This window comes from uncultured Mobiluncus sp., from assembly GCF_963511525.1.
Taxonomy (GTDB): Bacteria; Actinomycetota; Actinomycetes; order Actinomycetales; family Actinomycetaceae; genus Mobiluncus.
Genome location: NZ_CAUPIY010000008.1, coordinates 1 through 110,106, shown reverse-complemented (window position 1 = coordinate 110,106; position 110,106 = coordinate 1). Strand labels below are relative to the sequence as shown.

At 56.9% G+C, this 110,106-nt stretch carries 85 protein-coding genes and 1 tRNA gene; 49 read left to right on the top strand and 37 right to left on the bottom strand.

Annotated features, from left to right (window positions below):
• The first annotated feature begins 240 nt into the window (after positions 1 to 240).
• A complete protein-coding gene (locus RQ935_RS07205; RefSeq protein ID WP_311497783.1) occupies positions 241 to 1,194 on the top strand; it encodes an Abi family protein in 954 nt (317 codons plus the stop codon).
• A 146-nt stretch (positions 1,195 to 1,340) separates the two neighbouring features.
• Here RQ935_RS07205 and RQ935_RS07200 read toward each other — a convergent pair whose 3' ends face one another.
• Positions 1,341 to 2,960 (bottom strand): ATP-binding cassette domain-containing protein, encoded by a 1,620-nt coding sequence (locus RQ935_RS07200; RefSeq protein WP_311497782.1) that lies wholly within the window; start codon positions 2,958 to 2,960, stop codon positions 1,341 to 1,343.
• Positions 2,961 to 3,397: 437 nt separating this feature from the next.
• Between RQ935_RS07200 and RQ935_RS07195 the strand changes: the two genes are divergently transcribed.
• Positions 3,398 to 5,068 (top strand): proline-rich domain-containing protein, encoded by a 1,671-nt coding sequence (locus RQ935_RS07195; protein ID WP_311497781.1) that lies wholly within the window; start codon positions 3,398 to 3,400, stop codon positions 5,066 to 5,068.
• Between the two features lie 45 nt (positions 5,069 to 5,113).
• Here the strand turns inward: RQ935_RS07195 and RQ935_RS07190 are convergent, their stop codons facing one another.
• Together RQ935_RS07190 and RQ935_RS07185 are read right to left on the bottom strand one after the other, a co-directional pair.
• Positions 5,114 to 5,551: a hypothetical protein gene (locus RQ935_RS07190; RefSeq protein WP_311497780.1), complete on the bottom strand. Its 438-nt coding sequence runs from the start codon at positions 5,549 to 5,551 to the stop codon at positions 5,114 to 5,116.
• Between the two features lie 237 nt (positions 5,552 to 5,788).
• A complete protein-coding gene (locus RQ935_RS07185; protein WP_311497779.1) occupies positions 5,789 to 6,529 on the bottom strand; it encodes a hypothetical protein in 741 nt (246 codons plus the stop codon).
• A 121-nt stretch (positions 6,530 to 6,650) separates the two neighbouring features.
• Between RQ935_RS07185 and deoC the strand changes: the two genes are divergently transcribed.
• Entirely contained in the window at positions 6,651 to 7,298 is a 648-nt protein-coding gene (deoC, locus tag RQ935_RS07180) for a deoxyribose-phosphate aldolase (protein ID WP_311497778.1), read from the top strand.
• 53 nt (positions 7,299 to 7,351) lie between these two features.
• Here deoC and RQ935_RS07175 read toward each other — a convergent pair whose 3' ends face one another.
• Entirely contained in the window at positions 7,352 to 9,070 is a 1,719-nt protein-coding gene (locus RQ935_RS07175) for a phospho-sugar mutase (RefSeq protein ID WP_311497777.1), read from the bottom strand.
• A 295-nt stretch (positions 9,071 to 9,365) separates the two neighbouring features.
• Between RQ935_RS07175 and RQ935_RS07170 the strand changes: the two genes are divergently transcribed.
• Positions 9,366 to 10,652, top strand: a complete 1,287-nt coding sequence (locus tag RQ935_RS07170) for a thymidine phosphorylase (RefSeq protein ID WP_311497776.1) — start codon at positions 9,366 to 9,368, stop codon at positions 10,650 to 10,652.
• Positions 10,653 to 10,710: 58 nt separating this feature from the next.
• Here the strand turns inward: RQ935_RS07170 and deoD are convergent, their stop codons facing one another.
• Complete coding sequence (gene deoD / locus RQ935_RS07165) at positions 10,711 to 11,433, bottom strand: purine-nucleoside phosphorylase (protein ID WP_311497775.1); 723 nt, start codon at positions 11,431 to 11,433, stop codon at positions 10,711 to 10,713.
• A 156-nt stretch (positions 11,434 to 11,589) separates the two neighbouring features.
• Here deoD and RQ935_RS07160 point away from each other — a divergent pair, with 156 nt between their 5' ends.
• The gene (locus RQ935_RS07160; protein ID WP_311497774.1) at positions 11,590 to 12,921 is read left to right on the top strand and encodes a DUF2254 domain-containing protein; all 1,332 of its coding nucleotides are present in this window, start codon (positions 11,590 to 11,592) and stop codon (positions 12,919 to 12,921) included.
• A gap of 25 nt (positions 12,922 to 12,946) precedes the next feature.
• Here RQ935_RS07160 and treZ read toward each other — a convergent pair whose 3' ends face one another.
• Both treZ and treY read right to left on the bottom strand, forming a co-directional pair.
• Positions 12,947 to 14,854: a malto-oligosyltrehalose trehalohydrolase gene (treZ, locus tag RQ935_RS07155; RefSeq protein WP_311497773.1), complete on the bottom strand. Its 1,908-nt coding sequence runs from the start codon at positions 14,852 to 14,854 to the stop codon at positions 12,947 to 12,949.
• 4 nt (positions 14,855 to 14,858) lie between these two features.
• Positions 14,859 to 17,360: a malto-oligosyltrehalose synthase gene (gene treY, locus RQ935_RS07150; RefSeq protein WP_311497772.1), complete on the bottom strand. Its 2,502-nt coding sequence runs from the start codon at positions 17,358 to 17,360 to the stop codon at positions 14,859 to 14,861.
• Between the two features lie 51 nt (positions 17,361 to 17,411).
• Here treY and RQ935_RS07145 point away from each other — a divergent pair, with 51 nt between their 5' ends.
• The 4 genes from RQ935_RS07145 to RQ935_RS07130 all read left to right on the top strand — a co-directional run bounded on the left by RQ935_RS07145 (position 17,412) and on the right by RQ935_RS07130 (position 21,515).
• Positions 17,412 to 19,103: a glycoside hydrolase family 13 protein gene (locus RQ935_RS07145; protein WP_311497771.1), complete on the top strand. Its 1,692-nt coding sequence runs from the start codon at positions 17,412 to 17,414 to the stop codon at positions 19,101 to 19,103.
• A 21-nt stretch (positions 19,104 to 19,124) separates the two neighbouring features.
• On the top strand, positions 19,125 to 19,706 hold the full coding sequence (locus RQ935_RS07140) for an FKBP-type peptidyl-prolyl cis-trans isomerase (protein WP_311497770.1): 582 nt from the start codon (positions 19,125 to 19,127) through the stop codon (positions 19,704 to 19,706).
• An 18-nt stretch (positions 19,707 to 19,724) separates the two neighbouring features.
• Positions 19,725 to 20,345, top strand: coding sequence for a dCTP deaminase (gene dcd / locus RQ935_RS07135; protein WP_296180903.1), 621 nt, complete (start codon positions 19,725 to 19,727; stop codon positions 20,343 to 20,345).
• A 132-nt stretch (positions 20,346 to 20,477) separates the two neighbouring features.
• Complete coding sequence (locus RQ935_RS07130) at positions 20,478 to 21,515, top strand: hypothetical protein (RefSeq protein ID WP_311497769.1); 1,038 nt, start codon at positions 20,478 to 20,480, stop codon at positions 21,513 to 21,515.
• 22 nt (positions 21,516 to 21,537) lie between these two features.
• Here the strand turns inward: RQ935_RS07130 and RQ935_RS07125 are convergent, their stop codons facing one another.
• The 3 genes from RQ935_RS07125 to RQ935_RS07115 form a co-directional block, all read right to left on the bottom strand.
• A complete protein-coding gene (locus RQ935_RS07125) occupies positions 21,538 to 21,801 on the bottom strand; it encodes a DUF4235 domain-containing protein (protein WP_297723054.1) in 264 nt (87 codons plus the stop codon).
• Positions 21,802 to 21,927: 126 nt separating this feature from the next.
• The gene (locus RQ935_RS07120) at positions 21,928 to 23,259 is read right to left on the bottom strand and encodes a DUF4921 family protein (protein ID WP_311497768.1); all 1,332 of its coding nucleotides are present in this window, start codon (positions 23,257 to 23,259) and stop codon (positions 21,928 to 21,930) included.
• A gap of 35 nt (positions 23,260 to 23,294) precedes the next feature.
• On the bottom strand, positions 23,295 to 23,702 hold the full coding sequence (locus tag RQ935_RS07115; protein ID WP_297723058.1) for an ACT domain-containing protein: 408 nt from the start codon (positions 23,700 to 23,702) through the stop codon (positions 23,295 to 23,297).
• Between the two features lie 199 nt (positions 23,703 to 23,901).
• Between RQ935_RS07115 and RQ935_RS07110 the strand changes: the two genes are divergently transcribed.
• Together RQ935_RS07110 and RQ935_RS07105 are read left to right on the top strand one after the other, a co-directional pair.
• Positions 23,902 to 25,647 (top strand): ABC transporter ATP-binding protein, encoded by a 1,746-nt coding sequence (locus RQ935_RS07110; protein WP_311497767.1) that lies wholly within the window; start codon positions 23,902 to 23,904, stop codon positions 25,645 to 25,647.
• Complete coding sequence (locus RQ935_RS07105; RefSeq protein ID WP_311497766.1) at positions 25,647 to 27,503, top strand: ABC transporter ATP-binding protein; 1,857 nt, start codon at positions 25,647 to 25,649, stop codon at positions 27,501 to 27,503. The genes RQ935_RS07110 and RQ935_RS07105 overlap by 1 nt, the downstream gene beginning before the upstream one ends.
• A 49-nt stretch (positions 27,504 to 27,552) precedes the next feature.
• Here the strand turns inward: RQ935_RS07105 and RQ935_RS07100 are convergent, their stop codons facing one another.
• From RQ935_RS07100 to RQ935_RS07085, 4 genes are all read right to left on the bottom strand, one after another.
• Positions 27,553 to 28,230 (bottom strand): histidine phosphatase family protein, encoded by a 678-nt coding sequence (locus tag RQ935_RS07100; protein WP_311497765.1) that lies wholly within the window; start codon positions 28,228 to 28,230, stop codon positions 27,553 to 27,555.
• A 51-nt stretch (positions 28,231 to 28,281) separates the two neighbouring features.
• On the bottom strand, positions 28,282 to 29,109 hold the full coding sequence (locus RQ935_RS07095) for an HAD-IB family hydrolase (protein ID WP_311497764.1): 828 nt from the start codon (positions 29,107 to 29,109) through the stop codon (positions 28,282 to 28,284).
• Between the two features lie 80 nt (positions 29,110 to 29,189).
• Complete coding sequence (locus tag RQ935_RS07090) at positions 29,190 to 29,288, bottom strand: 30S ribosomal protein bS22 (RefSeq protein WP_003792170.1); 99 nt, start codon at positions 29,286 to 29,288, stop codon at positions 29,190 to 29,192.
• 117 nt (positions 29,289 to 29,405) lie between these two features.
• Positions 29,406 to 29,627 (bottom strand): helix-turn-helix domain-containing protein, encoded by a 222-nt coding sequence (locus RQ935_RS07085; RefSeq protein WP_297723067.1) that lies wholly within the window; start codon positions 29,625 to 29,627, stop codon positions 29,406 to 29,408.
• A gap of 315 nt (positions 29,628 to 29,942) precedes the next feature.
• Here RQ935_RS07085 and RQ935_RS07080 point away from each other — a divergent pair, with 315 nt between their 5' ends.
• Positions 29,943 to 31,313 carry a potassium transporter TrkG gene (locus RQ935_RS07080; RefSeq protein WP_311497763.1) on the top strand — a complete coding sequence of 457 codons (1,371 nt, stop codon included), beginning with the start codon at positions 29,943 to 29,945 and terminating at the stop codon, positions 31,311 to 31,313.
• A 20-nt stretch (positions 31,314 to 31,333) separates the two neighbouring features.
• Positions 31,334 to 32,509 carry a DNA mismatch repair protein MutL gene (locus tag RQ935_RS07075; RefSeq protein WP_311497762.1) on the top strand — a complete coding sequence of 392 codons (1,176 nt, stop codon included), beginning with the start codon at positions 31,334 to 31,336 and terminating at the stop codon, positions 32,507 to 32,509.
• 7 nt (positions 32,510 to 32,516) lie between these two features.
• Here the strand turns inward: RQ935_RS07075 and RQ935_RS07070 are convergent, their stop codons facing one another.
• Positions 32,517 to 33,179, bottom strand: a complete 663-nt coding sequence (locus RQ935_RS07070; protein WP_282922304.1) for a TrkA family potassium uptake protein — start codon at positions 33,177 to 33,179, stop codon at positions 32,517 to 32,519.
• Positions 33,180 to 33,474: 295 nt separating this feature from the next.
• Between RQ935_RS07070 and RQ935_RS07065 the strand changes: the two genes are divergently transcribed.
• From RQ935_RS07065 to RQ935_RS07045, 5 genes are all read left to right on the top strand, one after another.
• Complete coding sequence (locus RQ935_RS07065; RefSeq protein ID WP_297723072.1) at positions 33,475 to 33,765, top strand: hypothetical protein; 291 nt, start codon at positions 33,475 to 33,477, stop codon at positions 33,763 to 33,765.
• Positions 33,766 to 34,084: 319 nt separating this feature from the next.
• Positions 34,085 to 35,959, top strand: a complete 1,875-nt coding sequence (gene dnaK, locus RQ935_RS07060) for a molecular chaperone DnaK (RefSeq protein WP_311497761.1) — start codon at positions 34,085 to 34,087, stop codon at positions 35,957 to 35,959.
• Entirely contained in the window at positions 35,956 to 36,756 is an 801-nt protein-coding gene (locus RQ935_RS07055; protein WP_311497760.1) for a nucleotide exchange factor GrpE, read from the top strand. The genes dnaK and RQ935_RS07055 overlap by 4 nt, the downstream gene beginning before the upstream one ends.
• Positions 36,757 to 36,790: 34 nt before the next feature.
• Positions 36,791 to 37,894, top strand: coding sequence for a J domain-containing protein (locus RQ935_RS07050; protein ID WP_311497759.1), 1,104 nt, complete (start codon positions 36,791 to 36,793; stop codon positions 37,892 to 37,894).
• A gap of 8 nt (positions 37,895 to 37,902) precedes the next feature.
• A complete protein-coding gene (locus RQ935_RS07045) occupies positions 37,903 to 38,466 on the top strand; it encodes a heat shock protein transcriptional repressor HspR (protein ID WP_311497758.1) in 564 nt (187 codons plus the stop codon).
• 130 nt (positions 38,467 to 38,596) lie between these two features.
• On the opposite strand, the gene RQ935_RS07040 is transcribed toward RQ935_RS07045, so the two are convergent.
• Positions 38,597 to 38,878, bottom strand: a complete 282-nt coding sequence (locus RQ935_RS07040; RefSeq protein WP_311497757.1) for an Rv0909 family putative TA system antitoxin — start codon at positions 38,876 to 38,878, stop codon at positions 38,597 to 38,599.
• Positions 38,879 to 39,065: 187 nt separating this feature from the next.
• Between RQ935_RS07040 and RQ935_RS07035 the strand changes: the two genes are divergently transcribed.
• The 3 genes from RQ935_RS07035 (at position 39,066) to RQ935_RS07025 (ending at position 43,620) form a co-directional block, all read left to right on the top strand.
• Positions 39,066 to 41,810, top strand: a complete 2,745-nt coding sequence (locus tag RQ935_RS07035) for an AAA family ATPase (RefSeq protein WP_311497756.1) — start codon at positions 39,066 to 39,068, stop codon at positions 41,808 to 41,810.
• A gap of 184 nt (positions 41,811 to 41,994) precedes the next feature.
• Positions 41,995 to 42,645 (top strand): TetR/AcrR family transcriptional regulator, encoded by a 651-nt coding sequence (locus RQ935_RS07030; protein WP_311497755.1) that lies wholly within the window; start codon positions 41,995 to 41,997, stop codon positions 42,643 to 42,645.
• 24 nt (positions 42,646 to 42,669) lie between these two features.
• Positions 42,670 to 43,620 (top strand): serine hydrolase domain-containing protein, encoded by a 951-nt coding sequence (locus tag RQ935_RS07025; RefSeq protein WP_311497754.1) that lies wholly within the window; start codon positions 42,670 to 42,672, stop codon positions 43,618 to 43,620.
• A gap of 32 nt (positions 43,621 to 43,652) precedes the next feature.
• On the opposite strand, the gene RQ935_RS07020 is transcribed toward RQ935_RS07025, so the two are convergent.
• Positions 43,653 to 44,354, bottom strand: a complete 702-nt coding sequence (locus RQ935_RS07020) for an RNA methyltransferase (RefSeq protein ID WP_311497753.1) — start codon at positions 44,352 to 44,354, stop codon at positions 43,653 to 43,655.
• A gap of 23 nt (positions 44,355 to 44,377) precedes the next feature.
• Between RQ935_RS07020 and pyrE the strand changes: the two genes are divergently transcribed.
• Together pyrE and fbaA are read left to right on the top strand one after the other, a co-directional pair.
• Complete coding sequence (gene pyrE, locus RQ935_RS07015) at positions 44,378 to 44,947, top strand: orotate phosphoribosyltransferase (RefSeq protein WP_311497752.1); 570 nt, start codon at positions 44,378 to 44,380, stop codon at positions 44,945 to 44,947.
• 195 nt (positions 44,948 to 45,142) lie between these two features.
• Entirely contained in the window at positions 45,143 to 46,168 is a 1,026-nt protein-coding gene (gene fbaA, locus RQ935_RS07010) for a class II fructose-bisphosphate aldolase (RefSeq protein ID WP_296180849.1), read from the top strand.
• A 50-nt stretch (positions 46,169 to 46,218) separates the two neighbouring features.
• Here fbaA and RQ935_RS07005 read toward each other — a convergent pair whose 3' ends face one another.
• A complete protein-coding gene (locus tag RQ935_RS07005; RefSeq protein WP_311497787.1) occupies positions 46,219 to 47,103 on the bottom strand; it encodes an SDR family NAD(P)-dependent oxidoreductase in 885 nt (294 codons plus the stop codon).
• Between the two features lie 203 nt (positions 47,104 to 47,306).
• On the opposite strand from RQ935_RS07005, the gene RQ935_RS07000 reads away from it, so the two are divergent.
• Positions 47,307 to 48,131, top strand: a complete 825-nt coding sequence (locus RQ935_RS07000) for an HAD-IIA family hydrolase (protein WP_311497786.1) — start codon at positions 47,307 to 47,309, stop codon at positions 48,129 to 48,131.
• 5 nt (positions 48,132 to 48,136) lie between these two features.
• Here RQ935_RS07000 and RQ935_RS06995 read toward each other — a convergent pair whose 3' ends face one another.
• Both RQ935_RS06995 and RQ935_RS06990 read right to left on the bottom strand, forming a co-directional pair.
• Positions 48,137 to 49,435, bottom strand: coding sequence for an MFS transporter (locus RQ935_RS06995; RefSeq protein WP_311497751.1), 1,299 nt, complete (start codon positions 49,433 to 49,435; stop codon positions 48,137 to 48,139).
• Positions 49,423 to 50,907, bottom strand: coding sequence for a family 1 glycosylhydrolase (locus RQ935_RS06990; protein WP_311497750.1), 1,485 nt, complete (start codon positions 50,905 to 50,907; stop codon positions 49,423 to 49,425). Before RQ935_RS06990 ends, RQ935_RS06995 begins: the two co-directional genes overlap by 13 nt.
• Before the next feature lie 76 nt (positions 50,908 to 50,983).
• Between RQ935_RS06990 and RQ935_RS06985 the strand changes: the two genes are divergently transcribed.
• Both RQ935_RS06985 and RQ935_RS06980 read left to right on the top strand, forming a co-directional pair.
• Positions 50,984 to 51,844: an exodeoxyribonuclease III gene (locus RQ935_RS06985; protein ID WP_311497749.1), complete on the top strand. Its 861-nt coding sequence runs from the start codon at positions 50,984 to 50,986 to the stop codon at positions 51,842 to 51,844.
• Between the two features lie 126 nt (positions 51,845 to 51,970).
• Positions 51,971 to 64,141, top strand: coding sequence for a cell wall-binding repeat-containing protein (locus tag RQ935_RS06980; protein WP_311497748.1), 12,171 nt, complete (start codon positions 51,971 to 51,973; stop codon positions 64,139 to 64,141).
• Between the two features lie 89 nt (positions 64,142 to 64,230).
• On the opposite strand, the gene aceB is transcribed toward RQ935_RS06980, so the two are convergent.
• Together aceB and aceA are read right to left on the bottom strand one after the other, a co-directional pair.
• A complete protein-coding gene (aceB, locus tag RQ935_RS06975) occupies positions 64,231 to 65,862 on the bottom strand; it encodes a malate synthase A (protein ID WP_299295526.1) in 1,632 nt (543 codons plus the stop codon).
• Positions 65,863 to 65,965: 103 nt separating this feature from the next.
• The gene (gene aceA, locus RQ935_RS06970; RefSeq protein WP_311497747.1) at positions 65,966 to 67,255 is read right to left on the bottom strand and encodes an isocitrate lyase; all 1,290 of its coding nucleotides are present in this window, start codon (positions 67,253 to 67,255) and stop codon (positions 65,966 to 65,968) included.
• Between the two features lie 275 nt (positions 67,256 to 67,530).
• Between aceA and RQ935_RS06965 the strand changes: the two genes are divergently transcribed.
• Positions 67,531 to 69,033 (top strand): helix-turn-helix domain-containing protein, encoded by a 1,503-nt coding sequence (locus RQ935_RS06965; RefSeq protein ID WP_311497746.1) that lies wholly within the window; start codon positions 67,531 to 67,533, stop codon positions 69,031 to 69,033.
• Between the two features lie 486 nt (positions 69,034 to 69,519).
• On the opposite strand, the gene RQ935_RS06960 is transcribed toward RQ935_RS06965, so the two are convergent.
• A complete protein-coding gene (locus tag RQ935_RS06960; protein ID WP_311497745.1) occupies positions 69,520 to 70,638 on the bottom strand; it encodes a sn-glycerol-3-phosphate ABC transporter ATP-binding protein UgpC in 1,119 nt (372 codons plus the stop codon).
• 234 nt (positions 70,639 to 70,872) lie between these two features.
• Between RQ935_RS06960 and RQ935_RS06955 the strand changes: the two genes are divergently transcribed.
• Positions 70,873 to 72,468, top strand: a complete 1,596-nt coding sequence (locus tag RQ935_RS06955; RefSeq protein WP_311497744.1) for a serine/threonine-protein kinase — start codon at positions 70,873 to 70,875, stop codon at positions 72,466 to 72,468.
• Positions 72,469 to 72,504: 36 nt separating this feature from the next.
• On the opposite strand, the gene RQ935_RS06950 is transcribed toward RQ935_RS06955, so the two are convergent.
• Positions 72,505 to 72,580: transfer RNA gene (locus RQ935_RS06950), tRNA-Thr, on the bottom strand.
• 189 nt (positions 72,581 to 72,769) lie between these two features.
• Between RQ935_RS06950 and nadA the strand changes: the two genes are divergently transcribed.
• The 7 genes from nadA to RQ935_RS06915 all read left to right on the top strand — a co-directional run bounded on the left by nadA (position 72,770) and on the right by RQ935_RS06915 (position 80,525).
• The gene (nadA, locus tag RQ935_RS06945) at positions 72,770 to 73,759 is read left to right on the top strand and encodes a quinolinate synthase NadA (RefSeq protein ID WP_311497743.1); all 990 of its coding nucleotides are present in this window, start codon (positions 72,770 to 72,772) and stop codon (positions 73,757 to 73,759) included.
• An 18-nt stretch (positions 73,760 to 73,777) separates the two neighbouring features.
• The gene (nadB, locus tag RQ935_RS06940) at positions 73,778 to 75,370 is read left to right on the top strand and encodes an L-aspartate oxidase (protein WP_311497742.1); all 1,593 of its coding nucleotides are present in this window, start codon (positions 73,778 to 73,780) and stop codon (positions 75,368 to 75,370) included.
• A 42-nt stretch (positions 75,371 to 75,412) separates the two neighbouring features.
• Positions 75,413 to 76,327, top strand: a complete 915-nt coding sequence (gene nadC / locus RQ935_RS06935) for a carboxylating nicotinate-nucleotide diphosphorylase (protein ID WP_311497741.1) — start codon at positions 75,413 to 75,415, stop codon at positions 76,325 to 76,327.
• 10 nt (positions 76,328 to 76,337) lie between these two features.
• Positions 76,338 to 77,036 carry a uracil-DNA glycosylase gene (locus tag RQ935_RS06930; RefSeq protein WP_311497740.1) on the top strand — a complete coding sequence of 233 codons (699 nt, stop codon included), beginning with the start codon at positions 76,338 to 76,340 and terminating at the stop codon, positions 77,034 to 77,036.
• 92 nt (positions 77,037 to 77,128) lie between these two features.
• The gene (locus RQ935_RS06925) at positions 77,129 to 77,749 is read left to right on the top strand and encodes a LytR C-terminal domain-containing protein (protein ID WP_311497739.1); all 621 of its coding nucleotides are present in this window, start codon (positions 77,129 to 77,131) and stop codon (positions 77,747 to 77,749) included.
• A 229-nt stretch (positions 77,750 to 77,978) separates the two neighbouring features.
• The gene (gene groL / locus RQ935_RS06920; RefSeq protein WP_297589308.1) at positions 77,979 to 79,604 is read left to right on the top strand and encodes a chaperonin GroEL; all 1,626 of its coding nucleotides are present in this window, start codon (positions 77,979 to 77,981) and stop codon (positions 79,602 to 79,604) included.
• Between the two features lie 378 nt (positions 79,605 to 79,982).
• Entirely contained in the window at positions 79,983 to 80,525 is a 543-nt protein-coding gene (locus tag RQ935_RS06915; RefSeq protein WP_297724785.1) for a fibronectin-binding protein, read from the top strand.
• 108 nt (positions 80,526 to 80,633) lie between these two features.
• Here the strand turns inward: RQ935_RS06915 and RQ935_RS06910 are convergent, their stop codons facing one another.
• From RQ935_RS06910 to RQ935_RS06895, 4 genes are all read right to left on the bottom strand, one after another.
• Positions 80,634 to 80,924, bottom strand: a complete 291-nt coding sequence (locus tag RQ935_RS06910; protein ID WP_297724788.1) for a WXG100 family type VII secretion target — start codon at positions 80,922 to 80,924, stop codon at positions 80,634 to 80,636.
• 148 nt (positions 80,925 to 81,072) lie between these two features.
• Positions 81,073 to 82,089: a hypothetical protein gene (locus RQ935_RS06905; RefSeq protein WP_311497738.1), complete on the bottom strand. Its 1,017-nt coding sequence runs from the start codon at positions 82,087 to 82,089 to the stop codon at positions 81,073 to 81,075.
• Positions 82,090 to 82,247: 158 nt separating this feature from the next.
• Positions 82,248 to 84,101, bottom strand: coding sequence for a HAMP domain-containing sensor histidine kinase (locus tag RQ935_RS06900; protein ID WP_311497737.1), 1,854 nt, complete (start codon positions 84,099 to 84,101; stop codon positions 82,248 to 82,250).
• Positions 84,102 to 84,224: 123 nt separating this feature from the next.
• Positions 84,225 to 84,950, bottom strand: a complete 726-nt coding sequence (locus RQ935_RS06895; RefSeq protein ID WP_296180798.1) for a response regulator transcription factor — start codon at positions 84,948 to 84,950, stop codon at positions 84,225 to 84,227.
• A 238-nt stretch (positions 84,951 to 85,188) separates the two neighbouring features.
• On the opposite strand from RQ935_RS06895, the gene RQ935_RS06890 reads away from it, so the two are divergent.
• From RQ935_RS06890 to panD, 5 genes are all read left to right on the top strand, one after another.
• Positions 85,189 to 86,121: a DUF2520 domain-containing protein gene (locus RQ935_RS06890; protein WP_311497736.1), complete on the top strand. Its 933-nt coding sequence runs from the start codon at positions 85,189 to 85,191 to the stop codon at positions 86,119 to 86,121.
• A 50-nt stretch (positions 86,122 to 86,171) separates the two neighbouring features.
• On the top strand, positions 86,172 to 86,672 hold the full coding sequence (locus tag RQ935_RS06885; RefSeq protein ID WP_299295502.1) for a PH domain-containing protein: 501 nt from the start codon (positions 86,172 to 86,174) through the stop codon (positions 86,670 to 86,672).
• Between the two features lie 19 nt (positions 86,673 to 86,691).
• Entirely contained in the window at positions 86,692 to 88,470 is a 1,779-nt protein-coding gene (locus RQ935_RS06880) for a PH domain-containing protein (protein WP_399532189.1), read from the top strand.
• Positions 88,471 to 88,474: 4 nt separating this feature from the next.
• The gene (panC, locus tag RQ935_RS06875; RefSeq protein WP_311497735.1) at positions 88,475 to 89,311 is read left to right on the top strand and encodes a pantoate--beta-alanine ligase; all 837 of its coding nucleotides are present in this window, start codon (positions 88,475 to 88,477) and stop codon (positions 89,309 to 89,311) included.
• 147 nt (positions 89,312 to 89,458) lie between these two features.
• Positions 89,459 to 89,812, top strand: a complete 354-nt coding sequence (gene panD, locus RQ935_RS06870) for an aspartate 1-decarboxylase (protein ID WP_311497734.1) — start codon at positions 89,459 to 89,461, stop codon at positions 89,810 to 89,812.
• A gap of 16 nt (positions 89,813 to 89,828) precedes the next feature.
• Here the strand turns inward: panD and RQ935_RS06865 are convergent, their stop codons facing one another.
• The gene (locus RQ935_RS06865; RefSeq protein ID WP_311497733.1) at positions 89,829 to 90,092 is read right to left on the bottom strand and encodes a hypothetical protein; all 264 of its coding nucleotides are present in this window, start codon (positions 90,090 to 90,092) and stop codon (positions 89,829 to 89,831) included.
• 129 nt (positions 90,093 to 90,221) lie between these two features.
• Here RQ935_RS06865 and lysS point away from each other — a divergent pair, with 129 nt between their 5' ends.
• Both lysS and gluQRS read left to right on the top strand, forming a co-directional pair.
• Positions 90,222 to 91,787, top strand: a complete 1,566-nt coding sequence (gene lysS, locus RQ935_RS06860) for a lysine--tRNA ligase (protein WP_311497732.1) — start codon at positions 90,222 to 90,224, stop codon at positions 91,785 to 91,787.
• Between the two features lies 1 nt (position 91,788).
• Positions 91,789 to 92,739 (top strand): tRNA glutamyl-Q(34) synthetase GluQRS, encoded by a 951-nt coding sequence (gluQRS, locus tag RQ935_RS06855; RefSeq protein WP_311497731.1) that lies wholly within the window; start codon positions 91,789 to 91,791, stop codon positions 92,737 to 92,739.
• A 49-nt stretch (positions 92,740 to 92,788) separates the two neighbouring features.
• Here gluQRS and RQ935_RS06850 read toward each other — a convergent pair whose 3' ends face one another.
• The 5 genes from RQ935_RS06850 to RQ935_RS06830 all read right to left on the bottom strand — a co-directional run bounded on the left by RQ935_RS06850 (position 92,789) and on the right by RQ935_RS06830 (position 98,767).
• A complete protein-coding gene (locus tag RQ935_RS06850; protein ID WP_311497730.1) occupies positions 92,789 to 93,361 on the bottom strand; it encodes a DsrE/DsrF/DrsH-like family protein in 573 nt (190 codons plus the stop codon).
• Positions 93,362 to 93,382: 21 nt separating this feature from the next.
• Positions 93,383 to 95,071, bottom strand: a complete 1,689-nt coding sequence (locus tag RQ935_RS06845) for a TusE/DsrC/DsvC family sulfur relay protein (RefSeq protein WP_311497729.1) — start codon at positions 95,069 to 95,071, stop codon at positions 93,383 to 93,385.
• An 87-nt stretch (positions 95,072 to 95,158) separates the two neighbouring features.
• Complete coding sequence (locus RQ935_RS06840) at positions 95,159 to 96,292, bottom strand: NAD(P)H-dependent glycerol-3-phosphate dehydrogenase (RefSeq protein WP_399532184.1); 1,134 nt, start codon at positions 96,290 to 96,292, stop codon at positions 95,159 to 95,161.
• A 111-nt stretch (positions 96,293 to 96,403) separates the two neighbouring features.
• Positions 96,404 to 96,973, bottom strand: coding sequence for a DsrE/DsrF/DrsH-like family protein (locus tag RQ935_RS06835; protein ID WP_297723979.1), 570 nt, complete (start codon positions 96,971 to 96,973; stop codon positions 96,404 to 96,406).
• Between the two features lie 72 nt (positions 96,974 to 97,045).
• Positions 97,046 to 98,767 (bottom strand): TusE/DsrC/DsvC family sulfur relay protein, encoded by a 1,722-nt coding sequence (locus tag RQ935_RS06830; protein WP_311497727.1) that lies wholly within the window; start codon positions 98,765 to 98,767, stop codon positions 97,046 to 97,048.
• 155 nt (positions 98,768 to 98,922) lie between these two features.
• On the opposite strand from RQ935_RS06830, the gene RQ935_RS06825 reads away from it, so the two are divergent.
• Positions 98,923 to 100,359, top strand: coding sequence for a MurT ligase domain-containing protein (locus tag RQ935_RS06825; RefSeq protein ID WP_399532181.1), 1,437 nt, complete (start codon positions 98,923 to 98,925; stop codon positions 100,357 to 100,359).
• A complete protein-coding gene (locus RQ935_RS06820) occupies positions 100,356 to 101,195 on the top strand; it encodes a glutamine amidotransferase (RefSeq protein ID WP_311497726.1) in 840 nt (279 codons plus the stop codon). Before RQ935_RS06825 ends, RQ935_RS06820 begins: the two co-directional genes overlap by 4 nt.
• On the opposite strand, the gene RQ935_RS06815 is transcribed toward RQ935_RS06820, so the two are convergent.
• Positions 101,188 to 101,763, bottom strand: coding sequence for an NYN domain-containing protein (locus tag RQ935_RS06815; protein ID WP_311497725.1), 576 nt, complete (start codon positions 101,761 to 101,763; stop codon positions 101,188 to 101,190). The two genes, RQ935_RS06820 and RQ935_RS06815, sit on opposite strands and share 8 nt — an antisense overlap.
• A gap of 188 nt (positions 101,764 to 101,951) precedes the next feature.
• Complete coding sequence (locus RQ935_RS06810; RefSeq protein WP_399532214.1) at positions 101,952 to 103,967, bottom strand: TPM domain-containing protein; 2,016 nt, start codon at positions 103,965 to 103,967, stop codon at positions 101,952 to 101,954.
• Positions 103,968 to 104,161: 194 nt separating this feature from the next.
• Between RQ935_RS06810 and RQ935_RS06805 the strand changes: the two genes are divergently transcribed.
• Genes RQ935_RS06805 through RQ935_RS06795 form a run of 3 tightly spaced genes read left to right on the top strand, consistent with a single transcriptional unit; the run spans position 104,162 to position 106,961 of the window.
• Complete coding sequence (locus tag RQ935_RS06805; RefSeq protein ID WP_311497723.1) at positions 104,162 to 104,539, top strand: cold shock domain-containing protein; 378 nt, start codon at positions 104,162 to 104,164, stop codon at positions 104,537 to 104,539.
• Between the two features lie 53 nt (positions 104,540 to 104,592).
• Positions 104,593 to 105,411 carry a DUF3027 domain-containing protein gene (locus RQ935_RS06800; RefSeq protein WP_311497722.1) on the top strand — a complete coding sequence of 273 codons (819 nt, stop codon included), beginning with the start codon at positions 104,593 to 104,595 and terminating at the stop codon, positions 105,409 to 105,411.
• A 53-nt stretch (positions 105,412 to 105,464) separates the two neighbouring features.
• Positions 105,465 to 106,961 (top strand): NCS2 family permease, encoded by a 1,497-nt coding sequence (locus tag RQ935_RS06795; RefSeq protein WP_311497721.1) that lies wholly within the window; start codon positions 105,465 to 105,467, stop codon positions 106,959 to 106,961.
• Positions 106,962 to 107,023: 62 nt separating this feature from the next.
• Here the strand turns inward: RQ935_RS06795 and serC are convergent, their stop codons facing one another.
• Positions 107,024 to 108,148: a phosphoserine transaminase gene (serC, locus tag RQ935_RS06790; RefSeq protein ID WP_311497720.1), complete on the bottom strand. Its 1,125-nt coding sequence runs from the start codon at positions 108,146 to 108,148 to the stop codon at positions 107,024 to 107,026.
• 222 nt (positions 108,149 to 108,370) lie between these two features.
• Here serC and RQ935_RS06785 point away from each other — a divergent pair, with 222 nt between their 5' ends.
• Together RQ935_RS06785 and RQ935_RS06780 are read left to right on the top strand one after the other, a co-directional pair.
• Positions 108,371 to 109,084, top strand: a complete 714-nt coding sequence (locus tag RQ935_RS06785; RefSeq protein ID WP_311497719.1) for a metal-dependent transcriptional regulator — start codon at positions 108,371 to 108,373, stop codon at positions 109,082 to 109,084.
• Between the two features lie 156 nt (positions 109,085 to 109,240).
• Complete coding sequence (locus RQ935_RS06780) at positions 109,241 to 109,999, top strand: NlpC/P60 family protein (protein ID WP_311497718.1); 759 nt, start codon at positions 109,241 to 109,243, stop codon at positions 109,997 to 109,999.
• Positions 110,000 to 110,106 lie beyond the last annotated feature (107 nt).

Genomic DNA, 110,106 nt, shown 5'->3' with positions numbered 1-110,106 from the left:
AATACCTCTTAGACATATCCCCAATCCTCTCAAAAACAGGTAGGAACAAAACCCAATACGCTTCATTTCGCGCTCAAACTATATGAGGCACCACACCGCCCTCGCGCTCAAAATACATAAGGTACGCCGCGGTATTGTTTTTTCCGTTACTATCGCTTAAAATGACGTTATCAAGACCGGTTCCGCCCGTGAGGGTCCAGGGCCGGTCCTCATCGTTTCTGCGCCGAGTAGGAGTTCGTGATGCCACAGTCTCGCTCTACTCCTCAGGTCAAGCAGTTCAAAACCCATAGCGAGCAAATAGCTTTGCTGCGTGAGCGTGGAATGCTCATCAAATCTGATTCTAAAGCGTTCAGGTTACTTGAACAGGTGAATTACTATCGTCTCTCGGGATATTGGTATTCATGGCGCAAACTACTTGAAACGGGAGAACGCGCCGATAGTTTTATTGCTGGCACGACATTGGCTGATGTGGTTGCTGTTTACATATTTGACTGCAAGCTTCGTGAGGCTGTCTTTACCTGTCTCGCTCCGATAGAGCTTTCAGTGCGTTCTATGCTTGGGCATGAACTTGGTCGCATCGACCCCTTCGCGCATCTACACCCAGATAGTCTCGGTCTCGTGGCGCGAGCATCTGACAGTGAGGGGTCGTCTTCTGGACACCAAAAGTGGCTGGAACGTTATAAAAAAGAGCTACGCGCATCGCGTGAAGATTTCGTGGCCCACCACAAGAAGAAGTATGGTGGCAAGCTTCCAATCTGGGCTGCTGTGGAAGTTATGGATTGGGGCTCGCTGACTTTCCTGTACCAATTAGCTCCCATCGGCGTGCGAGACACGATGGCTGCTCGTGTAGATTTGAATGCTGCACAGTTCGGTTCATGGCTGAAAGCACTAAATATATTACGCAACTATTCAGCTCATCACGCGCGTATGTTTAACAGGGTTTATGCCATCAAACCACGGCTACCTAGAAAAGGTCGGCACCCCGAACTAGACATGATTGCAGACGTGGTAAACCGAATTTTTGGTCAACTAACCTTAATCCAATATCTTCTCGTCAACCTTGACCTTGGAAACATCGCCCTTCTTCCTGAGCTCCTCGAACAGTACCCGCAGGTCAAGCCGCTACCAAGAAGTCACCTTGGCATGCCAAATAATTGGCAAGAAAATCCTCTTTGGGCAACCAGAACTGTCTAGTCTTTCCGATAGGACCTCTGTCGCTCGCTCCATAAATAAGCCAGAACGCATACTAACCCCGACCTTTTGCGGTAGTACTAGGCAAAAACCCGAAATAAAGACACATAAAATGTTACTTAAGCCTAACGTTTAGCCTTATCAGAGCATTACTGGATGTGAATCGTCGAGCCTCGCCAATGGTCGATGAGCCAGCGGTCATGACTGGCGATAATCAGCGTACCTTTCCACTCGCTCAGCGCATCTTCCAAGGCCTGCATACTGTCGAGGTCGAGGAAATTGGTCGGCTCATCGATGATGAGGATGGCAGGGGCTGAGGCTAGGGCTAGGGCGATTTGCGCGCGGCGTTGGTTACCCGCAGACAGTTCGGGGATAGGGGTTGCCCACATTGCGGGGTGCAAGATTCCTTTCCCAGCTTTGCCGATTCCCCCTCTCCAGACGTCGGTGGTGAATCCAAAATCGCGGATTCTCGGTAAATGTTGGGGCACCAGGCTAACTGCTTTGTCGCGCGTGATGGTTCCGCTTGCCGAGGCGCCGTGGGGGGGCTGTCCAGAGTTTATCCAGTTCAAGAGTGTGGATTTCCCCGACCCGTTGGCGCCGGTGACCAGCAGGTGCTCGCCATAAACGACATCGAAACTGAGTGGCGCGAGGCGCTGTTCCACGCTTGCCTGCCTTACAGATACCGCCACCCCGGCGCGCTTGGCGGGCTGTGCAAACGCGAAGGACAATTCATAGTTACGAGGTTTGCGCACTTCTCGCGCCGCTAAGGTGTCCAAGCGCTGGTCGTCGTTTCGTATCCGACGTGTGGCGGTCGCGGCGGCACGGTCGGCAAAAAACTTCTTCGCTTTGCCTTGAGCGCTGGCGAGCCGCACACCTCCACGAGAGATTTTTCCCGCCGCCTGCCGATGCCTCCGCACCTTACGCGCTTCATCTTGCTGGGCAGCGTGTAGTTCCACGTACTTGGTGCGGGCACGGGCTTTTTCAGCCAGATAGTCGGAGTAAGCCCCCGCGCAACGGTAAAGACCTGCGGTTTCGCCCGCCCCTTCGGCCTTCGCCAAAGCATTGAACACCTCCACGTCCATATCGTAAATCACTGTGGCGGTGTCCTCGATGAAAGCCCGATCATGGCTGGCCATCAGGACCGGACCGCCCCAGCTATTGACCGTTTGCGTCAGAAAACTGAGCGCCTGAGCATCGAGATGGTTGGTAGGTTCATCCAAAATCAACACTACCGGTTTCAAGATGAGGGTCGCCGCTAAATGCAGCCTGCCGCGTTGACCGGGAGACAATCGGGACAGCTCCCGGTTCCGCCCCGACCTTGTGAAAGACATCAAGTCCAGCCCGGCCAGCACTTCGGCCACCCGAGCGTCGAGCGACCAAATATCAAAACCCGTCATCTGAGCCAGCAGCTGGTCATATTTTCGCTCCCACTCGCCAAGTGCGCCGCCCTCGCCGATTCGCGAAGTTACCTCCGCAAACTGGTCGGCTACGGCTCGAAGTGGACGCAGCGCGACGTCAAGGTAGTCGCTGACGCTACCATCAAACTGTTCGACGTTGGGAACCCGGAAGCGCTCCCTTTCGGTTACCTCGACTTTGCCCCGCTGTGCCAGCAGATCGCCCGAAGCGATACGCAGCAGCGTAGTCTTGCCGCACCCGTTGGGTCCGACCAGGCAGGCGCGCTCACCATCGCTGACGTGCAAAGTGACATCATTGAGCACCGGGACAGTTGCATAGGAAAAAGAAATATTAACGAGGTTGATGACAGGCATAGTAATCTCCAGGACGCAAGAATTTAACGGGAAGCGTCTCAGCGGGGCTGAGCAGAGATTACTTGGTCATCGGAAGATATCTCCTCGATAGAAAGGGTGGGCGAAGGGCCAACCCCAATTTTAGCTCACTGCTTTCACGTCAGCTACCGTTTTTTCTAGGCGCTGGCGTCCCTGTCACAAGGGCGGTTCTGTCGCGTTCGAAGTTGCGGATGCGGTGGTGAAGGGCGGTTGTTGGCTGGGTATGTTCGGGGTGCTTTTGTGTTGAAATATGGGCGGTGGTAGTCCCGAAATCGCCTGTTTAGATGCATAAAATGTTTTATTGTAGCTGTGTGGTTCTCTGAGGAACACGCAGGGCTCGCTGGCTTTTTGGGCTCTCAAATCCCTGCGAGGGTGAATCGTCAAAGACGCGAAAAGATAGAAATAGGAAAGACACGGCAATGACTTCTGAGCAATACCCCGGTTTCCCTCCCAACGGCGTCCCCAACGGGGTACCGCCGCAGACGCCCAACGGAGTCCCGCCACAGGCTTCTGAGTCGGTGCCCTCCGCTTACTCAAACCAGGGGACGGCACCCCAGAACCAACCGGCAGCGCCAAATGGGTCGGCCTATCAGGCACCTCCGGGATACGCGGCGGCGAATGGACAGCTGACGGCGACTCTCGTGAAAAAGACACGCCGAGGGCTGGTGATCGGTATTGTTGCTAGCTCGCTGGTTCTCGTGTTGGCAATTACGCTCTTTATCCTGTTATTCTCCGGGGCTCGTTCCGTTCCTGGTGGTTCCAAGGCAGCGAGCGAGGCCGATAAGAGTGATGTCACGGGGCTGACCCAGTCCGAGAAAGAACCGGAACTCATAGGCATGGGCAATACCCCAGGCAAGGACTACATTTTTGCCGGGGATACGCTTGTGGCCACGGATTACAAGGAGGTTTGGGCTTTCAGCCTCAGCACGCAGAAAGAGGTTTGGCGCAGTGCGGACCCGATAGAGGAACTGGATTGCGACTCCCCGTCCGACACCTGGTTTTACCACACGTATGGATCTTTCAGCACTAACTCCAACTATGCACTCTTGCTCTGCTCTCCCAATGATGAGACAGAAAGCTATGTCGTGATTCCCGCCAAAGATGGCAAAGTTGCTACCAGCGGGAAACTCGAATCCGAGGAGGATTCAACTTTCGCGGGCATACTCAAGGATGACAGCCTTGTGACCTGCGAGAATAATGAGCTTATTCATTACGCCGGCGTGGCCAGTACCGAAAAGAAACTATGGAGCCAGCCGGTGAAGTACTGCAGATACTACTTCTTCTCTGAGCTTGATTCCGGGTGGATTAAAATGCTGAGGGATGGACCGGGAGGAGGACACTGGAACCACTTTTGGGGCGATTTGTTTAACTTGCAGGATGGTTCACAACCTCCTGCTGCCCGGGCTTTCGCCGACACGATTGAGGACCTGGATGAAGATGCCTATTCCTTCACCCCGCTGGGAAATGGCAACTTTGCCGTGGAGTACTACACAAAAGCAGGAGAAGACGAAGACTCAAAGGGTCATGTTGTCCTTCTGGACGCGAAGGGCAAGCCGATTTCCCAGACCTATGATGACGCATTCATCACGTCGAGTATTGAGACAGGGGTAGTTTTGTTGGCTATCGACGATCCAAACGACTTCAAGGTGACAAAGAACATACGTCTCGACCCCGCAACCGGCAAGGAACTCTGGACCAACCAGGATGCCAAGATCGGTATGATAATCGGGACGGATAAACAGTTCATTTGGGGGCAATGCGAAGTCCAGAACAAAGCTGAGGATTCGGAGTATAGGACCGCAGTCCTTGACACCAACACTGGCAAAACTGTGATGGCGGATGATTCTAGCGATGCGCCATGGATTTACCGCACCGAAAACGGTTTCATAACTGAAGTCAACACTGATACAGAAACCAAACTGAAGGCCCACGTCTGGAAGGACGGAAAATTCACCGAATTGTGGAGCAAGACGTACAAAAATACTACTAATTTTGCAGACTATCAGCATCGACTCTACGCCATCTCTAATTCCTCAGATGCGGGCAAAGGCGGGATCGTGGGCTACCTCGGTTACGAATCGGGCAACTAAGCGCGAGCCACCCGGTGCGCCCCACTAGCCAGTCCCCTGGGGGTGCTAGTTTTCGCTAGGCGCCTCGGGGTCGGGGGAAGCCGCGGATTCTTTTGGAGCTTTCGGGTGGCGTTTGTCGAGGTAGTGTGCGCCACAGGAAGCGATGACGAGCAGGCTGAAAATATTCCACGCAAATGCGGCAAAGCCGGAAAGAGGCTCGTTTTCTTGAGATGTCAAAAATGCGATTCCGAGAAGCACAGCAAGCAGCACGTCAACTACGTAAACCCATGGTCGGTTTATGTTCGCGGTTTGTTTCCCCGCCAGAACGCTCGCCATTATCAGTACTACGAAAGACATGACCGCCCACCATCGAGGGATGACCGGCTCTCCCAAAACCTTAAATAGAACAGCCGACGTGGCAATACCGAGAATGACAATGATTGCTAACGTCGTGAACCGCGACACTTTACTATGCTGATTGGCTAATTTTTTCACAAGTGGCATTTTCCCATTTCGATTTCTATAGCTCAAGGGGGGGCGGTTCGGGATTCTGCGAGGACTATCGCACAAGTGTGGTCGCGGTGGGTTAGCTTTACTTGCGCTAAATTTACCTTTACTTATTGGGGAAAATGGCGATAATAAGTAAAGGTAGAGAGGGTGCGTGCTGATGATTGTTTACGACGGCCTGATGCGCAGGCTCAACGCAAAGGGCCTCACCAAGATTGGAATCGAAAAGAGCGACTACGCGCCCTTCCGGGTACCCTCTATGACTTTGATTTTGTAAACCTGGCCGAGCCGGGCCGGGGAGGACATTTCGGGTTCAGTGCCGCTGATGGTGCCGTCAAACCAGACCGTGACGGTTTTCCCCGTGAGGCCCGTGGCATCTACGGTTTTTCCGTCTTTCGTATAATCCGAGTTATCGACCGGCAAAGCAATCGGTTTGAGACTGGTCACGTCTAACTCGGGCCGGTTTTGTCCCCTCGTAAAGATCCAGGCATATTCCGGCGGCACCTGCACCACCTGCACCATGAGCCTATCCGTGTCGCTTTCCTTTACTTCAGCGCGGAAGTTGGCGACACCTTTGGGCATAAGTGTCGAGTTCATGGCGATGTCTTGGAAAAGAATCCAGCGTTCGCCCCTCTTTACGTTCAGGTAGCCGGGTTCCCAAGTTTGATATTCAAATCCCGTCCCAAAGTTTGATTCATCATCTGCGCTGGGGGTTTTCGTCACGTCGACACTGGTACGAATCGTGCCGTCAGCAGTTCCGCACTTCATCCCGCTGTTGACGTAGCCGGTGTCTTTATAAACGTCGCCCCGGACCTGGACCATCGGTGGCAAAGCGCCGGGGGTGTCCGCAGTGTTGGTAGGCGTATCTGTGGCTTTCGTAACCCCCGTGGCTGTCGTGACATCCCCACTGCCGGCACACGCCCCCAGCAGACCCACGCTTAACAGCAAGATTACCGCGAAAATAAGATGTTTCATGGGTGCCCCTTCCCGCCCCCGATTTTACCAAAAGCTCAACCTTTGCGACGTCTCAGCGGGCTGTTCGGGGCGGTCTTGGCGTATAATCGCTGGAAAGCAGTTTCAGACACTTGGAGGATTCATGGAAAAAGCGCAGCTAGCGGCCATGGTTGATCACACTTTGTTAAAGCCGGAGGCAACCCGCTCCCAAGTCGAAGCACTGGTGGCGCAGGCTGTTGAGTTAGGGACTTATTCCGTGTGCGTTTCCCCCAGTCAGGTGCCCCTCAAGGTCCCGGAATCACTCAAACTCTGCGTGGTTTGCGGTTTCCCCTCCGGTGCTCATGCGACAACTACGAAGGCAGTCGAGGCTCGTGAAGCCGTGGCAGCAGGTGTAGATGAAGTTGACATGGTTGTCAACCTGTCGTGGGTGAAGGACGGGCTGTGGGACCTGGTGCGCTCTGACATCGCGGCGGTAAAGAAAGAAGTGCCCGCCCCGAAACTGTTGAAAGTCATTATCGAGTCCGCGGCACTGACTGATGAGGAAATCGTGAAGTGCTGCCAGGCTGCCCAGGCTGCCGGAGCTGACTTTGTGAAAACCTCCACCGGCTTCCACCCCGCTGGCGGGGCTTCCATCCACGCGGTTGCGTTGATGCGCCAAACTGTGGGGGACACGATGGGAGTGAAAGCGTCGGGTGGAATCCACACCGGAGCCGAAGCACTCGCGATGGTAGAGGCCGGAGCCTCACGCTTGGGACTGTCGGGAACCCGCAAAGTCCTGGAAACGCTCTAACGCGACCATAAAACCTTTTGAAACCACCCTTGTCGGACCCGCGAAAACGTGTCTCAGGGCGCGTCAAACCCTAAAACTTCGCGCAAATCCGTTTTGATGGCCTCCAAACGTTGGTGGGCCTGGGCTTTTGCTGTCACAAGGGTCTGGGTGGTGACTGCTGGTATCACCACTTGCAGGTAGCACTTTAACTTTGGTTCGGTTCCGGAGGGGCGCGCGACCACGCGCGATCCGGAAGCCGTGCCAAAGAACAGCGCGTCCGTAGGCGGCAACTCCCGCAGATGGTCCCACCCTGACGGCACGGAGGTGTGCAGCTCATCAGGCATCGAATTGGTGGACAAGTCGTGGCTAAACACGATGGGTTCCCCACCGAAATCCGTCAAACCGCGAGTCCGCAGGCGACGCATTCCCTCACTAATCAAGTTCACATCCGCTACCCGGAAGGTTAGCGGTGTGGTGACATAAAGCCCGTGAGTTAGGTAGATTTCGTTGAGCTTATCGTCAATAGTTCGGCCCTGCGCTTTCAACATGGCGGCGATTTCACACAGTTTCACCGTGGCGCTGATACCGTCCTTGTCGCGCACGCTGTCAGGATCGCAGCAATTGCCGATGGCTTCCTCGTAGCCAAAAATCAGTCCCGGAGTGCGGGCAATCCACTTAAAACCTGTCAGGGACACCATCGGAGTGACTCCGGCTGCCGCGGCCACCCGGTCCAACAGTTCTCCCGAGACGAGAGAACGAGCTACCGTGGCTGACGAACCCCGGCGGCCTTGACACAGGTAATACCCCAGCAAAACCCCCGTTTCGTCCCCGCTCAACTGGCGCCAACCCCCTGGTGAGTCCGGGTCAGGAATCGCCGCCGCGCAACGATCCGCGTCCGGATCATTGGCGACAATCAAATCCGCGTGTTTTTCGCGAGCCAACGCCATAGCCATCTCGAGCGCCCCGGCCTCTTCCGGGTTGGGGAACGGAATAGTCGGGAAATCCGGGTCGGGTTCACGCTGCGAGGCGACGGGAAACACCTCGCTAAATCCGGCTTGAGCTAACACAGCTTCGCAAACTTCAGCCCCGACCCCGTGCATCGAAGTCAGCACCAGCCGCAAATCCCGCGGGGAATCAGCGCTAACCAGGCTCGCCGTGCGCTGAATGTAGCGGGTAAACAAATCCTCGTCAATGAAACCCCAACCCGACTCGGCGCAGGGCACCTCCCGCGCCGGCGGAGCAGCCTGAATTTGGGCAAAAATCCTCGAGTCCCAAGGTGACACGAGTTGTGCCCGACAACCCGAACCGGTGACGACTCGCCCTCCCAGGTACACCTTGTAACCGTTGTCTTTCGCGGGATTGTGCGAGGCCGTCACCATCACCCCGGCATCAGCGTGATACTGGCCCATCGCGTAGGCCAGCAGGGGGGTGGGGCAAATATGGGGCATCAGCAGGGCTTTTCCACCGGCTGCCGTAATCACTCCCGCCGTCGTGCGGGCGAAGTCGGCAGAACGATGCCGAGCGTCGAAACCAATCACCACCAGGAAGTCATCCCCGACGGCTGCTCGCAGGGCCGCGGCCAGCCCCCAAGTGGCGCGGCGAATCACCGCCGTGTTCATCCGGGCTGGTCCGGGCCCCATTTCCCCGCGCAGACCGGCGGTGCCGAACGCGATTTCTGACTCGAACGCCGCGGCAAGTTCAGCTTTTGCCGCGGGACTATCCGTGTCGAGCAGGCGTTGCAGAGCTTCCCGGTCGCGGGGATCGGGGTCATTTTCCAGCCAGTCCATATACATCTGCCAGTCCCCCCTCCAAGCGAGCTTTTCCCATGTTATGTTCTGAAATCCAAGGATATCCCCGAAATGCAGAAATTAACACGTGGTACGTGTTCGCTAAAACCGGTCGAGGAACAGAATCCCTCCCCCGAAACGCCTCCGAAAACACCTGAGTCTGGGTAAATTACTAGCCGATGAATCTGGCTGGTCTGGACAGCTGACGCTGTTCATACTCGGTCGTTGGGGGCGTGTTCAGGAAAACGTGGCTGGAATCTTTGGGCCGGAATTTTGAGCCAAAGGCCCGGAAAGGAAAATCATGGTGGAACCTTTTGACACTGTCGATGTGATTCGGACCAAACGCGATGGTCAGGAACTGTCTACCGCTCAGATTCAGTGGGTCATCGATGCCTACACCCGCGACTGGGTCACCAGCGAACAGATGGCGGCCCTGGCGATGGCGGTGTTCCTCAAGGGCATGAACCAGCGCGAAATTTTCGACTGGACCCAAGCGATGATTGATTCCGGGCAACGCCTGGATTTTGGCTCCCTGCCGCGTCCCACCGCGGATAAACATTCCACCGGCGGGGTGGGGGACAAGATCACCTTGCCGCTAGCGCCGCTGGTGGCAAGTTTCGGCGTGGCCGTACCGCAGCTTTCCGGGCGCGGCTTGGGACACACGGGCGGCACCTTGGACAAGCTGGAGGCCATCCCCGGCTGGCAGGCCGAGCTGAGCAATGAGCGGATTACCGAGATTCTGGGAACCGGCTGCGGGGCGGTCGTGTGTGCGGCCGGGGCAGGGCTGGCTCCCGCCGACCGGAAACTCTATGCGTTGCGGGACGTGACCAGCACAGTTGATTGTGTCCCGCTGATTGCTTCCTCGATTATGTCAAAGAAGATTGCGGAAGGCTCCGCCGCCCTGGTGTTGGATGTCAAGGTCGGTTCCGGGGCTTTCATGAAAGAGCTGTCTCAAGCCCGCGAGCTGGCGCAAACCATGGTGGCTTTGGGCAAAGATGCCGGCACCCATACGGTGGCTCTGCTCACCGATATGTCGACTCCACTAGGTCGGGAAGTCGGCAATGCGGGGGAAGTCGCCGAAGCGGTGGAAGTCCTGGCTGGCGGGGGTCCCGCCGACGTGGTGGAGCTCACGGTCGCTTTGGCGCGAGAAATGTTGACGGCCGCGGGTCAGCCCGATGCAGATCCGGGAGCGGCTTTGGCTTCGGGTGCCGCGATGGACACTTGGCGGGAAATGATTCGGTCCCAGGGCGGAGACCCCGACGCGCCCCTGGCTTCGGCTCGGGAACACTGCGAAGTGAAAGCGGAACGCAGCGGTGTACTGAGCCGCCTGGATGCGCTGGCGGTCGGGGTGGCATCGTGGCGTACCGGTGCCGGGCGAGCCCGTCCGGGCGAGGCGGTGTCCTTGGGAGCGGGAATAACCCTGCATGCCAAACCGGGCGACCGAGTACAGGCAGGTCAAACCCTGTTTACCCTGCACGCTGATGAACCGCAGCGTTTTGAGCGGGCGCTGGCAGCGCTACAGGGCGGCTGGGAGATTTCCGACACCTTTGCCGGGGTGGGGCCTTTGATTATTGACCGGATTGCCTAGGGAGTTCCCTTAGTTTGGGGGTTCCGCAGGTTCAGAAGGCCGTCAGTGCGGCAGGTCGTTAGCATAAGGCGGCCGCGGTGGCTAGGGTCAGGGCGTTAGCGAACTTCGTTTCGCGTTGCTCCGGGGTCATGTCCTGAGAATGGTCTAGCAGACTATCCGAGACGGTCAGCACCGTCAGAGCCTCACGACCGAACTCGGCAGCAACTCCATAGAGAGCGGCGGTTTCCATCTCGAGGGCGAGTGTGCCGTAGGCGCGCAACCGTTCCAGCAAACCCGGAACCTTGAAATAGAAATGATCCTCAGAGAACACGGTCCCGACATGAACCCGGTCGCGGTCAGCCTCGGGCAGTTCGTCAACCGCTTTCATGGCGGCCGATAGCAAGGACCACGAGGCACACGGAGCAAAGGCAATCTCGGGGAAACGTGCCACGTTGATGTGAGAGTCAGTGTGGGCGCTCATGGCCACCACCGTGTCCCCGACCCCGGCCAAGGGAGAGATAGAACCGCAGGTACCAACCCGAATAATGCGCTTCACATCAAAGAACTTGAACAGTTCTGTGGCATAGATAGTCAGAGAGGGCTGACCCATTCCCGACCCCATCACCGACAGCGGCTTGCCCCGGTAGGTGCCGGTGAAGCCCAGCATGGAACGCACATCGGTGACCAATTTGGCGTCACTCATCAGGGTATGGGCGATTTTTTCGGCTCGTTTCGGGTCGCCTGGCATCAATACGGCGGGAGCGAAATCCCCGGGCTCGGCAGCGATATGAGGGGTAGACATGGAACCTCCTGGTTGGATATCAATATGCGATCAAATCATTGTAATGGCTTTGCCCTTTTCATTAGGGCGGTTTAGGAACAGTTAAGGGGTACCTGCGGGGTTTCTAGCGTATGAATGAGCTCACTTTCGACTCGGATACTGCGATAGGGTGGAATCGTGAGTAACACCGAAGTACCCAAAAGTGAGACGAAAGATGAACCCGTAGTCTATGGCCATTGGCTACCTGAAGTTCCTCGCTGGAACTGGTGGAAACGATTTTGGACGCGATTTTGGGCGATTCCCCTGGCTCTCAGCGCCGCGGCAATAGTGGCTGGTTTGGTTATTCCCCAAATCGATAGGGCGGTGGGTCAGTCCCTACCGTTCCTGTTCGAAGGCGGTCCCGATGGGGCTCGTAGCGTGCTCACCACTATCAGTAGCGCCATGATTTCGGTCACTGGCCTGGTGTTTTCCGTCACTATGGTGATTTTGCAACTGGCGTCCAATCAGTTCACCCCACGTATTCTGGAATCGTTCCTAGAAGAACGCATTACACAGACCACCCTCGGGGTTTTTGCCGGAACGTTCCTTTATGCGTTGACGGTGTTGCGCTGTGTGCGCAGTGAAACTGATACGGATGCCGGGTTCGTTCCCCAGATCGCCACCAGCTTGGCTTTCCTGTTGGTTATTGTCAGCGTGGGATTTTTCCTCGCTTTCATTCACCACATCACCACCTCTATCCGGGTCACGAACGTAATCCGAGATCTGTCGCGACGCACTATTGACACCATGGACTGCATGATTCCGGGAGGCTCAACGATCCAGCCTCGCCAGGGCGCTCGGGAATGGAACCCCCCGCGTGACGGTGCGGTCACCCCGATTGTGTTGGACCAGGCTGATGACCGTCTCAGCGACATCGACTACCCTTACCTGGTGAAACTGGCTGAAACGCTTGACACCACTATTGAACTCACCACGCAAGTTGGCTCCTATCTCGGAGCGGGCACCCAGGTCGGCGTGGTTTATGCCGACGTTGATGAGGCGGTACTGACGAAAATCCAAAAAGGCCTGATTCTCTCCCCCCAACGTTCCCTGCGCCAAGACATCGGCTTTGGTATCCGCCAGCTTGTCGACATTGCCAGCCGGGCCCTGTCTCCGGGCATCAACGACCCCCTGACCGCGGTGGAAGCCATCAACGCCCTGCACACCATCTTGATAAGGGCGGTAACCCGACAGACTCCGGTACCTTACGTGACTGACAAAGCGGGTACGATCCGTCTGGTTTACCGTCCACAAACCGCCGATGAACTGGTGGAACTGGCGGTCACTGAGATTGCGGTGTGGGGAGCGGGAGCGGTCATCGTTCCCGAGCAGCTGCGCCGTATGCTGGAAATCCTGCACGGCGTGGCTCGTGAGGAATATCGGGACACCCTCAATCGGATGACGGAACTGGTCAATGAACTTGACGAAACCCCAGGTCATGCCCGCGCCACCAATCCGGCAGAGAAATAGCTTTTTCATTCAAAGGTTCTCTGCTTTAGAGAGTCGAGTCAAGCGAAACAAATATTTGAGATACCTTCGAAGCCTCCGGGGAAGATTCGACATCAGCGGAATATTTAGATGTTCCTTCGGCGTAATCGTTCCAGTTCAAGAGAATATTCTGTGGAATTGCTGCTGATGGGGATCCGAAGTTAACTTCTACCCTCAGCCCGAGGCTACGTAGAATCAACACCTCGTTCTCCCAAAATGCTTCTCCATGATAGGGCGAGCAATCTAGCGTCTGATGGTGAACATCGTAGAATAAAAATTCGCCGGCCTGTGCCCGGTGTCGCAGAGCAATCAAATCATGGTACCAGTTACGAAAGGATCGACCTCGGTCAGTTTCTGATTCCTGCCAGTTGAGCTTGGAATTCTGGAAAGTGGATTCTGCAGTAGGATCGGGCAATTGCGCTGGTATTTTGAAAATAGAGTGTGTACCGTCATTCCGTTCTGTGCCGATGTCCCATGCGGCAGCGAATTCCTGTAACCGTCCTGCACGTAACTTTTGTGCGTTCTGTTCATCTAAAGGATCAGAAAAAAACTGGAATGGTGTGGTGGCACCGTACTCTTCGCCCATGAACAGAAGAGGAGTAAACGGGGATAGCACTGTCAACGCCGCCAGAGCTGCTGCGGCGGCAGGGGAAATATAGGATGCCGGGCGGTCTCCAAAAGGACGATTCCCAACTTGATCGTGGTTGGAAGAAAACACCACGAAGTGATTCTGCTTCACCTCTCGAGGCACAGCTTGTCCCCAATGTTTCTTTCGGAAAGACGAATAGGTGCCGTTGTGGAAATATGTCTTATTGATAACTTTCACCACAGCGTGGCGGTTAGCAAAATCAGAGTAGTAACCATGACTTTCTCCGGTGAACAAACCATGTAGGGCATGATGAAAGTCATCGTTCCACAGTCCGTCTAAACCGAGTGTGTCAAGCAAGGACACCTGGTTTAAATCGGACTCTGCAATTAATGTACGCGGCCAGGTCTCTGGCTCACTCAGTGTCTGCACCTTAGCTGTGATGGCGTCCATAAGTCGTTTTCGTCCTTCGGCAGAAATGGCATGAATTGCATCCAGACGCAGTGCATCGATTCCGAAAGCCTCCAACCACCACAATGCGGCATCAGACAGATACTCCACCGGTTCCCCGGGTTGGCTCAGGTCAAACGCGTTTCCCCAGATAGTTGGCTCAGATAAAAAATAAGGTCCGAATTTGCCTGCATAGCACCCAGAATTACCCAAGTGATTCAAAACTATGTCTAGGCATACCGCGAGTCCTTCTCGATGCGCGGCGGCCACAAACTGAGCTAAATCGTTGGGTCCTCCGTAACTCGCCTGTACAGCAAAGGGAAGTACCTGATCGTAACCCCAACCTCGGCTACCTTCGAAAGCCGCCACCGGCATAATTTCCACTACTTCCACGCCAATATCCCGTAAGTATGAGAGTTTTTCTTGGGCGGCCCGAAAAGTACCTCCGGAGGTGAAAGTTCCCACGTGAAGTTCATAGAACACCTTGCCTAAGCAGTTCAGGCCAGTCCACTTCCCATGGTCAAGATGGGAAGGAAGCCACACTTCAGACCAGGAATGCACTCCTTCCGGTTGGAAGCGTGAACGCGGATCAGGGAGCGGTTTCTCTCCGTTTAGGCTAAATCCATAGAGACTTCCGGCAGGTAAATCGTGGAGAGCTTCCCACCAACCATTTGATTTGGATTTCATAGTTTCTCGGATGCTTTGCCCCCTGAAGGCCGCATCGGTTGTAACGTCTTTGTAACGCGCAGACGCGAGGAGAGCGCCGGATCGAACCACCAATTCGACGTGACTCGACCGAGGTGCCCACACTCGTGGACGGAAGAACGATGATTCAGCTAGATGAGATTGCGGCACTTTATTAAAAAACGGTTTGCCCATTGTTTTACTCCGCCCGCAACAATACTTCTACCGGCCAAGTTGTCAGCATTTGGGATATCGAGTGTGCCCCCTGCGGGTAGTAGGTTCCAGTGAGAACGGAATGCCAACTGCCAGCAGGAAGAATGACTTGTGTATCGTGATAGCTAAATCCGTGTTTCTGAGGAACTGTTCCAAAATCCGCCACGCAGACCACTTTCATCTCGCTATCCGTGCCTCTTCCGAAAGCTAGCAAAGAAGAAGATGTGGTTGCTAGGGGTTGATAAATACCTTTTGGAGAGGCAAAAATAGATGGAAAGTTTCGGCGTAGTCGAAGGAGTCTTGAGGTCAACCAGAGTTTTTCCGCCGATAAATTGGCAGGGGTCTCTCCAGTATCCAGAGATTTAAGGGCATCTTGGAGTTCTTGAAAATCAACCAAACCGCGATTGTCCGGATCAACGAGTAGGTAACGCAGAGATTCGCAACCTTGATAATTATCTGCTACCCCTGGAGCCAGCAGCTGCACAGCTTTGCTTGCCAGAATAACCGTGCGAATTTCCGCGAAATGAGAGTCATAGAAGTTTTGGAAAATTTCCAACACATCAGGGTCGGCTAACAGATTCCCCGCGAATTCCGTAGTTTCATGTTCGGCTTGTTTCGCCGGGTTAATCCAGCTGGTCCATAGTTTTTGTTCCCTAGCGGACTTCAAAACATATTCTTGCAGTCGGTCAGGAGCAATCGGTTGGTTAGTGTTCCAAGTTCCTGCAATAGTCTGATAGATAAAGTTTTCGATAGAGCCTCGCAAAGTCGCTGGGCGGTAATGGAGCGAGAGACGGCGTACTTGCTTCACCAGTTCAATCCAAGCATTGTAGTCTTGGGTGATTACGCTCATTTGCGCCCGCACATCTTCACTGCGTTTAGAATCGTGGGTTGACAACGAAGTCATCCCAACCGGCCAATTGCTCTGCATCAACTGAGCCCAGGAGTGGAAATCGTCCGGAGTCATTCCGAATCGTCCTGGGTTTCCCCCGACTTCGCATAGTTCACTGAGATGAGTCCACCTATAGAAGGTTGTGTCTTCCACGCCCTTGGCCATGGTGGCTCCACAAACTTGTTGGAACGAGACTTGCAACTGTGCCAGTTCCTTCATTTCTGTCAACCTCTCAGCCCCCACGGATTTTCCCTCAAGTAGTGCCAGGAGAATCTCTAAGGTATCGTGTTGTTTTTCAGGGAGGTTGTCGCGGGCGATGGCGCCGGCTTGATTCAGGGCATCTTCGGAAGCAGAATCAAGTGGCTGGCCTTGAACGAAATATGTCCGATAGCGATCCATAGCCACAATCAGTTCCGTTAGACATTCGGTCAGTGACTTCATGGTCGTGTCGCGTAAGCGAATATCAGATGAGCACACTGTGTGAGCCAATTTCGCCAATCGGTTCAGTTCTGTGCGTAAGGGGCCGCTCAGAACTTCGTGCTTAGACTGTTTGACCTTTTTGGAGTAGTCGGTCAGGGCATCCCCGGTTATTTCTTCCATCAAAATCCCCAGTGGAACTATGGCTTGAGGATTAACTGACAGTTGCCCTAATCGGTAGGAGCAGTCGTAGCCCGTGGTACCCGCAACCTTCCAAGCAGCGGGTAAATCCTCATTTTCTGCCAGGATTTTCTCGGTAACAATCCAGATTCCACCTGTTGCTTCGTGGAGTCGTGAGAAGTATCCGGCCGGGTCAGCTAGACCATCACTGTGATCGATGCGTAAACCGTCAATCAAACCTCGGTTTACCATCTCGAGGATTTTCATGTGCGTGGCTTGGAATACCTCCGGGTCTTCAACCCGCAATCCCACTAAACTTCCGATGTCAAAAAAACGTCGATAGTTCAGTTCTTCATTGGTAATTTCCCAGTGAGCCAAGCGGTAGTTTTGTTTTTCTAAAAGGACTTCAAGAGGCAGGTCTGCGGTTCCTTCCGCTAAGGGAAAAATATGATTGAAGTATCTCAGCACCTGTTGAGGCTCCAGCTGAGTATCGGAAACCTGCAAATCTTGGACTTCGAGTTGTCCCTCTGTAAGGACCTTCCCGATGGGTTCCCCAAGAATTGGCAAAAGTACGGGTTCTTCAGTTTCGATGTCAAACCATTTTACGTAGGGGGATTCACGACCGTAACGGAGTACCGACCATATTTGCCGATTGTGATAGAGCGGAGTAGGAAATGCCATGTGATTAGGTACCACATCAACAACTAATCCCATGTTTGCTCTATGAATACTTTCAGATAGGGCCACAAAGGCATCTTCTCCGCCAAGGTCGGTAGAAATCCTCGAGTGGTCAACCACGTCGTAGCCATGATTCGACCCTGGAGCAGCCTGCAAAATAGGTGAAAGATAAACGTCAGTGATTCCCAAGAAATCGAGATAGGGCAGTAATTCATTCGCTTGGTTAAATCCAAACTCAGGGCTTAGTTGAATTCGGTAGGTGCTGACTGGTTGGTGCTTACCTGTTCGTGGGACGTGGTCGTGAGCCAGCATGATAGAGGGCATCGTAAACTCCTTTCAGCAATTTCTACCCTACCTGTTGTTAGAGTGAGAGACATGGATATAGATTGGTGGAAAGATGCGGTAATTTACCAGATTTACCCCCGCTCGTTCTTTGATCACAGCGGGGATGGTATGGGAGATTTGCAGGGGATTATCGACAAACTGGACTATTTATCGTCTCTAGGTGTGGATGCCTTGTGGATTAGTCCGTTCTATCCTTCCCCAGCATTCGACGGTGGCTACGATGTGTCTGAATACTGCGATATTGATCCAGTATTCGGGACAATGGCCGATTTTGACCAACTGTTAGAGGAATCTCACAGCCGTGGTTTGAAGGTCATCATTGACTTGGTACCAAACCATACGTCCTGGTCCCACGCTTGGTTCAAAGAAGCGCTGGGGGATTCTCCTGGTTCCCGGGCACGGTCTCGATACGTGTTTCGCTATTCTCAAAATCCCCCTAATAACTGGGGCTCAATGTTCGGGGGGAGCGCTTGGTCGCGAGTCCAGGAGCTGACCGGTAAGGCCGAAGATCGCGACTGGTGGTACTTGCACCTTTTTTCCAGTCAGCAGCCAGATTTGAATTGGGGAAACCCTGATGTTCAAGAATTTTTCCTAGATATTCTGGGATTCTGGTTAGATAAAGGCGTGGATGGATTTCGGGTTGACGTGGCCCACGGTTTGATAAAGAATCCCGCTTTTCCTGATGATAAGTTGGGTTTAGAACGTTGGGAATATGCCGATGCGAATGGTCCCTACAGCAACCAGCCGTACTACGACCAAGATCGTGTCCACGAAATTTACCGAAGCTGGCGTCATCTGTGTAACCGTTACAATCCACCGCGCATGATGGTTGGGGAAGTATGGGTCCGTCCCCGTGAGCGGGCAAGCGCCTATGCCAGACCGGATGAAATGCATCAGGTTTTTAATTTTGATTTTCTGCATTGTCCCTTCGATTATCGTCTACTGCGTCAGATAATCACCGAATCACTACGAGTAGACGGCGCGGTTGGTGCCCCCTCAACCTGGGTGCTTGCCAATCACGACCAACTTCGAGCCAGAACACGTTTGGGCTATCCGGCAGGGGCCATGCTAGAACGGGGGATCGGCGCAGGGGATCCCCAACCTGATTGGGAAATTGGTTTACTTCGAGCTCGTGCGGCCTTACTTTTAATGCTTGCTTTGCCCGGTTCAGCCTATATTTTTCAAGGCGAGGAATTGGGCCTTCCTGACTTTACGATGATGGACGATGCGGCACGTCGTGATCCGACTTGGGAACGTACCAATCACCAAGTTCGCGGCAGAGATTCCAGTCGTGTACCTCTTCCTTGGTCTACAGGAAGGCCAAACTACGGATTTTCTGATGCTAAGCCTTGGTTGCCGCAGCCTTCGGATTGGGATGATTTGACAGTAGAAAACCAAGAAAAGGATGCGGACTCAACTCTATGCCTGTATCGGGAATCGTTGCGGTTACGGAAAGAATGGCAACTGGGCAGTGGTTCGTTGACATGGGACAATGCCCCGACACGAGTGTTGGCTTTCCATAACGGGCAATTGCACTGCTGGGTGAATACTTCCATTCTTCCAGTAAATCTGCCCCCCGGTTCACAAGTGATTCTGTCCTCCACAGGTCATCCGGAATCGCCAGATGCTGTAAATTGCTCCGTTGGTAACAGTGCGACCAGCGGCTCCTCGCCGGTGTTAGAACCTAACGTCACGATGTGGTTTACGCGGGTTGACAAATGATTTTTCCGCTAGGGTGTAACCATGACTGTGAAAATTGTTCCTAAACTGTTGCTCCTCACTGGCGCTGCGGCGCTGACCTTGAGCTTGAGTGCCTGCTCGACCCAGGCCAAAGACCAGGCCGCCAGCCAGAGCCCGGCCGCGTCCAACTCCGCCACCCCCACTCCTGAAGAACCCAAGTCCACCCCTGCTGCCGTCGTCGAGGGCGACCGCCCCCAGGTGGTCGGTTCCGGAGCCGAGACCGCGGTAGGGTTCCCCAAGGATATGCCTGCCCCAGAACAGAACACTGCGTGGGTCGTCCAAGAGGGGACGGGCGCGGTGGTCAGTGAGACCGACACCGTCACCGCTAACTACGTGGGTCAAGTGTGGGGCCAAGGGGCCATCTTCGATTCTTCCTTTGCCCGCGGGGAAGCCGCATCGTTCAGCTTGCAGCAGGTCATTCCCGGCTGGACTCAGGGGTTAGCCGGGCAAAAGGTCGGGGCGAAAGTTATCCTCGGGATTCCTTCTGAGATGGCTTATGGTCAGCAGGGCCGTCCGCCGGCAATTCCGCCAAACTCGCCCTTGGCTTTTTATGTGGAAATCGTTGACGCCCAACCCGCTTCTTAGAGGCGATAGCATGGTGCCATGCTGATTTCTGACCGTGATATACGTGCTTTAGTAGCCCAAGGCAAAGTCGTGCTGGATCCCTGGGATCCTGATGCGGTGCAGCCCGCCTCGGTGGACATTCGCCTGGACCGATACTTTCGCCTGTTCGATAACCACAAATATGGCTTAATCGATCCGTCGAAGGAGCAAACTGAGCTGACGCGCCTGGTGGATACCGGTGACAAACCGCTCATCTTGCACCCGGGCGAGTTCGTGTTGGGCTCCACCTTTGAACACGTGACCCTGCCCGATGACGTCGCGGCGCGCTTGGAAGGGAAATCCTCGCTGGGACGCTTGGGCCTGTTGACTCACTCGACGGCGGGATTCATCGACCCGGGCTTTACCGGGCATATCACCCTGGAACTGTCCAACACGGCGACCATGCCGATCGCCCTGTACCCGGGCATGAAAATCGGTCAGCTGTGTTTCTTCCAGATGTCCTCCCCGTCCGAGGCTCCCTATGGCTCCGGCGCGAAAGGCTCCCGCTACCAGGGTCAGCGCGGCCCTACCGCCTCGCGTTCTTACCTGAACTTCAGCCGGGTGGAGGTCCCGGAAGGGCGCGGGATTGTGGCTGTACCACACCCCGACACGGAACTGTGAACCGCTTTCCCCCGTCGCGGGCGCGGTGGAACAACGCCGTGAACGTGCTTGCCCCCTACGACCCAGATGAGCCCCCCCGGCAGCACAGCCTCGGTAACGGCCCCCAGACCAGACTTAGGAAGGAAGAAAATCATGTTGTCACCGGCCAATCGTCACGATTCTCTGGATTTGCCTGCCGCCGAGCCTTTTCACCTGCTGGCGGTAGCCGACGACGTGCAGCCCGAAGAAATCGATATTCTGGCCGGACAAATCTGGACTGGGTGTTCCCGCCTGGGGCCGGGGCTTTTAGAGCTTGAGAAAGAGGCGTATCTGACCGGTCCGTGGGATTTGACGCCGGAGGCGATTGTGGGATTGGGGCTGCCCAGCCGCCTGAAGTTCGCGTATTTAGCGGGTGTTCCTGCTTTGCGCGGTAAACCGGTGCCGCAGTGGCTGCAGGACCGCGACCCCTTGTGGGACGCGTTTCGAGAAGGCGGCCCAGAAGGGTTGGAACTCGAAGTTTTGCAAGGGCTGCGGCGCATGGCGCGACGTTTGGCTGGCGCCTTGCGGTTCTCGACCGGGCCCATCATCGTGCCGGATCCGGATTCCGCGGTGAGCTTGCGGGTCTTGTCTGAAATTTGGTTGGAGCCCGCGGCCTGCCTCCAGGTGGTGCAGCGAGCCTTGCCTATCGCGACCCTGCTGATGGGAAACGAAACCGAACAGACACAGCGCAGCTCGGGACCTAAAACACCTCAACTGACCACCCCAGAGGAGCGCGCCAACTATGACCCCGACGGCTTGCGCTCCCGCATCCAATCTGGAGTCAGCCCGGACGAGCGCGCGTGGCTACACGCGGAAGCGGAAGCCTACGACGAGGCCGCCATGTCCATGCCAATGATGGTCGACGCTTACGCCATAGCTGCTGACGTGACCCAAAAATCATCTGTTCACGTGGTGGTGCAGGGAGAGACCGCTATTCCCCCGGCTTTGGGACACGCCGAAGATGGCTGCGTGAGCTACGCCATTTCCTGGATAGCCCCGGAAATCACCATCACTGAGGAAAGTAAACTGAAACGCGCGATGCGCCTGGACCGGCTGACCGTCATTGATGCCATAGAAGCCGTGGCCAGGGAGTTGGCAGAAGCGACTCACGGGGTCATTATTGACCAGGACGATTTTGTCGTTTCCCTCTAAGCCCGGACTCGAACTGACACCCCTAGACGCGTTCGATGCCGGCTTCGCTGTGCTTGTTTATCCACCACTGACTGGCGGTACGCACGGTAAAACGCCTGATAATGGCTAACAAAACCCCGGAAAGAACCGCGAAAACGATGGCTTGAGCCAACCCGACCTCGATGTCGTCCTCCTTGGGAGGATTGGCTCCGGTGGCGATTCTCCATCCCAACCTGACGATATTGTCGCTGACCAGACCGGCCGCGGCCACAGCCGCCACATTCACAACTTTTTGTCCGATGTCCACGTTTTCTCCTTAAATCTCTGTCAGGTTTACGCCAAACAACAGTGTCCCCTCCATGTTATCGGGTCAGGCCTCGGTTCGGTCGAGAGTACCGCCGCGGGTTTCGCCAGTGTGGTCGCGCGGGGCGGGCTATTCCCCCAGGGGATTTTTTGGCAGACGATATTCGTTGCCCAGCCGCAGCGAGGGCGCGATGAGGCCTTGCTCGCGTTTTTTCTCGAGCAGCGTCACCATTTCGTCTCGCAGCGTCCACGGGTCGACCGAGTTGAGGTAGATTCGGGTGGAGCCTTCAAAGCCCGCCAAGGTCGAGGTGCGTTGTTTTAGCAGGATGCGGAACCGCATAGGGACGTCGAGGTCAACAGGTCGGTGGTACCACTCCTCGTTGGTGGGTACTGCGGGCCCGACCGCGCAGTGCAGCGCGTGCAACACGTCAGAAATCCCATCGACCTGTTCGCGAGTGTATTCCCACGGCAGCAGCGCTGGTCCCAGCGGCCAGACCGCGATGGTCTGATAGCGGTGACCGAAGTCGGCGAACCCTACCGCGTAGTCGTTGCCCAGAATCATCATTTGCCGGTGACCCACATAGTGCAGGATTTGGCGATAAATCGCCGGGTTGGCTGCCACGCGCGCCGCTTCGGCTTCAATCTGGACCCCGTATTCGTCCACCGCTACCAGCTGTTTATGCAGGTGGTCGAATGACGCTCCGGCTGGTTTCAACCAATTCTGGAAAGCGGTGACGTATTTCACGGCGGGATTCAAGTTGTATAAATCTTTCAGGGCGGCGATGGTGTAGCCGATATACGCACGGTGTTCCGCAACACTCAAGGTCCCGGCTGAAGCGTTTTGATCCGTCCGGGTCGCCCCGTCCACGTAGTGACGTCGCGCCACGATAACGTCGTGCCCCCCGGCAAACAGGCCGTTGGCGTATTGCAGTAGGGCATCATCGGGAATAGTTTCCGGATGGTCCTCACCGGAAGCCTCCAGGCGCATTTTTACCACGTGCAAAACGTGGTCGTATCCCGCGGCGGAGGCCAGGTAGTCGGCCATGCGCCGGTTTTGGGCCTCGGTGGGGTAGTGGTTGTGGTTTTCGTGCCAGTAATCGTAGGAAACAATCTCAAAAAGGTTGGGAATTCGCCGAAACTCCGCGACCATGTCTTGCATGGAGGCGGCGGGCAGGCCCTCGATTTTGTGGAACTTTGCGTCTAAGCCTTTGACCAGCCGGGATTTTTCCGGCGGGGTGTCGAAGTAGCGGTCCGTGCAAAAGGCGCAGGTGTTGGTGAACTCGGAAGGAAGCAGCAGTCGTGGCCGGTCGAGCAGAACGCGCCGGTGGGAGTGGGGACGGTTCCCGCGGCCCGTCACCGTCCACACTTGGGTCCCGGTCAGGGGGTTGCGCTGTTTGATGGTGCCATCTGCCATCCGAACCATCGGGTCAGGATTCAGCAGGAGAGGGTTTCTATCCTTCATTCTGAACAGTATTCCTTTGGGGTTGGCGCCCGGGCTTACATATTGAGCCAGGCTTTGGCTTGGCCGGACACATCTTCGAGTACGGCTTTAGCCTCGGCCGCCAGTTTTGACGGCACAAAAATATGGGTGTGATAGATACCTGAAAAAATGTTTGCCGGAATGGAACGGGAGGACAGCACTTGGGCAATCCCCGAGTTCAACCCCACCACGTCCAAAGATCCCGGCGCTGACAGGGTAATAATCGTGTAGGGGTCCGCAGTGCTGAGACCGGCGCGGGCGGCTTCTTCCAAAGTCACCCCGATAGTGATGCCTTCCGGTTCGCGAATCAACGCGACCGGCTCCACGTCGGGTGGTAGCTCGGTGACGCTGGCGAACACGTACTCCACCCCAATCCGGGGGTCAATCTGGGCCAGCATTTGTTCGTATGTGGCGTTCTCGCTCATAAAATCCTATTCAATCGTTTCTCGGGGGTCTTCCCCGGTGACGTGACCTTTTCATTCTAACCGTCCGGGGGTGCTCTTGCCCCAAGCCTCGGGAAATGTATGCCAGTTTCAGCGAAAAAGCGAAGTTATGCGTCCCCTAGGAATTTGTGCCAAACTGACTACTGGTTTTTAAATTATTTAACTAATCTCGGAGGTCCTGATGCTGTTTAAGCTGTGGCGAGAGCATATGCCGCGGCGTTGGACCTTCCTGGTAATAGTGATTATTGCCCAGGTCGTGCAATGTTTAGCCAGCCTGTGGTTGCCGACTTTGAACGCGGACATCATCAACGACGGCATCGTGAGCGAAAACCTCGCCCTGATCTGGAAACTCGGTGGCATCATGCTGGTCGCGACCGTCATTCAGACCCTCGGGATGGTCGTCTCGGCGTATTTCAGCGGTCGAATTGCCATGTGGATTGGTCGCGATGTGCGCCAAAAGGTCTATGACCAGGTATTGACTTTCAGCTCGTCCCAAATGCACCGCTTCGGTTCCGCCTCGCTGATTACCCGTGCCACCAACGACATCAACCAGGTGCAAGGCGTGATTCTGATGACTTTCATCATCATGATTCAAGCCCCCATAATGGGCGTGGGCGCGGTCATCATGGCGGTGTCTCTAGACGCCCCGCTGTCCTTGCTGTTCCTGGTGGCGGTGCCGGTGCTGCTGCTGGTGGTGGGTATCTTGATGCACTTCATGTCGCCTTTGTTCAAAGTTCAGCAGGAACGTATCGACGCGGTGGCGGCGCGTATCCGCGAGGCGCTTTCCGGGGTGCGTATCGTGCGGGCTTTTGGCCGCAAAACGTTCATGAACGAACGTTTCGATACCGCTAATCGGGATTTGCGTGATGTCGCTTTGCGCCTGGGTAACCTGTTCGCACTGATGATTCCCGCGGTGCAGCTCATCGTGATGCTCTCCTCGATAGGGGTTATCTGGTTCGGGGCGGGCCGCTACTCTTCGGGCCAGATGGAAATCGGGGATATTGTCGCTTTCCTGACCTACCTGATGCAGCTGCTCGGAGCGGTCATGATGGCTTCGTTCATGTTCGTGATGGTGCCTCGTGCCGAGGTGTGTGCCAAACGTTTGTCTGAAGTCATCTCGACCCCTCCCGAAATCAGCACACCCCACACTCCTGTGGCTTTCCCCGCAGAGCCGTTTACCTTGGCTTTCGAGGGAGTTTCGGTGGGTTTTGCGGGTGCCAGCCGGTCTTTGCTGCAGGACCTGAACTTCCGTATCGAGCCGGGCCAGAGCACCGCCATCATCGGCTCCACCGGCAGCGGCAAAACCTCCCTTTTGCGCCTGATGATGCGGTCCTTGGACCCCACCGCCGGACAGATTACGGTCAACGGTGTGGACTTGCGAGACCTCGACCTGCACCAGTGGCACCGCCACATCGCTTACGTTCCCCAAAACAGCTACCTGTTCTCGGGCACTATTGCCTCCACCGTTTCCGGGATGGAGACGGCGCAAATCACGGGTGAGGTACGTGAGAAGGTCTGGGTGGCGTTGCGTCGGGCACAAGCCGGGGACTTTGTGTCTGCCTTGGACGGCGGCCTGGACGCTGAGGTTAGTGCGGGGGGCAAGAATTTTTCCGGCGGGCAGCGTCAGCGGCTTTCGGTGGCACGAGCCCTGTTTCGGGGCTCTGCGCTGGTGTTTCTCGATGATCCGTTTTCGGCTCTGGATTTTGCTACCGAGGCGAAGCTGCGTGGCGAGCTCAAAAGTTTGGAGGGGCCGGTCAGCCTGATTTTTGTGGCGCAGCGTATCGCTTCGGTGCGTCACGCAGATCAAATCATCGTGTTGGATGAGGGCCGGATGGTGGGTCTGGGAACCCATGAGCAGCTGTTGGCTGACTGCGGAGCTTACCAAGAAATCGTGGAGTCCCAGCTGTCCTTGGAGGAGGTGCCATAATGCCTCCAAATCAGAGACGCTCTGTTCGGCGGGGCCCGCACGGGGCACCCAACCCGCACGATAAGCCCCGCAACGCCCGCGCGGCTTGGCGCCGGCTATTCGTTGAGCTTAAGCCTTTCCTGGGATTAATCGGGCTGGAATTTTTCATGATTCTGGCTGGAACCATCTCGATGAGCCTGGTTCCCGCAATTCTCGGTTTCGCCACGGATAACATTCTGGCCGGAAAAGTGGACCGTCTGGTACAAAACCTCGTGGTGGCATTGGGCCTCAGTATCGTCGCCGCAATCTTGGGCTACCTGGGGCAACGTATCAACCGGCTGGTGGTGCAGCGTTTGGGCTATCGGCTACGAAATGCCGCCAACGATAAGGTCAACCGGCTGTCCGTGTCTTACCTGGAGTCTCACGACCGGGGCGACCTGGTGTCTCGCACCACTAACGATGTCGATAACATCACCCAGACCCTGCAGCAGGTTCTGGGGCGAGCCTTGGACTCGCTCATTTCCATTGTGGCGGTCACGGTGATGATGTTCGTGATTTCCCCGTGGCTGGCGTTGTTGACCCTGCTGATTTTGCCTATCGTCGGGGCGGGGGCCGGGTTCATCATGAAAAAGTCCCAGCCCTACTTTAAGCAACAATGGGACCAAACCGGGGTGGTCTCGACCCTGGTCGAGGAATCCTTCTCCGGGCAACAAATCCTCACCTTGCACGGTTTGGCACCAACCTATTCCCAACGTTTCGCGGGGGAAAATGAGACGTTCACCCAAGCCAGTTTCAAAGCCCAGTTCATCTCCATGCTGATGCAGCCAATGCTGATTTTGGTGTCTAACCTGTCCTTTGTTTTGGTTGCGGTAATCGGTGCTTGGTTCGTGCTGTCCGGCATGATGACCATCGGGGGAGTCCAGGCATTTATTCAATACTCGCGCAACTTTTCTATGCCGCTGGCTGCGGTCATGCAGATTTTGAACCTGATGCAAAGCGCGCTGGCCAGCGCCGAGCGCCTGTTCGGATTCATTGACGAAACCGATTCCGAAATCGAAACCGATCGGGTGGCCCCGCTCATCTGCGGACCCGACCCCACTTCTGAACGTTACGAGGGAACGGCCGACTGCGGCGCGGCGCTACAGGACGGTCGCATCGTGTTCGACAACGTGACGTTCTCGTACGTGGCCAGCAAACCCGTCATCCGAGACCTGAACCTGACCGTAGAAAAGGGTCAATCCATCGCTATCGTGGGTCCCACCGGAGCGGGCAAAACCACCCTAGTGAACCTGTTGGAACGCTACGTTGACCCTGATAGCGGCACCATCACCCTGGGCGGCCTCGACATCCGCCGAATTCCGATTGAGCGGCTGCGGGCCGAAATCGGCATGGTGGCGCAAGACCCGTGGCTCATTGACGACACGATTCGCGCCAACATTGCCTTTGGCCAGCCCGCACCGGACCCGACCGCGGTGCAACTGGCAGCGACTCAATCCGGACTGGACTCCCTGGTGAAAGCCCTGCCGGCCGGATACGACACGTTGATTGACAACGATTCCACGGCGCTGTCAGCCGGGGAAAAACAGCTCCTCACCATAGCGCGAGCCTTTTACGCCGACCGATCTATCCTCATTCTGGACGAGGCAACTTCCGCGGTTGATACCCGCACTGAACTGCAGCTGGCCAAGGCGATGTCGCGGCTGGGCCACGGGAAAACGACCTTCACCATCGCGCATCGGCTCTCCACGATTCGCGGCGCGGACATTATCCTGGTCATTGACGAGGGCCGCCTAGTGGAATCTGGCAACCATGAACAATTGCTGGCCCAACGCGGCGCTTACTACCAGCTGTATCACAGCCAGTTTAAGCACGTGTGAGAGGTGCGTCCCGTCGACCCGCGCTTCAGAAATCGCGCAATTTTGCGAATCAGTGACCGGTATTGACCGCGGCACTGGAACTGCCCGGCGTCACGTCACGGGACTGAGCCACCAGTGATTCCGCTGGTGAGGCGTAATGCAAGCCAATCAAGGTGGCGTTGTCGAAATAAAACGAGGTCACGGAGGCCAGGGCGCACTCGCGTTTCCGCGGATCGTGCACTAAGGACTTTCCCTCCACGAAACGCCGCAGGGTCCAAATCGGCAGCTGGTGAGAAACGACCAGCGATTCCCGGCCCGGGGGAGTCAGGGCTCTCGCGTGGGCGACCGCGCGAAACATTCGCTGGGCGATATCTCGGTAGTGTTCCCCCCAGGACGGTAGCCAGGGTGCCACATACAGCGGCCAGTATCGCGGGTGGGCCAAGGTCAGCGAGGAACGGTGAATCTTTTGCCCGCGCAGCTTGTTGCCCGCCTCGGTCAGACGCGAATCGGTGAAAACGGGCAGCTGGAAAATTTCGGCCGCGGGGGCGGCGCTTTCCTGCGCGCGTTGCAGCGGGGAGGACATAATCATGGCAATATCGCGGTTTTCCTCCGCCAGCCAGCGAGCCGTCAGCGCCGTCATTTCCCGGCCCCGCTCGGTCAGTCCAAAGCCGTCAAGCCGTTCGTACAGCACCCCTTCGGGATTATCGACTTCGCCGTGGCGCATCAGGTGGACGGTGGTCAGAGCCATGGTTCCTCACTTTTCGGGGTTGACGGTCAGCGGTTATCAGATTTTAGGCCGTTAGCGGCGCCAGGGAAACAGGAAATGCAATACCCGCCCCAAGGCGCGCAAAATCCGGCGAATCCCGTATCTCCAGAGGACGCGCAGGGTCCACAGGATACCAATCGTGATGGCGGGGAGGTAGCGGCTGCGCACCTTGATGGCAATATCCAGGCGGCGGTGCGCAAAGTCATAAACCGGCCAGTGCCGACGTTTGGCAATCCGGCGTAACTTCGGTTCAGGATTGACCACGCGGGGGTGTCCGACCAGGTTAAAGAGCTTTTCGTCGGACATGGAGTCGGAATAGGCGTAGCACTGTTTCAGGTCGTAGTCGTGTTCCCAAGACAGTTCCAGCACCGCTTTGGCTTTCATGGTGCCGTGCATCAGAGACTGCGGCATCTTTCCGGTGTAGCGTCCCCACTCATCGACTTCCACTACCGTGCCCAAAGCCCCGGTCAGGCCCAGGCGATGTGCCATAGATTGGGCGATTTCTCGGGGGGTGGCGGAAACCAACCAGACATCGTGCCCAGCGTCAAGGTGCTTTTGAATAATGTCCAAGGCTCCCGGAAACAGACGTTCCTGCAGGAAACGGTCATAAAGTTCCTCGCCGACCAGGGCCAAATCCGATTCCAGTTTGCCTTCGATAATTTGCAGGGACCGTTTTTTCACCTGCTCTACACGGTGGATGTTTTCTCCGAAAATGACGTAAAGCAGGGCCTGGCGAGCCGCAAACACAAAAAAATCCAGCCCGAAGTAGCCGCGGGAGTACAAGTCCCGGGCCAGGTACCAGGTCGAGGCGCCGCGAATCAAGGTGCCGTCGACATCAAAGAAAGCTGCGATTTTCGCCACGTATCAATCTTACTGAAGTGTTGATGAGACGCCCAGAAAAACGTGCGCGGGCCCGGAGTAAAATCCGAGCCCGCCGACGTCTACTTCTTGTTACGACGCTGATGACGCGTCTTACGAAGCAACTTGCGGTGCTTCTTTTTCGCCATCCGCTTGCGACGCTTCTTAATAACGGAACCCACGCCGACCTCCTAAAATAACTGCTGCCGCCTGTCGCGCAGCAAATAACCCCACAAGTTTACCCTTTTCAGACACCCTAGCCAAAACGAAAGAGCCTAGACTCGCGGCGACGTCACAAACTATTGCGCGACAGCTTCGTCCTCGTTGCCAACCATCCAGTTTTCCAGGTTTGACGCGGAAAGCTCTTCGACCGCCTTCAACGGCACCCGAAACGAACGCTTGACACGAACGGCGGGAAGGTCGCCAGCATGAACCATGCGATAAACAGTCATCTTTGAGACCCTCAACAAATCCGCAACTTCCGCTACGGTGAGGAACCGTGGTGCCTGGTTCTGAGTCATTCCCGTCATCCTAAAATTACCTAGACGCGTTACTGGAGCCACTTTAGTCCCACACTTAACACGCGTTACATACAAAAATATAGCGGCAATTGACCTAAAAGTGTTAGTTCTCAGCCCACAAATTTCTCTAAACCCAGGAATTTCCTCGAAATTACTCATTTTTGAGGGGCTACTATTCCGGTTTTACCCTGCCAGAGGGTAACGTTGTAACCGAGTTTTCCTCACGTGGATTCCGTCAGGTCTCCACCGGGGCAGCGAAAGCTCCGCCAGAAAACCAGCCGGAAAATCTCTGTCGGGAAAAAGGAACGGGCGAACTTGAAGTTTTTTGCGAACCTGCGCGAGAAAAGCGGGAAGTGGTTTGATGATCTCGCCCGCCGCGCCCCCGCTCGCCTGACTCTGGCAGTGTTCCTCTCCATCATCGCCATCCACACCGCAATCCTGTGCCTGCCGATTTCTACCCGCGATCCGAGTCACGCCCGCTTCGTCGACGCGCTGTTTACCAGTACTTCAGCAGTATGTGTGACTGGTTTGACCGTGGTACCTTCCGACACTTACTGGTCGCCGTTTGGGCTGGTGGTCATCATGCTCGGCGTAGAAATCGGGGGACTCGGGGTCATGACCTTAGCCTCTATGCTGTCCCTGGCCGTTTCGCGCCACATCGGCCTGACCGCCCGCATCCTGGCTGCGGGGGAAAAGAAATCCTCTCTCGGGGAAGTCGGTTCGCTGGGGAAAATGGCTCTCTTGGTGTCGGTTTCGGTTGAATCGGTCATTGCCCTGATGCTTTTTCCCGAGTTCATCCGGCAAGACTACGGTGTCGGCATGTCGGCCTGGTATGCGGTATTCATGGCGGTCAGCGTGTTCAACAACGCCGGCTTCGTCATAGTGCCGGGCGGGGTGGAACAGTTCGTCTCCGACTTCGGCATCATCGGCCCGATGTGTCTGGGGGTTTTCATCGGTGCCATCGGTTTCCCGGTTTCCTTGGACCTAGCCCGCAACTGGCGGCGGCCAAAACACTTGAGTTTGCACTCGAAACTGACCATCACCACCTACCTGGCACTGTCCGTGGTTGGCGGCGGAATCACCGCGGCTATCGAGTGGAACAATCCGCGAACTATGGGAGCCCTGGACCTGCCGGGTAAATTCCTGGCGGCTTTACTGGGCGCGTTCAACGCGAGGTCACTAGGGATTTCCACGGTTGATGTAGGTTCTATGCACGAGGCGACCTGGTTCGTTTCTTCCATCATGATGTTCATCGGTGGTGGCTCGGCTTCCACCGCCGGGGGCATCAAGGTCACGACTTTCGCGGTGATGGTTCTGGCGATTTTGGCGGAGGTGCGCGGCAATCGTGACATCGAGGCGTTCGGGAGGCGTATCGGTCCGTCCACGGTGCGTCTGGCAGTGGCGGTGGTCGCCATGAGTTCCCTGGTCATAGGCTTGTCTACGGCCGTTCTGATGCTGCTGACGGACTTGCCGTTGTCGAAAGCCCTGTTCGAAGTCAACAGTGCGTTCGGTACTGTCGGTCTGTCCACCGGCATCACCGGTTCCTTACCTGATTCAGGGAAAATTTTGCTCTCTCTGCTGATGTTCACCGGCCGGGTGGGTTCCATGACTTTCGGAGCCGCCCTCGCCATGCGTAACCGCCGCCGGGTGATACGATTTCCCGAAGAAGCCCCCAGTATCGGATAGGTCAGAGCGGGAGTTCAACGATGGCGGTAACGAATTGGGCGTTCCCTAACCTGGAGGCGAAGCCGGGGGCGTGGCGCCGATACTGGGTGGCGCTGGTGGCTTTTCCCAATCTGTATCGGGAAATTTTCGCGGGTTCGACTCTGGAAGCGTTTTGCTTGGGAATGGCCGACGACCCTTTGCACCGCAAACTGCTTGACTCCTATATGCGGGCGCGGGCGCGCAAGGAAAAGCACGCCCTCAAAGCGCTGCAAAACGGCACTGATGTGCGCGACATTCCCGGTGCCGACACAGCGATTCAAGCGTTTAAAACCCGGTTCGATGAGCTCAGCCAGGAAAATGCTCAGGGTCTTTCAGAGCAACAGCTTCCCCTGCTGGTGGAGCGGCTCTCCTCGGCTGTGTGTGACTACACCTTTTGCGAAGATATGCAGCCGCGAATCGCGGACCGGGTCATCGGGCCGAGCGGACGAAATATCGCGGATGCCCTAGCCCAGCAGTGGCTGGAGTTTCCCCTGTTAAAGTACCTCAAGCAGCGTTTTCATCCGCGGGCGCATCATCTGCGGTTTGATTCTTTGGACGCCGTGACGCTGCACCAGCCCTCCGACCCCAGCGCTGTGCAGCGCCCTCCCGGGCAGCTACCGCGCTACGGGGCACCTCACGGGGGCACGAATCCTCACACTTTCCCCTTTGTGACGAGTTTCATCGGTCCGGTTCCTCCCATCCCCGATCCGACTTCTGGCTTGCACTTCCCACAAGCGCCGCTGCTCCAGTTCGCCTGTACGCGCGACCTGTTTGACCCGGTGTGGGCGGCCAGTCCAGAACAGGCGCGGGAGATTCCGTTCCACTTTGATCAGATTCCGCCCCTCAGCTTTAACCGGGTCTACCAAGTGAACTCCCTGGAAAACTGGCGTGAGCTGGTCAGGCGCTATCCGCTGGAGTTCACCAACCTGGAAGTGCGCCAGGAGTTCCAACGTTTGAGCGGCAAAGACGCGGTGTTTCTGGGGGTCGATTGGGAGCGGGTTCGCCAAGACTACGACGTGGTGTTTTTCGGGTTCACGGCGGTTTTGGACTGCGCCGACGTGGGCGTGGACATCGAGGCGAGTGAGTTAGGTGAGCTGGCGCAATCGTGTGCTGGGGCACGCCTCACCGCGGTCATGTATCGGGTGGTGCCCGGTTCAACCTATTGGCTGAACCTCTAGAGTTCTCCTAGGGGCGGTTCGCGAAATCTTCGAGCAGTTTTCCGTCGCCCGACACGATAATCAGGTCGTTGGCTGCTACTACCGTGTCCGGCCCGGCGTATTCAAAGTGCTGTCCAGGCGAGATGACACCCAGGATATTGACCCCGTAGCGGCGGCGCACATCGGATTCCAGCAGGGTAAATCCTTGGATTTCTGCCGGCGGGCGCATCTTAACAATCGAGAACCCTTCCCGGTCCATCTCTACGTAGTCCAGCATCCTGCCGTCAACCAGGTGCGCGGTACGCCGTCCAGCATCAAATTCGGGGTAAATGACATGGTGGGCGCCGATACGACGCAGGATTTTGCCCTGTTCGCGGCTGATGGCTTTGGCCCAGATTTGCTCCATCCCCAAATCGACTAAGTTGGCGGTAATCAGCACCGACGCTTCCAAGGCGCCGACCCCCACCACGGTGGACGAAAAATCTTTGGCACCCAGCTGTTCCATCGCGTCCAGGCGGGTCGCGTCCGCTTCCACTACGGGAAAGAGCGGGGAAAACCGCTCGACTTGCGCCGGGTCGCTTTCGACCGCCAGAATTTCGCGATCCAGTGAATTCAGCGTCATCGCCACCGCGGACCCGAAACGGCCCAAGCCGATTACCAATGTTCCCGAGGACTTTTCCTTTTCAGCCACCCTCAAAGTTTACCTGTTTCATGCCCTCCAGTTGGCTTTCTGGCGGGATTGTGGCGGTTTTCGAAGGATTTTTGACATCGCGCGGCCCAGGCGGGGAATCACCCCAAAACAATCATTTGTCCTGACAAAGCCCCCCTTTTGAACATCGATTGCCTGCTCAAAACAACTTTGGCCAGAAAAATCCGTAAAGAACCTAATGAAGCCCGAAACCGGCCGATAGTTACGGTTGTCACCAAGGTCATCGGCAACGGTGTCTTGGAGTCAGAGACTATGACGATCCAAGGATGGGATGAAAATGAGCGAGCAACTTAGCGGTACAGACAAGCTGCAGACACCTCAGATGTTTGCGGTGGCTGTGGCCTCCACGGCTGGCCGCAGCGCCTACGATAACGTTCCTGTTTTTCCCAAGGTTGTCGCTCCCAGCAACGTGAATCGGGCGGATGGCGACGCGCGGGCTTTCAAGTCTGGCACGCTGGCTGACGCGGTAAACAAGCTGGTGGGTCGTCCCTCCTTCAACGTTCCCGCTTCGGGAATCGTGGGGATTCTCAGTTCCCGCACGGTGGCTAACCAGGGCTTTGCCGCCTAGTTTGCGGGGTTTGGACAACATTCTTTTTTCTTCATGATGTTCTCCTTTGGGGCAAGGCGTCCGGAGTTTTTCCGGGCGCTTTGCCCTTTCTGGATTTGAGTTCACAAGGGCGTTTCATCGTTTTTCGTTTCGGCCTGCGTTTTCCGGGAATAAAACCACCCTTTTAGAAGTTGAGTTAGATAGACTCAAGTTTTACAGTTTCGGGTAGACAACGAAAATCACCTGAGCTAAACTTGAGTCGTTAGAACTCAAGATTCCTATTCTCGGGTTTGAAATGTAAAGAATACGAACACACACAACGAAAAAGGGGAGAAACACAATGGCAAAAGCAGTAGGCATCGACTTAGGAACCACAAACTCGGCTCTGGCCGTTTTGGAAGGTGGTGAACCCACGATTATCGCCAACGCAGAAGGGATGCGCACCACGCCTTCCGTGGTGGCGTTCTCAAAGACGGGCGAAGTCCTGGTGGGAGAGGTCGCCAAGCGTCAGGCGGTCACGAACGTAGACCGCACTATATCTTCGGTGAAGCGTCACATGGGAACGGACTGGAAAGTCTCTATCGACGACAAGGAATACACTCCGCAGGAAATCTCGGCTCGTATCCTGGGCAAACTCAAGCAGGACGCCGAAGCCTACCTGGGTGAAAGCGTGGATTCCGCGGTCATCACCGTTCCGGCATACTTCAATGACTCTCAGCGCACCGCGACCCAGGAAGCTGGCCAGATTGCGGGCTTAAAGGTGCTGCGTATCATCAACGAGCCGACCGCCGCGGCGCTGGCCTACGGCCTGGAAAAGGGCCGGGAGGACGAGCTAATCCTGGTATTCGACCTGGGCGGCGGTACGTTCGACGTGTCCCTGCTGGAAGTCGGCAAGGACGATGACGGGTTTTCCACCATTCAGGTGCGCGCCACCAACGGTGATAACAAACTGGGCGGTGACGACTGGGATCAGCGTGTCGTAGATTGGCTGGTTGACCAAGTTAAGACTAAGGACGGCGTGGATTTGTCCAAGGATAAAATCGCGTTGCAGCGTCTGCGTGACGCCGCTGAGCAGGCCAAGAAAGAACTGTCCAGCGCGATGAGTACGAACATCAACCTGCAGTACCTGTCTATGAGCGAAAACGGCCCGATTCACCTCGACGAAAAACTCACGCGAGCCAAGTTTGAGGAAATGACCGAGGACCTGCTCAATCGCTGCAAGACTCCGTTTAACGCGGTCATCAAAGACGCAGGCATTAAGCTCAGCGAAATCGACCACGTGGTGATGGTTGGCGGTTCCACCCGGATGCCTGCCGTAACCGAGTTGGTCAAGGAGCTGACCGGGGGTCGTGAGCCGAATAAGGGCGTGAACCCCGACGAGGTCGTGGCGGTGGGAGCTGCACTCCAGGCGGGCGTGATTGAAGGCGACCGCAAGGACGTTCTGCTCATCGACGTGACCCCCTTGAGCTTGGGTATCGAAACCAAGGGCGGCATTATGACCCCGCTGATTGAGCGTAACACGGCTATTCCGACCAAGCACTCCGAGGTCTTTTCGACCGCTGAGGACAATCAGCCTTCCGTGCTGATTCAGGTCTACCAAGGGGAACGTCAGTTCGCCCGCGACAACAAGCCGCTGGGTACTTTTGAACTGACCGGGATTGCTCCCGCGCCGCGCGGACTGCCGCAAATCGAGGTCACCTTCGACATTGACGCTAACGGTATCGTGCACGTCTCGGCAAAGGACCGCGGCACCGGTCAGGAGCAGTCCATGACCATTACCGGCGGATCGTCCCTTCCGAAGGACGAAATCGACCGCATGATTAAGGAAGCCGAAGCTCACGCTGCCGAAGATAAGCAGCGCCGTGACGAGGCCGAGGTGCGCAACGGCGCTGAACAGGCCGTTTACCGCATTGAGAAACTGCTGAAGGATAACGCTGAAAAGCTGCCTGAGGACGTGGTGGCTCCGGTGAAGGAATCTTTGGAACACCTTAAGAAGGCTAACGAAGGTGAGGACATCGAGGCTATCAAGTCGGCGATGAGCGAACTGGAGGAAAAGGCCCAGGCCATCGGTCAGGCTCTCTACGCCCACGCGCAGGAAAGCGAATCGGCGCCAGCGGATGGAGCCACGGCTGACACCAACACCGCCTCCAGCGATGACGACGACGTGATTGACGCCGAAGTCATTGATGAAGGCGATGAGGGTGGTAACAAGTGAGCGAGGACAAACACAGCCAAGAAGCCCGCAAGGCGTACGCCGAAGCTCAAAAAGATTTCGATAAAGCCGCTGCTCATGAGGCCGAAAAGGCCAGCGAGGCACAGAATTCCGCTGAGACTGAGGCCAAAGCCAAGTCGGGCTCCAAGAAAGGCAAGAAAGCGAAATCCGCGGCGGGTCATTCCGCACCAGGCCACGCTTCCCCCGGTGACTCTGCTGGTCACGAGGCCGGGGGGGCGGCTCAGGCGGGCGACAAACCCGCCTCGGGCGAAGCGGATGAACTGACCACCGAGTTGGCGCAGGCACAAGAGGACCGTATCGCGGCTCTGAACCAGGAACTGGATCAGGCCAAGGACGACTTGGCGCGGGCGCGGGCGGATCTGTATAACCTCCAACAGGAGTACAGCAACTACGCCAAACGTACCAAGGCGGAAATCCCCCAGCAGCAGGAAGCAGGGGTTGCTTCGGTGGTCGATGCCCTGATGGGCGTGTTGGACGACATCGATTTGGCTCGCCAGCACGGAGATCTGGAAGGTCCGTTCGGCGCGGTGGCGACGAAATTGGAATCCACTTTACAGACCCGGTTTAAAGTCAAGCGCTACGGAAAGGTCGGGGACACTTTCAACCCGCATCTGCACCAGGCCATTCAAATGGCTCCGGGCTCAGACGACGACGGGGAACACATCATCGACGCGGTGGCGCAGCCGGGCTACCTGATGGGAGAACGGGTCCTGCGCGCTGCCATGGTGGTGGTGGGAGTAGAGAAAAATCCCTCTACTGACCAACCTTCTGAGGCGTGAATCGTGAACCAAGAAAATGGAAAGGGGGTAAGCGATGGGCACCAATGATTGGATTGATAAGGATTATTACGCGGTCCTGGGAGTATCGAAGGGCGTGACGGATAAAGACCTGAAAAAGGCCTATCGCAAGCTCGCGCGTCAATATCACCCAGACCAGAATCCCGGCGATAAAGCTGCGGAGGAAAAGTTTAAAGAAATCGGTGAGGCTTACTCGGTTCTCTCCGATTCCGAACAGCGTCAGAAGTACGATGCCTTGCGGGCTATGGCCTCTGGCGGTCCCCGGTTTCGGGCCGGGGGTTCCCGCCACGGTTCTGCCTCTGATTTTGAGGACGTGTTTTCAGCGATGTTTTCCGGCGGATACGGCGGGGGCGGTACCACTTATGGTGGCGCAACCGGACCGGATTTGAGCGATATCCTCAACACCTTTACCCGCTATGCGGATAGTGCTGACGGAACGGGTCCGGGTGCGTCCTACACCGGGTTTGGTCAGGGCTTTTCCGGTTATCCGGGAGGAGCCCGGCCCACGGCTGAGCCCGGTTATGGTGCCGGGTCGCCCAATGCGGGGGCGCGTAAGTTCGCGTTCCGCGCCCAAGACGGTGCTGACCTTACGGCTTCCACGAAGCTGACCTTTAAACAGGCATATAACGGCGCCACCATCCGGCTCAAGCTGCACGGTGATGTCATTAGCGTGCGGATTCCTCCGGGGGTCCGGGATGGACAAAAGATTCGGCTGAAAGGCAAGGGCAAGCCGGGCGTCAACGGTGGTAAACCGGGGAACCTGGTGGTGACCTGTAGCGTTTCCCCGCATCCTTTCCTGCAGTTGGACGGGACGGATTTGCTGTTTACCCTGCCGATTACCTTTGCGGAGGCCGTCAACGGGGCACTCATTGAAGTGCCGCTGCCGGACGGCACGACCGTCAAAGTTAATGTACCGAGCGGTACACAATCTGGTGAGGAAATCCGTATTCCCGGATATGGCCTGCACACGAAGAAAGGCCGGGGGAGTCTGCGCCTGACGGTGCAGGTAGCCGTCCCCCAGAAGCTCTCTCGGGCTGCCAAGAAAGCCGTTGATGATTTCGCGGCGGCGACCCGCAGCGCTAATCCGCGTGCCGAGTTGGATCGGAAGGTCGCGCTCTAGGAGGTGTCATGAGCCTAATCGATGAGATGAACGCGGCTCTGTCGCTGCTGTACTCCAACAATCGGCGACTGGTCGAAACGATCCTGGCCAAAGAATTCGGCGGGGCTCAGGGCGCCTCGGGGCTCAGCGAGGTCGAGGCTCAGCAAGTTTGGGCCAAACCCCGATTTCGGGTATCTCAGGCCGCCGAACTGATGAGCATCCACCCCCAGACCCTGCGTCAATACGACCGCATGGGTCTGGTGGTGCCGGGGCGCACCGGCGGGGGCGGACGGCGCTATTCGCTGCGGGACTTGGCGCGGCTGCACCAGGTGCAAAGCCTGTCTCAAGGGGAGGGCGTGAACCTGGAGGGGATTCGGCGCATCATGGCTCTGCAGCGCCGCGTGGACGAACTCGAAGCGGAAAACGCGGCGCTCACTCTGGCGGCGAACCGGCAAAACCGGGTCTTTGCCGCCTCCTCCAGCGGTGAAGTCACCAAACTGAACCGCGGGCAGCGTCCCGAAAAAACCCAATCGCTGGGTTTCCCTTTGGAAATGTCCTCCCAGTCGGGTGCCCTGGTGGTGTGGGGTCAATAGGGGTGTGGGAGTGAATGGCTTTGCTTGGTGGGCCCACACTTTCGGTTAAATACCGCGGGGACGCTGGTATTCCCAGCGTCCCCCGGAAAAATCCGCTTAATCAGGGATTACGAAGCCATCATTCGATGTCTTACTTACCGCCCAGCTTGTCGTCAGCGGCATCGCGGGCAGCGTCAATCTTGTCCTTGAACTTGCCGCCGGTCACCTTATTGGCAGCGCCGGCAACGTCGTCCAAAACCTTGTCGGTCTTGTCCTCGGAAGTCACCGCGTCCTTGGCGGAGTCCACCGCGTCTTTGGCCTTATCGCCCAAATCCTTGGCGGCGTCCTTGGCCTTATCGCCCAAATCCTCAGCAATACCCTTGGCCTTGTCTCCCAAATCCTTAGCTTTACCAGCCAAATCTTCCAAACCCATGAAAACTCCTTCGTACTCAAAAATTGAAATTGGTAATTCCTTTCTATCAGACATCACCGGAGAGCGGCGGGGAATTTACCAAATTACGCAGAGAGTGAAAACCCAGATTTTACTTATCTATCGCGGAATGCGCCGCCCGCAATTACTGTTTATTTAAGTGCCGAAAAGGCGAAAGGGAATGATAATTATGGACCAAAAATTTACGACCAAGTCTCAGGAGGCTCTGGCAACGGCGCTGCGTACCGCGGGGGCGGCCGGCAATGCCATGCTGGAACCGATACACCTGTTGTCTGCGTTACTGGAGGACCGCGAGGGGATTGCTTTCGAGGTGCTCAGCAGTGTGGCTGATGCCGATGCTATCGGCCGGGAAGTACGCTGTGAACTTGCGTCTTTGCCGGGAGCGTCCGGCGAATCCGTGGCGGAGCCCCAGCCCTCCCAGGCCATGTTAAAGGTCATCAGTGCGGCTGGTGCGAAAGCTGAGGAACGGGGCGACGAATACGTTTCTACCGAACATTTGCTGCTGGGGTTGGCTGACAATGAGGGCAAAGCCGGCAAGATTCTGCGCGACGCGGGAGCGAGCGACAAAAAACTGCGCCAAGCCATTCAAAAGGTTCGTGGAGACACCAAAGTGACCTCCCCGAATCCTGAAGCCACGTTTAAAGCGCTGGAAAAATACGGCGACGACCTGACTCAGCGGGCGATGGACGGCAAACTTGACCCGGTCATTGGGCGTGACGCCGAAATTCGGCGCGTTATCCAGGTACTGAGCCGGCGCACTAAGAACAACCCGGTGCTCATCGGGGAACCCGGCGTGGGCAAAACCGCTGTGGTGGAAGGCCTAGCGCAGCGTATCGTGGCGGGAGACGTGCCGGATTCCTTGAAGCACAAGCACCTCATCGCCCTCGATTTGGCGGCGATGGTGGCGGGTGCGCAATACCGCGGCCAGTTTGAGGAACGCCTTAAGGCGGTGCTGGAAGAAATCAAGAACGCCGAGGGTGAAGTGGTGACCTTCATCGACGAGCTTCACACCGTGGTCGGGGCGGGAGCCAGCGGAGGGTCGATGGACGCCTCGAATATGCTCAAACCCATGTTGGCGCGCGGCGAGTTGCGCCTGGTGGGGGCCACAACTTTGGACGAATACCGCGAACATATCGAAAAGGATCCGGCTTTGGAACGCCGGTTCCAAACCGTGTTCGTGGGTGAGCCCAGCGTGGAGGACACCGTCGCGATTTTGCGCGGCATTGCCCCGAAGTATGAGGCCCATCACAAGGTGACTATTTCGGACGGGGCTTTGGTGGCGGCCGCGCAGCTCTCCAATCGCTATATTTCTGGGCGTCAGCTGCCCGATAAGGCTATCGACTTGATTGACGAGGCGGCATCGAGGTTGCGGATGGAGCTGGATTCCTCTCCGGAGGAAATCGATTCTCTGCGCCGCGAAGTCGAGCGGGTCAATATGGAGCTGTCCTATCTGAACGCCTCCGACCCGGATCGGACAGACCCGGCGACCGAGGGGCGGGTGGCTCAGTTGCAGGCCAGCCTGGACGAAAAGCAGGCTCATCTGAACCGTCTGAACCGGAGGTGGGAAGCCGAAAAGGCCGGTCATAACCGGGTCGGCGAACTGCGCGTGAAGTTGGACGAACTGAATACAGCTTTGGAACAAGCCATGCGCGAGGGCCGTTGGGAGGACGCGGGACGTCTGCAAAATGGCGAAATTCCAGCGATTCAAGCCCAGATTGCGGCCGCGGAAGGCGACTCTACGAGCGAGGGCTCGGCGGGGCAATCGTCTGCAGATTCCGCAGATTCTGGAACGAACAGTACAAAATCTGGTTCTGTAGGCTCCAACGAGGCTGAGGACGGTCCCATGATTGCCGAGAAAGTCGATGCTGCTGAAATCGCGGAAGTGGTCTCGGCTTGGACCGGGATTCCGGTCGGCAAGCTGCTCCGGGGAGAATCCGAAAAGCTGTTGCACATGGAAGAATACTTGGGGAAACGTCTCATCGGGCAAAAGGCCGCGGTGAGGGCGGTGGCGAACGCGGTGCGCCGGGCGCGCGCCGGAGTGTCCGACCCGAATCGCCCCACGGGCTCTTTCCTGTTCCTCGGTCCTACCGGGGTGGGCAAGACCGAGCTGGCCAAGGCTCTGGCCGATTTCCTGTTTGACGACGAAAAGGCTTTGACCCGCATTGATATGAGTGAATACGGCGAGAAGCACTCGGTCGCACGCCTGATTGGAGCCCCTCCGGGCTATGTCGGTTACGAGGAAGGCGGCCAGCTGACCGAAGCAGTGCGGCGGCGTCCCTACGGGGTGGTGCTGCTCGATGAGGTCGAAAAGGCGCACCCGGATGTCTACGACATTTTGTTGCAGGTCTTGGACGACGGCCGTTTGACTGACGGCCAGGGCCGCACGGTCGATTTCCGTAACGTCATCCTGGTGCTGACTTCGAATCTGGGGTCCCAGTTCCTGATTGACCGCACGGCTGACCCAGCCGAGGCGCGCCGTCAGGTCTTGGACTTGGTGCGTGCCGCCTTCAAGCCGGAGTTCTTAAACCGTTTGGACGAAACCATCATGTTTGAGGCTCTGTCCACCGAGGATTTGGAACAGATTGTCGACATTCAGATTCACCAGCTGACCACGCGCTTGGCGGAAACGCAGCTGACTCTCGAAGTCACCGAGGCCGCGCGTTCTTGGCTGGCGGTTACCGGCTATGACCCGACTTACGGAGCGCGCCCGCTGCGCCGCCTGATACAGCGTGAAATCGGCGATCAGCTGGCTGAAAAGCTGCTGGCGGGAGACATCACGCCCGGTTCGACGGTGGTCGTGGATATGCCCGACTTCAGTCCTACTGATCTAATAAAATCTGGGGACCTGAGCGAATTGACAGGACCAATGTCAGATCAGTATCGGCTGGAATTGCGGGTGAAAAACCCTCAATAATTCAATAAATAACCTGTTCAAGGCGGTACGGAAGTGTTTTCGTGCCGCCTTGACGTGTTTTTTCCCAAAGAAGGCGTCTCAAAATGTGGAAGTTTACCGAGTGGTAAGTTACGATTGAGTGTGTGTTTCCTGGTGTTTTGCTGGGAATAGCTCTTTTAAGTGTTGGTTTCCAGCGGGAGAGGTTATGGTTGCGGAAAGACGGGAGCGCGGCCCCTATCAATCTGGCTTAGCGAGGCGGGAAGCAATCCTGGACGCGGCTGTTGATTTACTCGCTGAAGTCGGCTATCACGGTATGTCTTTGCGTGACGTCGCCCGTCACGTGGGAATTTCGCATCCGGGGGTCATCTACCACTTTCCCTCCAAAGAAGTCCTGTTAATGAGCGTGGTGCAGCGCTACGAAACACAGCTGGGTTTTGACCTGGACAACCTAGAGAGGCTAGACGCGCTGCCGGTGTTGGAAACCCTGTTAGAGGTCACCTCGCGACTGAACGAAAATCCCATGATTATCGAAGTGGAATGCATGATGATGGTGGAGGCCTCATCTGAGACTCACCCCGCACACGATCACTATATGCGCCGCTCCGAACGTTTGCTCACCCTGTTAAAGCGGGTTTGGTCCCGTCTGCAGCAGGATGGCAAAGTCGCCGCCACCGAGGATCCGACGCATTTAGCTGAAATCCAGGCAGCTGTTTATAACGGAATCTTGATTCACTGGCTTTATGACCGGGAATTCAACGCCGCCCAGGAACTGGCGCATTATTTCCTCTCGATGTTCCTGCCCGAGTATCGTGAGGAACTGTTGCTGCACTACCGGGAGTCCGGCTGGATTCAATAATTTGTACCGATTGGTTTAAAACTGATGAGTTTAGCATTCGGCTCCCTCGAGGCGGCGCATCTGCCCGCGCGCCAGGGCTTTAACTTTTCCTATGCCCTAGCGGTTTTGTCGCGCCAGTCCAACGGTAATGTCTACGCGTGGACGACCGCTTCCGAGCCCGCAAATCTCAACCAATCTTTTCCTTGGATGTCGGTCACCAAGTTCTTGGTGGCGGTTGGATTTTGGCGCCAATCTCTAGCCACGCCCGCGCTGTCTCTACATGCCTCGGTCGGCTCCCCGGCGGCTGGGGGAGTCAAGCTGGTGGACTTGCTTTCACACTGTTCCGGTCTGCCTTTCGACGCTCCGGTGACCTCACCTGACCAACCTCACCTGGGGGTAAAGTTCGGAATAGCTCGCCCTGATGCGCGCGCGATTGCGCCGTTTACTAAGCGAATCTACTCGAACTACAACTTCGAGTTAGCTGGGGCGATAGCGGAAAAGGTCGTGGGCAAACCGTGGACGGAATGGGTGCGAGAAACGGTCTTGGAACCCCTTGGAATGAACGGTACAGTTTTATCGCACTCCCCGGCGTGGGGCGCGGTGGGCCCGGTGAGCGACTTGGCGCGCCTGGCGGGCGAACTGCTAAGCCCCGAGGCGGGGGTGCTCGGCTTTACCGAGCGCGACCTCGATGGATTCTGTGCCCCGCAGCATCCCGGGCTGCGCGGACTGCTGCCGGGATACGGACCACAAAAGGACAACCTCTGGGCAACCGGGGTGGAATTGCACGGCGTGAAGTCGCCCCACTATCTGCCGGCATCTTTCCCCCCGGAGGTCATCGGGCACTTCGGCCAGTCCGGGTCGTTCATCTGGGTGGATCGCGCGGCCGGGACAGCCGGGGCGTTCCTGGGCGCGCAAAAGTTTGGTCCCGTTCACAAGGCGCTGTGGCCCGACCTTAACGCTCAGATTCGTGAGCTGGCTCTCTTGGCGCAGCAGTGACGTGCGGGCTTTTCGGGTTGTGTCCTGGCGGGTTACGAGCTTGCGAGGCTGGCGGGCCGCGGTGGATAGGTGCGCCGCCAAGCCCAGATGCTGATGGCGGCCGCGTGGCCCACATTCAGCGAGCGAGTGGAACCATACTGCGTAATCTGTACTAATCGTTCCAATACGTTTTGCATGTCGGGGGTCAGCCCCTGCGACTCTTCGCCGAAAACCATCAGGGTTCGCGGGGGTAGCATAGCGGTTTCTAGCGGCTCAGCGTCGGGAAAATTATCCATCCCCACTATCGTGAGTTCCTGCTGGGCGGCGTATGCCACCAGGTCCCGTACCTCCGGGTGGTAGTGCAGGTGCAGGTAGCGGTCAGTAACCATCGCTCCGCGCCGATTGAAACGCCGCCTGCCCACGATATGCACGTTGCGCACTCCCAGACCGTTCGCGGTGCGGATGATGGAACCGGTATTGAAATCGTGACCGACGTTCTCAATCGCGATTTCCAGCGCGGGTTCCCCCGGTCCAGACTGTAACAACCGGTCCAAATCTTCGCTGATGGCCTCCAGTCTCCAATAGCGGTAACGGTCAGGCACATTGCGAGCATCGCCGTCCCGCAGTAACTCCGGGTCGTATTGGGGACCGACCGGCACGGGTTGATCAGCCGGCCAAGGCCCCACCCCCACCGTTCCAGGCGCTAAATCCACCGAATCTGCGGGACTATCCACCGATTTATTGCTTTCATCCACGCTTTACACTTTATGCTTAAAGCGTGAAAAAGAATGATCCGCAGCTAACAAAACTCGCTGAACTTGTTAAACAACTTTCCGTGGTCCACGGGAAAGTCACCCTGGCATCGGGCAAAGAATCTGACTTTTATGTCGATATGCGCCGCGCTACCCTGCACCACGAGGCTGCCCCGCTGATTGGTCACGTCATGCTGGATTTGCTGGAAGAAAATGGGTTCCCTGTTTCCGAAATCGACGCCGTGGGCGGGTTGACAATGGGCGCCGACCCGGTCGCCACGGCGATGCTGCACGCCGCGGCGGCCCGAGGCTTGAGCCTCGACGCTTTCGTGGTGCGTAAAGAAGCGAAAGACCACGGGATGAAACGCCAGGTTGAAGGCCCGGAGGTGGCGGGTAAACGTGTCGTCGTCCTGGAGGACACCTCGACCACCGGCGGTTCCCCCCTGCAAGCTGCCCAAGCCCTGAAAGCCGCGGGCGCCGAAATCGTCGCTGTGGCGGTGGTGGTCGACCGTGCTACCGGGGCGAAAGAAAAAATCGAAGCCGCCGGTTATCCCTACTTTGCGGCGCTGGGTCTGGCGGACTTGGGACTGGCGTAACCTCCCTTAGAGCCAACCCGCCCCGCCCGCCGCGCTGCCGACACCCCTTGTGCCGGGGCAGATTACTTTTGCCGCCCCGCCGTGGCTTGGCAAAACCGGGCTGGGAAATCCGCGAAAGACGCGAAAACTGCGCCCAAAAGTGAAAGAATGGGACACGTCATCAGACAAACCGACGCTATATAAAAGGAGATAATTGTGGCTCTTGCAACCCCCGAAGTTTATAAGGAAATGCTCAAGCGCGCCAAGGAGAACAAGTTCGCCTACCCGGCTATCAACGTGACTTCCTCCCAGACGCTGACCGCAGCCCTGCGTGGTTTCGCCGAAGCCGAATCTGACGGCATCATTCAGGTGTCCGTGGGCGGTGCGGAATACTGGTCTGGCTCAACGATCAAGGATCGCGTGGCGGGTTCGCTGGCTATGGCGGCTTACGTTCGTGAAGTTGCTCAGAATTACCCGGTCAACGTGGCTATCCACACCGACCACTGCACCGAGGACAAGCTGGCCTCCTGGACCGAAGCGCTCATCGACCTGGAAATCGAGGAAGTGAAGGCCGGCCGTTTACCGTTCTATCAATCCCATATGTTTGACGGTTCTTCCATTCCTCTGGCAAAGAACCTCGAAGTTGCCAAGCGCCTGTTGCCCAAGGCGGCCGCGGCCAAGACCATCCTCGAGGTGGAAATCGGCGTCGTCGGCGGTGAGGAAGACGGCGTTGTTGGGGAAATCAACGAAAAGCTCTACACCACCACCGAGGACGGCATTAAGACTGTCGAGGCGCTGGGCTTGGGCGAAAACGGCCAGTACCTGACTGCTTTGACTTTCGGCAACGTCCACGGCGTGTACAAGCCGGGTCACGTCAAGCTACGTCCCGAACTCTTGGGCACCATTCAGGAGGAAGTCGGTGCGCACTTCAACGCCGGCAACCGCCCGTTCGACCTGGTGATGCACGGCGGCTCTGGCTCCTCAGCCGAAGAAATCGCCACCGCGGTAGCCAACGGCGTCATCAAGATGAACGTTGACACCGACACCCAGTACGCGTTCACTCGTCCGGTCGTGGACTTCATGATGAAGAACTACGAGGGCGTGCTGAAGGTTGACGGCGAAGTTGGCATTAAGAAGCAGTACGACCCGCGTGCTTGGGGCAAGGCGGCAGAAGCCGGTATGGCCGCGCGTGTCGTCGAGGCTTGCGAACGTCTGGGGTCTGTTGGCAAAAAGATGAAGTAACCCGCATCTGTCTTACGGAGGGGAGCCCGCCCGGGTTCCCCTCCGGTTTTTTAGTTTGCGTTTCGTTTGGGTGCGAGGTTAGTCGTGAGTGCCCGGGAGAACAGGCGGGAGTCGAACAGGGCGCGCATGAGCCAGCGGGGAGCCAGGCATGCGCCCGCCATCGCGATTTTGTACCGAACGGTCGGGGTGACTAGGACGCGGCGGCGGCGAGCCGCTTCGATGGCGGCCTTGACGACTGTTTCGGGGCTGACAAAGCCGTATTTGGGCCAGACCGAGGCGTTCATCTGGGCTGATTGGTGGAACTCGGTTTTCATCAGTCCCGGCGCCACGGCGGTGATGGATACGCCGGTGCCGCGCAGCTCGGTGGAAACCGATTCGCTAAAGAACCGCACCCAGGTTTTCATCGCTGCGTAGGTGCCCATAGCGGTGTAGGCGGTGGCGGAGGAAACATTGATAATGACCCCGCCGCCCGAGGCTTTCCCCAGCGCGGGCTGGCCGGTCAACTTTTGTAACAACCGTTCCACTTTGCCAGGTGCGCGGCGATGGGTACGCGACCCCATCGCTTGGGCCCCCTCAAACGTCAGCCGGCACAAGGCCCGCACCATCACCTCTAGGGCTGCGTCCTCGCGGTCCCACTTTCCGCCCACAAAAGTTTGCCCCAAACCGAAACCGGCGTTGTTGACCAGCACCGCGACCGGGCGGGAGTCGTCGCGCAGGCGGCGAATGACCGCGTACTGACCGGCCTTGGTGGACAAATCTGCGACCAAGACTTCCGTTTCAACACCTAAAGTGGTGTGAATCCGCTGCGCTAAGGCCTCCAAACGGTCTTGACGCCTAGCGACCAACACGACGTTGAGCGGTTCGGCAGCCAACTGCCAGGCAAACTCCTCACCTAAACCGCTGGAAGCCCCCGTAATCAGCGCCCATTTCGCCACAAAAATCACCCAATCATTGCAATAAATTCTTCTATTGCATAACCTTATAAGTGAACGTTTGAGTTGCCAAAGCCGGCGCGTCCGGTAGTCATTGCCGGTGTGTTCCGGCGTTTGGGTTCTGTCGCCTCCCCAGAATCTGGGGACCGAAGAAAATTGAGGGGAACACATTGAAAAGCCAAACAGCTGACAAACTCGAAGCGATGATGGACGCGACTTTCGGCACGAAAGAGGACCGGGAAAAGGAAATCAATCCGGTTAAGAAACCCATCAAGTACTGGCTGACCGACATGGACGGCGTGCTGGTGCACGAAACCAAGGCCATTCCAGGGGCGGCAGAGTTCCTGCAAGCCCTGCGGGACAAGGACCGGGAATACCTGGTTTTGACCAACAACTCCATCTTTACGCCTCGCGACCTGTCCGCGCGGTTGGAGGCCTCCGGCCTGGAAGTCCCCGAGGAACGCATCTGGACTTCCGCGCTGGCTACCGCGTCTTTCCTAAAGACCCAGTCCCCGAAATCCAGCGCCTACGTGGTGGGCGAAGCCGGTCTGACCACCGCCTTGTACCAGGCGGGCTACGTCATGACTTCCACGAATCCGGAATATGTGGTGCTGGGCGAGACGCGCTCGTATTCTTTCGACCAGATTGCTACGGCGGTGCAGCTCATCAATAAGGGCGCCAAGTTTATCGCCACGAATCCGGACATGACCGGCCCCACCAAGGACGGCCCCATTCCTGCCACCGGCGCTATCGCTGCCATGATTACGGCCGCCACCGGCAAGAATCCGTACTTTATCGGCAAACCCAACCCGGTCATGTTCCGCACGGGATTGAACAAGATTGGCGCCCACTCCGAGGAAACCGCCATGATTGGCGACCGGATGGATACGGATATGTTGGCCGGGGTAGAGTCCGGTCTGCATACGTTCCTGGTGTTGACCGGTTCCACGGATCGTGAGGAAATCACCAATTTCTCTTATCGGCCCAACGAGATTGTGGACTCGATTGCCGACATCATCGCCAGGGTGTGAACTGTTTAGCGCACGCTCTTGACCTTATACACCAGTGCGGCCCCAACCAACACAACGAGGGCCGCGAAGATATATAGCGCCCTATAACCGCTGGCGTAATCCGGAAACGCTTTCACCAGCGGCGCGGCCAGCAGGGGAGCCAGGGCCTGGGGCAAAGCGGCTGCAATGTTGATGACTCCGAGGTCGCGCGCCGCGTCATTGGTTGGTGGCAGCACCTGTGTGACCAGCGCAAAGTCTACGGAAACATAGATACCGTAGCCTATCCCGAGTAAAAACGCCCCGAGGAGCGCGCCTTCCCAGGTCTGGAAAAACGCCAGACTGAGACCCGATAGCGCCATGGTCAGGCCAGAGAGCACCACCAAGGGCTTGCGACGCCCCATCCGGTCAGAGATAGTGCCACCGGCGAGAGTCGTCGCCACGGTCATCAGCGCGTACAGCCCGGAGAGCACAAAAACTCCGAAGTCGGGATGTGCGTAGCCCACCGCATCCATTAGGTAAAACAGCAGGTAAAGCGTACAGAGGGAGTTAGCCAGGTTGATGAGGAAACGACTGGCCCAGGTCCAGGCAAAGTCGGGGTAACGCCGGGGGGATATCCAAAACCGTTTCAGGAAGGCCCAAAGATTGAAGGGCGCGGGTTTCTCGACGAGGTAACGGTCGTGGGCGGTGAACAGGTAGGGAATCACCAGGGCGACCAGGAGGGCGATGCAGGCTAGGTACCCGAAGGTCAGGCTGCCGAAAGCGGAGGCCATTCCCGTTCCCGCGACCACCCCGAGGGTTTGCCCCATTCCCAGCCAACCGCCCATTTGACCGCGATATTCCACTTTCACCTGGTCATTCACGGTAGCCGTAATGGCTGCGTACATCGCGTTTAGGCAGGCTTGCACCAGCGCCCAAGCGACCACCATGGCCCACACCGAATGGGAAAATGCCAGCCAAGTCAAGGCCAGCGCCCCCAGGATTGTCCCCCAAAATACCCAGGGCAAACGGCGTCCGAAGCGGGAAGTCGTGCGGTCAGAGAGCGCCCCAAAGATCGGGTTACCCAGGGCAGAGACGAAAGCTCCGACACCGGTGACCAGCGAAAGTACATATTCCTTATAGTCCGGGGCGACAGCAGCCGCTTGCAACCCCAGCAGTACCTGGATAGGTCCGAACCAGGCGGTGTAGACGGCTAGGTTCGCTGCGGAAACGCTGACGCGCCACCTTAGCCGAGGTCTTTCCAGGGGGGCGTCGGCGGGAACTTGGGCGTGAAAGCGTCCCGAGCGCGCGGAGTTGGCGGGGGCGGACATGGCGTTCATTGCTGGCATACCTGCGCAATCAAGTCTCGATACCAGTAATAGGAATCTTTGGGAATCCGGGTCTTATCGGCGGTGGCAAAGTCCGTGTAGATCAGCCCGAACCGTTGGGTTTCACCGTCGGCCCATTCAAAGTTGTCCAGCAGAGACCAAACATAGTATCCGGCTACGTTTACCCCGGCTTGGCGAGCCGCCGCCACAGCTTGGAAGTGTCGGGCCAAGTAGTCGATACGCCGCGGGTCATGAACCCGCGCTTGACCGGAGTCGTCGGTGGTGACGGTTTCCGTAAACGCCGCACCGCCCTCGGTCACAATGATTGGGGGCAAGGCCGACCCGTAGCGTTCTCGCAGTTGTACCAGGATTTCGGTCAGTCCCTCAGGGTATATCGCCCAGTCGAAGCTGGTGCGGTCCTCCATCTTTAGGGATTCAATCGTGAAGGGGATACCGTCCGGCATCGTGTATAGGCCGGCGTTGTCTGCGTGCAAGGGGGGTGCGGCAGGTGGCGCGGCTGTTGGCGGCGTGTCGTCGCCGGGCAGTCGTGAGACCACTACGGCCGGTTCGTAGTAGTTGATTCCATAAAATTCCAGGGGCTCGCAGGCGCCTTTGACCTGCTCGCTCATGGCTGCAGCCGTCTCGGGGTTGACTTCCTGGGCGATGAGGTCCAGAACTGCCTGGGGGTAAGTCCCTTTCAACATGGCCGAAGCAAAGAAGTCGTTGTAAATTGCGTCATAGAGACCGGCCATCTGTACGTCCATCGGGTTTTCGGTGTCGGCTGGATAGACCGGGGTGTGGTTGGGGGCGCAACCGACCGACGAGGCACCCAAACCGCGCAGCAGTCGCACCGTTTCACCGTGGGCCAAGTTCAAGGCGTGTCCCACACCAAGCGCCTGGTAGCCAAGCGTCAGACCGGGGGCGTGGATACCGATAGCGTGGCCGAGCAGGGTGTGGACGTTCGGCTCGTTGATGGGAATCCAGTGCCTCACTCGGTCATGGAATGCTTCGTAGGCGACCTTGGCGTAGCGCAGGAACATGGCGGTGGTTTCAGGATTGAGCCAGCCTCCTTTGTCCTGCATGGCTTGGGGCAAATCCCAGTGATACAGCGTCGCCATGACTTCGATGTCTGCCTCAGCTAGGGCATCTAAGACGCGGTTATAGAAATCGATTCCGGCCTGGTTCGGTGTGCCTGCAGCGGTCAGGATACGCGGCCAAGCCAGGGAGAGGCGGTAGTGTTTCAGGCCGGCTTGCCGCATCAGTTCGACATCGCGGTTGAACAGGTGGTAGTGGTCACAAGCGGTGTCGCCGGTGGTGTTGTCAATGACTTTGCCGGGGGTGTGGACGAAAGTATCCCAGATGCTCTCTTGGCGTCCGTCGGCGTTGACGGCTCCTTCAATCTGATACGAAGCCGTGGATGTGCCGAAAGCAAAGTCTGTGGGAAATCCGAGTTCGCGTGCCAGGTCGCGAGGATTGGCAAATTTCGTGTCCATAGACCAATTTTAGGTGTCTTTGTCCCGTCCAGCAGGGAATTCGATAGACTGGGAGGGTCCATTTGAGGGAGGTTACGTGCGTATAGCGACTTGGAACGTGAACTCGATTCGCACTCGCCTGAATCGAGTGACGGCGTTCCTGGCACGCGAAAACATCGATGTTTTGGCGATGCAGGAAATCAAGTGCCGTAACGATCAGTTCCCTACTGCCGCTTTTGAAACCGCCGGCTACCAGGTGTTTGTCAACGGTTTGAATCAGTGGAACGGGGTCGCGGTAGCGGTGCGTCAGGGGATTAGCGCTCACCTGCTGGGTACCGAGTTTTACGGTGCCATCGCCCAGCCGTACTTTTCTGTCCCGCCCAAACCGCCCCAGCTGGAACCACGAGTGTTGGGGGTGCGCGTGGCCGGGGTGGAGTGCTGGTCGCTCTATGTTCCCAATGGGCGCGAAGTCGGCCACCCTCACTACCAATACAAGTTGAAATGGCTCGATTCCCTGCGTTCCCACGTGATTCGCACTCTGGACACAGATCCGGAGAGTTTGGGGCTTTACCTGGGGGACTTCAACGTGGCTCCTCGTGACGAGGACGTGTGGGACATGGCGGACTTCGCCGGAGCGACCCATGTTTCCGAACCGGAGCGGCAAGTGTTTGCCAAGCTCCTAGACCCCGACACGGTCGGTGACGCGGTCACCCTCCACGATGACCTCATCGCGGGTTTGCCCGGAAATCTGACCGAAATTACCCGAAAATTCGCTCCTGGCTGGACCTACTGGGACTACCAGCGCGCCCGTTGGCGGCGTAACCAAGGCATGAAAATCGACTTTGCCTTGGCTACTCCGCGCTTGGTTTCTCGCGTGACCGGCTCATTCATCGATACTGCGGAACGTGACGGGGAACAGCCCTCCGACCACGCTCCGGTGGTCGTGGATTTCGAATAGATCCTGTTTCAGTCCCAAAATGATTCCACTTTTTCCTAAAATTACGCCCAAAAGTGCCGATACAAGTCGTGTAGTATGGAAAGTAGTTAAACTTTAAAGAAAGTGGGGGCGAGAACAATGGGCGTCTTGCGTCGTTTGACTGTCGCGGGCACCGCGTTGGCTTTGACCCTGTTGGGGCTGGTTCTGCCTACCCCGGCTCTGGCTGAGCAGCGTTCCGCGTTCCCCGGTGCGATTGACCTGCCGACTTGGATTATGGAGGGACGCAAACCGATTGAATCCGGGGCTACCTCGCAAGATAACTGGGTGGTGACCGGGAAAGTCGTTACCTATCTCTCGGGGGAACGAGCCGGTGCGAATGATGACCGGGGCGAGACCGTTGTTTCAGGTATCGATGTGTTTGCCCGCTACCAGGCCAATAACGGGGCGTGGTCGCCTGTCTTTAAAACCACCACCACAGCTACAACATCTCTTTCGAAAACTAACAGGCCCTCGAACTATGCCATCAAAATGCGTGACTTCGTTGACTACAACGGGGAACTGGGACAATTCCGCCCCGGCGAAGGCCACGCCCAGCGTCTCCAGGTGTGGATTGATCCCAAACAGGTTCCGCACTACCGCCTGACTTTCTCGGAGCGCACCGGCGGAGTCATCCAAGGCTATTCCACCCCGAAAGATTACAACTATACTGCCAGCCAGATGATGCAGTGGGGTTTCCTTTATGCCGGCGCAACCTCCACCCAAGTGTCACAGATGAATATCGGGCTCATTAAAGTCGCGAACTCCCAAGCCGACCTGGGGCTCGACGGGGTAACGATTGAGCCCTCTTTACCTCAAGCAGGAACCGGAAAAAGGGTTTTGAAAGGCTATGTCCGCTGGGAAAACCAGACTCCGAACCGTCGAGGTCCCGGCGACTATGTCGGAAAGGCAAACCTTGAGGATAACCCCGCGAATGCCCCCGCCGAAGGTTACGTAGTGGTCGCGGCCATGAAGAGTGGAAATAATATCGAAGCCCGTTGCACCACCACTACAAACTTGGACCCATCGAACGATAACGGTAAAACCCCAAACTGGCAAATAAACTTTCTGAATCCCATCAATGTCAGATCCATGAAGTTCCAGGTGTTTACAGGTACCTGCGAGCAAGGCAATGTAAATCTCAAGCCATTGCCCGAGCTTATGGCCTACTGGAGTCCATTCCCTAAAGGGGTTGATGAATGGGGAACGAATCTCGGAACAGGCGGAACTAGCCAGGGTTGGACCAGCGGTCTTTGGGAAGATAATGTCCGGGTACTGCTGCGCCCTCTCCAGATGGAGCTCCGTCCCCACGGCACCAATTCGCCGGACGCGGGCACCCAATCGTTCTATGGGGATAAAGTCACAGTAGACTACGAGCGGTTGCCACTGAACACCCCGCTGGTGGCACACCTGTACAATGGAAATCTGAGCGATAGTGGCTCCGGGACAGCGGTGCAGTCCGTGAAGTTTAGTGTCACGAGTGAGAGTGGGTCGATTATATTTCCCGAGCCACTGACTGGTGACACGTTTAAGGAATACTGGGTCGATGTCCTCCCTGAAAAAATCAGTATGACCGGCCGCCGTGAGCTGCAGGTGCTGGCTTCGCAAAGTTTCCTATACAAGCCGATTCAGCTTGAAATCAACAAGGGAGCGGCGAACACACCGGGAACCTTCACAATCACCAAGAAGGCTCCAGATGAAAGCGCAAGGGTCAAGCTCACCAAGTGTGAGGTCGTTTCCGACAAGCACATTGACACCACCGCCACCGCCGATGCCCTACCCTATAACCTAACGCGGGATACTTCTACGGGCAGTAACGGCTGCACGCTTAGCGGCACACCGAAAAAATCTGGGACCCACTCCCTGTGGGTCAAATTCACTTTCACCGACAAAGATGGCAACTCGCACACGTCAGTGCAATATCTGCCTTGGACTGTCGAGCCGCGTCTAAAACCGCAGATAGAACCGGGAACCCCGGATTCTCAGATGAGCAAATACTCCCCGCTGGAAAAGTTCCCCGCCGTCGGGGTGTCCTACTACGGTTTGGTTTCGCCCTTCCCGGATTGGCAAGGCCGGCACTTTACCTATCAGGTGTTTACTGCTGATCCGGGGAGCGGCGGTACTGCGCTCGTGCCCGACACGAACGGGATGGTGAGCCTAGGCGATAGCGGCTTGAAGTTCAACACGACGACCGGCCAAGTCACCGGCACCACCCAAGCGGATAAATCCGCCGTTTTCTGGGTGAGAGCCACCGACGAGGACGGTGAGGTCACCCCCGCCATGAAGTATGAGATTCACCCCGGCTCGCCCTTGATTTTGCAGCGCGCCCAGCTGCCCACCGGCTCCAGTGGCACTGACTACAAGAACGCGAACGGAACCCCGATTGTGATTTGGGTTTCCGGCGGACACCCCACGGCTAACCAACTATCTGTCAACGGTACAAATTTGTCCCGGAACACTTACGATAAGGCCGAAATTCTGGGGGTGTATGACGGCGACAATCGCGAGGTGCAGGCAGACAACATTGGCGGGGTGAAATGTTCAGCCCAAACCTCCACGGCCACCTCCACGGCTACCGGCGGCGGGCAATTTATTCTCTGTTCCGGCACCCCGAACGTGTCCAAGGCTACGACCTATTACCTACAGGTGAAATACACCGACACAAATGGCCGCACCTTGAACGGCGCCAAATACACCTTGCCCCAAGTGAAAGCCCTGACCACCCTGAACGGGTCTGAGGGCTGGCTAAAGATGACTTTGCTGCCCCAAATCGTGGCTGACACCGACCCCGGAGCTAGCACCAGCACGAACCTGCCCGATGGTACGAAAGGTACCGATTACGGGACTAAGGACGTAAAGTCCTATCTGTCGGGCGGCACCGGGAACTTCGCGGATTACACTTTCAGCGCTGCCGGTTTGCCGGCCGGTTTGACCATGGACGCCAATGGTGTAATCACTGGCAAGCCTTTGGAAACCACCACGCCAAACGGGGTGAACGTCACGGTTTACCTGCGGGGTAAGGACGGCACCGTGGCGGAACGCTCCTCGACTTCCGTCACTTTCCAGTTGCGCATCAACACTGACCTGAAGGCGGCAAAAGATACCCTGTCCGCGACTGCTCAGGGTGGAACGACCTACACTTCCAGCAAGCCGCTGCTTGACGTGAGTTCTGCGGCTGGCATTTCCGACGGGGTCTCACCTTACAGCTACAAACTGCAATACCAGGACGGTAATGGTTCATGGCAGAATGCCACCACTTCCGGGGGCCGCTACCAGGTTCCCAATGCGGATGGTAGCGCTTCCGGCCTGTTGTTGGATAGCAACGGCAAACTGGTGGGGGCAACTATGGGCACCGCCGGCTTCCCTGAGCTGCGGGTGGTAGTGACCGATTCTGATACGGTTTCATGCTCGCAGGGATGTTCTCTAAACGTCGGCTTGAACCTGAAACGGGTCGATGACCGGCGTCCGAGTGTGGCCGAGGATGCTTCCCTCACGGCGAATGTAGGGGAAACCGTCACCGGGTTTTTGCCGGTAAACGACCCCTCGGGCACGCCCACAAACTATACAATCACCAGTCAGGTGAAATTAGATGGTGTAACCCTCACGGTTGACTCTGGCACGGGCAAGTACACTCTGAAAGCCACCAATCAGGCTGTGGCGGGCAATAGTGGCTCCGTCACCCTGAAAGTCACCGGTGCCAACGGAATGGAAGGCACTGTAACTTTGCGGGTGCACGTGGTGGACCAGCGTGTCCCTCAGACAAATAACAATGTCGCAATCGACCTGGAACAGGGCATTCCGGTTTCCTCCAGCCCTGCCCCGACGACCGTGACCGGGGCGGTTAACGCTGCGGTTTCACCTGCCATTAAATGCTATGCGACCTCGGACTTTGTTCCGGCGGCCACTTCTCCCTGCCCCACTGCGGCACAAAAGCTGCCCGGACTGACCGGGGTCACCCTGAACCCGGACGGGACGCTCACCGGCACCCCGGTTAAGGGTGACGTCGGGGAATACCAGGTTCCCTTGAAAGCGTTGGGCGTGAACGGCGTATGGTCGGCTGAGTTTAATGTGAAAATTACCGTCTCGCCCTCCACCCTGGTGTTTGAGCCGGGCGTAGCGCCGGGCGGCACCACCGGACAGGCTTATAAGTGGACCTTTAACCCCGCCACCGGCGCCGATAGCCTCCCCAAGACGTACCAGGTTATCGGCTCGGACGATAAGCCAATCAACGGCTGTAGCGTGGATACCAGCGGTTCCAAACCCAAACTCACTTGCAACTCTGGCGTGCTAACCAACGGCAAAACCTATACCCTGCGGGTGAGCGCCGGAACGGGTACTGCCGCGGTCAGCATTGACCGGGTGTTTACCCCGGAGATTTATCCGCCGCTGGAGTTTGAGAGCTACACTTTGCCCAGCGCCGCCGTTGGGGCGGTATATCAGCAGGAAGACGGCTCAACTTTCCGGTTCACCGCTTCGGGAGGTAGTGGTAGCTACGGGTTCAGTTTCCCTTCGGGTTCTGCTCACACCGAATCTACCACTCCGTATAGCTGTACCGGATGGGTCTTACGTACCAAAGACGGCGAGGATTCGGGGCTGTGCCTGGAACGTGACGGGCGTGTCACCGGAACTCCAAAGGTGGCGGGCACTATTGACCTCACAGGGCTGCAGGTCACCGACAGTGCCCAGCATAAAGCTGGCCTGCCCGCAGGTGCAGAGAATACGCTGGTCATTAACCCGCTGTTGAAACTCATTACTCCGTGCGGAAAGCCGCAGACCGGAGCCGATTACCCGTGTCGGGGCGTTAAGAAACAGCCGGTCGGGACGAACGGAAAACTTACGATTGCCACCGTGAGCGGCGGCGCTTGGCCTTATTCCAAGCCGCGGGTGGAAGGGCTGGACGCCTATAACGCCGGGGTTACCAATCCCGCCCAACAACTAAAAGCTGATTGGTGCGATGGTTCCCCGGATTCCAATGCGGGTGGAGACATCTGTTTGACCGGAACCTGGCCCAAAACGATGGTGCCCGGGTCCTCCCTGAACATTTACGTGACCGGGGCGGCGGGACGAACCGTCACCGTAGAAGCATTTATCCCGGTAGCCACCGACCTGAAATTCACCGATAAGCCACAGGATGCCAACGGAACACCGGTAGTAATTCCCAGTGGGGTATCCATCGCTCAAACTGGTAATGGTGCAAAACCTGGCAATATCGACCAAACGACCTGGGATAAGGTTTCGCGCAACGTTGACAATAATCTGCCCACTATTGGGATTAACCTGGACAAACCCGCTGTTACCGGCAACACATTGACGCTCCCGTCTTTGGTTACGGGCGGAGTCAGTCCGTATACTTATCTGACTGTACCCTGCGACAATACCGATGTGTCCGGCAACTGTGCCCTGGGGGACACGGGATTGTTCCTAAACAAGTCCACCGGTCAGCTCGTGGGTATTCCGAAGCCCGGTGCCAGCGCCGCCGTGGTGGTGAGCGTTACCGATTCGGATTCCCCGGCGCAAACCAAGAAATCTAACCTGGTGTTTTCTATCGCGGACACCCGTAAGCCAGTGGTGAGTGCGACCAGGATAAACGCCGAGGTCGGAGAAAATGTGAACCAGGTCATACCGGTTAGCGATGGTTCCGGGCAATATGAGAGCGTCTCAGATTCTGGCAAACCTAGCTGGATGAGTCTCACGCTGACCAATAATGTACTGACCGTTACAGGAAAGCCCGGCCCTGGCCACGTCACCAGCGCGGGCGGCGGTACGTTTAGCGTGACGGTGACGGACATGAACGGCAACGTCAGCGAGCCTGCCACCATTACGTACACAGTCGTGGACAACCGGGTCCCGAACTTGAGCAGCCTGACGAACAGTTCCAGCACGGACTTGACCGGGACGGAAGGCAAGAGCGTTCAGGGCTGGACAGATTTGCCAAAGGATGCGACCGGATACGGGCCAAAGATTACCTCGTGGACCGTTGAGGGGCTGCCCGAAGGGGTAACCTTCGACCCCGCCACCGGCACGCTTTCGCCCAATAAGATTGCTTCCGGGGAATCTGGAACCTACCCCATCACCATTACCGCCACCGCTGAAAACGACAAAACCACCACCATCGTGAAAAACTTGGTCGTGGCGGCGTCTGACTTGGCGGTGACGGAAGCTAATGCCGGAGATCTGACCAGCACCCGAGATTTAGGCGCCAACCCAGCCACTATCGCGACCGTGAGCGGCGGAACCGGGCCTTACACCGTAAACGTGACCGGTTTGCCGGGGAACCTTGGCTATAAACTTGCCGCTAATGGCACAGATATTGTACTGACCGGTACAGTACCGACTGATACTAGTGAGAACATCCTGACCATAAAGGTTACGGATGATGACGGGGTGGAGCGGACTCTCACCCGCCCCCTGCATATTGGGGCGGGATTGTCGGTTGCCAAGACCATCATGCCCACTGCCACCGTAGGGGATAGCAGCTATGGTCCCTACTGCTTGGGGGTTTCCGGCGGAACTACGCCCTATGGCATTAGCGGTACTTCAGGCTTGCCCACTGGCATGACGCTGAATGTCAGTAATAACGATGTGTGCCTCTCGGGTGTGCCCACAACGGGGGCTGGGAATGTGGCTACGGGCGCATTTTCCCTGACGGATAGCTCCTCTCCGCAAGAGCAAAAACAGGTCGAAGTGAAAATCCCGGTGAATGACAAGTTCAGCGCGTCTGAGCCAGATCCGAGTAGTCATAGCTTCTATGCTGGCAGTGCTATTGATTCCTTTACTCCGACAACGGGTAGCGGTGATACCTGTTATGGGCTGGATGCTGACAAGAAATGCCAGAAGGCTGACATTACCTATTCGGCATCTGGTTTGCCCGCGGGGTTATCCATTAATCCCGAGACTGGGCTGATTTCCGGTACGCCGACGGAGCTCGTTAGCAATCGGACTGTTACTGTGACGGTGGCTTCCAGTGCGCCGGGCAGCAATCCGATTACCCAGCAATTCCAGATTACGGTGGCTTCGGCATTTTCCAACCCGGCAAACAATTTCAATGTGACGCCGAGTGCCACGGTGCCGGTGCTGGACAATCACGGCACGGTTAAGACCGATAACCCCAGCAACCAGGTGTTGCCCGTCCCAGAAATCAAGAACGCTAGCAATGAAACTATTGCGACCGGGAAGTACTCTATCCAGGGCGTTACCCCTGATTCGCAGGGGAACTATCCGCTGGACGATACCGGCCTGGCCTTGACCCCGGACGGGAAACTCGTGGGCACCCTCAAACCCGGACAGCCCCCGACAGCTGGCACCAACGGCACCTTTAACCTGGGTGACTACCCGATTATGCTCCAGGATAATGCTGATGGTGAGCCAACCAACACCACCTCAAACGTAACCTTTTCCGTGACTGATACGCGCGAGCCTACTATTACGGTGACCAGTGCCACTGTCGAGGTCGGGCAAGCGGCAGACATCAGTATTGGGGTGACCGGCGGGTCTGGAAAGATTGACACGGTGAGCTTGAGCGGCTGTAACAACCTGAGTGTGTCAGAGGGCAAAATCCACGTTCCCAAAAATGCCTTCAGTGAAGGTACAAAAGTCACCTGCCAGGTTACCGTCAAGGATCATAACGGCAAGTCGGTGAATAGTACCCTGACAATTTCGGTCAACGATAGCCGTCAGCCGAAGTTCAATACGAATGAACGGGAACGCTACGCCTGGCAAGGCCTGGACTTCACCAACGTCACATTGGACAGCACTAATCCCAGCGTTAAGGGCATTCCGGTGATGACATGGCTGGTCGACCCCAGCAAGGACTCCACGGCGGCACCGCTAAAGTCAGTAAAGATTGCTGGCTTGCCCAAACAATTCAAAGTTGTGTCTAGCGGCGGAAACGCCACTCTGAATACAGACGGGTCTTACACGTGCAGCAACCCAGCGGACTGCACCATTGTGGACTACGCCACCCAAGAGTTCAGTGGGGTAAAGGACTTTACCCTCACGATTACGGCAAACACCAAGAAACCCAACGGCGACTCGACCGGCCTCACCGCCAACAAGTCGATACCGCTGCGCGTGTTTGCCTCCCCGCTCCAGGTAAACACCAGCGCTCCTACCGGCATGATTCGCGCCACCAACGGTAGCTACGATTCCACAGTCGGCACAGTCGACTACCACGGAACCATTACGTCAACGACACAAGCAGGAACGGCCCTAATCAACAACGCTAGTGCCTGGGACGGCACCTACGCCCTAGGCGACGCCAACTACACGATTGTGAAGGTCACGGCGTACAAGCGTGACGGTAACAGTGAAAATGTGGGCGTTGACAAGCTAACCCTCACGGCCGCAGACTCTGGTGATGCGGCCATGCCGAAGGGAGACCAGACCAAGAAGGCACAAACCTTGACGCTCAGCTCCGCAGACACTGGGGCTATCCCGGAGGGGACCACGTCCCTGGCGGTCGAACTGAAAGTCACCGACGGACACGGGATGGTGCGTAGTGCCACCGTGAACATTCCGGTGGTGCAAAAGCTGGAATGGGCTGGCCCGCCGTTCAACAGTCAGGGCGACCCGGTGACGTTGGATACGGTCGGGGTGCCAGGCGCGCCCTATCCGGCGTACTATGCCGAAGCCAAGGGCGGGGATGGCAGCCTCAGCACTTCGCTGGCCGATGCTAATACCGTGATTAATAACGCTGTTGACGCGGACGCGAAAGCCAAGTTCCTCGGCGGAGGCGAATACAAGGGCATTGAACCGGTGTATTGCGCTGCGCAAGGCACTACCAAGTCGGATACTCGCCCGAAGTGTTTCCCCATTCCCGGCTTGGGCGGGACTATTCCAGCTAATACCTGGGATAAACCGGTGCCGGCTGACCATCAGGGTCTGTTTATGCTCTCTAATGGGAAGCTCTCCGGGTCTATCCCGCCGGGTGCCACCCCCGGCACCCATTCAGCTCAGGTTTTGGTCATTGACGGCTCCGGCCAGCTGATCAAAAAGACTTTCTCTATCACGGTGGAGCAGAAACTGACCCTGACCATAAAGAATAATGAGTTGCCAAAAGGTAAGAAGGGTATTTGTTACGGCTCCACCACGGAGAAGCCTAACAATGGGACTTGTAGCGTAAGTAAAGAGGTCGGTGCCTATGACGGTCCTGCTGGTACTACTGCGGAGTGTGAACTTATTCCGCGGATAGACGGACTTGCGGTCACCTGTACCGGGGGCAAGGTCACGATTTCTGGTGCCCCGACCCAAACTTATGACGGCAACGCCACTGTCAAAGTTACTTTGACCGGTGGCGCGGGTCAGAGCGTGGAAAAGACTGTGCCGTTGCTGATTGAAACCGACATGATTTTCAAAGGTACCTCCGCCAATGGCGCCGATGTCAAAGTGGAAACCCAACCGGATGGCACGCAAAAAATTCAGGTAGATACCACTGCTGACGGCAAAGATTTCCCCGATATGAAGCTGGACATCACGGGAGGTGTACCGCCTTACACCTATTACGTAGAGGACAAGGACGGAAACCGGGTTTCCCCCGTACCTTGCCCCGCTGGTGTAGAAAGCACGACTAGCAAGCCGATTGTGTGCTATCCCATCGGTACCACCGGACTGGTGCTGGACTCCGAAGGAAAAGTCCACGGTACTCCCATTCCGGGTGGCAATGCGGAAGGGAATTTCGTGGTCGCGGACTCCGACACGACCTCGCGCACCAAGAAGGCCGCTATCACGGTGAACATTGTTGACCAGCGTCCCCCGCAGGTCTATGACCTCACCCTCAACACCACCGTGGGCGCGAGTACGCTCGGTTCCGCCCAGCTGGCCAAGCAAGACCCGCAAAACCCGGAGGTTGACACCAGCCCCGGAGCCAAGGCTAAATGGCCTAGTAATCAACAAACCGCCGCTGGTTTGGCTGGATTCCACGACTCTAAACCCAACGGTCTTAGTGATGTCACCAGCTGCTCAGTCACGGATTCCATGCCCAGCTGGTTGACAATGAGCACAGACGGGGTGATTTCCCTGACTGGTAACCAGCCGGTTCCGGTTAGCGCGGCGGGCGAACCCCACAAGTTCTGTGTGTGGTACGTAGGTCTGAACGGGGTCAACGCCCCGAAACCCGCTGTGGTCAGTGTGAACGTCACCGACCAGCGCCGTGTAACTATCGAGAGTGGAAACAGCGGCACTACTGATGCCAAGATTGGTGAAAAACTGGCTGACAGTGCTACACCGAAACCGCTGATTAAAGTGACGATTCCAGCCGACCTGGTAAACAACCCCACCAAACCCCTGGTTACGAAACTGAACTCGGACGGCACTGCCTGTACGGTGGCTAGTTGCGAGTTCACCTCCAATGGCGCTAGCTTTACTGACACCAGTATCGACGGCCTCACGGTCACGGGGTTGAACTGCGATAACAGCGACCCGCGCAGCTGCTCGGTGAAGGTTTCAGGCACTCCGAAGCCCTCGGCTGCCGGGGATCATCAGTTGTCCTACCAGCTCACCCTGCCCAACGGCCAAACCCAGATTATTTCCCACACCATTCACATCCCGCCCTATGACCTGGCGTTGACCGTGGAACCGATGAACCCGGCGGTCGTGGGACTGCAGTACGTCGATACCTCCAAGCCGGTCATGGCTGTGGGCGGTTCAGGGAGCTATTGGTTCCAGCTCTGGGCTCCAGATAATAAACCGGCAAAGGTCGGGGATATGAGCCTGGTTACTACTGGTAACCAGGTGAAACTCAAGTGGATTCCCACCGATGCCGACCTCGAGAAAGCCTCGGGCGGAAACATTCCGGTCACCATCACGGTGTGGGATAAGACCCATTGCGAGATAACCACCAACCCGGACCCGGGTCAACCGGGACCGACTGATTGCCTCTACCAGGTAACCAAGACGGTCAACATTCCCCTGCACGCCGCCCCCGACACCAAGGACATCAAAGTCCCGGAGGTGACGGAAGGCACCAGTACCTCCTCCTCACCGGTCTACACCGGCAGCGATAAACCGGAACTGACACTGTTTAGCACCGTGCCACCTGGCAACGAGGGCCTATTCACCTTCGACCCGAACTCGGGTGTGGTAACGCTCAAGGACACGGCACGTCCTGGCACCTATACGGCCGTGATTCGCATTACTTTGCCGGGCGTGATTACCCCGTTCTACCGTAACGTGACCTTTACGGTGAAGGAAAAGCCTGTGCCAGAGCCGACTAAACCCACACCCATTCCCACCACGACTCCGGAACCGCGTCCCGGTGTGGCACCCATCAGCCCGTCTACCGGCATCACGTATCCGGTACGTGACCTCGACACCTTGGTGGTGCGTCACGGAGGAAATGACCGAATCGACACGTCTCTGGCAGTGCTGGACTTCTTTAGCGCTAAGTCCTCGACCCCGACCGAAGCAAACAACCTGGTGGTGGCTTACGCTGATTACGCGGGCAAGGTGAGCTTGCCGTGGTCAGATACGGCGGTCTTGGTGCGTGACGATGACTATCCTGACGCTTTGGTCGCCGGTCCTTTGGCAGCTAACTACAACGCGCCTATCCTGATGACTCCGACTAAACAAGTCCCGCATCGGGTTGTGGATGCTCTGCGGACCCACGGATTTACGAAAGTTATCCTGGTCGGTAATCCCGGTGCCATCAGCGCCGGGGCGGCATCTCAGCTGCAAAATGCCGGATTCCAGGTACAGCGCCTGGGTGGCCAGGACCGCTACCGTACCGCGGGAGCCGTCGCTGATCACCTGTTGGCGGCACGTGGCCGGGATAAATCCGACGTGTACCTGGCGACCGGCGTTGACTACCCGGACGCTTTGAGTGCTTCGTCGGCAGCCATCAAGAATGTCGGCGTAGTGTTGCTCACTCCGCGCCGGACGGTGGATGGAACCAGCCAAGGCTGGATGAACTCCGCCAAGGCGGCAAAGGTCGTTGCAGTGGGTGGGCCGGCAGTAGCGGCTGCCGAGCGGTCGGTGCATCTCGATGAGAAGCAAGTCGGTGTCGACCGTTACGAAACCGCAGAAAAGGTTGCCTCGGCTTACTTCCCGCCGAATCCGGGTCGAATTGCCGTTGCGACCGGCAAGGACTTCCCCGATGCGACCCTGGCGGCATCCCTAACCGCCCGGACCGGTTCGCCTCTGGTGCTGACCAGGACGGACACCCTAACCCAACCCACTACCCAGTTCCTGACCCGGAATCGGGCCAGCGTCCGCAAGGTTGACGTGGTCGGAGGGAAAGCCGCGGTCACCGAGAAAGTGCGTGGCGAAATCTATAGCGCCCTGCGCTAATCCTGGGTTTAGTGCGAAATAGCAAAGAGCCGGTTCTGTACCAAACGGTACAAAACCGGCTCTTTGCGGTTTTCGCGCAATCCGCGGCGTTAGGCCACGTAGTTGGCGTAAACAGGAACGGTCAGGAAGGTCGGGAACTCGTCTTGCAGCGAGATGTCGCCAAAAATCTGGACCGCGCGGGTCAGGTTGGCTTGACGCTGCGGGTCATCCCCGATTTCAGCCTTGAACTTCGCGGATTCCTCATCCATGAGGGACTGGCACAGTTCGCGAGTAACCTCGCGGCCGTCGTCGAGCTTGACGCGGTTGTGAATCCACTGCCAAATCTGGGCGCGGGAAATCTCGGCGGTCGCGGCGTCTTCCATCAGGCCGAAGATGCCGACCGCGCCGTTGCCGCCCAGCCAAGATTCCAGGTAGCGCAAGGAAACCGAAATGTTGGTGCGCACACCCGCTTCGCTCACTGCACCCTCGGTAGCAGACACGTTCAACAGATCCTCTGCCGTAACGTTCACCTCGGGACGCTGCTTCGAGATTTGGTTCGGGTTCGTGCCCAAAACCTTGTCGAACTCATCGCGAATGTAGGGCACCATGCCGGGGTGAGCGCACCACGAACCGTCGAAACCATCGGCGGCCTCGCGGGACTTGTCCGCCCGGACTTTCCGCTCAATCTCAGCGTTTTCGCTCGCGTCACGCGAAGGGATAAAGGCGGACATCCCGCCAATAGCCGACGCCCCGCGCTTGTGACACGTTTTCACCAGCAACTCGGTGTAGGCGCGCATCATCGGGGCAGTCATGCCGACCAAAGCACGATCCGGCAGGATGTACTTGGAGCCGGAATCGCGGAACTTCTTAATGATCGAGAAAATGTAATCCCAACGCCCAGCGTTCAGCCCGGCGCTGTAATCGCGCAGCTCATAGAGGAATTCTTCCATCTCGAAAGCGGCCATGATGGTCTCAATCAAGCAGGTGGCGCGAATCGTGCCGTGAGGAATCCCCACGTACTCTTCGGCGTAAGAAAACACGTCAGCCCACAGACGCGCCTCACGGTGAGACTCCATCTTCGGCAGGTAAAAGTACGGTCCGCGGCCCTTTTCAATCAACGTCTTGGCGTTGTGGAAAAAGTACAGACCGAAGTCCACCAAGGCGCCCACCATCGGCTCGTTACCAGCCATGATGTGCTTTTCCACCAGGTGCCAGCCGCGCGGACGCACCAGCAGGGTCGGCAGCTTGGTGATGTCGTGATCCTTTAGCTCGTAGTGCTTGCCTTGCGGGGAATCAAACGTGATAGTTCCCGCAATCGCGTCACGCAGGTTGACCTGGCCGCCGATGACGTTTTCCCAGTGGGGCGTGTTGGCATCCTCGAAGTCTGCCATCCACGCGGCAGCCCCGGAATTCAGGGCGTTAATAGTCATCTTGCGGTCGGTCGGGCCGGTCATTTCGACCCGGCGATCCTCCAGGCCGGGACCCAGCGGGGCAACTTTCCACGAGTCATCCTCGCGCACGTCCCTGGTTTCCACCAAGAAGCGCGGCAGCCGCCCATTGACCAGCTGCTGACGGCGGTCGTGGCGGTCACGCAGCAACTCGGCGCGGCGCCCGGAAAAATTCACGTGCAGTTTTTTCAGGAAAGTCAAGGCTTCCGGGGTGAGGATTTCGTCCTCGCGCTCAACTACAACTTCTTTGCCGTCGACGACCGGATGAACCACTTTCACAGGACGGAGTTCCATGTGTGTCTCTTTTCTTTTTTCTCAATAGATGGGTGACCGGGCGGCGTCGACGGTCTCGCAATCGAGGACGCCGCCCGGTTTGGGGGTTGAATTCGCAACGATATTAGAACTGAGCTTCTTCGGTGGAACCCTTCAACGCCAAGGTGGAGGATTCGGGGTTCACGGTGGTGGACACCAAGTCAAAGTAGCCCGCACCAACCTCGCGCTGGTGCTTGGTGGCGGTGTAGCCGCGGGACTCGGAGTCGAACTCGGCTTGCTGCAACTTCACGTAGGCGCTCATGCCTTCGCGAGCGTAGCCGTAGGCCAGGTCGAACATGCCGTAGTTGATCTGGTGGAAGCCCGCCAGAGTGATGAACTGGAAGGCGTAACCCATCGCGCCCAAGTCCTTCTGGAAGGAAGCGATTTGATCGTCGGACAGGTTGGCTTTCCAGTTGAAGGACGGCGAGCAGTTGTAGGCCAGCATCTTGTCCGGGTACTTGCCCTTGACCGCTTCGGCGACTTTGCGAGCCAACTCGGGATCCGGGGTGTTGGTTTCGACCCACAGCAAGTCCGCGTAGGGGGCGAAAGCCAGCAAACGAGCGATAACGACCTCAGCACCCGGGGTGGTGTAGTAGTGGCCTTCGGGGGAGCGCTCGCCGGTCAGGAACGGCTTGTCGGTTTCGTCCACATCGGAGGTGATGAGGTTCGCGCCCAAGGAGTCGGTACGAGCCACCAGCAAGGTCGGCACGCCTTCCACGTCAGCCGCCAAACGAGCCGCCTTCAAGTTTTGGATGTGCTGCTGGGTCGGAATCAACACCTTGCCGCCCAAGTGACCGCACTTCTTTGCCGAGGACAGCTGATCCTCGTAGTGCATCCCGGAGGCACCGGCCTCGATCAGGTGCTTGGCCAGTTCGTAAGCGTTCAGCGGGCCGCCGAAACCGGCTTCCGCGTCAGCCACGATAGGCAGGAAGTAGTCCACATCGGACTTGCCTTCGGAGTAATCCACCTGATCGGCGCGCACTAGGGCGTTGTTGATCCGCTTGACCATCTTCGGTACCGAATCGTAGGGGTAAAGGGACTGGTCGGGGTAGGTTTCAGAGGCAGAGTTGCCGTCGCCCGCGACCTGCCAGCCGGACAGGTAGATAGCCTTCAAACCGGCCTTCGCCATTTCTACGGCCTGGTTACCGGTGATGGCACCCAAAGCGTGCACGTAGTCGTTCTCGTGCAGAGCCTTCCAGAGTTTTTCAGCACCCAGCCGGGCCAGAGTGTGTTCCTGGGTGATAGAGCCCTGGAGGCGAGCGACCTGTTCACCAGTGTATTCGCGAACGACACCCTTCCAGCGAGGGTTGGTCTTCCAGTCTTTGTCGATTTCGGCGCCAACACGGGCAATGCGCTGTTCAGCAGTTTCGGTCATTTTGCGGTTCCTAACTTGTTGGGCACTCAGGTTGTGAACTTACGGGGGTTGTAGGCTCGCCATTGAGTGAAAAGGTTTATTACTTTTATTCTGGCGCTAGGTTGTCTGCGTTTTCAAGACAATATTGTGTAAAAAAATGCAAAAGTTTACACTAAGATAAAAAAATGCTGTCCTTGACCCCGGTAGGTGTCAAATGGGGTTGTGAAAAAATCCTAAACTTTCACTTAAGTGAGAAAGAGCGTCCCCTTCACGGGGAAGAACTTAGAGGTGCGACGATGACCACTAAAAAGCCTGTCCGCGGCGAAATTCCTGCCCCGTTGCCGCCGGCGGACGCGAGTAAACGCCATCACGATATCGATTTGGCGACCTTGGGCGCCCGGATTCGCTACGCTCGCACCAGCCAAGGCATGACTTTGACCGTCTTGGGGGAACGGGTCAACCGCGCCACCTCCCTTCTGAGCCAAATAGAGAACGGCAAACGCGAACCGAGGCTGAGCCTGTTAACCGCCATCGCGGCGGCGCTGGGAGTCAGTGTCGAAACGTTGATGCAGCCCAGTCCGCCCAACGAAAGAGCCGCTCTGGAACTGGAGCTGAACGAGTGTCAGACCAGCGCGGAGGCGGTCAAGTTGGGTATTCCCCAGGTGCATATTGGCCCGCGGTTACCCCACGACGCCTTGAAAGCGCTGGTAGCGACCCATCGGAAACTGCAGCAAATCACGGCAATCAGCCTGGATTCCCCCGAGGCGGCCCGCAAAGCCAACCAACAGCTGCATATCGAAATGCATCACAAAGACAACTACCTGGCTGACATTGAGCAACTCGCCACGGAAATCACCGACGCGACCGGTTTCACCGGCGGGCCGCTGCTGCAATCCGGAGTCGAAGAAATCGCTAACTACATGGGATTTTCCATAGTCAAGCTGCCTGACTTGCCGCGCGGGGCACGTTCCATCACCGACTTGAAACATCAGCGAATCTATCTGAACTCTCTGGAAGCCCGCGATCGAGACCAGCGCAACCTGATTCTGCGCGCCCTGGGGGACCAAGCGCTAAACCATCCCAAGCCCACGTCCTATCACGAGTTCCTGCGTCAACGGGTCGAGGCCAACTATTTCGCTTCGGCCGTGCTGATGCCGGAAACTGCCACTGTCGCCCAGCTGAAGGAGGATAAGCGGCGCCGGGATTTATCCATTCTGGACCTATCGGACCGGGTCGCCGTCACTTACGAGACCGCCGCCCACCGGTTCACGAATCTGGTGACTCGACACCTGGGCATTACGGCGCACTTTCTGCGGGTTGGTACGGATGGCACCATCTATAAGGCCTATGCCAACGATGGTGTGGTTTTCCCGACGCACAATGACGGTTCGATTGAAGGGCAGTTGGCGTGCCGCAAGTTCGGCGCCCGGCAACTGTTTGAACAAATCGACCCGGCAGCCCCGTACTATCAATACACCGATACCCCCAGCGGCACCTATTGGTCGGTGTCCAAGCTGGAACGCTACCGGGCGGGGGATTTTTCCATTTCGGTGGGCACGCCCTTTGAACACGCCCAGTTCTTTCGCGGCCGGGACACTTCGCGGCGTTTCCAATCCAGTTGTCCCGCCATTACTTGCTGCCGGGAGCCTTCCGCGGATTTGCAGGCCCGATGGGCGCGTTACGCCTGGCCATCCGTCAAGGTTCACTCGCATTTGCTGGCGGCGACTCCGCCGGGAACTTTCCCCGGTGTAGATGATCGCGAGGTTTACGAATTTTTGGATAAACACGCCAACGACTGAGGGTAAACACGCCGCCGGCAAATTCGCGCTCTGGGCGGGGGCCGTAGCCGGCCGGTGGGTGACTGTTGGTTCAGAAAAAACTGGGCGATTCTGGATTCCAGAATCGCCCAGTTTCAACCGGCAGGTGGTTGGGTTTTGGTGGTGTTGATTACCTGCCAGTTGAGGGGGTTTATTCAAATAGCTTCACAGTTGTGATGGGGTGACATCGAAAATTGCCGACCACCAACAGAACTATCTTCAAATTTACATGTTTCACACATAAACAGCAACTACTTTTAACATTCCAGGCTGTTGCGTAAATCATTGGAAGTTTCCGAATCAAGAGGATTTTCCCGTGAACAGGGCGCCCAAATACACGGGTGACCCCCGCCACAGGGGCGGGGGACACCCGGATTAGTTGTTGTAAGTCACCGAGACGCACACCGGCCTTGTGCAGTGACCGAGCCACCCGGCCTTGTGCAGTAACCGACCCGTCCGACGGGTGACTTAGTCGGGCAGGCGCTTGCCGGTTGCGGCACTAAAGACATGCTGGTGACCCGGGGTAATCCGCACATTCATGACACTGCCCGGTTTCGGGGCAGTACGCGGAGGTACCCGCACCACCAAGTGATCTTCCGTGACTGAACCAGAAGTCCCTTGTTCCGCACCATCGAGGTGGCCGTACACGTAGCCGTCCGAACCGAGTTCTTCGATGATGTCCACCACAATCGGCATCACGCCATCGCCTGTATCGGTGGTGATCTCCAAATCCTCAGGCCGGAACCCAATCGTGACTTCGCCGCCGTCAGCCTCAGTCAAGGCATCGCGCTGCTCCGCAGAAATCGGCAGGGAGGCTCCGTAGAGAACGGCCTTGTCGCCTTCTACCTTAAACTTGCGCAAGTTCATGGAGGGAGAGCCGATGAAGCCAGCCACGAAGTCATTTTCGGGGTGCTGATAGAGCTCGTCCGGAGACCCGACCTGTTGCAAAATGCCGTCCTTTAACACAGCAATCCGGTCGCCCATCGTCAGGGCTTCGGTCTGGTCGTGGGTTACATACAGGGTGGTGACCCCCAGTTTGCGCTGCAGGGAGGCGATCTGGGTGCGGGTTTGCACACGCAGTTTCGCGTCCAAGTTCGACAGCGGTTCGTCCATCAGGAACACTTGGGGTTTACGCACGATAGCTCGACCCATCGCGACGCGCTGGCGCTGCCCGCCCGACAGAGCCTTTGGCTTGCGATCCAGGTATTCGGTCAAGTCCAAAACCTTGGCGGCCTCCTCGACGCGCTTAGCAATTTCGTCTTTCGGAGTGCCCGCGATTTTCAGAGCAAAACCCATATTGTCCCGCACCGTCATATGTGGGTACAGAGCGTAGTTTTGGAACACCATCGCGATATCGCGATCTTTGGGCTGCACGTCCGTGACGTCTTTGTCGCCAATCAGAATGCGCCCGGAGTTGACTTCCTCCAAACCTGCCAGCATCCGCAGCGAGGTGGATTTGCCGCAGCCGGAGGGGCCGACCAAAACCAGGAATTCGCCGTCGGCAATTTCCAAGTTGAGCTCGTCCACCGATGGGGTGGTGTTGCCCGGATAGATACGTGTTGCTTTGTCGAAAGTGACAGTTGCCATAATAATTTAATCCCTTCACCGGCAGGTACGCGCCGGACGGTCCGTTGTAAAAGGTTGGATATGAAATTTGTCGGCAACGGTGCCGACCCGTCTATTATTCCAGATTTGTGCGTTCATTGCAGGTTTTCCTGCCCAAGAGTGGGTGGGCGGGGCTGACAGATTGAGAGCGGGCTGGTCTCTCCCCGGTATTTCGCACCAGTGAGGCTAAGCCGGGTTTGGCTATACTCGTTTAACATGAGCGCAAACGCCGAGTTATTGGGTGCCGAAATAGGCGGGTACGTTTTGGAGCGCCGGCTCGGAACGGGTGCCTCTGCTACCGTCTATCTGGCTCATGACGGTGGGGGTAATCCGGTCGCGTTTAAACTGTTGGCTCCTGACGCTGACCTGGGGCAGCGTGATGGGGATGCCCGCGAGCGTCTGCGCTCGGAGGCGTTGGCTCTGCAACGGGTCCATGTTCCCGGGGTCGCGGCCGTGATGGACTTGGAAGTCGACGGGGTCGATGCCTTTATCGTTACGGAATATATCCCCGGTCCAACCTTGGCTGAGGATGTGCGGGTTTCCGGCGCTTGGCAGCGCGAGGATGCTTTGGAACTGGGGGTTCTGTTGGCCGCTACCCTGAGAGAAGTGCATGAGTCCGGGATCTGCCACCGTGACATCAAACCCGCCAACGTAATTCTTGGACCGAATGGTCCAGTTTTGATCGACTTTGGGATTTCTTCCGTATTGGAAAACACCAGCGGTCTGACGCGAACCGGCTTGGTGGTGGGAACTCCAGGATTTATCTCACCTGAGGTCATCGAGGGTCAGAAAGCGGATTTCGCTGACGACTGGTGGGCTTTAGCCGCGCTGCTGTTGTTTGTCCTGACCGGACGGCCCCCCTTCGGAACCGGCTCGCCAACCGTGATTGTCTCGAGGGTGCTGGCCGGGAATCCGGATGTGGCCGGTCTGGAGGCGCCCTTGGCTGAGGTTTTTCGTCGGGCTTTGGCTCCCCAGGCTCAGCGAAGTGCGGATTTTGCCGAACTGCTCCAGGCCGTCCGGTCTGGTGCGGCCGACGAGGAAACCGCCGCGACCACCCTTCTGACCCCGGGAGGCTCGAACGAAGCGGGATACACCGCACTCATGCCCCAAGAGTTGAATGGTCGGTACAATCCGGTGGAGGTGGAGAACCCCTCCGCCGGGATGAAATCCGCTCCGGGATGGTCCGCGGAGGAAACTGGTGGTGTGGCAGACACCTGGGGGGACACCGATTTGCCGGATTCCCAAATGGCTGTCGAGCCAGATTCCTCTGCCGGCGGCGCGGAGCTCGAAACTGGCGCCAAGACCGCCCCGGGTGCGCTGCCTTTCCTAGGACTGGCAGGCGCACTAGCCTGGGCAGCGTGGGTTCCGTGGCAACCGGCAGTATCGGGAATCATCGCGGTGTTCGGCTTTTGGGTGGCGGCAGTGGCGGGCTGGCATTGGCGTTCCACCCGAAAAATTCTTTCCTTACCCGCAGCGTTCATCAAAGGCCTGGCCAGCACCCTGCCAGCCGCCGTCATCGTGGCAGCCGCGCTGTTTCTGGCGGGAGAAATCCTGGGCGGTAACAGGGTTATGCTGCCCACCGAACTGCCCGACACGGTTACCCTTTTTGGAACAATCGTTCCAAAAAGGGTTTATATCGCCCAAGCCCTGTCCGGGGCGGCGTTGCTGGTGGCGTGGTGGATTCCGCTCAGCGCTCCGCTGCGGATTGGCGCCCGGCGAGTGCTGCGGGCGGTTTTGCCCACCCCGGTGCGCCGTCTCATCCTGGGGATGTTGCTGCTAGGGCTCGCGGCGGCGGCTTTTATCTTGGTCTGAGGCGTTACTGAGAGTTATCCGGGCAAACCGGCAGAATGGAGCCACTTAACAGACTCGAACTGTTGACCGTCCGCTTACAAGGCGGGTGCTCTACCAACTGAGCTAAAGTGGCGGTTGTCCAATTTTCCCATAAATTTGCCTGCGCGACAAAGCCAGTCCATTCCCTTCACCCGCCCTGGTGAAAAAGCCGGTTATAAAGGGTTCTATAATCGGAAGCAATGTTATTACGAAAGTGACTCGAATCTTCGCGGGCTGTGTCAGGCAAGCCGTCCGGGAAACTTCAGGAAGGAAAGCTAGCATCATGACTCGAAGCGCCACAGAAACTCAAGACCTCCAAAAACGTATCCGCCAGCTGGCCCAGGAAAAAGACGCCGTGATTCTGGCTCATAACTACCAATCCGGCGAAGTTCAAGACGTGGCGGATTTCACCGGGGACTCCCTGGCTCTGTCCCGTTTAGCGGCCGAAGCCCCGCAGAGCACCATCGTGTTTGCCGGCGTACACTTCATGGCGGAAACCGCCAAAATCCTCTCCCCGCAAAAGCGGGTGTTGATTCCTGACGCCACCGCGGGATGTTCGCTGGCGGATTGCATCACTGCCGAACAGCTGCGGGAGTGGAAAGCCGCACATCCCGGTGCGGTCGTGGTCAGTTACGTGAACACCACCGCCGCGGTGAAAGCGGAAACCGATGTGTGCTGCACTTCGGCCAACGCTATTGACGTGGTGAACTCGATTCCGGCTCAAACCGAGATTCTGTTTTGCCCCGACCGCAACCTGGGAGCGCACGTGCGACGCGTGACCGGTCGGAAAAACCTGGTGACCTGGGATGGGGCCTGCCATGTTCACGCCGCGATGACCCCCGACATTTTGATGCAAGGAATCCTTGCCGCGGGGGATGCGGATGTGTATATTCACCCCGAATGCGGCGGCACTCAGGCAGCCGTGGATCTCATTGAGGCCGGCAAACTCAGCCCGGAGAAGGTCAAGGTGCTTTCCACTGGCGGAATGCTCTCGGAGGCGAAAAAAGCCCCGAAAGGTTCGCGAGTGCTGGTCGCCACCGAGGTGGGGATGCTTCACCCGCTGCGCAAAGCCAATCCAGAGGTCACTTTTGAACCGGTCATGCCCCAGGCGGCCTGCCCGTACATGAACCAAACCACTTTGGAAAACTTGGTCAGCTGTTTGGAAAGCGGTCGCGACGAAGTCTTTGTGGACGAAGATATCGCCGCGCGTGCCCGAGCCAGTGTGCAGCGCATGATTGCCATCGGCAAAACCGCCTCGCCCCAGCAGCACTAGACGCCCGAACACACTCCCATGGATGTCAACTGGACAATGACGACCCCGGTCCTGGTAGTCGGATCCGGGGCGGCGGGCTTGAGTGCTGTAATCAACCTGGTTTTTGCCGGGGTCGATTGCGTACTGGTGACGAAAAGTGACCTGACCGCCAGCTCTACCGACTGGGCACAAGGGGGGTTGGCTGCGGTTTGGGATCGGCAAGACACTCCCGAAGCCCACTACGAAGACACCATTGTGGCGGGAGCGGGCTTGTGCAGCCAGACGGCAGTACGCACTCTGGTTCAGGAAGCCCCGCGAGCCCTGCAGTGGATGATGAGTATTGGAGCGCGCTTCGACCGCAACGCAGCCGGGGAAATTGACCTGCACCTGGAAGGGGGGCATTCCGCGCGGCGCATCCTGCACTCCAACGGGGACGCTTCGGGTCACGAAATCGAGATTACGCTGGCGAAAAATGTTGCCGCCATGGACGGAGCGACCTGGAACACCGGCGGGCAAGGTGAACTGAAAGTCCTGGAAGACTGCGAGTTGTGCGATGTCCTGGTCGATAGAGACGGCCGCGCCTGCGGTGCCACGGTAAGGGATTCCCGGCGTGGATTCGGGGTCGTTTCCGCTTTTGCGGTCATCCTCGCTACCGGCGGAATCGGCCAGCTGTGGAACGCGACCACGAACCCGGCGGTCGTCAACGGAGCCGGTTTGGCAGCAGCCCTGCGCGCCGGAGCCATCGGCCGCGACCTCGAATTCATGCAGTTCCACCCCACTATTTTTGTACCGCCCGTTAAAGTTAAGGGCGACCGGGGGGTGCTTGTGTCCGAAGCGGTACGCGGGGAAGGCGCTTTCCTGGTTGACGGGCAGGGCAACCGGGTCATGCATGGGGTTCACCCACAAGAGGACCTGGCGCCGCGTGACGTGGTTTCGGCCGCGGAACAGGAATATATGGTGGCTCACGGTTTGGATCATCTCTATCTGGATGCCACCAGTTTTGGGGCACAGAAATGGAAAGAAATGTTCCCCACCATCTATGAGCTGGTTTCCAGCCGGGGGGTAGACCCCATCACCGAGCCCATTCCGGTTCGCCCCGGAGCCCACTACTATTGCGGCGGAATCGCGGCCACCATGAGCGGTCAGACGAACGTGGCGGGGCTCTATGCCATTGGGGAAGTAGCGTGTACCGGGGTACAGGGCGCGAACCGCCTGGCTTCCAACTCCCTGACGGAAGCCCTGGTCATGGGCAGTTTAGTTGCCCAGCAATTGGCGGAAGTGGACCTGCCACAGCTGCGTCGGCGCCCGGTGGCGAAACCGGCAGCGATTCCTCAGCCGGTGGTCATGGAGCCGACGGTACTGGAAAAAATCCAGGAAATCATGAGCCGCGATGTCTATGTGCTGCGCGATCGCGCCGGCCTGCAGCGGGCTCAGCGTGAACTGGAGAATCTGTCCCCCCACGCCACGCTGGTAGCCCGAGCCCTGGTGGCACCGGCCTTGGCCAGAGAAGAATCCCGCGGTACCCACCGGCGAACGGATTTCCCGCACCGTCGCGAGGAGTGGCGCAAGCATCTGGAGGTTCAGCTGGGCTCAGACGGGACCTCCCTGGAAGTCAGCGAGACCCCGGTCTGAACTCATGGCGCGAGTCAGACGCGATAAAGGAGAGAGAAAACGATGTTACCACCAGAAATCACCAGCGCTTTAGCGGCAGCGAAGTTGGATTCGCGCCAGGTCACGGACTTTATTGAAGCGACTTTGGACGAAGACTTGGCTTATGGGCCGGACGTCACCACGGATGCCATTTTTGATGACTCCCTCACTGTACAAGCCCGGATGGTAGCTCGCGAGCCGGGATGTCTGGCGGGGGTTCCTATCGCCGCCGCGGTGCCTTTCGTGCTAGCGCACCAGACCGGTGCCCCCACACCGCGGGTCACGATGCGCCGCCAGGACGGGGCACGGGTCGAGCCGGGCGATGTCATTTTAGAGATAACTGCTGGTGCCAGGACTATGCTGACCGCCGAGAGGACCCTGTTGAACCTGGCCAGTCAGCTCAGCGGCGTGGCGACTGCGGTGGCGGCTTACGTGGATGCTATTACCGCTGCCCCCGGTCAAAGTGAAACGACAGGTACAAAAGCTCGGGTGCGGGACACGCGCAAAACGATTCCCGGTATGCGCGTGCTGCAAAAGTACGCGGTACGTTGCGGTGGTGGGGAAAATCACCGAATGGGGCTGGGGGACGCAGCGCTCATTAAAGACAACCACATTGCCGCAGCCGGTTCGTTGGCGGCCGCGGTGCAGGCGGTGCGGGCTCATGCCCCCCAGATTCCCCTGGAAGTTGAATGCGACACTTTGGAACAGGTCACAGAGGCGACGAATCTCGGGGTAGGGCTGATTCTGCTGGACAATATGAGCCCGGAAACCATGGCTAAAGCGGTGGCAATCGCTGCCCCGCGTGGAGTGAAAACTGAGGCCAGCGGGGGTTTGACGCTGCGCGACGCGGCGGCGACGGCCGCCAGCGGAGTGGACTACATCTCCGTGGGAGCCCTCACGCACAGCGCGCCGATTCTCGATCTGGCCCTGGATATGTAGGGAGCGGGCGTTGAACGCAGGGGAGAATCGCGGCGGACTGGAACGGATTATGTCCTCGGACTGGGCGCAAACTATGGCCCCGGTTGAGGACCAGATTCACGCGATGGGAGATTTCCTGCGCGCTGAACTGGCGGCGGGCCGGGGATATTTCCCGGCTGGAGAAAATGTATTTCACGCCTTTCAGTACCCTTTGGCGCAGGTGAAAGTCCTGATTGTAGGCCAAGACCCCTATCCCACCCCCGGTCACGCCATGGGACTGTCATTTTCTGTAATGCCTGGTACAGAAATTCCGCGTTCGCTGGTTAATATTTTTAAGGAAATGCACCAAGATTTAGGCCTGCCTTTGCCGACCTCGGGGGATTTGCGACCCTGGGCAAATCAGGGAGTCATGCTGCTAAACCGGGCTTTGACTGTACAGCCAGGCAAACCCGCCTCCCACCGGGGCCGAGGCTGGGAAGCCATTACCGAGTTTGCCATCCGCCAACTTGCCAATCATCACGCCGCTCAGGGGCTGCCGCTGGTCGCGATTTTGTGGGGTGCCGATGCGCGCAAAACCAAAGAGTTTATGCCCCGTGTACCTTGCCTCGAATCGGTCCATCCCTCCCCGCTTTCAGCGTCACGAGGATTCTTTGGTTCCCGTCCCTTTTCACGAGCCAATGAACTGTTGACGGCACAGGGCGGCCAGCCGGTGGATTGGCGCCTGCCGTGAACGACCGGTCAAGAACCCGTTCTTCTAACCTTTTCGTTGGATTAACGGCGTGGGAACAGCTCGGAAACCGACGCAATCCGTAAGCTGGACACGTGGATGAAGCACGATACCCCGAGGACGAATTCGACCGGATTGGGAAAAACTTGCCGCAGGGCGCGCACCGGCCTGGTCAGCCCTGGTGGCACGGTTTTCTGCCTTTTGTCATCGTGATTATTGCCGCGCCCTTGTTGGCTTGGGCCATGCTGCTCCTGATTGGGTCGCACCCCTCAACTGCCAACGATGCAGCGAATAAGCCACAGATGAGCCAAACCCCAAACACCGCGGCGACCCCGAGCCCTTCTGAAACCGGTAAAGCCAGCGAACGACCTACTGAAAGTGTCGCACCCAGCGAGGAACCGACCCAAACCACTCCGCCCGCTGCGGAAAAAACTACCGAGCCGCCTACGGCCGATAAAAGTATCAACGTGAGCGTCTTGAACGCTTCAGGAATCAACGGACTGGCTGCAAAAATCAAGGACAAAGTGGCAGCGGATGGCTTTACGAAAGTGTCTGCCGATAACTTCCAGGGCACCAAACCCGCGGTGAACACCATCTATTACCCCTCCGACCGCGAGGCGGAAGCACGCGAGGTGCAGCGCGTCTTGAATATCGACATGATTGTGCCCAAAGACCGCCTGGACAAGATTCAGGTTGTGCTGGTCGGCAGGCTCTAAAGCCAACCGGGTCAGTCATTTTTGCACAGCTTTGCGCCGCGGGCTCGTACGTTTAAAACTTGCACTCTAGGGGCGAGAGTGCCAAGATTGAGTTAGCACTCTCAATGTCAGAGTGACAAGTTGGTGAATGAGGCTGCAGGTCGCGCGGAGACGTGAACCGCCACAACCCCAGCCGTCCGTCGCGGGCATTCGCCGCACATGAACCTTATAAAAGCGGAGGTTGTAATAAATGGCAAAAATGATTGCCTTTGCAGAAGAAGCCCGTCGCGGCATGGAACGCGGACTGGATTTGTTGGCTGACACCGTCAAGGTAACCTTGGGACCCAAGGGCCGCAACGTGGTGTTGGAAAAGAAGTGGGGCGCCCCGACCATTACTAATGACGGCGTGTCCATCGCTAAGGAAATTGACCTGGCTGACCCCTACGAAAAGATTGGCGCAGAGCTGGTTAAGGAAGTCGCCAAGAAGACTGACGACGTGGCTGGTGACGGTACCACTACGGCGACCGTTTTGGCTCAGGCTATCGTGAAGGAGGGGCTGCGCAACGTGGCTGCGGGCGCGAACCCGATTGCGTTGCGTCACGGTATCGAGAAGGCCGTTGACGCGGTGGTGGCTCGTTTGCTCGCCGACGCGGTGGAAGTTAAGACCAAGGAACAAATCGCTGCGACTGCCTCGATTTCGGCCGCTGACGAAACCATCGGCGAAATGATTGCCGAGGCCATGGAAAAGGTCGGCCAAGAAGGCGTCATCACCGTCGAAGAATCCAACACTTTCGGCCTGAACCTTGAGGTCACCGAGGGCATGCGTTTCGATCGCGGCTACATTTCCCCTTACTTTGTAACCGATGCGGACCGTCAGGAAGCCGCTCTGGAGGACACCTACGTCCTGCTGGTGGATACCAAGATTTCCTCTATCAAGGACTTGGTGCCGTTGCTGGAAAAGGTTATGCAGGCCGGCAAGCCGGTGGCCATTATTGCCGAGGACATTGAGGGCGAAGCGCTGGCTACCCTGGTGCTGAACCGTATCCGCGGCGCGCTGAAGGTCGTCGCGGTGAAGGCGCCCGGTTTCGGTGATCGTCGTAAGGCTATGCTCCAGGATATGGCTATCCTCACCGGCGCCCAGGTCGTCAGCGAGGACCTCGGTCTGAAGCTGGAGAACGTGGGTCTGGAAGTGCTGGGTACCGCCCGCAAGGTCGTTGTCACCAAGGACGACACCACCATCGTGGACGGCGCTGGCGACAAGGACGCTCTGGCGGCCCGCATTCGCCAGATTCGTCAGGAAATCGAAAAGACCGATTCCGACTACGACCGTGAGAAGCTCCAGGAGCGCTTGGCGAAGCTCGCTGGTGGCGTGGCCGTCATCAAGTCCGGCGCCGCTACCGAGGTGGAGCTGAAAGAACGCAAGCACCGCATCGAAGATGCTGTGCGCAACGCGAAGGCTGCCAAGGAAGAAGGCTTGGTTCCCGGCGGCGGCGTGGCTCTGATTCAGGCTGCCACGGAGGCTTTCAAGGATCTGCAGCTGGAAGGCGACGAAGCGACCGGTGCCGCCATCGTGCGGGTGGCAGTGGAATCCCCGCTGAAGCAGATTGCGGCTAACGCTGGTATGGAAGGCGGGGTTGTGGCTGAAAAGGTCCGTCACCTGCCCAAGGGTCAGGGTCTGAATGCCGCCACCGGCGAGTACGAAGATTTGTTGGAAGCCAAGGTGGCAGACCCGGTGAAGGTGACTCGTTCCGCTCTGCAGAACGCGGCCTCTATCGCGGGTCTGTTCCTGACCACCGAAGCGGTGGTGGCTGACAAGCCCGAGCCTCCGGCTCCGGCACCGGCTCCGGCTGGCGACGACATGGGCGGCATGTACTAAAGCGGTACTGAACCGTTCGAGTTGTTCATAACTTTCCATCGGGGCGATTTCCTGTTTTCAGGAGGTCGCCTCGATGGTTTTTACTGCTCCCCTGAACTTGTGTCGGTCGCGGGCGTGTCAGCTCGGCGGCACGGCCAGCAGACAAAGATGAGAATGTTGTTACAAAGGATTGGAAAACTACCGGAAAAAACCTTGAGATTTACCCAAAAAAGCCGAAAAAAGTCCTAATGAAACCTGGGGGGTTACCGATAAATGTTTTAGAGGTTACAATGTTAACTAAGAACCGCAAGGATTTCTAGGTTTGGAACCTGGGAAAATCGTGTGGTGAGGAACTGGGAAAACCCTGGACATAGCAATTCGAAACTGAGGCAGGACGCGATGAAAAAGTTTTTGATTACGGCAGCGGCGCTGGTGCTGGGATTGGCTTTCGCCCCGGCAGCGTACGCAGAAAATTTGCCTTCCCCGAACGCATCCGAAGACTCCGCTGGCACGGTGATGGAGCACGTGAACCTCGATTCAATGCCCTCCGGCGCCTCCGACGTAGTGGTCAACCCGGCATCTCCCGCACCCACGGCTCCTTCTACCGCGGAACTGAACGCGGGTGGCAATGACGTCGATGTCCCGGCTGGACCTGAAGTCATGTACCCCCAGGCTCCGGCTTCCGTAGCTAACGCGGAACCTCAGATTCACGCCAATGTAGCCCCCCAGGCTCCCGCAAATGCCACCGGTAAAACTAAGACCTCCATCTCGGCAATCAACGCGAACGCGCCACAAGCCTTCGTGTCCTCCCCGATTGACTCGATTCCCGGCGTGGTTTCTTTCATCTTTATCATGCTGCTGTGCGTGGGCGCCGGGGTTGCGGCTGCGGTCGTGATTTCCATCGTGACCGGAAAGAAAATCAACCTGGGCCTGAACCGCTAAACCGCGGCAAAACCCTTTTGCAAAATCCATACAACGTTAAGAACTGAGAGACTCCTTGGAAGTCTCTCAGTTCTTAGATTTTGGGGTATGCGATGTAACCGAATTCTTTTACGCTCCGGCAAACAGCGCGGTGGCGTTCGATTCCGTTTCGGCGTAGTTCGCGGAGGCGGTATCCAGCTGCAAACCAATCTGGCGGAGGTTATCCTCCACGGTAGCCTGAGTGGCACGCCATTGAGCCGCGAGAGCCGCAAAAGCTGCGGAGGCGGCACCCGTCCAAGATTCCTGCAGGGTGGTCAGATTCGCCATCATCGCTGAAACCTGGGTGCTGACTTCCTCAGCACAGGCACGAGTTTGGGCGCCGGCAGCAGCTACGGCATCGCTATCAACTTGAAATTGCATGGTGGTTCCTTTCGTTTGAAACATTTAAAGCGCGGGAAAACCAAACTTTGGTTTTCACACTCTCAAACTAAGGCAATGCGCGTAGGGTGCCCAGTCACAAAAAATCTACCTGTGGAAAACCCCGAAATTGTGCACCCTGTGGAAAACCTTATTCCTGCACGTCAGAGCGGGGTTTGAGGCCAACTTCAGACGGTTTAAGCGCTTTCATGACCATCGTATCCATGGCTTCGGCGACGTTTTCGAGGGTCGAGCCCAAATCCGCCTCATCCGGAGGGGCATAAGGGTTAATCTCGTCGGGTTCGTCGACATCATCCGCATCTGCAGCCCTCGGGGCGGTTTCAGACAGGTCCCCGGTTTCCGGCTTGGTGCCAGGAACTGCCGCAACGCCTTCCCCGGGGGTGGGGGACTGCTCCGTTGCCGGTGCCGCGGCGGGAATCATGCCAGTCCGGATGGCAGGGTCAGTCTCTGCCCCAGCAATCTCTAACCCGGCGGTGCCGGTTTTTTCCAAACGTTCCAGTTCTGCCCTCAAGTTTTCGCGGGCTTGTTCTTCCCAACCCGCTGCGCCATGAGTCCAAAACAGTTGCGGACGGTTCAGCAGACTACCGATGACTTTGGAACGGGCAGAAATAAAACGAGCCTCGTCGTAGGCAGCGTACTCGCGGCGAATGGCCCGCAAATACTCGAGATACTCTTGCGGATCCGCAGCCAATATGGACAAATCCGCGTCGGAAAGCACCTGGGCGTCAATATCGTCAACCGCCTGATGGTGATGTAAACCGCGGATAAGATCCGTGATTTTTTCAATCTGTGCCTCGCTAACGCCCAGCTCAGCCAAAGAATCGGCAGCATAGTCAGCGGAACTCAACACATTCAGTCCCGCTTCCCCACGCTCCACCGCCGCTTCGGAAACGTCAAAAATCGCACCGTGATACCACACGGCTAGGCGGATAGCGTCCACGTCACGAGCTTGTTCACTGAGAATATCAACGTTTTCCAGGGTGGCTTTCAGATATTCCAGGTTATGAAAATGGCGCTGCGGATCCATCCACCGCTGGGCCAACTCGGTGCCTACGGATTGGGCTACGTCCCGCGGAGCCGTACCGCCTTCAGCGGCGATTGAACGGGCAAAACCCGCCAATAACCAAGCCGGTATCATCTCGGCCATACACATCATCCTCTGCCAGCTGGGGGAAACCCAAAGCAACCCACCAAGTATATCTGTTTATCCCGGTAGTAACGACTTTCGCCTAAAACCGAAGCTCTGGACGGTACACACCACGGCTAAAGCCCTCCCGCAGGGGTCGAAAAGTGCCCGAACCGAACCTAGGAAGAACGCGGCGGAGGCGGAGGCGGGGGAACCACCTTCGGTTTGGGAACCGGCTTGGCAGGAGGTCGAGGGGAAGGCGCCGCGGCAGGAGCTGGTTGTACCGTCGGGGTGGGTACGGCAGGTCGCGCTACCGGGGGCACCGGCCTGACGACAGGCATGCGCGGCGGCTTCGGAGCGCTGGTCGGTACTGTACGAGCGGGGGCTGGAACCTGCCGGGAACTTTCCTTGGCGCTGGAAGCTTTGTTAATCGCGGCAGAAGCCGCAGCGAACTTCGCGGCCGGATTGTTGTTCTCGCCTTCAGAATCTACATGTGAAGCCTGGCACGGCAGCTTGATTCGTACCGTGGCACCACCGCCGGGAGTCTGGAGCATCGCCACCGTACCGTTGTGAGCAGAAACGATACCGGAAACAATAGCCAAACCCAGTCCGGTACCGCCCGTGGTCCGCACTCGTGACGTGTCGGAACGGTAGAAACGTTCAAAGACCTTTTTGGCGTCTTCTGGAGCTACCCCCGGACCGTGGTCACGAATCTCTATGACCGCACAACGCTGGAAAGCGGGAATCTTTGAAGCCGCGGCATTCTTAAGGGGGACTCCGGTTTCATCAGGCCACATATGGTAACCCACCACCACCTCGACGGGGGTGTTCGCCGGAGTGTGCTGACGCACGTTAGTTAGCAAATTGGTAATAACCTGGGAAATTTTTTCCGCATCCACGGTTGCATAGACACTGTAAACTTCCTCCAGCGTCTCATCTTCCATGTTCAGCAGCTGCATGTCGCGTTCCGGATCCAACACGGCCATATCCGACAGAGAGTTCCGCGCCAAAGCGGTAATATCGGTGCGTTCAAAGGTCATCGGACGGTGTTCGTCCAATCGCGCCAACGTCAGCAAGTCTTGCACCATGTTGCCCATGCGGGTGGCCTCAGACTCAATCCGTGCCATAACCTCCGCCTGACGCTCCGGGCCTACTCCGCCCATGCGCGACAGTTCCGCGTAACCGCGAATCGCGGCGGTGGGGGTGCGCAGCTCGTGGGATGCATCAGAGACGAAACGCCGCATCTTGCGTTCGGACAGCTCCACCGCTGAGAACGCCTGTTCCAAGTTGGAAAGCATCACATTCATAGAGTTCGCCAGGGAACCCACTTCGGTGGTGGTAGGGGCTTTCTTAACACGTTGGGTCAAATCCCCGGCCGCAATCTTGTTCGCGACCCCCTCAATCTCATGCAGAGGCCGGAAAGCGCGCCCTACCAGGTAGTTTGTCATCAGAGTGCCGATGATGGCGATAATCAAAGTCGAGATTGAGATGGTGAAAATGATGGCCTGGAGCATATTGCGCTGCGGTGTCATCGACAGACCAACAGTCGCGGCTCCGGCGACTTTGCCCTGTGAAGTCAACAAAATCGACAGAACCCGCCACTTTTGACCGGACTTGGTGGAAGGGACCGTAGTTCCGGGCATGACCAGCGAAGAAGTGTTGTTTATCGTGGGGATGTCAGCTTTTTTTGGCAGGTATTGCCGTTGGGGAATGCCCGATTCGTTCTTAGTTGCCGGGGTGATAAATTCGCGATCCGTGCGGTGCATAGAGCCCACAAACTGCACGTAGATGTAGTAATCACTGGGCATATTGTTGGAAAACACTGTGGTGTCCGAGAGGTTCGCGGCGTTGGGACCCATAACCCTAGCGGCCGCGGAAAGCTGGGCGTCCTGCTGGCTGGTCAGGTACGACGAAAGCGACAGCACCGTTACGGTGCCAGCCAAAGACAGCGCCGTAACCAAAGCGACGGCAAAAATGATGGTCAGACGCGTGGCCAAGGCCAGGGAGATCCACAGTTTCCCTATTCCACGCACTCGCCACTCCTCATCTGACTTGGGTACTATTCAACAGCCAGTCCCGTTCCACCGGGCGGCAAAGAAATGGCTCACCTCTGCCGCGGGCTTGTGCCGTTCGCAGCGGCGGTAAACCGCCAAAAACTACTCGTTGGGATCCCGCAATAGGTAACCGACACCGCGACGCGTCTGGATGAGCGAAGGCGGAATCTTGCCGTTTTCGTCCGGGGCGTCGAGCTTGCGACGCAGGTAGGAAATGTAAGATTCAACGATGGCGGCATCGCCTTCCCAATCGTATTCCCACACGTGATCGAGGATTTGCGTCTTTGAAACCACACGGCCTTCGTTAACCATGAGGTAACGCAACAGTTTGAACTCGGTGGGAGACAGGTCGATGAGACGACCGCCGCGATGCACTTCGTAGAGGTTGTCGTCTAGCTCCAGGTCAGCCACGCGCAATAGCGGTTGTTCCACCGCGGAGCGCTTCGTGCGACGCAAGATAGCGTTGATACGCGCCACGACTTCCTCCAGACCGAAAGGCTTGGTGACGTAATCATCACCGCCAGCCTGCAAACCCTCGACCTTATCGCGCATATCGTCCTTGGCGGTCAGGAACAGAATCGGCATATCAACTCCGGAAGCCCGCAGCTTACGGGTCACGGTAAAGCCGTCCATGTCCGGCAACATGACATCCAGAATGACCAAATCGGGTTTCTCCGTTGTGGCTAGGCGCAAGGCCTCGGTGCCATCCCCGGCGCTTAAGACGTCGTATCCCGCGAAACGCAGGGAAGACGCTAAAAGGTCGCGAATATTGGGTTCGTCATCCACGACCAAAAGTCGTGCTTCGCTCACTGCAGGTTCCATAACCATCCTCGATAACCAACGTGTTCAATATGTCGTGCAAGTTTTGGAGACACGACACTCCATACATACATCTTAACGGCAAAAGGTAGTGCTGGGTGCAGCTTGGAGCGGATTTCCCGTCGAATAGTCCGGAGATTCTCTGAATTCACCAGTCCCCGGCAACCTGCTGGGTTGGGAAAGTCTGGTTTGGACGCTACGGGCTTGCGCCGGGTTACCCGTGGTGGAGGTGGTTTACGATAGTGTCATGTCTGAAATTGGTGGGAGTCCCAGCCCGGTTCTGCGGGTGGGCGTCATCGGTATGGGTGCGGTAGGCCCCATCCTGGCTGCAGCGTTCACACAGGCAGGCCACATTTTAGTGGGGGTTTCGGCACGTTCGCAGACTTCCCAAGAGCGGGTGGACGCCATCCTTCCCGGTGTTGCGGTGGTGCCGCCGGCACAGCTGGTGCCCGATTGCGACCTCGTGCTGTTTACCGTGCGAGATCGGGAAATTGCCCCTCTGGTCACGCATTTAGCCGAGTCACAAGCGTTTCGAGCGGGTCAGCTGGTCGCTCACGTGTCCGGGGCCCACGGATTGGATGTTTTACAGCCCGCTGCCGCAGCGGGGGCCATTCCCCTAGCGCTGCACCCGGCGCAAACGTTTTCCGGTACGTCCTTAGATTTGCAGCGTTTGCCAGGAACCCATTGGGCAGTCAATGCTCCACGGGCATTGCTGGCTGTGGCTCAAGCTCTAGTTTTGGACCTCGGCGGAGTACCGCACGTGTTGCCTGACTCGGCACGTCCCCTGTACCACGCTGCTTTAGCGCACGGGGCAAATCACTTAGTAATCTTGGTGTCCCAAGCCCTGCGAGCGCTGCGAATGGCGGGGCTGGACGACCCGGCAGCCTTTGCGGAGCCATTGTTTAAGACCGCTTTTGAAAGAGCTTTACGGGAAGGGGAAGCGGGACTGTCCGGACCGGTGGTACGGGGGGACACCCAAACCGTGGCCCTGCACCTAAAGGCGCTACAGAACGGACCGGTCCTTGACAAAGATGACTTGGATCCGGCACTGCCTTTTGACGATTTGGCTGACCTGCCCGATTCCTACCGCGCCCTGGCACGAGCCGTGACGCAACGGCTGCGGCAACGCGGAGGTTTGAGCCCCACCCAGTTCGACCAACTTCAAAAAGTTTTAGGCTGAATGCAGATTCTGCCTCGATTAATCCCCGTGTGCCCGGATAAGATGTCCCTATGAGTGGTGAATTATTCAATCCTGAGGGTGTGACGTTCAAGCCGATTTCCATGAAGCTCATCACGGTGCGGATTTTGGGGCTGCTGGTGTGGATTGTGGTTTTCGCGCTGGCTCTCGGGGTATTCGCGGGGGCAATGATGTTCACCCAGGAACTGCCGTGGTTTTGGCTCCTGGAGATTGTACCGATTGGTCTGCTGGTGTGGCAGCTGTGGTTAATTCCGCGTCAGGTCAAGGCGTGGGGCTACGCCGAGTCCGAGCGGGATCTGTTCTTACGTCGCGGCATCATGTTTAAGAAAATGTGGGCGATTCCTTACGGGCGGATGCAGTTCGTGGATGTGCAACAGGGGCCTATCGACAGGATTTTCGGCATCGCCCAGGTCAGCATGAAGACCGCTTCGATGGAATCTGCGGCGAGCATTCCCGGATTGGACCATGCCGAGGCAGATCGCTTACGTCAAATCCTCACCGCGCGCGGTGAATCCTTGCGAGCGGGATTGTGAACACGGCGAGGAACGACAGATGACACAACCAATTGATCCAGGCTGGGAACCCTCGGAAGGAAAGCCCAAAGAATCTTCGGCTGCCTTACCTTCGCAGGGCTTGCCGGAGGGGATTCCGGCCAGTTCTGACATCTCTAGCGTTACTGCACAGCCTCCGGTTTGGCGCAAAGTTCATCCCCTAACACCACTGACCCAGATGTGGGGAATCCTGGTGGTGCTGGTGGCGGTTATTTATTCGCAACTCGACTTGATTCGTGACCTTTCCAAGGAGATGGCTGCGATGCAATCGGCAGGAAAGGTCTTGCCGGTGTTGTTGTTTTCTCTGCTGGCGATTGCGGCGCTGCTCCTATTGTTGTTGCTTTTTACCTATCTGAGCTGGAGATTTACCGCTTATGCGCTGACTGATGAAGCGGTTTTGTTTCGCCACGGCATCATTTTCAAAAAAGAACGTCATATGCGGCTAAACCGGATTCAGGCGGTAGACGTCATCGCTCCGTTAGTGCCGCGTCTGCTCGGTTTGGCGAAGCTGCACGTGGATTCCGCGGGAGCCAGCGGTTCTCAGATTGACATCATGTATCTGAAAGCCTCCCAGGCTCAAGCGTTGCGAGCTGAAATCTTATCGAAGGCATCTGGTCAAAAAACCCCAACCGGCCCCGCGACGGATGCTGCTAATTCTTTAACGAATGGTACAAAAATTATCGGGATTGGTGAGGCCGGGCTGGTGGGAGCTTTGCCTGCCGCCAGTGGGGAAGCCCCTGAGACAACACTTTACGAAGTGCCAACCGATATGTTGGTAGGTTCCATTCTGCGTTCCATTTCTACCTGGTTCGCGGTGCTGCTCATCCCCCTGCTGTTTGTACTGGGGCTAATCCCGGCGATAGCCATCTTCATGAGCGGCGACGCGGATAGTTTCTGGGCCGCGATGTTATTGGCGCCTCAAGCTCTGCTCGGTGTGCTTGGCGGTATTTTTGCTACTATCACGGCGATAGGCCAAAAAGTCAACGAAGGATGGAACTTTACCGCGGCGGCCTCTGCTGACGGAATCCGTCTGCGCCACGGACTGACGACCCATGATTCCCAAACCATTCCTCCCGGGCGAGTTCACGCCGTCGTCTTGAAGCAGCCTCTGCTATGGCGAGGCAAGGACTGGTGGCGGGTCGAGTTAACTATGGCCGGCTATCAGGGTGCCTCTGAAGGAAACGGCAACAATAAGAAAAAGACCAGCTCCCACGTAATGCTGCCGGTAGGAACGCGAACTCAGGCGTTGCAGGCATTGTGGATGATGGAACACGACCTCGGCGCGGTCACCGACCTCAACGGCGCCGAAATTGGAACAGCCGGTACAAACCTATTGGAAGTCTTGCTGTACGGCTCCGGGCCGGCTCCCGGTATTTTTACCGCTTCGTCGAAAGCCCGCTGGTTTGACTGGATCACGTGGAACCGGAAAGCTGCAGTGCTGACCACGACGATGGTGATGATTCGCGACGGCAGAATCACCCGCCGCGTATCTTTCGTGCCGCATTGCCGGATGCAATCCGTAGCCTTGCGGCAAGGACCGTTGCAACGGGCTTTGGGAATGGCGAACGTCAAACTGCACTTGGTGCCGGGGGTGGTGCCGACCACGGTGTACCATCTGCCCAATGAGTCCGCGCAAAGACTCTGGGAACTGCAAGTTTCCCACGCGGACATGGCGCGTCAGAAAGAACCTCCCGCCGCCTGGCTGGAACGAGTAACCTCTAACCTGGAGGCTTGTGCGAGTATCGGAGAACACCAAACAGACAATCTCAGAGAGGATTAAGACTGTGGAGTTGTTGAAAACCAGAGCAGAATTGGCGACTTGGCGCAACGGTGTCAGTGGCAAGCTTGGCCTGGTCATGACGATGGGAGCCCTGCACGAGGGTCATTTAGATTTAGTTCGGGCCGCGAAAGCCCAGGCGGATACCGTGCTGGTGACGGTGTTCGTCAACCCGACCCAGTTCGCTCCCGGTGAGGATTATGACACCTATCCGCGAGACTTGGCGGGGGATGCGGCCAAGCTCCAGGTGGTCGGGGCTGACGCTCTGTTTGCGCCTACCCCCGAGGTGATGTATCCGGTTGGCGAGGCTTTGGTGCGTTTCGACCCCGGTCGCGCCGCCTCAATCCTGGAGGGCAAAACTCGCCCCACGCACTTTGCCGGAGTGTTGCTGGTGGTGGGCAAGATGTTCCATCTGACCCGTCCCGATGTGGCTGCTTTCGGCAAGAAAGACGCGCAGCAGCTCGCCATTGTCTCCCAGATGGTTACCGACCTGGACTTCCCCCTAACCATTTTGCCGGTGGAAATCCGCCGGGAACCTGACGGTCTGGCCTTGAGTTCACGCAACCGTTACCTGTCCCCCAACGAACGCGCTACTGCCCTCAACCTTTCCCAGGCTTTGAAGTGGGGTCAAGAAAACGCTTCCCGCCTCGGTGCGGGCGATTTGGCAGCCAAAGTGCGTCAGCGCCTCGAAGCGGTGCCGGGTATAGACGTGGATTATGTTGCCCTGGTTAATCCGGTGGGATTCGTGCCGATTACCGGCGATTTTCATGGTAGCGCCATCTTGGCGCTGGCGGCGAAAGTCGGTTCCACTCGGCTGATTGACAATATGGACGTGCAACTCTAGAGGTCACGAGGGTCCTGCCGCGCCTTTCGGGTGAGCCTGGGGTCCCGGGAAATGTTGCGGCCCTAGCGTATTTCGGATTACCCTGTGAAAGACCCCTGGGGCGTCACTACCTGAGGAACAAACCGGGAAACCTATTGAGGGGGAAATATGCGGATGCGAACCATGATGAGCGGCAAGATTCATCGCGCTACCGTGACTGATGCGGACATTAACTATGTCGGATCCATCACTGTTGACGCGGATTTGCTGGAGCGTGCCGACATCCTGCCGGGGGAACAAGTTGATGTGGTCGATGTCAATAACGGTTCGCGCCTGACGACCTACACTATCGCCGGTACCCGCGGTTCTGGCACGATCCAGATGAACGGACCCGCTGCTCGCCTAGTGGTTCCCGGCGACCTAGTCATTATCATCGCTTACACTACTGTTGATGAAGAAACAGCTCGGAACCTGACTCCTCGCGTGGTGCATGTAGACGCGAACAATCATCCGGTTAACTAACTCCGGGTGTTGCCACTTACTCGATGTGCAGGAACAGCTGCTCGAGGTGCTTGATGTTTGCCTCGCGTTCCGGTTCGCTGGCCTCGACGGTGCCCTGCAAACTGGAGACCATCAGCGCGAAAGAGACTCGGTCTAAGCGTCTCGATGATTCGTTCAACTTAGAAATCAACGCGCTTGCGTCCGCGTCGGTCTCCATGAGGTCAATAACCTCATCTAAGGACTGTTTGGCTTCGCTCAGCCGGGCGGAAACAGTCATTTTGTCAGCGGCGGAAAGTTGCATCGAATCCCCTAAACATCGTGTTTGACTTCTTGGGGCAATTTTACCCGGCTCGCTCCGGTGGGGGACCAGGTTGACAGGGGTAAAACCCTTGCGGAACAACACTCCCGCGTAATGGTCTAAACTAGGACGGTGGCTGAAAACAAAAACAAAACTGAGAACGTAAACCCAGCGCTTGCGGCGGGCGACGATGAGACGTACGCGGCCGAGGCTCCTGAACAAATTCGAATCCGTGCGGAAAAACGCGCCAAGATGCTGGCCGAAGGCAGGACCCCCTACCCGGTACACGTGGATATTTCCGCCACCATTTCCGAAGTTCGTGAGAAGTATTCGGATTTGCAGACGGGGGAAGAAACCGAAGATTACGTCGGCTTGGCCGGGCGGGTTCGGCTGATGCGTTCCAGCGGCAAGCTGGCTTTCGCTACTTTGCAAGAGGGTAACGGCTCCACCATTCAGATAATGGTCAGTGAACGTGAGGTTGGCCCGGAATCGATGTCCGCCTATAAGGCAGAGGTCGACCTGGGCGATCACCTGTTTGTCCACGGTCGGGTGATCAGTTCTAAACGCGGAGAGCTGTCCATTTTCGTGGACTCTTGGCAGCTGACCTGTAAAGCGCTGCGTCCCTTGCCGAAGTCATACATTAATGAAGCCGGCGAAGAAGTCTCTTTGAGTGAAGATATGCGGGTTCGCCGGCGTGACCTGGATATGATTATGCGCCCCGCTGCCCGCGACATGGTGCGTAACCGCTCTCGTGTGGTGCAGACGCTGCGCCGCTACCTGGATGAGCACGACTACCTCGAGGTAGAAACCCCCATGTTGCAAAATTTGCACGGCGGGGCTGCCGCCCGTCCTTTTGTGACCCACATGAACGCCTATGACACGGAGCTTTACCTGCGTATCGCCCCGGAGCTGTTTTTGAAGCGCTGCCTGATTGGCGGAATAGACAAGGTTTTTGAAATCAACCGGAACTTCCGTAACGAAGGCGCAGATTCTTCGCATTCTCCGGAATTCACCATGATAGAGGTGTATTGCGCTTACGGTGACTACCACCAGATTGCGGACCTGACCCGAGAGATGATTCAGCGCTGTGCCCGGGACGTGTTTGGCTCCGAAGTCGTGACCTTGAACGATGGTACCCAGTTCGATCTATCCGGGGAATGGAAGTGGATTGACCTCTATGGTTCCCTGTCTGAGGCGCTGGGTCAGGAAGTCACGGTGCGCACCCCGAAGGACGCCTTGGTAACTTTGGCGGATCGGCTCGGCATTGAGCTGGAACCCTACTATACCTCCGGGAAAATCGTGGAAGTCCTGTGGGAAGAACTCATTGGCGACAAATTGTGGGAACCCACTTTTGTCTGCGATTTCCCCGAGGACACCTCGCCTCTGGTGAAGACCCACCCTGACAAGCCCGGCCAGGTGCAAAAGTGGGATTTGATGATTCGCGGCTTTGAAGTTGCCACCGGATATTCCGAGTTGAACGACCCGGTGGTACAGCGGGCGCGTTTTGAACAGCAGGCTTTGGATGCCGCCAACGGAGATCCGGAAGCCATGGAAGTGGATGAGGACTTCCTCATTTCGATGGAGCAGGGGATGCCTCCTGCTGGCGGGATGGGAATGGGCCTCGACCGTTTGCTGATGACTTTGACGGGGGCAGGAATCCGCGAAACTATCACGTTCCCGCTGGTCAAGCGGGTGTAGTGTGAGTCAAAGTGGCTTCGGCCGGTTTGCTCCCAGCCCGTCGGGAGTCATGCATTTCGGGAATCTGCGCACCGCGGTGGCAGCCTACCTGTTTGCTAAATCCAGCGGACGCAAGTTCTTGGTGCGAATAGAAGACATCGACACCGGACGTTCCCGTCCTGCTTTTGCCGCCCAAGCCCTGGAGGACTTGACGGCGTTGGGTCTGCAGAGCGATGGGGAGGTTGTTTACCAGTCGCAACGTGGGGGATTGTATCAAGCCGCTTTGGAACAGCTGGTACAAAAGGGTTTGGTTTACGAATGCTACTGTTCGCGGGCAGACATCTCGGCAGCGGCCAGCGCCCCGCATGGGAAACCCGGGATTTATCCGGGAATCTGCCGGGATTTGAGTGATTCTGAACGAGCGGAAAAACGGGCCGCACTGGCAGCGCAAGGCCGCAAACCTGCCTTGCGGCTACGAGCCCCGCAAGGAGTGGAATATACGGTACACGATTCCCTGTTGGGGCCGCTGACCGGTTTGCTCCACGATTTCGTGTTGCGGCGTACCGATGGGGATTGGGCTTATCAGCTGGTCGTGGTGGTGGACGACATCAATCAAGGCGTGGATCAAATTGTGCGGGGGTCTGATTTGGCCTCCAGCGCTCCGGTGCAGGCCTGGCTCACCGAAACCTTGGGAGGTCGCCCCGCAGTCTATGCCCATGTGCCGTTGGTCATGAATACGTTGGGACAGCGCCTGGCCAAGCGAGATAAATCGGTGACGCGTCCCGAACTGAACTCCCAGGGGTGGTCTGACCAACAGATTCTTTTGCGTGCCTTGGAAACGCTGGGGTGGCAGACCGCGAAAACTGACGCGACACAACTGTTGACCCGCCCCACGAAAGAAATTCTCAAGCAAGCCGCGGCGAGCTGGAGACCTGAAAATTTGCCTCCTAGTCCGCTAATCTTTCACCCCTAGGCGTCGTGATTGACAATCCCGGCTTGAGACAGCGTGCCAGAAAACGGGGTCATATGAAGATAATTTGGGCGCCTTCCGATTTTTTGATGAAGTCAGGGGCGGTGATGATTCCGGAAACCCCTTTAAACATCATGTTCTGGCGCAGCTCCATGAGATCCACGGTCATTTTGCATCCCCACAGATGACCGCCCATCTCTACTATCTGCTCTAACAAATCACGCACGGGGGGAATGCCGTTCTTTTCCATCATTTTGTTCATGTACCAGGTGGCAAGGTGAGTGGCACCCGGCAGATTTCCCAAGCTGGGAGGCATATAGCGTTTACCCCATCCGGGGCGGATTTTTTCCAGATAGGGAAAGTGCAGAGCCGTGTTTCCCTGCATGGTGAACTTCAGGGAGTCCATGGTGCGTTTCGTGACAATGTCTAGGCCCCAGAAAGTAAAGAAAATATTGACGTCGATTTTGTCCGTGAGAGCCGCGATCGACATAATCAGTGCCGGGTAAGCCATGTCAAGGTTACCTTTGGAACAGATAAAGGCCATCTTGCGCTGATCCACGTGCAGCAAGGGCTCCGAAACGTGCCAGAAATCCTTGTCAAAGAAATCAGTTGGGGATTTGTCCATCACTTCACTCTCCTACGGAACCTAGATACAGCCTACCGGTTTGGGAATTCCGGACACGTAGGCGATGAGCTTACCCGGTTTAAAGGGGAAAAGCTCGAATAGTTCGGAAATCGGGAAGTCTCCCGCCATTTCGAAACGTCTCAACGAGGGACTGACTTGATATTTTGCGAAACTTTCCCGGGCGAATTCGATGACTTCCCAGTGCCGGGGCGTCATCTCTAATTTAATAGCCCTAGCCAGGTCGGCACCGATTTCGTGAGTCCACTGATTCGGATTGGTCATGAAACCTTCCGAGTCCACGTCGATGTGAACTCCGCCGGCTTCGTGGAGAACCGGGATTTCCAAAACTTTCGTGGAAAATGCCGCCGCGAGACAGGCGTTGGGGCGGCGTTTCCAAGTGGGAGCGATGAAACTCGTAGAGTCTTGGGAAAGATCCGGGGTATTGAGCGGAGTGGTGCCATCAGGCCGCAGACCCCACCGACTAAATTCCTTACCTAAAAGCTGTATATGAGAAAATCTATCGAAAATCCGCAGGCCCACCATGAGCACACTATAGAACACGAACATGAACCGCTTTATGAGGTGGTTCATCCGGGTCTGTTTCAGCAGGGACATAGGCCCCAGATAGGGGAAAATCCATTTGCCCGTTACTGCTGGTACTGTGTAGGAACGGTCTATCACGGTGGACTTGTTGTAGCCTGTGTCAACGATGCACATGGCGTGGCCGTCGTAATGGCGAATCATCGGCCTACCAGCCATGTAATCAAGCAAGTTAGAAACTAATACCCTAGATTGGTATACACTTGCGGAACCAGCTTTGGAAGTCGGTAAATCGGCAGTGTCACCAATGACAAAAATATCCGGATATTCACGATGCTGCAAGGTTTCCAGATCAGGATGAACGAATCCCATTTCATCGCCCAGTTCGGAATCCACGATGAACTGCTGACCACGCATGGGGGGAATGGTCACCAGCATGTCGTAATCAACGACCTTCCCGTCATAGGCATACATCCGTTTTTCTTCCGCATCGATATGTCGCACCACGAAATCAGGCTGGACCTCGATGTCGCGCAGGCGCAAGAGGTTAGAAAGATTCCGGGCAGCCACGGGCTGCTCAAAAACCTGGGATTGCGGGGTAACAATTTTAATATTGATATCATCGCGAACTCGGTGTTCAAAGAAATAGTGGTCGGCTTTAAGGGCAAACTCAATCGGAGCGACCGGGCAGCGGATAGGGAATTCAGAGATATGCACGACCAAACGGCCGTGGTCGAAAGTCTGCAGTGCTCGGCGCAAGCGACGTGCCCAAGCCAAAGTATAAAAGGAATAAATCCCGGTGTTCAGGACGGTTCCCTGTGCCATTCCTTCGACCAGCTCGGGACGGCATTCGCAACCTGTCGCCAAAATCAGGTAATCGTAGGAAATTTGCTTGGTCTGAGTGGAGACTGTTTTCGCTACCGGATCGACCGCGGTGACTTTATCCTGCAGGAACCGGATACCGGGGAGGAAGGTTTGCCGACGCCACCGCCACAGTAGCGGGTTGGGAACTTTCCCTAAGGTCAGTGAGACAAAACCGGGCTGGTAATAATGCCGGGCGGAATAGTCGATGACGGTGATTCGGAACTCTTTACTATCCAGGCGGCGCACCAGCGAGTTTGCCGTGACTGTACCGCCGGTTCCTCCGCCTATAATCACCACGTTTTTCATGCCAAGTCTCACCGCCTTAGGATTTCACCTCCGAATTCGTTAAGAATTCTAATGAGATTTGTGCCGTGGTGTGTACTGTTGAGAGTCTCACTCCTGGCTCAACCTATTTTTAAAGTGGTTGACCAGCTTCGCTAGTCCCCACGAATGGCCGGTGTCGACAGGGTTCCAGTCTGAGTTCCAACTGCTTTGTTGCTGGGTCGCGAAAATATCCGCGGGGTAGGCGGGCAGTGCCGCCGAGACCAGAATCTTACGAATGTCTACTTCGCCACTAATCGCTTCGTCCACGGCGCGCAGCAAAGGCAGCTCGTCCAATAGCTGCGGGCAGCGCTGTTCAATGAGTTTTACCGCCAAGGGTGTGGAGTACACCCCTTCGACCGTATGCCCCGCGGCCTTCATCTGGGCTTCGGCTTCGGCCGGACGCTCGCCGCGTCCCAGCCGCATTCCAAAGAACTTATTGCGCCCCGAAATGCCGGTAACTTCCAGGTCGCCCACTCCGGCCAGCCCAATGGCAGATTCCTGGCGTCCTCCCAAAGCCTCGCAGACCAAGGACATTTCGCGAATTGCCTGGGCGAACACCGCGGCGCGCAAGTTGGATTGCGGAGATCCGGTTGACTCCTGGATGCCCTCGGTCACGCCCAAAGCAATGGCGTAGCTGTTTTTCAAAGGAGCCAGGACTTCAACCCCGGTCGTGTCCTCAGTAGGAAAGGCGCGGTAATAATCAGTGCGTACCGCTCGGGCATAGTGAACCGCGGCTCCTAAATCCTGACAGGCATACACTGTTGCGGTGGGTTCGCTCAGCGCGCATTGGCGGGCAATAACCGGCCCCCCTATGGACACCAAGGTTGGTAGCTCGGCTCCGTTTTCGGCGGCTATCTTTGCCATCGCCTCAGCCAGCAAATAAACCTCGCCCGCCTCGTCCTTAATAAAGCCTTTCGTCAGCACCCAGACCGCCCTTACGCGACTAAAGTAGGGCGCCAAGCGTTTCGTGATGTCAGGTAAACCCACGGCAGCGACACAAACGGCCAGGACTTCCGCGCCTTTCACCGCCGCGTCGAGGTGTTTAGCGCGATAGGTCTTAACCTGGGGGGCCAGAGGCACGTGAATCGCCGGGTGAGTTTGCCCCAGAGCGTAAGCATCCAGGACGGCATCGTCGTATTCGGTTCCCCACATGGCTACGTCCCAGCCCGTGTCTACGAGGGGCCGGCAGAGTGCCGTGCCCATCGCCGACGCTCCTATTACGCATATCTTTGGCATAGCCCACCTCTCAGAACAAAGGGTACCAAGCCACTTTACCGCACTGGTGACGGGGGAACCTACCCGGGAAGGCGAAACTTAGATGAAGATAATCTGCGACCCTTCAGACAGTTCGATGAAGGTACCGGCATCGACTATCCCCCTGACGGACTTGTGCAGATGACGAGGAGTCAGCTTCATCATGTCCGCCGAAAGTTTACAGGCCCACAGATCCGCCCCCAACTGAGCAATTTGTTCAATCATGTCTCGTACTGGTGGAATTTCGTTTTTTTGCAGTTCATTTTTCAGGTACCAAGTGGAAAGTTTCGTCATGCCCGGAAGTATTCCTAATGAAGGAGAAAAATGCATATCCCCCAATCCGGGATAATATTTTTCTAGCGCGGGAATGTGCATGGCGGTGTTGCCTTGCACGGTGAACTTGAGCCGATCCATCGTACGTTTATTGATTAAGTCCAACCCCCAGAATGTAAAGAATATATCCACGTGGACACCTGCATTGAGAGCGGAGTGAGCCATAATCAAGGCGGGATAGGCCATATCGAGGTTGCCTTTGGAGCAGATAAACGCCATCTTGCGGTTTACGTAAGTGATTTCGTCTGCGTCTTGCGCCGCGTCGGCATTTGTGGGTGTTTCATGTGCTTGAGTCATAATCCTTGTTCCTGATTTTCTGTTTCGTCGCTCAGAAGGTTCGTGGGTTAGATTTGCTAGTTTGGTTCGTTTTTACACGCACCCCACCGGTTTCGGAGCCCCAGCGATGAAAGCTAGCTTTTTCGCAGGCTTGGCTCCGAAAATTTCAAACACGGTTTTAACCTCGAACCCACCAACTTTAGCAATCCGTCCCAAGGTAGGAGAGACACCGTGCTGCTCGAATTCGTGGCGGACAAAACGCACCACTTCCCAAGCCGTATCGTCGAGCTCTAAGTGCAAAGCCGCCGCCAACCCCTTGGCTACTTCGTCATTCCACTGTTCAGGACGAATCATGAAACCCTCATCGGTCACGTCAATAGGTATGCCATTGACTTGATGCAGTACGGGAAGTTGGCCTCTTGTGGCGAAAACTGGCGGTTCTGGATTCAACGTGGAGGGTTCAGACGCTAGTGGAACTGGAGGAGCCACCTTGACTCGAGGAATCCGAACCTGTGGAAAAGAGGGCGCTTTTCGACGCGGTTTCGGGGGAAGGGCAGTGACACCATCGTCCCGCAAGCCCCATCGTGCAAAATCCTTGCCGGCTTTAGGCATATCACGAGGTAGCAGTAACGGAAGACCGCGTATTAAGAGACCCCAATATGCGAGGTAGAACCCCATTTTAGCCATGTGATTGAGACGTGATTCTTTCAACAGGCGCAAAGGACCCACATAGGGGATAGGGAACTTGCCCGTTACAGGCTGAACGTCATAGTTAAAGTCGAGCAACAGCGCCTTGTGAAATCCTGATTCAATAAAGCAGTTGGTGTGTCCGTCGAAAGATTCCGTCATGGGCTTGCCACGCATGTAGTTGATGAAATTTGGCACGAAAGTCTTGGCCTGGAAATGAATCGCTGCTCCCGCTTTGGAAGTTGGCAAATTCCCCGCATCTCCCAGTACGAAAATATCGGGGTAGGCGGTGGATTGCAGCGTGTGCTTATCCACGGAAACATAGTTGGATTCATCGCCTAAGCCAGAATCAGCAATGTATTGCTGACCCATAATCGGAGGGGTTGTCACCAGCAAATCAAAAGGGATTGCCCGCCCATCGTAGCCCATTAGAACTTTGTTTTTCGGGTCGATGTACTCGACGTTAAAGTCGGTTTCCACCTCGATATCACGATGGCGTAACAAGTCCCCAAGTTGTGCTTTAGCTACCGGTTTGGTGAAAGCGCCGTCCAGGGGGGTGACGAAAGTAATATCGATGTCTAAGCGACGGTGACGCATAAAAAAGAACCAATCAGCCAAAAGCGCGAATTCCAACGGAGCCACGGGACACTTGATGGGCATCTCTGAGATGTGAACGACCAGATGGCCCTGTTTGAACTGTTGCATGGCCTGGTGTAAGCGAACGGCACCGCCAAAGCTATAAAAATCATAGACGGATTTACGCCAAACCCTAGGATCGTTCATTCCCGGCACTTGGTCAGGACGGGTGGTGCAGCCCGTGGCAATGATGAGGTAATGGTAAGAGATGGTCTGACTTCCCAGCTCCACTGTTTTAGTGACTGGATCGACCCGTTTGATGGTGTCCATAAGAAAACGTACGCCTTTCGGTAGGAAACGCGAACGAGGCTTCACTATGCTGCGGGGCTTATACATACCAAAAGGAAGGAATAAGTATCCCGGCTGGTAGTGATGGCTATTGTCACGGTCCACCACCGTGACTCTGTATTCGTTGGGTGGGAGTTCCCTGTGCAAGCGATTAGCGATGGTTGAACCGGCAGTGCCGCCGCCGAGTATGACGATTTGCTGCATGACATTCTCCTTCGACATCTTCGCCCATAGCATTGCGTAAAAAGTTATTACATAACATAGAATTTGCTGTTATATCAATAGATTTCCATGTTAACATTAGACAATATGCAGAATTGCATGAGGTTGTTTTTCATTATTGCCCTTAGAATTGTTTTGTGAGTTCATCCGTTTCTTCCTCAGACGTAGACAGTCTATCGGTCTTATCTTGGAAAGGCCGACTAAATTTTCGTGATTCTGTGGCATTAAGGGCGGGCAGATGCGCAGCGTGGCTGTCCCGAGTTACCGGACGCGGCAGCGGGGGCATGATTGGGGGTCGGGTGGCGCTGCGGCTGCAGCCCCAGATTCTGGAGCATTTGGCGGAACACCGACTTATCGCCCTCGTAACGGGCACTAACGGAAAAACCACGACTACGCGAATGCTCAGTGAAGCGGTCTCGGAGGGTGGCTTAGCTGTAGCCTCAAACCGTGGCGGGGACAATATGCCTCCCGGCGTCGTCACGGCGTTGATGTCGAATTTGCACGCTAGAGTAGCGATTTTAGAAATTGATGAAATGCACTTGGAACTTGTCGCAAAAGCGACCTGTCCGCGGGTCATAGTGTTGTTGAATCTCTCGCGTGACCAACTGGATCGGGTCGGGGAAATTGCGGTCATTGAAAAGCGCATTCGCGCTGCAATCGATGAAAATCCGCAGGCCTACGTGGTTGCCAATGTGGACGACCCCCTAATGACCTCGGCAGCCTGGGATAGTGCGCACCCCGTCTGGGTCGCGGCAGGCAAAGGCTGGAGTGGAGACTCGCTGACGGCACCTCGAACCGGCGGAGCGATAATTTATTCCCCTGACAAACCGGATACGCCGACTGACGAACCTCGTGAATTGGCTTCCGGTCTGGATCAAGAAGTATTGTGGCGCTCGGTTCCGGTCGAGGAATTGTTGGCCAATGAGGTGCCTTGGGACAGGCCCCCGACTCAGTCAGATTTCGCCCGGCCCAACCCGAAGTGGATTTGGAAAGCCGAGAGTTTCCAAGCCGGTGACCCCGTGCGGCTGGTAGATACCGGCAGCGGGCAGGAAACGACCGCGACGGTGCGGCTCCCTGGTAGAGCCAACCGCGGTAACGCCCTGCAGGCTTTCGTCGCGGCGAGGCTACTGGGAATAGAGGCGCAAGATGCTGCCGCAGGTATCGCCAGAGTGAGAGATGTGGCGGGTCGCTACGCGAGTTTTAGCGTGCAAGGACGCCACATTCGGATGCTTTTGGCAAAGAACCCGGCCGGGTGGATGGAATCCTTGACGATGCTCAATCCGCAGGCTGGAATCATTGTGGGAGTTAATGGCCAAATCGCCGACGGGACCGACCTGAGTTGGCTGTGGGATGTGAACTTCGAGGCGCTGAGCGGGAAAACTGTAGTGGCCACCGGCGAACGCGGCGCAGACTTGCAGGTACGTTTGAACTATGCGGGCATCGAGACGCGCTGGGCTCCGACGGTTTCGGAAGCTATCGAGATGGCTGACCCCGGCGAAGTCGATATGTTGTTGAATTACACAAGTTTCCGTGACGCACGGGCCGAATTTGTAGCACAGGGGTGGTTGCGGTGAGTGAATCAACGTTACGTATCGGGGTGCTGATGCCCGAGGTCTTGGGTACCTACGGGGACAGTGGCAACGCGGTGGTGCTGGCGCATCGAGCCAAATTATTGGGTTACCAATCTGAAATTATCCGTGTGAGCTGCACTGATGCCATCCCTGATGATTTGGATATCTATACTTTGGGCGGCGGGGAAGATATCGCTCAAACCATTGCCTCGCGCCGCCTACTGACGGACCGCGGATTGGAACGCGCGGTACAAAATGGGAAGCCCGTCCTGGCCATATGTGCCGCTTTCCAGGTCTTGGGAACCTGGTATACGGACGCGGAAGGCAAACGCACCGAAGGTGCAGGGCTGCTCGACGTGGTGACCTTGCCGCAAGGGGCTCGGGCTATTGGAGAATTGGTCAGTTCCGCGAGCGGTTTACAGTTGTCGCGCGAGCTGACCGAGCCCCTGACCGGTTTTGAGAACCATGGGGGCGCAACGCTCTTAGGTGGGGACGCTTTTCCGTTGGGATTCGTGACTTATGGAACCGGCAACGGTCAGCCCGGGGTGGCTCCTGGCCTGGCTGACGGTGTTAGCGCACAAGCCGGGGTACAGGCGGGACGCGAAGTCAGTCGGGAGATTCCTGATGGCTATCGGGCTGCAGAGGACGGAAGAGCGGTGGAAGGCTGCGTGCAGGGTTCTATCATTGCGACCTATATGCACGGACCGTGTTTAGCGCGTAACCCGCAGCTGGCGGACTTGTTGTTAGCACGTGCTTTGGGCGCGACCCTTCCGTTGGCAGTACCGGAAATTCCCGGGCTGCAGCGTTTACGCCGAGAGCGATTAGCGGCGATTAAATAAAATCTTCCGGGGCAAATTCGCTCAGTTCGATGGCTCCGATGCGGGGCAACGGTGCGTTGAAAGCGTGAATTTCGCGCTCTAAATCGACGATTTTTAGACCGTTTTCCTCCAGAGTGCGCAGCTCGCCAGAGAGGAATTCTTCAAATCCCACGACCGTAACGTCGTGGTCGTTATGCAGCAGACTACGCAGTTGAGGCTCAAAATCCCCATCGTGAGAAACTAATACCACATTTCCGTATTCTTGTTTGTCAATGGCCTCTAAGGTGCGCTGAATTCCCACGTCAACGACCTTTTCGTCCCCTTCGGAGGTGAGGGGAATCGGCTGATAATCCATCGCTAACAAGGCTTGGACAAACGTCATGGGCATATGGGCAGACGCGTTCAAAAAGAACAGCCCTTTGGTTTGGCCGGGAAAGGTCTCCGAGACGTAGTCGCGAACCCGATCCCAGCGGGGGCGTTCGTCAGGGTCAGGGCGGCGTCCCAAGACACTCAACCCCAGGGTGGCGTCGATGTTCTCTCCATCGACCAGAAGGTAAGTTGTTTCTTCTTCAGGAATTTGCAGCTTCATTGAGTTTTTCTTTGCTTATGGTGTTTTCTTTAAATTTTCACAATTTGAACAGCCGAGATTTCCGAAAGCTATCCCGGAATTTTCAAAACGTCTCAGTAGTTTACAACTTTTTTAGCCGTGCCGTCAGTCAGATAACTTTTCCTAAAAAACAGTTTTGACCCGGGAGCCGGGTCAAAACTGCTCTCAAACTATTTAGCCGGCGTAGGGAAGGCTACTGGAATCCCACTGCCTAACTGAACCAGCATCTCTGCGCTGGTAGAGAGCATTGTCATCCCTATGAGCGGTTCTTGCGGAAGCTTCTCTCGCGCCTGGGCGATGAGCTGCTCGCAGCGAGACAATTCCACTTCTATCTGCGGGTCGATGCTCTTGCGGCGCAACATGATATTCGTGCGTAGCAGCTCCAGATGCTGTTGCTCCCATGCCAGACGCAGCGGGAACTGATTTTGCAACTGAGCCAATTCTTGCGCCAGAACCGAAGTGCCATAGACATTAAACAGATTTGCTTGCAGACCGCAGAGTTTGCTCAGGGCCACAATGGGGTCGCCCTCTCCGGCCAGAGCCTTGCGGGCTTTTTCCATAGTCCGTAGCGTGATGGCAATTTCCTGCCCGTTCGCCTCGGGGTCGTAAGTCCGGATGGTTTGCACGTCCGCATTCAGCCTTTCCAGCATCGTGGATAGGTGTTCTCTGGTTTGGGACAAGAAGGCGCCGAGTTTCGTGATGTGTTCCAGGGCGAATTCGGTCTGGGTGATAGCCCGTTCAGAACCGCGCGCGTAACGGATTGCAGTCTTGGAATCGCCTTCCTGCAGGCACTTTTGCCCGGACAAGATGCCTTTGTAGGCTGCCTTTAACAACCGCTTTGACTGACTGAGGTTCGCGCTGGCATGACCCAAATTCGCTTGCGGATAGTCGACTTCCAGCTGCCGTTCCACCGTCTCGACCTGGGCCAGAGACTTCCGCGCCCGGTTCCAGGAAGCTGCCAACCGATTGAGGGAAGCCTCAACCTGGTCGGGGTGATAGCGGCGTTTCGTGAATTCCAGCACTTCGGCAGACAGAGCCTGCTTAACCTGGCGAGCCGAATCCTCAAGTTGCCCAGCTTCCTCACGGTTGACCACGTCGGCTCCCGCCAGCCAGTTCATCAAGGCATTAGCCTGGTCGCGGGAGGATTCCAGGGTAGCGGCGAAGCTGCTGGTTTCCGCCTCTCCGAAGGCTTGTACGGAGGCGTGCAGGTCTTCGGTGGCCGCAAAAATGGAATTGTTCAAGTCGTTCAAGGCGCTAAGTCCGCGTTCAAAGTTGGCTTCGTTTTCTGCGGCAGCCGCTTCGTCAAATAGCATTTCCGGCTCTGGATAGACCGGGGTTTCGGGCTGGTAGTCTTCCAGCGGCGCCCCCGCTCCATAGACATCAGCCGGAACTGCCCCGGGGGCAGCCGCTACAAAATCAGGAGTGCCGATGGGAGGAACGGGCTGCGCGACGTTGGCTTGCAGCTGGGTTTCGGCTGGCTCCCCGGAGGCAAACGCCTCGCTACCTTCGAATTCGCTGTCATGGTCGGCGCTCTCGACCGCGTCAAAGTCGACGGTGTCGTGAGGCTTGGCTGCGGTGTTGTAGGAATTCCGCCGATAAATTGCGATAGCCAAAGCCACCGCCACCAGCATCGCCAAAATGAGCATAAGGATGAACCAATTACTGGTGGAACGTCCTGATACATCGGTATCACCCGCAGGAGCCGCGGAGCCGGAGCCTGCTGACATAGCCAGATCCATTAACTGCTGAACGAAAGAACTCACGCCCGAAGCGTATTCACCGTTGCTCAACTGGTAAGGCAAAACCTGCATAGCCCGGTCTCCGGCCTGGGCACTATTGATAGCCGAACCCGCGGTGGAAGAGGCCGCAATCTCTCCCGAACCGTTCTCATCAGGGTTGTAGGCGATAGAGAGCAGGTAGGAATTGGCCTCCAAGTGCGATAGCTGCATCGTTTTCTCGTTCCATTCACGAGGAGAGAGCTCACCGAAATCGGGAACGATAACGATATAGACCGACATATTAAAATTCTTGGCGGCCTCGATGGAACTTTTTACCTGATAGATGCCGTCATCACCCAGTTTGTTATCGGGGTCGTAAATCTGGTTGCTGGAAATATCCAGGGGATCGGCCGCGGGCTGGATAGCGGGAAAAGCTTGAGCGAAGTTCGCTGGAGCGAACCCCGCCATCAGCAGAACGAAACCTGCCGCTATAAAACGAACTCTTGAAAACACAGTAACTTTGCTACTTTCTTTCGAACACAACAAACGTTACCTATAACTTTATCTCAGCTGGGGCTTGCAGTTAGACTGGTTGGGTTGAAATTTTTGCCGCAATCGTTAGATTTGAGCGGTAAGTGAACCAAAATTTTAGAGGAGGACAAGTGCCGAGCGGGAAAGTGAAATGGTACGACGCTGTCAAAGGCTTCGGGTTTGTGGCCGGAGCCGACGGTGAAGAGGTGTTCCTACACGCCTCGGCTCTGCCCGAGGACGTGGTGGATTTGCATCCCGGCACCAAGGTCGAATACTCGGTCGTTGACGGCAAACGCGGCCGCCAAGCCATGAATGTGACCGTGGTGGAAAAACTTCCTTCCGTAGCCAAAGCGCAGCGCAAGAAAGCTGCCGATATGGTTCCTATTGTGGAGGATCTCATTCGGATTCTCGACGACGCCTCGGGAAGCCTGCGGCGGGGAAAGTATCCTGAAAACGGCAAGCAGATTGCCAAGATGCTGAAAATCGTAGCGCAGTCTTTTGAAGCCTAAACGCCTGCCGAAAGAATGAAACCAGACCAAGAAGTGACACGAAGGAGCTGTTGATGGCTCGGAAACAAACACAAACGACTAAGTCAGCCGGGGACCCGGAGCCCGATTCAGTGCTGGCCAAACAGTCCGACCTGGCCCGCAAGGCCCTGAAATCTATCACGAAAGATGAAGAGGTCGGGGAACACTTGCGGGTGGAAGCCACCGGCGAACGTCTGGTGACGCACTTTTTCGAGTGCCTGAAACCGGGGTACAAGGGCTGGGTGTGGGCTGTCAGCTTGACCCGGGTTCCGCATGGGCGGATTGGGACAGTGTGTGAAACAGACCTGCTACCTGCCGAGGGCGCCTTGCTGGCACCCCCGTGGATACCGTGGTCACAGCGGTTGGAGCCCGGCGACCTGGGGCGAAAAGACCGGACTCCCTACGATCCGGACGACCCGAACCTCGACCAGGGATATGAAGCTACCGGCGAGGACGCTGACCAGCTGGCCCTGTGGGAACTGGGACTGGGGCGCAAACGGGTGTTGAATCGGGAAGGTCGCAATGCGGCGGTAAAACGCTGGCTGCGTGACGTGCATTCCCGAACCGAACTGGATCGTCACGGTAATCCACCGGAGAATCCCTGCTCTACCTGCGGTTACCTGTGGAAAGTTAGTGGTTCGTTGCGGCTGGAGTTTGGCTTGTGCACCAACGCGTGGAGTCCTGACGACGGACACGTGGTGGCGATGGACCACACTTGTGGGGCGCATTCAGAAACCGATGCGGATCTGACACCGAGTACGTTGCCGGTGGGGCGAACCTTCTTGGACGACAAATCCTTGCAGGAACTTGATCCGGATGAGATTACCCTTTCGGGAAAAGCTGCGGACGCATAAGCCCGTGACGTTGCGTTTTGGCTTATTGTCAGGGAAACGACTAGCGTTAAACGGTGAGCAATAATACAACGAAAACTGCAAACAAATCCGGTAAGAAAACCACTACTGGTTTCACCCGCACCAGCGGAGAACTTGATGGTTTTTTCGAACTCTCCAAGCGTAAATCTTCCGTAAGGCAAGAAATCCGCGGCGGCCTGGTGACCTTCTTTGCGATGGCTTACATCCTGGTCGTCAATCCCTCCATCCTGATTGCGGCCGCCAGCGCCGGTGGAGCTGAAAGTGTCACCCCTGCCTCTATTGCGGCGGGAACTGCCCTGGTCGGCGGCTTGATGACCATCTTGATGGGGCTGGTAGCAAACTTCCCCTTGGCTCTGGCGGCTGGTATGGGGCTGAACGCGATGGTGTCTTTCACCCTGGTGCTCGGTCCCTTCGGGCTATCCTACGGCGAAGCGATGGGACTCATCTTTTGGGAGGGCGTCGTCATTACGCTGCTGGTGGTCACCGGTTTCCGGGAGGCTGTCTTTAACGCCGTACCCAGCCAGCTGAAAGTCGCTATCTCGGTCGGTATTGGTTTATTCATCGCGTTGGTAGGCCTCATCAACGCAGGAGTTGTCCGTCCGGGAGGCACTCCGGTTCAGCTCGGTATCGGAGGATCCTTCGCGGGCTGGCCGATGGTCGTGTTCCTCATCGGTTTTGTGGTCATTTTGGTTCTCTACATTCGCAAGGTTCAGGCCGCCATTCTCATCGGGATTGTAGTGTCTTCCGTTTTCGCAGTCATTATCCAAGCGATTGTCAAGATTCCGCTGATGACTGATGAGACCGGCAAGGTCGTCAACGAAACTGGCTGGACCAAGAACATTCCTGCTTTGCAGGGCTCGCCCGTGCAGCTTCCTGATTTCGCCACCTTCGGCCAGATTGACTTCTTTGGGGCGTTCACTAAGCTCCCGGTAATTTCCGTGCTGCTGCTGATTTTCTCCCTGATGCTGGCGGACTTCTTTGACACGATGGGCACGATGGTCGGAGTCGGCGCAGCCGGCGGTTTGCTCGATGAGAAAGGTAACCCGCCGCGTACTCTCCAGATTCTGCTCGTGGACTCCCTCGCTGCCATGGCCGGCGGTTTGGGCGGCGTTTCCTCGAACACCTCCTACGTGGAGTCCACCTCCGGCGTAGGCGCAGGAGCCCGTACCGGTTTGTCCTCGGTCGTGGTCGGGGTATGTTTCCTGCTGTCCATGTTCTTTGCCCCGCTAGTAGAGCTGGTGCCGGCAGAAGCCGCGTCAACCGCCCTGGTCTTTGTGGGATTCCTGATGATGACGCAGGTGGCGGACATTGATTGGAAGAACGCTGAGAATGCGATTCCAGCCTTCCTGGCTATCGCCATGATGCCGTTCTCTTACTCGATTACCGCTGGTATCGGGTTTGGCTGCATCGCTTTCATCATCATGAAATTGTCGCGCGGTAAGTTCAAAGAGATTCACCCGCTGATGTGGGTGGTGGGCATTTTGTTCGTTATCTACTTTGCCTTGGGACCCATTCAGGCTCTCTTTGCCTAACTGAGTTCTGACGTAAAAGACCCGGCCAAGACCTTGGTCGGGTCTTTTACCATTTATTGTCGCTACAGGCGTTCGATAACGTAGTCGAGACAGGCCAGCAGTGCGGCCGTGTCGGCGGGGTCAGTAGAGGGGAAAGTTCCGATACGCAACTGGTTGCGGCCTACTGCGCGGTAAGGACTGAGGTCAACGATGCCGTTGTCGCGCAGGATCTGGAGCAGAGCCGCAGTATCAACGGAGGCATCAAACTCTACGGTAGAAACAACCGGGGAGCGCTTTGCGGGGTCTGAGACAAAGGGAGAAGCGAAAGACTGAGCTTGTGCCCACGTATAAATCGCCTCCGAGCTGGCCCGAACCCGCTGTTGCGCCGCCTGGAGCCCGCCGAGTCTGTCCAACCACTGCAACTGGGAGTGCAGCAGTTCCAACGTGGCGATAGCCGGCGTATTCAAAGTCTGGTTCTTTACAGAATTTGCCACCGCAGTTTGCAAGTTCAAAATTGCGGGAATCCAGCGACCTGCGGAAGGGTTTTCGGTTATCTCAGCGGCACGTTCCACTGCTTGGGGAGAGAGGAAAGCGAACCACAGTCCGCCGTCTGACCCCAGAGCCTTTTGTAGGGAAAAATAGTATGCATCAGTCTGGGCTAGATTGACCGGCACGGAACCGGCGATGGAAGTTGCGTCAATCAGTACCAGCTGATCGGCGTGGCCCAGGCGTTTCACCGGCGCGATCGCCCCGGTAGAGGTTTCCTGTTGCGGCCAAGCGTAAACATCGGCCTGCTCACTGGGCTGCGGGAGGGTAGAGTCGCCCAACTCGGCCTTGGTGATGAGTGATTCCTCAAGGAAGGGTGCCCCCGAAGTCTCTTTGGCGAACTTTTCACCGAAAGAACCAAAGACGGCGTGGGCGGCCTGGTGGCGAACCAAAGACGCCGTGGCGGCGGCCCAGAAAGTGGTGGCTCCGCCGTTGCCGAGAGCCACCGTGTAATCGGCGGGAACCTCGAAAAGGGTACGCATCCGCGAGATACAGTCAGCCACCAGATTCTTAACCGGAGGTTGACGGTGAGACGTTCCCATGAGGGTCGAATGACCCAAATGCTCCAGCTGCTCACGACGAATCAGGGTGGGTCCACAGCCAAAACGGCCGTCTTTGGGCAAAAGTTCGGCGGGAATCTTTAGGTTCGCATATTCACTCACGTTTCGATTATGCCACCACCCCTATCAGGCCGAACAATCCGCGGGAACCCGACCCAAGACTCTTGTGAAGAATAGAGAAAGAGACCGGGAAAATTAGCCGGAGTAAAGAACCTGACCGGAGAGGTGCCCGCTAGTTAAGAATTTTGATAAATTAGAGGGAGTTCTTAGCGGCGAAAAAACTGATTGTTGTTGAGAAGTCACGATGCAGAAAGAATCACACGAATGAGTGAACTGGTCGATACCACGGAAATGTATCTGAAAGTCATCTACGAGATGATGGAAGACGGAGTGGCTCCGTTGCGAGCCCGAATCGTGGAGAGATTGGGCCATTCAGGGCCAACGGTCAGCCAGACCATATCCCGCATGGAGCGTGACCGACTGCTGAGTCTGGAAGACGATCGAAAAATTACGCTGACTGAACAGGGGTTGCGCGATGCCACCGAGGTTATTCGCAAACACAGGCTGGCAGAACGGCTCTTGACCGACGTTATCGGCTTGCCTTGGGACGAAGCCCACGATGAAGCCTGCCGTTGGGAACACGTCATGAGTGAGAAAGTCGAGTCCCTGTTGCTGGCGCTGCTGCAAATGCCGGACTATGATCCCTATGGCAATCCGATCCCCCGCCGAGTTAAGAACTATAAGAGCTATAACCCCACAGTCGAGGGAGCTACCCTGGATTCGTTCTGGCGTCGTCACCCTGACGGCGGAGCGGTACAAATCGGGAGAATCGGAGAGCCGGTACAAGCCTGTGAGGGAATTCTTAAGAAATTAAGTGAAGCCAAAATGTTACCTGGCTCTAAGGTTACGCTCAGGTTTGACGACGGCGCTGAGGTTGCGACACTTTTCCTTGAAAACAAAGGGAAAAGTAGCGAAAAAGACCTGCCGGCCGTGGCGATTCCACGCGATCTCTTCAAGCATTTTTTCATAAAGCTATAGGCAAAAATTGCCCAAATCTTGTCAAAATCACCGGGAATTGTTATCCAAATGTGACATTTGAAATTCAATGGTGTAGTGTTGTAAGCACGTTCTTAGGACGGGTCGAACCGTCCGGAACCTGAACTTGAAATCAGGCCTTCAAGGAAAGGGACAAAGTTGGCTAACACCACTTCTCGGGCTCGGCATCGCGCCGCAACTAAGCCTGTCACACCTTTAGATTCTTTGAAAAACATCGATGGAAAGAAAGGGTTTGTAGCCGCAGCCTCCGCCGGTTTGGCGCTGGGCACCGTATGGGCTGGTTCAGCTATTGCTGCTCCAGAAGGCGCGGACACCCCTTCCCAGGCCAAAGTGCCGGTTTCCGCTCAGGTAGGCGACGCCGTTGCGCAGGCGCATCTCGCGGTTGCCGCTAACCCGGTGGTCACCGCTCCTGAGAACGTGGCGTGGACTGAGGGTCAGGTCGAGGTACCGGCTCAGCAACAGCAGGCGCAGGCTCAGCGTGCTAATAACAATCACGGCACTGCTAATCGCACTGCCGGACGCGCCGCGGTTTCGGCCGCTCCGATTTCCATCCCGGCTAATATCGCCGGCGGTTCTATCGCTGACATTGCCCTGCGTTACCAGGGTGTGCCCTACGTCTATGGCGGAACCACGCCCAATGGCTTTGATTGCTCCGGTTTCGTTGGTTACGTTTACAACCAGGCCGGGATTGCCCTGCCCCGTACTTCGTGGGCTCAAGGCTCTTCTGGCAAGCACGTTTCCGCCGGGGAAGCCCAAGCAGGCGACATCGTTTACTACGGCGGCCACGTTGGCGTCTATCTCGGCGAAGGCAAGATGGTGCACTCTCCGCGCCCTGGCGAATCCGTGAGGGTTCAGCAGGTTTACGGTAATCCTGAATACGTGCGTATCGGTCAGTAACTACCAAACTTAGGCGAGTGGAGTCGGTATTCTGGCTCCACTTTCGCTTTTTAGGGTTAAGTAACATTTTGTGTGTCTTTTGCCGGGCGTGTCGTTAGTGTGAGTGG

Excerpts from the sequence above, each read along its gene's own strand:
- RQ935_RS07205 (WP_311497783.1), top strand. The coding sequence starts at position 241 with ATGCCACAGTCTCGCTCTACTCCTCAGGTCAAGCAGTTCAAAACCCAT.
- RQ935_RS07200 (WP_311497782.1), bottom strand. The coding sequence starts at position 2,960 with ATGCCTGTCATCAACCTCGTTAATATTTCTTTTTCCTATGCAACTGTC.
- RQ935_RS07195 (WP_311497781.1), top strand. The coding sequence starts at position 3,398 with ATGACTTCTGAGCAATACCCCGGTTTCCCTCCCAACGGCGTCCCCAAC.
- RQ935_RS07190 (WP_311497780.1), bottom strand. The coding sequence starts at position 5,551 with ATGCCACTTGTGAAAAAATTAGCCAATCAGCATAGTAAAGTGTCGCGG.
- RQ935_RS07185 (WP_311497779.1), bottom strand. The coding sequence starts at position 6,529 with ATGAAACATCTTATTTTCGCGGTAATCTTGCTGTTAAGCGTGGGTCTG.
- deoC (WP_311497778.1), top strand. The coding sequence starts at position 6,651 with ATGGAAAAAGCGCAGCTAGCGGCCATGGTTGATCACACTTTGTTAAAG.
- RQ935_RS07175 (WP_311497777.1), bottom strand. The coding sequence starts at position 9,070 with ATGTATATGGACTGGCTGGAAAATGACCCCGATCCCCGCGACCGGGAA.
- RQ935_RS07170 (WP_311497776.1), top strand. The coding sequence starts at position 9,366 with ATGGTGGAACCTTTTGACACTGTCGATGTGATTCGGACCAAACGCGAT.
- deoD (WP_311497775.1), bottom strand. The coding sequence starts at position 11,433 with ATGTCTACCCCTCATATCGCTGCCGAGCCCGGGGATTTCGCTCCCGCC.
- treZ (WP_311497773.1), bottom strand. The coding sequence starts at position 14,854 with ATGGGCAAACCGTTTTTTAATAAAGTGCCGCAATCTCATCTAGCTGAA.
- treY (WP_311497772.1), bottom strand. The coding sequence starts at position 17,360 with ATGCCCTCTATCATGCTGGCTCACGACCACGTCCCACGAACAGGTAAG.
- RQ935_RS07145 (WP_311497771.1), top strand. The coding sequence starts at position 17,412 with ATGGATATAGATTGGTGGAAAGATGCGGTAATTTACCAGATTTACCCC.
- RQ935_RS07140 (WP_311497770.1), top strand. The coding sequence starts at position 19,125 with ATGACTGTGAAAATTGTTCCTAAACTGTTGCTCCTCACTGGCGCTGCG.
- dcd (WP_296180903.1), top strand. The coding sequence starts at position 19,725 with ATGCTGATTTCTGACCGTGATATACGTGCTTTAGTAGCCCAAGGCAAA.
- RQ935_RS07130 (WP_311497769.1), top strand. The coding sequence starts at position 20,478 with ATGTTGTCACCGGCCAATCGTCACGATTCTCTGGATTTGCCTGCCGCC.
- RQ935_RS07120 (WP_311497768.1), bottom strand. The coding sequence starts at position 23,259 with ATGAAGGATAGAAACCCTCTCCTGCTGAATCCTGACCCGATGGTTCGG.
- RQ935_RS07115 (WP_297723058.1), bottom strand. The coding sequence starts at position 23,702 with ATGAGCGAGAACGCCACATACGAACAAATGCTGGCCCAGATTGACCCC.
- RQ935_RS07110 (WP_311497767.1), top strand. The coding sequence starts at position 23,902 with ATGCTGTTTAAGCTGTGGCGAGAGCATATGCCGCGGCGTTGGACCTTC.
- RQ935_RS07105 (WP_311497766.1), top strand. The coding sequence starts at position 25,647 with ATGCCTCCAAATCAGAGACGCTCTGTTCGGCGGGGCCCGCACGGGGCA.
- RQ935_RS07100 (WP_311497765.1), bottom strand. The coding sequence starts at position 28,230 with ATGGCTCTGACCACCGTCCACCTGATGCGCCACGGCGAAGTCGATAAT.
- RQ935_RS07085 (WP_297723067.1), bottom strand. The coding sequence starts at position 29,627 with ATGACTCAGAACCAGGCACCACGGTTCCTCACCGTAGCGGAAGTTGCG.
- RQ935_RS07075 (WP_311497762.1), top strand. The coding sequence starts at position 31,334 with ATGGCGGTAACGAATTGGGCGTTCCCTAACCTGGAGGCGAAGCCGGGG.
- RQ935_RS07065 (WP_297723072.1), top strand. The coding sequence starts at position 33,475 with ATGAGCGAGCAACTTAGCGGTACAGACAAGCTGCAGACACCTCAGATG.
- dnaK (WP_311497761.1), top strand. The coding sequence starts at position 34,085 with ATGGCAAAAGCAGTAGGCATCGACTTAGGAACCACAAACTCGGCTCTG.
- RQ935_RS07050 (WP_311497759.1), top strand. The coding sequence starts at position 36,791 with ATGGGCACCAATGATTGGATTGATAAGGATTATTACGCGGTCCTGGGA.
- RQ935_RS07045 (WP_311497758.1), top strand. The coding sequence starts at position 37,903 with ATGAGCCTAATCGATGAGATGAACGCGGCTCTGTCGCTGCTGTACTCC.
- RQ935_RS07040 (WP_311497757.1), bottom strand. The coding sequence starts at position 38,878 with ATGGGTTTGGAAGATTTGGCTGGTAAAGCTAAGGATTTGGGAGACAAG.
- RQ935_RS07035 (WP_311497756.1), top strand. The coding sequence starts at position 39,066 with ATGGACCAAAAATTTACGACCAAGTCTCAGGAGGCTCTGGCAACGGCG.
- RQ935_RS07030 (WP_311497755.1), top strand. The coding sequence starts at position 41,995 with ATGGTTGCGGAAAGACGGGAGCGCGGCCCCTATCAATCTGGCTTAGCG.
- RQ935_RS07025 (WP_311497754.1), top strand. The coding sequence starts at position 42,670 with ATGAGTTTAGCATTCGGCTCCCTCGAGGCGGCGCATCTGCCCGCGCGC.
- RQ935_RS07000 (WP_311497786.1), top strand. The coding sequence starts at position 47,307 with ATGGACGCGACTTTCGGCACGAAAGAGGACCGGGAAAAGGAAATCAAT.
- RQ935_RS06995 (WP_311497751.1), bottom strand. The coding sequence starts at position 49,435 with ATGCCAGCAATGAACGCCATGTCCGCCCCCGCCAACTCCGCGCGCTCG.
- RQ935_RS06990 (WP_311497750.1), bottom strand. The coding sequence starts at position 50,907 with ATGGACACGAAATTTGCCAATCCTCGCGACCTGGCACGCGAACTCGGA.
- aceB (WP_299295526.1), bottom strand. The coding sequence starts at position 65,862 with ATGGAACTCCGTCCTGTGAAAGTGGTTCATCCGGTCGTCGACGGCAAA.
- aceA (WP_311497747.1), bottom strand. The coding sequence starts at position 67,255 with ATGACCGAAACTGCTGAACAGCGCATTGCCCGTGTTGGCGCCGAAATC.
- RQ935_RS06965 (WP_311497746.1), top strand. The coding sequence starts at position 67,531 with ATGACCACTAAAAAGCCTGTCCGCGGCGAAATTCCTGCCCCGTTGCCG.
- RQ935_RS06960 (WP_311497745.1), bottom strand. The coding sequence starts at position 70,638 with ATGGCAACTGTCACTTTCGACAAAGCAACACGTATCTATCCGGGCAAC.
- RQ935_RS06955 (WP_311497744.1), top strand. The coding sequence starts at position 70,873 with ATGAGCGCAAACGCCGAGTTATTGGGTGCCGAAATAGGCGGGTACGTT.
- nadA (WP_311497743.1), top strand. The coding sequence starts at position 72,770 with ATGACTCGAAGCGCCACAGAAACTCAAGACCTCCAAAAACGTATCCGC.
- nadB (WP_311497742.1), top strand. The coding sequence starts at position 73,778 with ATGGATGTCAACTGGACAATGACGACCCCGGTCCTGGTAGTCGGATCC.
- nadC (WP_311497741.1), top strand. The coding sequence starts at position 75,413 with ATGTTACCACCAGAAATCACCAGCGCTTTAGCGGCAGCGAAGTTGGAT.
- groL (WP_297589308.1), top strand. The coding sequence starts at position 77,979 with ATGGCAAAAATGATTGCCTTTGCAGAAGAAGCCCGTCGCGGCATGGAA.
- RQ935_RS06915 (WP_297724785.1), top strand. The coding sequence starts at position 79,983 with ATGAAAAAGTTTTTGATTACGGCAGCGGCGCTGGTGCTGGGATTGGCT.
- RQ935_RS06910 (WP_297724788.1), bottom strand. The coding sequence starts at position 80,924 with ATGCAATTTCAAGTTGATAGCGATGCCGTAGCTGCTGCCGGCGCCCAA.
- RQ935_RS06905 (WP_311497738.1), bottom strand. The coding sequence starts at position 82,089 with ATGGCCGAGATGATACCGGCTTGGTTATTGGCGGGTTTTGCCCGTTCA.
- RQ935_RS06895 (WP_296180798.1), bottom strand. The coding sequence starts at position 84,950 with ATGGTTATGGAACCTGCAGTGAGCGAAGCACGACTTTTGGTCGTGGAT.
- RQ935_RS06890 (WP_311497736.1), top strand. The coding sequence starts at position 85,189 with ATGTCTGAAATTGGTGGGAGTCCCAGCCCGGTTCTGCGGGTGGGCGTC.
- RQ935_RS06885 (WP_299295502.1), top strand. The coding sequence starts at position 86,172 with ATGAGTGGTGAATTATTCAATCCTGAGGGTGTGACGTTCAAGCCGATT.
- RQ935_RS06880 (WP_399532189.1), top strand. The coding sequence starts at position 86,692 with ATGACACAACCAATTGATCCAGGCTGGGAACCCTCGGAAGGAAAGCCC.
- panD (WP_311497734.1), top strand. The coding sequence starts at position 89,459 with ATGCGGATGCGAACCATGATGAGCGGCAAGATTCATCGCGCTACCGTG.
- RQ935_RS06865 (WP_311497733.1), bottom strand. The coding sequence starts at position 90,092 with ATGCAACTTTCCGCCGCTGACAAAATGACTGTTTCCGCCCGGCTGAGC.
- RQ935_RS06850 (WP_311497730.1), bottom strand. The coding sequence starts at position 93,361 with ATGGACAAATCCCCAACTGATTTCTTTGACAAGGATTTCTGGCACGTT.
- RQ935_RS06845 (WP_311497729.1), bottom strand. The coding sequence starts at position 95,071 with ATGAAAAACGTGGTGATTATAGGCGGAGGAACCGGCGGTACAGTCACG.
- RQ935_RS06840 (WP_399532184.1), bottom strand. The coding sequence starts at position 96,292 with ATGGGCACGGCACTCTGCCGGCCCCTCGTAGACACGGGCTGGGACGTA.
- RQ935_RS06835 (WP_297723979.1), bottom strand. The coding sequence starts at position 96,973 with ATGACTCAAGCACATGAAACACCCACAAATGCCGACGCGGCGCAAGAC.
- RQ935_RS06830 (WP_311497727.1), bottom strand. The coding sequence starts at position 98,767 with ATGCAGCAAATCGTCATACTCGGCGGCGGCACTGCCGGTTCAACCATC.
- RQ935_RS06815 (WP_311497725.1), bottom strand. The coding sequence starts at position 101,763 with ATGAAGCTGCAAATTCCTGAAGAAGAAACAACTTACCTTCTGGTCGAT.
- RQ935_RS06810 (WP_399532214.1), bottom strand. The coding sequence starts at position 103,967 with ATGGCGGGGTTCGCTCCAGCGAACTTCGCTCAAGCTTTTCCCGCTATC.
- RQ935_RS06800 (WP_311497722.1), top strand. The coding sequence starts at position 104,593 with ATGGCTCGGAAACAAACACAAACGACTAAGTCAGCCGGGGACCCGGAG.
- RQ935_RS06785 (WP_311497719.1), top strand. The coding sequence starts at position 108,371 with ATGAGTGAACTGGTCGATACCACGGAAATGTATCTGAAAGTCATCTAC.